The following is a 115,343-nucleotide window of genomic DNA, read 5'->3' on the forward strand; positions in this document are numbered from 1 at the left end:
CAACCATGCACCACCTGTCACTCTGCCCCCGAAGGGGACGTCCTATCTCTAGGATTGTCAGAGGATGTCAAGACCTGGTAAGGTTCTTCGCGTTGCTTCGAATTAAACCACATGCTCCACCGCTTGTGCGGGCCCCCGTCAATTCCTTTGAGTTTCAGTCTTGCGACCGTACTCCCCAGGCGGAGTGCTTAATGCGTTAGCTGCAGCACTAAGGGGCGGAAACCCCCTAACACTTAGCACTCATCGTTTACGGCGTGGACTACCAGGGTATCTAATCCTGTTCGCTCCCCACGCTTTCGCTCCTCAGCGTCAGTTACAGACCAGAGAGTCGCCTTCGCCACTGGTGTTCCTCCACATCTCTACGCATTTCACCGCTACACGTGGAATTCCACTCTCCTCTTCTGCACTCAAGTTCCCCAGTTTCCAATGACCCTCCCCGGTTGAGCCGGGGGCTTTCACATCAGACTTAAGGAACCGCCTGCGAGCCCTTTACGCCCAATAATTCCGGACAACGCTTGCCACCTACGTATTACCGCGGCTGCTGGCACGTAGTTAGCCGTGGCTTTCTGGTTAGGTACCGTCAAGGTACCGCCCTATTCGAACGGTACTTGTTCTTCCCTAACAACAGAGCTTTACGATCCGAAAACCTTCATCACTCACGCGGCGTTGCTCCGTCAGACTTTCGTCCATTGCGGAAGATTCCCTACTGCTGCCTCCCGTAGGAGTCTGGGCCGTGTCTCAGTCCCAGTGTGGCCGATCACCCTCTCAGGTCGGCTACGCATCGTTGCCTTGGTGAGCCGTTACCTCACCAACTAGCTAATGCGCCGCGGGTCCATCTGTAAGTGGTAGCCGAAGCCACCTTTTATGTTTGAACCATGCGGTTCAAACAAGCATCCGGTATTAGCCCCGGTTTCCCGGAGTTATCCCAGTCTTACAGGCAGGTTACCCACGTGTTACTCACCCGTCCGCCGCTAACATCAGGGAGCAAGCTCCCATCTGTCCGCTCGACTTGCATGTATTAGGCACGCCGCCAGCGTTCGTCCTGAGCCAGGATCAAACTCTCCGATAAAGTAGTTTGACTGACTACGCACATCGCTGTGCGATTTATTTAAAACTTGAATTAACAGGTACGTTTTGTCTTGTTTAGTTTTCAAAGAACTTTGCGCGCCTCTCTCGAATCGACTACTTAATAGTAACATTTTTAGTTAACTAGCTCAACACTTTTTTTAAAAAATGTTTTCATCTAGTAATGTCATGTCTTTTTTAAAAGACAACAGAAATGATTATACCATAATTCTTCTCACTGTAAAGAGTTTTTGATATAAAAAAGCGCAGCTGGTATAGCCGCGCTTTTTCTTTAATTTTCTTGCGTCTCTTCTTGCTCATTTTCTTCATTATCATCGTTTTTCTCAACTAATGCGACTGTGGCAACATGCTCTTGTTCCGCCATTCTGATGAGACGTACGCCTTGAGTTACGCGTCCGGTAGTTGAGATATCATTGATATCCATTCTGATCAGTACACCGCTGGCAGTAATAATCATCAGATCCTCTTCACCTTTGGTAGCTTTCACTGCTACTAAATGGCCGTTGTTCTCCGTGATTTTACATGTTTTCAGTCCTTTTCCGCCTCGGCTTTGGGTTCTGTATTCTTCAGCCGGAGTTCGTTTACCGTAACCTTTCTCAGTCACGATAAGGACATCAGATTCTTCCTCTAATATTTCCATGCCGACGACAATATCGTCGTCAGTAAGGGTGATGCCTTTTACGCCTGCCGCTGTTCTTCCCATTTCCCTAACATCTGTTTCAGAGAAACGAATCAGCAGTCCGTTTTTCGTTCCGATGATGATTTGTTTTGTGCCGTCAGTAAGCCGGACACCCATTAATTCATCATCTTCCCGCAAGCTCAGCGCAATTAAGCCGTTGTTACGGATATTAGCAAACTGAGACAGTGAAGTGCGTTTTGAAATCCCATGTTTTGTTGTGAAGAAGAGATAGAGATCTTCTTCGAATGCGGTGACTGGGATAATTGCGTTAATCCATTCACCTTTTTCTACCTCCAACAGATTGATAATCGGGATTCCCTTAGCGGTTCTACCGTATTCAGGGATTTCATACCCTTTTGCACGATACACTTTCCCTTTGTTAGAGAAGAAGAGAATCGTGTCATGTGTTGAAGTAGAGATCAAATGTTCAACGAAATCATCTTCGTTTGTTCCCATTCCCTGAACGCCTTTTCCTCCGCGCTTTTGACTGCGGTAGGTCGAAGCAGGCAGACGTTTGATATATCCGTTATGTGTCAGGGTGACAACGATGTTCTCTCTTTCGATGAGATCTTCATCTTCAATTGTTTCAAGACCGGCAGTAACGATCTCAGTGCGTCTTTCATCGTTGAAACGCTCTTTAATTTCTGTAAGCTCTTCACGGATGATCTCAAGCACTTTTTCTTCATTGGCCAAGATTTCTTTAAGCTCTGCAATTAATTTAATAAGGGATTGGTATTCTTCTTCAATCTTTTCTCTTTCCAATCCTGTTAAACGCTGGAGCCTCATATCTAGAATAGCTTGGGCTTGCTTTTCGGTCAGCGAGAATTGTTCAATTAACCCTGTTCTCGCAATTTCAGCCGTTTGAGAGCTGCGGATAAGGGATATAACTGCATCAAGATGATCAAGAGCAATCCTTAATCCTTCCAAGATATGCGCTCTTGCCTCCGCTTTACGCAATTCATAAGCTGTACGGCGTCTGATAACGACTTTTTGGTGATCGAGGTAATGCACCAGGCATTGCTTTAAATTTAATACCTTCGGTTCACCGTCAACAAGCGCCAGCATATTAATCCCGAAGGAGGTTTGCAGGGCTGTCTGTTTGTACAGGTTGTTCAGGATAACATGCGCATTGGCATCTCTTCTGATTTCAATGACAATCCGCATACCGTTACGGTCAGATTCATCACGCAAATCAGTTATTCCTTCAATTTTCTTATCCCTGACAAGATCAGCAATCTTCTCAATTAGACGCGCTTTATTCACCTGATAAGGGAGTTCTGTTACTAAAATTCTTTCTTTCCCTGAAGAAGTTTCTTCAATTTCTGCTTTTGCCCGAATCGTAATAGAACCTCTTCCGGATTCATATGCCTTGCGGATTCCGCTTCTGCCTAAAATTTGTCCGGCAGTCGGGAAATCCGGTCCAGGAATGAATTCCATCAGCTCTTGGATTGTTATGTCCTTGTTCTCGCTTACGGCAAGCACTCCGTCAATAATTTCTCCAAGCTGGTGCGGCGGAATATTTGTAGCCATTCCGACTGCAATTCCGGCTGCTCCATTTACAAGCAGGTTTGGGAATCTTGACGGCATGACAACAGGTTCTCTCTCTGACCCATCATAGTTATCTTGATAATCAATCGTGTCTTTTGTAATGTCTCGCAGAATTTCCATGGCGATCTTAGACATTCTGGCTTCGGTGTAACGCATCGCAGCGGCTGAGTCTCCGTCTACAGAACCAAAGTTTCCATGACCGTCGACAAGCATATAACGGTAGTTGAAATCCTGCGCCATTCTGACCATAGATTCATATACCGCTGAATCACCGTGAGGATGGTATTTCCCGATAACTTCTCCGACGATACGAGCCGATTTTTTATACGGCTTGTCACTCGTCATGCCTAAATCATTCATCGCGTATAAAATCCGTCTGTGAACCGGTTTTAAACCGTCACGCACATCCGGCAGTGCCCGGGATACGATAACGCTCATCGCATAATCCAAAAAGGACGTGCGCATTTCCTGACTGATATTTATTTCACGAACTTTTGGTGTGTTTTGTTCACTCATTAAAAAACCTCCCTGAAGTATCACATGAAATTATGTGGGAGTAGATTGTCCATTATGATCTTCAATACGATTTCGCTATTCTCCATTATATCAATAAACTTATACTTATACACATTAAATTACTAGAATATATAGGTTTTACAAGAATTCCTGGGTCCTGTCCAGTTCAGAAAAAAGCCTTATTTCTAATTGGAAATAAGGCTTTTTATTATTAGATGTCGAGATTTTTCACGTATCTCGCATTTGCTTCTATGAAATTTCTGCGCGGTTCTACTTTGTCTCCCATCAGCATTTCGAACGTTTCATCCGCATCCATTGCATCCTCTAGAGTCACCTGCAGAAGCGTTCTTGAGCTTGGATCCATAGTTGTCTCCCAAAGCTGGGTGGCATTCATTTCACCAAGACCTTTGTAACGCTGCAATCCAGGCTTAGGCGTTTGAGGAAGAGTTTGCAACAGTTCCTCAAGCTGCTTGTCATTGTAGGCATATTCAACACGTTTACCCTGCTGGACTTTGTAGAGCGGCGGCTGCGCGATGTACACATAGCCGTTTTCGATAATCTGACGCATATATCTGTAAAAGAACGTCAACAGCAATGTTCTGATGTGCGCGCCGTCAACGTCGGCATCTGTCATAATGACAACTTTGTGATAACGGGCTTTTTCCAAGTTGAAATCTTCCCCGATACCTGTGCCGAGTGCAGTAATCATAGAACGAACTTCATTATTAGAAAGAATTTTATCAAGCCTTGCTTTTTCAACATTCAGGATTTTACCTCTAAGCGGCAAAATGGCCTGGAAATGTCTGTCACGCCCCTGTTTTGCAGATCCTCCGGCAGAGTCACCCTCTACGATATATAACTCGGAGATGCTCGGGTCTTTCGAAGAGCAGTCCGCTAATTTACCGGGAAGGTTTGAAATCTCCAAAGCGCTTTTGCGGCGCGTTAATTCACGTGCTTTTTTCGCAGCCATTCTTGCTCTTGCTGCCATTAAACCTTTGTCAACGATTTTTCTGGCCGCATCTGGATTTTCCAGCATAAATGTTTCCAACGCCGCAGAAAATAACGTATCTGTGATAGTCCGTGCCTCTGAGTTGCCTAATTTTGTTTTCGTTTGGCCTTCGAACTGCGGATCCGGGTGTTTGATTGAGATAATCGCGGTAAGCCCTTCTCTCACATCATCTCCGCTCAAGTTTGGATCATTTTCTTTTATGAGTCCTTTTTTTCTGGCGTAATCATTGATGACACGAGTCAGCCCCGTTTTAAAACCGGCTTCATGGGTACCGCCTTCGTACGTGTTGATATTGTTTGTAAATGAGTAAATATTGCTTGTGTAGCCGTCATTGTATTGCAGAGCGACTTCAACCGTAATGCCGTCCTTTTCGCCTTCAATATAAATCGGCTCTTCATGGACAACTTCTTTGGAGCGGTTTAAATACTCTACATAGCTTTTTATTCCGCCTTCGTAATGATACTCATTTTTGCGTTCTTGTCCTTCACGTTTATCTTCAATCGTGATGTTTACGCCTTTTGTCAAAAAGGCTAGTTCACGAACACGGTTAGCAAGCAGATCATATTCATACTCAGTTGTTTCCGTGAAAATTTCAGGATCTGGAACAAAATGTGTAGTCGTTCCGGTATGATCCGTTTCGCCAATAACCTCGAGATCAGAAACCGGGATACCGCGGTTATAGACTTGACGATGGATTTTTCCGTCACGGTGAACAGTCACATCAAGCTCTGTTGATAACGCGTTAACGACCGAGGCACCTACACCGTGCAAACCTCCGGACACTTTATATCCGCTTCCATCAAATTTTCCTCCGGCGTGAAGCACAGTCATAATAACTTCAACCGCTGGACGGCCCATTTTCTCATGAATACCGACTGGAATCCCGCGGCCATTATCAATTACTGTGATGCTGTTGTCTTTTTCAATTAGGATATTGATATCTGTACAATAACCGGCCAGGGCTTCGTCAATACTATTGTCGACAATTTCCCATACCAGATGGTGAAGACCTTTACTGTTAGTTGAACCGATGTACATCCCCGGTCTTTTACGAACAGCTTCCAATCCTTCTAGTACCTGTATCTGATTTTCATCATAACTATTTTGCTGCTGTTCCATAGCCACGTTATTCACCTACACTTTTCTTAAACAATATATTCGTTATAAAAAATCACTAAGAATCTATTTCAACCATAAATTGCGCACGTTTTTTTAATGTGCTTGAAGATAAGGGAGAGTAATATATATTCTGAACCGTGACTACGATAGATTTGGGTGTGCCGTTTACGGAAGGCACCAGCTTGTGTTTCTGTTTTTTCAGAAATTCTTCAACAATTGGCGACATGTTGGCTTTAAAATCAAAAATGCCAATAATATCGCATGTTGAAACCACAAAATCATCACCTAAATGAATATACAATTGCCCACCTCATTTCTTCACTTCACTAACGCACCGTTTTGCACACGGAACATTCCTGCTTGCCGTAAGGTTTCGTGATCAATGCCATCAACGCTTGTCGTTGTGACAAACGTTTGTACACGGCCCTGGATGGTATGAAGCAAGTGCGATTGGCGATAATCATCCAGCTCACTCAGCACATCATCCAATAGTAAAATGGGATATTCTCCGATTTCTTCATGGATCAGGTCAATCTCAGCCAGCTTAAGGGATAATGCCGTCGTCCGCTGCTGTCCTTGAGAACCGTACGTCTGCACATCGCGTCCGTTCACATAGAAAAGAACATCATCCCGATGAGGTCCAGACAGCGTGACGCCACGCTCAATTTCTTTTTCTCTTAATTTAGAAAACGCTTCTTGATAGCTATCTCCTATTTTCGACAAGTCTTCAGGATCTGATACCTCAAGAGCCGTATGGTACTTCAGCGTCAGTTCCTCAAGCCCTCTTGAGATGCCCGAATGGATAGGCTGCGCCCATTTTTCGAGCTGTGCCGTGAATTGCAGACGTTTTACGACGACTTTTGCGGCAACTTCAATAAGCTGATCAGTCAGAACATCAAGCATTGTTCTGTCAGTTTGTTTTCTTGTTTGCAGCTGCTTCAGAAAGTGATTTCGCTGGGAAAGAATCTTCTGGTAAAGAGAAAGGTCATACAGGTAGACGGGAGAAACTTGGCCAATTTCCATGTCAAGAAACCTCCGTCTCACTTGAGGGCTTCCCTTTACAAGGTTTAAATCTTCCGGCGCAAACATGATGGTGTTGAGGGCACCGACATACTGGCTGAGCTTTTGCTGTTCGATATGATTGACCTTGCCCTTTTTACCCTTTTTGGAGATGACGAGCTGCATCGGAATCGCTCCGTTTTTCTTCATCACTCTTCCCTCTATTTTAGCATAGTCTTTGTCCCATCGGATAAGTTCTTTGTCATTTGAGGTCCGATGCGATTTTGCCATGGACAAGACATAGATCGCTTCCATGAGGTTTGTTTTCCCCTGGGCATTTTCTCCAATGATCACATTTACTTTATTTTCAAATTGAAGTTCAGCATGTTCATAGTTGCGGTAAGATGTCAGTTCTAAGTTCTGGATATGCAATCAGTGTCACCCGCTTTAATTGACGACTTGAAATGAACCAAATCCTTCAATCTCTACCACATCTCCAACATACAGCTTTCTGCCGCGGCGATTGTCCGGCTCATTGTTTACAAGCACTTCATGCTCGCTCAAAAACCACTTTGCCATACCGCCTGACTGAATCACATCGGCTAATTTCAGAAATTGACCGAGTGTAATCATCTCTGTATCAATAGAAATCGGATTTGCCATTATATCGACCTCTTTCAAATATCACTAATATCTAATTGTACTAAAAAAAATCGAATTAGGGAAAGGGAAAACTTGACGGAGCAGATACTGAATAGAAAAGCTGCCGAGCAGGTCGGCAGCCGTATATCGGATTAATAGGTTCTGACAGGGAGGATAAGCTGTACGATTGTTTCATCATTCGGCGTGCGAATTAAGAAAGGTCTCATAGCTCCTGTAAAGCTGACACGTATCTCTGCTCCTTCAAGCACCTTTAATGCATCCAGCATATATTTTGGACTAAAAGAGATATTTAATTCCTCACCCTCAATCTGATCTGCAAGGACTGCTTCCACAACTTTTCCGATTTCAGGTGAATTAGAAGAAATCTCAATTGATTCAGCAGGTTTTGCAGAAAGCTTCACCACGTTATTGCGTCCTTCTCTGGCTAATAGAGATGCACGATCAATCGCCTGAAGGAATTCTTTTGTGTTCACAATGATTTCTGTCTTGCTTTCTTGCGGAATAAGGCTCGTTGTATCTGGGTAATTTCCATCCAGCAGGCGCGAGAAGAACAAGACGTTTTTTGCTTTAAACAGAACCTGGGTTTCTGTAATGACGATATCTACTAGTTCTTGGTTGTCATCTAAAATTTTGCTGAGTTCAGTTAAGCTCTTACCCGGAATCACGACGTTATAGGATCTGTCTTCTGAAATATCAAGTTTGGCTTTTCTTAAAGCCAAACGGTGGCTATCCGTCGCAGTGCATAATAATTCACTTTTCTCCACTTTCCAGTTTACACCTGTCAATATAGGGCGTGTTTCTGAGGTGGACACCGCAAACACTGTTTGTCTAATTAGGTTTTTTAACAAATCCGTAGGAATCTGAATCGCATGGTGCTCTTCGATCTGCGGCAAATGCGGATATTCATCAGCATCAAGTCCATTTAGGTTAAATTCGGCTTTTCCAGAGCGGATAATCGTCAGATATTGATTTTGCACTTCGATTTCTACAGCTGCCATCGGGAGTTTTTTTACAATTTCGCTAAAGAAGCGGGCTTGTAATACAATGCTGCCTGGCTGTTCAATCGTAACGATTTCTTTATCTCCCTCTTCTTTCGGAATAAAAGACTCAATGGAAATATCAGAATCGCTTCCTGTAAAAGATACCCCTTCATCTGAGGCAACGATCTTAATACCGGTCAAAATCGGAATTGTAGTTCTGGATGAAACTGCTTTTAACACATCTTGGACACTTTCAACAAGACGATCTTTTTGAATCGTAAATTTCATTTTTATCCTCCTAACGGATAATGTATTAATATATATATTTTTTTAAAAAAAGTAGTAGAAGTAATAGTAGGGCTTGTGGATTTGTGGATAAGATGTGAAAAAGACAGGAAACACAGCCTATCCACATGTGGACAGACTGTGCATGACTGTAGAAAAGTTATTCACACTTCTCCCGATTTATCCCCGGCCCTATTATTTAAGCTGTTCCTTAATTTCTTTTACATGCTGCTGAAGCTGTTCATCATCTGCCATCAGTTTTGAGATTTTTTCATGCGCATGAATAACGGTTGTATGGTCACGGCCACCGAATTCCTCCCCAATTTTAGGGAGAGAGGAGTCAGTCATTTCTCTCGATAAGTACATAGCGATTTGACGCGGGAATGCTACCGATTTTGTCCGTTTTTTTGCTTTGAAATCCTCAAGTTTAATATTGAATTGCTGGCCTACTACTCTCTGAATTTCTTTTATTGTAATCACTTTCGGTTTTGAGGAAGGAATAATATCTTTTAATGCCTCAGCGGCCAGATCGGCATTAATGTCTTTATTAATTAAAGATGAATACGCAACGACCCTGATTAATGCCCCTTCCAGCTCCCGAATGTTGCTGTCGATTTGATTTGCGATATAAAGCATAACCTCGTTCGGTATATCCAAGCCTTCCGCTTTGGCTTTTTTTCTTAAAATCGCAATTCTCGTTTCTAAATCAGGAGGCGTGATATCTGTAATCAGACCCCATTCAAAGCGTGAACGCAATCTGTCTTCAAGTGTCGGAATTTCTTTAGGCGGTCTATCACTTGAAATGACGATTTGTTTGCTTTCTTCGTGCAGCGTGTTGAAAGTATGGAAAAATTCTTCTTGCGTTTGTTCTTTCCCGGCTAAAAATTGAATATCATCTATCAAAAGCACATCAACATTTCGGTAGCGATTGCGGAAATCAACTGCTTTATTATCCCGAATAGAGTTGATGAACTCGTTAGTAAATTTCTCAGAAGACAGATAAACCACTTTGGCAGAAGGATTATGATCTATTACATAATGGCCGATCGCATGCATTAAGTGTGTTTTCCCTAATCCAACGCCTCCGTAGATAAATAAAGGGTTGTATGCTTTTGCAGGTGCTTCCGCTACTGCTAGGGAAGCTGCGTGAGCGAATCGGTTTCCAGATCCGATGACAAAAGTATCAAATGTATACTTTGGGTTGAGCATATTTTGAGGAAAATCAGATGTATCTTCTTTTACCGCTTTTTTGACTTGCGGTTTTGGCATAAAGTCTTCGACATCTTGATTTTGAGGAATGACAAATTTAATGCTCAATTCTTCCCCGGTTAATTCATATATAGTATCTGCAATGAGATGCAAGTACCTGGACTCCAGCCAGTCTCTGGCAAATTCATTAGGAGCGGTAATTGTCAATGTATCCCCTTGCAGTGAGTGGGCTTTCGTTGATTTCATCCAAGTCTCGAAACTCGGTTTGCTCAATTTTTTTTCAATTTGAGCAAGGGCTTGGTTCCACAGGTCTAATATATTTTCCATCTTCCGGCACGTCCCTCCTTTTCTAAAAAAATAACGCCTTTTTCTGTTATAGAACACAAAAAAAGAGCAAATGGCGGTAACCATTCGTACACATTAAATGTTGAAAACATATAATATAGTAGATAAATAGCTTTTCGACAAATTTCACAAGTTGTGGACAACTTTCTACACATGCTGTGTGAAATCAATCCACATCTTATCCACAGTTTGTGGATAAAGAGTGAAAGCAAGATTCATAATCAAGAGTTAAAACACAAATATAATACCAAATTAAACGAGAGCTTGCAATGGTTGTCACAATCTTATCCACAAAGCAGACAACCTGTTGAAAAAAAATTGTCCACAGGAGTTAGCAGTGTGAAAATGTTGTCGATAACCTTTGTGGATATTAAAAAAAGGGAAAAAAGATATCCACATCACGAATTTTCAGCTCAGAATGTCATTTGAATCTGACTTTTTTTCGTTAAATTCAGGAATCTGAAAAAATAAGGTTTCGAAAGTCGAGAAGGTATGGTATCCTATTATGGTTGCAAGAAACAAAAGCACTAGTGAAGTTGACAATGAATAGGTAACGCAAATATAATAAGTAAGACTGTCTTTAACAGCTATTCCTCGAGGGAGGTGTCATAAATGAAAAGAACATTCCAACCGAATAACCGTAAACGCAGTAAAGTTCATGGCTTCAGAAGCCGTATGAGTTCAAAAAACGGTCGTCTAGTTTTAGCGCGCCGTCGCCGCAAAGGCAGAAAAGTATTATCAGCTTAGGCCACTGAATAATGTCAGTGGTCTTTTTTCACTTTAAGGGAAAAGATATATGTGATGTGTATGAGCGGGGGGATGTCCCTCTCTCTGCACATCTCATTTTCAGATAAAATTAAAAGTTTCTGCCAGCCAGTATCGGAGTGAGTCAATTTGAAGAAGCGAAATCGTTTAAAGAAAAATGAAGATTTTCAAAAAGTGTTTAAGCATGGCACGTCAGTAGCGAATCGCCAGTTTGTCTTATATACGCTTGATCAGCCTGAAAACGATGAGCTGCGCGTTGGTCTTTCCGTCAGCAAAAAAATTGGCAATGCAGTAATGCGAAACCGGATAAAACGTTTAATCCGGCAAGCTTTTCTAGAAGAGAGAGACAGGCTGAAGGAAAAGGATTATATTATTATTGCCAGAAAACCAGCAAGTCAGCTGACATTTGAGGAAACGAAAAAAAGTCTGCAGCATTTATTCAGAAAGGCCTCATTATATAAGAAAACTTCGTCAAAAAAGTAGGTGCCACTGCTTTCTTACAACTTTTAAAAGCGCTTCCTTTCTGGTTGAACAGAAAAAGACACCATTTAAAACTGAAAGATGCTAAAATACATACAAGTATGTTTTGTAATAAGAGAGTGTAAAGAATGATTATAGGAGGAAATGTTGTTGAAAAGGAGAATATGGTTGCTATTAAGTATGGTCGGCGTATTCATGCTTTTGGCTGGATGCTCGAGTGTCAAAGAGCCGATCACTGCAGATAGTCCGCATTTTTGGGACAAGTACGTAGTATTTCCATTGTCTGAGCTCATTACGTATGTTGCGAAATTGACGGGAGACAACTATGGACTTTCAATTATTATTGTTACAATTTTAATTCGTTTATTAATTTTGCCGCTGATGATCAAGCAGCTGAGAAGCTCGAAAGCGATGCAGGCTTTACAGCCGGAAATGCAAAAGCTTAAAGAAAAATACAGCTCAAAGGATCAAAAAACGCAGCAGAAACTTCAGCAGGAAACAATGGCTTTATTTCAAAAGCATGGCGTCAACCCATTGGCAGGATGTTTCCCGATTTTAATTCAAATGCCGATTTTAATCGGATTCTATCATGCGATCATGAGAACACAGGCGATTTCAGAGCACAGTTTCTTATGGTTTGACTTAGGGGAAAAAGATCCTTTCTATATTCTTCCGATTGTTGCCGGGGTTGCTACTTTCGTACAGCAAAAATTAATGATGGCGGGCAACGCGCAGCAAAATCCGCAAATGGCAATGATGCTTTGGATTATGCCGATTATGATCATTGTGTTTGCGATCAACTTCCCAGCGGCGCTTTCTCTTTATTGGGTAGTCGGTAACTTGTTTATGATTGCGCAAACTTTCCTCATTAAAGGGCCTGATATTAAAAAAGATCCTCAGCCGCAAAAAGCCGGAGGAAAGAAAAAGTGAGGAATGTGACTGCTGCAGGGCGAGATGTCGATGAAGCAGTACAGTCCGGATTACGTGAGCTGCAATTAACGAGAGATGAAGTTGACATTACCGTTATTGAGGAAGGAAACAAAGGCTTCCTCGGTATATTCGGCAAAAAGCCGGCAATCGTAAAGCTGGCTGAAAAATTTGATCCGATTCAGGAAACAAGGATTTATCTTAAAAGAATTGTCGAATCCATTGCCGGAAAGTCTGATGTGACTGTAAAAGAAAGCAAAAAGGCAGTATGTTTCCATATAACGGGTGAAAAAGCGGCATTGTTGATTGGGAAAAGAGGACAAACCTTAAATGCCCTTCAAACTTTGACCCAGCTTGTCCTTAATCGTTATTCAGATCAGTATAAAAATGTGACGGTAGATGCAGAAAACTACCGTTCGAAAAGGAAAGATACGCTGAGTCAGCTGGCTGTGAGACTGGCAGACCAGGTTTTGAAAACGAAAAAAGATGTTCATTTAGAACCGATGCCGTCCAGTGAAAGAAAAATCATTCATGATGCTCTTTCCAAATATGCAAATCAGCAGATCAATACGTATTCAATGGGTGAAGGCGATAATCGCCACCTCGTTATTTCCCAGAAAAGATAACATAAAACCGAAGTCCGGTAAAAATCGGAGCTTCGGTTTTTTTGTATAGAAAAATCTATTTTCCCTTGTAATATCAAGCTTTTTCCGTTTAAGTTTTTCCTTTTTAGGTGTATCCTGTTGATAAAAAGGAAGTTCAGGAAATAAAATTAATTGTTATTCACATGTGGATAAGTTAAAGTAATAAGGGATGAATTTCTAAGTCTGTGGATAACACATCTTCCACTTCGAACCAAACTATGTTATCTTTTAGTTTTGGCATAATAAAATATTTTTTTATATAGATGAATGAGAGTATAGAAAAGAGAGGTGAACAACATGGATACAATTGCGGCCATTTCTACACCGATGGGTGAGGGTGCGATTGCTATTGTACGGCTGAGCGGACCGGAAGCAATCCAGATTGCCGACAGGATTTATAAAGGGCCGAAAGGGAAAACGATCAGTTCGGTCGAATCACACACGATTCATTACGGCCATATCGTAGACAAACGTACCGATCGGGTCGTGGAGGAAGTAATGGTATCGGTGTTAAAAGCACCGAGAACTTTTACACGTGAAGATGTCATAGAAATAAACTGCCACGGGGGAATTGTGACAGTAAACCAAGTGCTCCAACTCGCCTTAAGAGAGGGAGCGAGACTGGCGGAGCCTGGTGAATTTACGAAACGCGCATTTTTAAATGGCCGAATCGACCTTTCACAGGCGGAAGCGGTAATGGACTTAATCAGAGCGAAAACGGATCGGGCAATGAACGTCGCTTTGAATCAAATGGAAGGGCGTCTCTCTGCTTTGGTGCGCCGTTTGCGCGATGATATTTTAGAAACGCTGGCCCATGTTGAGGTAAATATAGATTATCCGGAGTATGATGATGTAGAAGAAATGACACATCAGCTTTTAGTTGAAAAGGCAAGCTCCGTTAAAAAAGAAATTGAGGCGCTGCTTAGAACGTCTGAGCAAGGCAAAATTTTACGGGAAGGTCTTTCCACTGTCATTATCGGCCGTCCGAATGTCGGGAAGTCTTCTCTTCTGAACAGCCTGGTTCACGAGGCAAAAGCCATTGTTACCGATATTCCGGGTACGACAAGGGATGTGATTGAGGAATACGTGAATGTGAGAGGTGTTCCGCTTCGTCTTGTTGATACTGCAGGTATTCGTGAAACAGAGGATATTGTTGAACGAATAGGTGTTGAACGCTCTCGTCAGGTTTTGAAGGAAGCAGACCTGATTTTACTTGTGCTCAATTATAGTGAAGAGCTTTCTGAAGAAGACGTGAAGCTTTTTGAAGCCGTTAAGGGAATGGACGTCATCGTTATTATGAATAAGACTGACCTCGAGGCGAAAATTGACATAGAACGTGTACGTGAGCTGGCCAATGGACGTCCTGTTGTAACGACCTCCCTTCTAAAAGAAGAAGGCGTTAATGATTTGGAGGAAGCGATTCAATCGCTGTTCTTTACAGGTGCTATTGAAAGCGGAGATTTAACGTATGTCAGCAACACACGCCATATATCAATTTTACAGGAAGCAAAACGCGCCATTGAAGACGCGCTTAGCGGCATCGAACAGGATGTCCCGATCGATATGGTGCAGATTGATCTAACAAGATGCTGGGAGCTTCTGGGCGAAATCATTGGAGACGCTGTCCACGAAAGCTTAATTGATCAGCTCTTTTCACAGTTCTGTTTAGGAAAATAATAAAAGGAGGAATTAGAATCATGGGGTATGAAGCAGGCCAATACGATGTGATTGTGATTGGCGCCGGGCATGCCGGTGTTGAGGCTGCCCTCGCATCAGCACGCCAAGGCGCCAAAACGCTTGTCTTGACCATCAACTTAGATATGGTTGCGTTTATGCCATGTAATCCGTCTGTCGGCGGCCCTGCAAAAGGGATTGTCGTCCGCGAAATTGACGCGCTTGGTGGAGAAATGGGCAGAAACATCGATAAAACGCATATTCAAATGAGAATGCTGAATACTGGAAAAGGTCCTGCGGTCCGTGCATTGCGTGCCCAAGCAGACAAATTCCAATATCAGCACGAAATGAAAAATACGCTTGAAAAAGAACCAAACTTAACGCTGCTGCAAGGAATTGTGGAGCGGCTGATCGTTGAAGACGGCGAGTGCCGCGGTGTCATTACACAAACCGGTGCGCATTACCGCGCGAAAGCTGTTGTCATGACGACTGGAACATATTTGAGAGGGCGTATCATTCTCGGTGATCTTTCTTACTCAAGCGGTCCGAACAACCAGCAGCCTTCTATTAAGCTTTCTGAGCATTTGGAAGAACTGGGCTTCGACCTTGTTCGTTTTAAAACAGGTACGCCGCCTCGCGTCAAAAGCGACACGATTGATTACAGCAAAACAGAGATTCAGCCTGGTGACGAAGTGCCTCGCGCTTTCTCATATGAAACGGTTGAATATATTACAGATCAGCTTCCTTGCTGGCTGACATATACGAGCCCTGAGACACATGAAATTATCGACAGCAACCTGCACCGTTCACCGATGTATTCCGGTATGATCAAAGGTACAGGTCCGAGATACTGCCCATCAATTGAAGATAAAGTTGTTCGTTTTAATGATAAACCGCGTCATCAAATTTTCCTTGAGCCAGAAGGCAGAAATACGCAGGAAGTTTATGTTCAAGGTTTGTCTACTAGTCTTCCAGAGGACGTGCAGCAAAGAATGCTTGCAACGATTCCGGGTCTGGAAAACGTTCAAATGATGAGAGCCGGCTATGCGATTGAGTACGACGCGATTGTACCGACTCAGCTATGGCCAACGCTTGAAACGAAAAAAATTACAAATCTCTACACTGCCGGCCAAATTAATGGAACATCCGGTTATGAAGAAGCCGCGGGACAAGGCATTATGGCGGGAATCAATGCAGGGCGAAAAGCGCTTGGAAAAGAAGAAGTGATTCTAAGCCGTTCTGACGCCTACATTGGTGTTCTCATTGATGACCTTGTGACAAAAGGAACAAATGAGCCATACCGTCTTTTGACATCTCGTGCTGAATACAGATTGCTTCTTCGCCATGACAATGCAGATCTGCGTCTGACAGAAATCGGCCACCGTATCGGATTAATTTCTGATGAGCGATTTGCGGCTTTTGAAAAGAAAAAAGCGGCCATCGAAGCGGAGAAAAAACGTCTGCATTCTGTGATTATCAAGCCGTCTCCAGAAAATCAAGAATATATCCGTTCTCTTGGCGGAAGCGAATTGAAAGATGGAGTACGCGGCACAGACTTGATGAAACGTCCTGAAATGAACTATGAAACTGTGACTAAACTTGCGCCGCCAGAAGTGCCGGTTCCGCAAGAAGTGGCAGAACAAGTAGAAATTCAAGTGAAATATGAAGGGTATATTGAAAAATCCCTTCAGCAGGTGGAAAAACTGAAGAAGATGGAAAACAAAAAAATTCCTGATCGAATTGATTATGACGCAATTAAGGGGATTGCAACTGAGGCTCGTCAAAAGCTGAAAAACGTACGGCCTTTGTCTGTTGCCCAAGCTTCCCGTATTTCTGGTGTGAACCCGGCAGACATTTCAATTCTATTGGTATATTTAGAGCAGGGCCGCATTGCGAAGATAGCCGAGTAGAAAGGATGACGGCATGAATATTGAAGAATTCACTTCTGGACTGGCGGAAAAAGGGATCTCCCTTTCTCCTCGTCAGCTGGAGCAATTTGAGCTGTATTACGATATGCTGGTTGAGTGGAATGAAAAAATCAATCTGACTTCGATTACAGAGAAAAAAGAAGTGTATCTGAAGCATTTTTATGATTCCATTACAGCTGCATTTTATGTCGACTTCAATCAGGTGAACACGATTTGTGATGTCGGAGCGGGAGCGGGTTTTCCGAGTCTGCCGATTAAAATATGTTTTCCGCACCTTCATGTCACAATTGTAGATTCATTAAACAAACGAATAACATTTTTGGAAAAGCTGTCTGAAGCTTTACAATTGGAGAATACGACATTTTGCCATGATAGAGCTGAAACATTCGGGCAACGGAAGGACATACGGGAAAGCTATGATATCGTGACAGCGCGAGCGGTTGCGAGACTATCTGTTTTAAGCGAGCTTTGTCTGCCTCTGGTGAAGAAAAACGGTTTATTTGTTGCTTTAAAAGCCGCATCTGCTGAAGAAGAATTAAATGCGGGGAAGAAAGCAATCACAACGCTTGGAGGAGAACTGGAGAATACCTATTCCTTTAAGCTGCCTATTGAAGAAAGCGATCGTAATATTATGGTGATACGCAAGATTAAAAATACACCTAAGAAGTATCCAAGAAAACCGGGAACTCCTAATAAATCGCCAATTGAAGGGTAATTTAGACAGCCTGATATGACAATACCATCATATTTTCTTCAAAATTAATGACGGTACAGCAGGAAAAACCATGAGAAAATAGAATTATAAAAATGGCAGTTTTTAAAGGTGGTGTAGGTACATGAAGCATTCATTCTCTCGTTTCTTCGGGCTTGGTGAGAAGGAACAGGAACCGGAGATTGCTGAACATGAGACAAACAAAGAAGAGATTCTTGAAATACCGGTAAATGCTATCGTTCCCAACCGTTTTCAGCCACGCACCATTTTCTCAGATGAAAAAATCAAAGAGTTAGCAATGACCATTCATACACACGGCATTATTCAGCCGATTGTTGTCAGGCATACAGAAGAAGAAGGCCAATACGAACTCATTGCAGGTGAAAGACGCTGGAGAGCGGTGCAATCGCTCGAGTGGGAAAAGATTCCGGCCATTATTAAGGATTTTTCCGACACGGAAACCGCTTCTGTGGCGTTAATTGAAAATTTGCAGCGGGAGGAATTGTCTTCGATTGAGGAAGCGCATGCCTACGCAAGGCTCCTTGAGCTTCATGATTTAACACAGGAAGCACTGGCGCAGCGTTTAGGAAAAGGACAGTCAACGATTGCGAATAAACTGCGGCTATTAAAGCTGCCTCAGCCGGTTCAAGACGCAATCATGGAGAAGAAAATCACTGAGCGTCATGCCAGAGCGCTGATTCCCCTGAAACAGCCTGAGCTCCAAGTCACACTGCTCACAGAGATAATTGAGAAAAGCTTAAATGTAAAGCAGACAGAAGACCGCGTGGTTAAAATGCTGGAGCAAGGCCAGAGAAAACCAAAGCCTAGACGCAAAGCGTTCAGCAGGGATACTAGAATTGCAATGAACACAATTCGCCAGTCACTGTCAATGGTTGAAGACAGCGGTGTAAAATTGAATACGGAAGAAGAAGAATTTGAAGAATATATTCAACTGACGATTCGCATACCAAAATAAAAGCTCTCCTGCTGTCCAGGAGAGCTTTTTCGCTAAAAGGAAATTAATCACTTTTAGTTGCGATTATTATATTAGAATTCTTTTCTTTGAGCTGCTGGATAAATTCTTCCGTGTCTTTTGGAGAAATGACTGCATGTCCCCAGCCTCCCCGATAATAAATTGTAATCGCATGTCGTGAGCCAATAAGCCGAAAACCTGACCACAGCTTCTTTTTTTGAATCACTTTGTCGATTTTTTCATAAGGAATTTGATGTTTGATCAATCCGGCTTTAATGATCAAACGGTGCTCCTTCAATACATATTTCAGATCAATGAAACTCCAAATGATGAGCACATTTAAGAGAGTCAGAAGAACAAAAATGATCGAGCCGGATATCCTCATATTTCCCAGCACAAAAGGAACTATGGCATCTGCTTGTATCAGTAATATGAGAAACACAATCATAAGAGAAACGGGTGCATCTCTTTTTGTTTTGTAAACCATATGATCACCGTCCTGTTTGTACTTTCTGTATTGTAACTTCTTCTTTTTTTCTATTTAAAATCCCTTTTTTAAGTCAAAAAAACATATAAGGATTAGAATTTATAAGAGAAAGCAATAAAGCGCTGATTGAATTTTCAAATATTCCCTTCTGATAAAAGACAAAATGATGAAAAAAGTGAAACGCTTTAATCTTTTTTTGATAAAATAGAAACATGACAGTACATGTTCATGTGAAAGTAGGTGACATCGTGGGAAAAATCATAGCAATTACGAACCAAAAAGGCGGAGTCGGAAAAACAACGACGTCTGTCAACCTTGGAGCATGCTTAGCTTACATAGGGAAAAGGGTTCTGCTGGTAGATATTGATCCGCAAGGGAATGCAACGAGCGGATTGGGGATTGAAAAAGCCGATGTAGATCAGTGTGTGTACGATATTTTAGTAGATGATGCAGATGTAATAGATATTATTAAAGCAACTTCAGTAGAGAATTTGGATGTGATTCCTGCGACGATACAGCTTGCAGGAGCTGAGATCGAGCTGGTTCCGACAATTTCAAGAGAAGTAAGACTTAAGAGAGCGCTTGAAGCAGTGAAGCAGAATTATGATTATATTATTATTGATTGTCCTCCGTCATTGGGATTGCTGACAATTAACGCGTTGACTGCTTCAGATTCAGTTGTCATACCTGTACAGTGCGAATACTATGCCTTAGAGGGACTGAGTCAATTATTAAATACAGTACGTCTAGTACAAAAGCATTTGAATACTGATTTAATGATTGAAGGCGTATTGTTGACGATGCTTGATGCCCGGACAAATCTCGGCATTCAAGTGATTGAAGAGGTAAAAAAATACTTTAGAGATAAAGTATATCAGACTGTTATTCCGCGTAATGTCCGTTTGAGCGAGGCACCGAGTCACGGTAAACCCATCATTTTATACGATCCGCGATCAAGAGGAGCGGAAGTATATTTAGATTTAGCAAAGGAAGTGGCTGCGAATGGCTAAAGGCCTTGGAAAAGGGATTAATGCGTTGTTTAATCAGGTGGATTTGTCTGAAGAGACAGTTGAGGAAATCAAAGTTACCGATTTACGCCCTAATCCTTATCAGCCAAGAAAACACTTTGACAACGAAGCGCTAGCTGAGCTAAAGGAATCTGTGCTGCAGCATGGCATTCTCCAGCCGCTTATCGTCAGAAAATCTTTAAAAGGCTATGATATCGTTGCGGGTGAACGGCGCTTTCGGGCGGCAAAGCTTGCAGGATTAGAAACTGTTCCAGCGATTGTCCGTGAATTATCAGAGGCGTTAATGAGAGAAATTGCTTTACTGGAAAACCTTCAGCGTGAGGATTTATCACCGCTGGAAGAGGCTCAGGCTTATGACTCTTTGCTTAAGCACTTAGATGTTACGCAAGAGCAGCTTGCAAAACGTCTAGGAAAAAGCAGGCCGCATATTGCCAACCATTTAAGATTGCTGACACTGCCTGAGAACATTCAGCAGCTGATTGCGGAAGGCACGCTCTCTATGGGGCATGGCCGCACACTTCTTGGTTTGAAAAATAAAAACAAGCTTGAACCGCTTGTGCAAAAAGTGATTGCAGAACAGCTTAACGTTCGTCAGCTTGAGCAGCTGATTCAGCAATTAAATGAGAATGTTCCACGTGAAACAAAGAAAAAAGAACCTGTGAAGGATGCGGTTATCAAAGAACGGGAATCGTATCTCCAAAATTATTTTGGTACAACAGTAAATATTAAGAGACAAAAGAAAAAAGGTAAAATCGAAATTGAGTTTTTCTCCAACGAGGATCTTGAACGGATCTTAGAGCTTTTATCAGAACGAGAGTCGTAATGAAAGAAAACCATCTCTATTGAAGATGGTTTTTTGTTTTATAATCGTCCTGTGAGTCTTTGCAGCGGACTAAGCCGTTCCTGCCTCCACTCTGTTCGATCTGTTAAACTCAGTCCCTCAGCAAGAACATTTGCCATACTCATGACCAAGTGAAGCCTTGTATTTTGTAAAACAAAGTACTCCATGAAACCGCTCACATTTACAATTCCGTTCACATGGAGATCTCCTACCTCAGGAAGATCCTTCTGTACACCGGCCCCAGGCTTTAAAGGGCCCTCTCCGATTTGGAATGAACCTACGCTTTTCACACGCCCTAAGCATGCATCCACCGCTATAATGAATGGGTTTTTATGTAATTTGTGAATTTCCATTAATTTGTCCTTCATGTTTACAGCATGCACGGGATCAGACAGGGTGCCGTAGACGTGGAATCTGGTGAGCTGCATCTGTTTGAGTTTCATTCCTACGAGCGGGCCTAATGAGTCACCAGTTGAACGGTCTGTTCCGATACAAACCACAACAATTGGCCTGCCGGCAGCTTTACGTAAGGATGAAGAAAGAATCGTTTGTATTTGTTTTGCTGCAGCTGTATCTGTATGTGAAACATATTGCTTTACTCGTTCCTGAGAAGAAAAAAGCCCGCCTTTTCGATTCATAGGTTTCACTTCCTTGTTAGGTATCGGAATTGCTAGGGATGTGTTTTTTTGGTATGTAAGGTTGTTTACATTATATCCAGCAGTTAGGTTTTTTATGCTTTGTGTCTGTTTACGGATTTTTGAATACAGAGAGGAGATGATAGAGGTTGTTTACAAGTATTGTGTCGCAGCGCTTCAGATGACGCAAGATTTGGTCTGCTGTCTAATTTGGTTATGGTTCTGGTAATGAAGCAATCATTTGAATACGGAACGCCTAATGAAGTTTACAATGATCGAAGGATTGAAATTGACTTCTGATAACGGAATTTTTGAATTTTTGGCATTGAGCCTGTCGAATATTTATTTTAGGAAGTATCAGGATGGCTTGGTGAAGAAAGTGGAGGATGGAATTCTGTGTTTTGACTGCCTGTTTAGGCGGCTTTTTTTACGTGTATTTTGTATGATAATTTTACTCCAGACATTATTTTTTGTTTTTCTATGAAAATAGGCATTTTTGTTATTAGCGTTTTATATAGTAACAATAACGGAAACAAGCTGAACTCTGTACCTATGAGGTGATAATGTTGTGGAGAGCCGGAATGAGGTGGATGCTCCTTATATTGGGCAGTCTGATCGGCGCCGGATATGCAAGCGGTCAGGAGATATGGCAGTTTTTTGGCGCAGAAAGCGGACTGGCTATTGTGCTGTTTACAGTAATGTTCATTTTCTCGTCTTATATTGTGATGAAAATCAGTTTTAAGGTTCAATCCACTCACTTTCTGCCGGTTCTTGAACATTTAATGGGACCGTGGCTGGCGAAAATTTATGATATTCTCATTGTCTTTTATTTATTTTCTACAACCATGGTGATGATCGCAGGAGGCGGAGTGACGCTGCAGATGTACAAGCTCCCTTTTTGGTGGGGGATTGCGCTGCTGTGCATCGTGACGGTTTGTTTGTTTTTTTGGGATGTGAATGGGATTTTATCTGTGAATGCCATTTTAATTCCTATTTTAGTAGCGGGTCTGCTGTACGCGTTATTTTCATTTCAGAGCACTCATCACCATACGTGGACGATAGATTTGAGCCGGCAGTATAACTGGCCTGCCAGCATTACGTTTACTTCTTTAAATATTCTTTCGGTGGTCGCGATACTATCATCTGTCGGGAAAGAAATGAAAGGGCTGGGGGAAGCTAAAATCGCCAGTGTGGCCAGCGGTCTTATTTTTGGCGTGATCTCTTTTGTTTATAATGAAACATTAGTGGAGCTGGCGGGCTCCCTTTCTCAATTTGAAATTCCGCTGTTTGCCGTTCTGGAAGGCGCCCCTTATTTTCTTTTTTTATGTATGACTGCGGTGTTGTGCCTTGCGATATATACGACGACAGTGGCTGGTTTATTCGGATTGTCCAGTCGGCTCATGGCATTTCTTCACATGCCGAGATGGATGATTGTATTGATTCTGTTAGTGTTGATGGTGCCTTTTACTTCTTTCGGTTTTTCCGATTTAATCGCTTTTCTGTATCCCATTTATGGAATGCTGAATCTTTATCTATTAGTTTGTTTGCTGTTATATCCTATTTTAAGTAAATGGAAATAAGAGGATGTTCTTCTTTTTGGGTATGATGATTGCTCTAGTGATCAGTTTTTTTGTACAATAGATTCAGCAGTTTATGAAGAGAGGTGAAGGGTCTTGGCGGATAAAGACTTTGGCCTGAAAGATATTGTAGAAATGAAGAAACCGCACCCATGCGGAGCAAACAGATGGAAAATCATACGTATGGGAATGGATATTCGGATTAAGTGTGAGGGTTGCTCTCACAGTGTGATGATTCCGAGAAAAGAATTTGAAAGAAAAGTAAAAAAAGTACTGGTCAAGCATGAGGAGCCTACTTCATAAAAAGGCTGACACTCATGCTTTTTCATATAGAAGGTAAGGAGAAGACGGCGATGAGCAAAGTGCATCAGTCAGCATGCCCTCTGAATTGCTGGGACAGCTGCGGTTTTGTGGTGACTGTTGATGACGGAAAGGTAACAAAAGTGGACGGAGATCCAAACCATCCGATTACAGAAGGAAAAATCTGCGGCCGCGGCAGAATGCTAGAGACGAAAACAAACTCGCCTGATCGGCTTCGCTATCCGATGAAGAAACAAAATGGCGAGTTTGTGCGGATTTCCTGGAAGCAGGCTCTTGATGAAATTGCCGATAAACTTCGGGACATTAAGGAGACGTCAGAAACAACAGCAGTTTTGCACAGCCATGATTACGCCAATAACGGTTTGTTAAAAGCGCTAGATCAGCGTTTTTTTAATGCGTATGGCGGTGTGACAGAGATCGTCGGAAGCATTTGCTGGGGCTCTGGTATAGAGGCGCAAAGCTGGGATTTCGGCCGGTCGTATGGGCACGGGCCGCTTGATATTTACAACAGCAAACACGTCGTTGTGTGGGGCAGAAATGTATCAAGGACAAATATGCACCTTTATCACCATTTGCAGCAGGTAAAGAAAAAGGGCGCAACACTGACGGTTATTGATCCGATTTTTAATCCGACTGCAAAACTGGCTGACCGTTATATTTCTGTAAAGCCGGGAATGGATGGCTGGCTTGCCGCGGCTGTTTTGAAGGTTCTGATCGAGACGGGAAGAACGGATGAGGATTTTATTTCTCAGCATTCTGTCGGGTTTGATGATGTAAAAGAGCTTTTGAGTACCGTTTCTTTAGAAGAATTTACTGAGAAAACAGAGACAACGATGGAGGAGCTGGAGTTTCTTGCTGGTCTGTATGCCGATGGCCCTGTGTCTACTTTTATGGGGCTTGGTATGCAGCGGTACAAAAATGGCGGCGGGACGATTCGCTGGATTGATGCGCTTGTTGCGGCAAGCGGAAACGTTGGTATTAAAGGCGGCGGCGCAAATTTTGGCAATGTCCAGATTGGTGAAAGCTTTGCAAAAACCAAGCTGACAATGCCGGAATTAAAAACGACATCACGTTCTTTTTCAATGATGACACAGGCTGAAGAGGTTTTAACCGCTGCTGATCCTGCGATCGAGATGATTATCGTGACATGCGGGAACCCGCTGACTCAGGTGCCAAATACAAATAAAGTAAGAAAAGCATTTGAAAAGGTTCCGGTGACCGTAGCGATTGATTCCATCATGACCGATACGGCACAGCTGTGCGACTATGTTTTGCCGACTGCCACTGTTTTTGAAGAAGAGGATATTTACTATTCTAGTATGTACCATCATTATGTTCAGTATGGGAAGAAGCTGGTGGAACCGCAGGGCGAAGCGAAGCCGGACAGATGGATATGGGCAGAGCTTGCAAAACGCCTTGGGTTTGGAGAGCTTTTTGAACACAGTACTGAAGAACTTCTGGAGATGGGGCTTTCTTCATTGGAGGCAGACGGTGTAACGCTTGAGCGCCTAAAAGAAAAAGGCCATCTCCCGCTTCCGGTTAAACAGGTGCCGTGGGATGACTTTACGTTTCTGACGCCAAGCGGAAAATTTGAGTTTACCTCGTCTTTAGCTGAAGAAAAAGGATTTAGCGGTGCACTTCAATTGGAAGTCCCTGAGGAGTCTGTTTACCATAACGAAGAACTTGCCGAAAAATACCCTTACACGCTTTTGTCCATTCATCCGCAGCGCTCTAATCATTCACAGCATATTCCGTTCATCGAGAAGCTTCAGCACATACAGGTCGATATTTCTTCAGACATAGCAGCTGAGCAGAATCTTCAGGATGGAGACGAGGTTGTCATTTTCAATGATCGGGGCCTTTTGAATGGCAAAGTTAAAGTGATGAAACAGGCTCATCCGAAGACGATAAATATAGATGAAGGCATGTGGGCGGCTTTTGGCGGCTCCGTCAATACGCTGACAAATGATACAAATTCTGATAATGGAATGGGAAGTACGCTTTTTGACTGTTTAGTGGGCTTGAAAAAAGCATAATGAGAGGGTTCAGCAGGCTGAAGATGCTTTTTTGTCAGCTTGTCTTTTCCAGTGAACCTCCTTATAATTGCTCTAGGTTCAAAATACGTTAATGCAATACGGTTTTATATAGAGGAGATGAAAGAATGGCTTTAACAGCTGGAATTGTCGGTTTGCCGAACGTCGGGAAATCAACATTATTTAACGCAATTACACAGGCCGGTGCCGAATCAGCCAACTACCCGTTCTGTACAATTGATCCGAACGTGGGAATTGTAGAAGTACCGGACGATCGTCTGCAAAAGCTGACTGAGCTTGTCCAACCAAAGAAGACTGTGCCGACTGCTTTTGAATTCACTGATATTGCAGGAATCGTAAAAGGTGCGTCAAAAGGAGAAGGTCTCGGTAACAAATTCCTTTCTCATATTCGCCAAGTTGACGCAATCTGCCACGTTGTCCGTGCTTTTTCTGATGATAATATTACACACGTTTCCGGTAAAGTTGATCCGATTGATGATATCGAAACGATCAATCTTGAGCTGATTCTCGCTGATATGGAAACAGTTGAAAAGCGGATTACACGTGTCAGCAAGCTTGCAAAGCAAAAAGATAAAGAGGCTGTGTTTGAGTTTGACATTTTGTCTAAACTGAAAGAAGCGTTTGAGAATGAAAAGCCTGCTCGTTCTGTTGAGTTTACTGAAGAGCAGCAAAAGCTTGTAAAGCAGCTTCATTTGCTGACGTCAAAGCCTATTTTGTATGTTGCGAACGTAAGTGAAGATGAAGTGGCTGATCCGTCTGGCAATGAATATATAGCGAAGATTCGTGAATACGCTGCCGGCGAAAACGCAGAAGTCATCGTCGTTTGTGCGAAGATTGAATCCGAAATCGCTGAGCTTGAAGGCGATGAAAAGCAAATGTTCCTTGAAGAGCTGGGTATTGAAGAGTCAGGTCTTGATCAGCTAATTAAAGCATCTTACTCCCTGCTTGGGCTGGCAACATATTTCACAGCCGGTGAACAGGAAGTCAGAGCTTGGACATTCAAAAAAGGCATGAAGGCCCCTGAATGCGCTGGAATTATTCATAGTGACTTTGAGCGCGGTTTCATTCGCGCTGAAACGGTTGCCTATGAGGATCTTCTTGCGGGCGGCGGCATGGCAGGAGCGAAGGAAGCCGGAAAAGTCCGTCTTGAAGGTAAAGATTACGTGGTAAAAGACGGAGATGTAATTCATTTCCGATTTAATGTATAGGATGCAGTTGTAAAGGGACAAGAGCTTTGGTATAATATAAAATTGTGAGTAATAGAATTATTGCTCCTTGCCCATTACGGGCCGCTTAGTCCAAAAGGAGGTGCAAACAGATGAGAAAGTACGAAGTTATGTACATTATCCGCCCAAACATTGACGATGAGTCTAAAAAAGCAGTTATCGAGCGTTTCAGCAACGTTCTGACTTCTAACGGTGCGGAGATCACTGGAACAAAGGATTGGGGTAAACGTCGTCTTGCTTACGAAATCAACGATTTCCGCGACGGTTTCTACCAAATCGTAAACGTTCAAGCTGATGCTGCGGCAGTTCAAGAATTTGACCGTCTAGCTAAGATCAGTGACGATATCATTCGCCACATTGTTGTTAAAGAAGAAGAATAAGCAATTTTGAAATATAATGGTAAAAGGTGGTCTTTCTTATGCTTAACCGAGTTGTATTAGTCGGAAGACTGACAAAAGACCCAGAGCTTCGTTATACGCCAAACGGTGCGGCTGTTGCCACGTTTACTCTTGCTGTGAATCGTACATTTACGAACCAGTCTGGAGAACGTGAGGCCGATTTCATTAATTGTGTCACTTGGAGAAGACAAGCCGAAAACGTTGCTAACTTCCTGAAAAAAGGAAGCCTTGCAGGCGTAGATGGCCGTTTACAAACAAGAAACTATGAAAACCAGCAAGGGCAGCGTGTCTTCGTGACCGAGGTCCAAGCTGAAAGTGTTCAATTTCTTGAGCCGAAAAACGGCGGCGGTTCTGGTTCAGGTGGATACAACGAAGGAAACAGCGGCGGAGGCCAGTACTTTGGCGGAGGCCAAAATGATAATCCATTCGGGGGAAATCAAAACAACCAGAGACGCAATCAGGGGAACAGCTTTAATGATGACCCATTTGCCAACGACGGCAAGCCGATTGACATCTCGGATGATGATCTTCCATTCTAATGAGAATATCGCTAAATTGACAAAGAAAGGAGGGAAATGACAATGGCAGGAGGACGCAGAGGCGGTCGTGCGAAGCGCCGTAAAGTGTGTTATTTCACTTCTAACGGCATCACGCACATCGACTACAAAGATGTAGATCTTCTTAGAAAGTTTGTTTCTGAGCGCGGTAAAATTTTACCACGTCGTGTAACTGGAACAAACGCTAAATACCAACGTAAATTGACTGCAGCGATCAAACGCGCTCGTCAAATGGCTTTACTTCCATACGTAACTGGTGAGTAAGCTGATACGTAAAGAGCAAGGACCTTCGGGTTCTTGCTCTTTTTTATAGGGGGATAAAAAATGAAGCTCATTTCTTGGAATGTGAATGGCCTGCGGGCTGTCATGAGAAAAATGGATTTCCTCTCTTACTTGAAAGACGAGGATGCCGATATTGTATGTCTGCAGGAGACAAAGATTCAGGACGGCCAAGTGGATCTTGAGCCAGAAGGCTACCACGTATATTGGAACTATGCAGAGAAAAAAGGATATTCCGGCACGGCTGTTTTTTCAAAACAAAAGCCGCTGAACGTCATGTATGGCATTGGAATAGAAGAGCATGATCAAGAGGGCAGAGTGATTACGCTGGAATTTGAAAACATGTATGTGATGACCGTTTACACGCCTAATGCAAAAAGAGGACTGGAACGCATCGATTACCGTTTGCAGTGGGAAGAGGCTTTATTAGCGTTTATTCTCGAATTGGACAAGAAAAAACCCGTTATCCTGTGCGGTGATTTAAATGTGGCTCATCAGGAAATTGATTTGAAGAATCCAAAAGCAAACCGGAATAACGCGGGTTTTTCTGATCAAGAAAGAGGAGCATTCACTCGTTTCTTGGAAGCCGGCTTTATCGACTCATTCCGTTATTTATACCCTGATCTGGAAGGTGCATATTCCTGGTGGTCGTATCGTGCGGGGGCCCGGGACAGAAATATTGGCTGGCGTCTGGATTACTTTGTTGTTTCTGAGCGGCTTAAGGGGCAGATTGAAGATGCCAAGATATCAGCACAAGTCTTGGGCTCCGACCATTGTCCTGTTGAACTTACGATCAATATATGATGTGATAGCAGTAAGGATTGATCCTTACTGCTTTTTTATGATGAAAAAGGAGAAAGAGATGGCAAACATAAAAGAGATTGCAAGGCTGGCGAATGTATCTGTTTCGACTGTGTCACGCGTACTGAATCATCATCCGTATGTGTCTGAAGAAAAAAGGAAGCTGGTGCATCAAGTCATGGAGGAATTAGACTACACACCGAATCGAACTGCGATCGATCTCATTCGCGGCAAGACTCAAACCATCGGTGTAATCCTGCCTTACAGCGATCACCCTTGCTTTGATAAAATCGTAAACGGCATCACAAAGGCGGCATTTAGACATGAATATGCAACAACCCTCCTCCCTACCAACTATAACCCCGACATTGAAATCAAATATTTAGAGCTGTTAAGAATGAAAAAAATAGATGGCCTCATTATTACATCACGAGCCAATCACTGGGACAGTATAATAGCCTATCAAGAATATGGACCGATTATCGCTTGTGAAGATACTGGAGACATGGATATTCCTTGTGCTTACAATGACAGAAAAGCAGCCTACATAGAAAGCTTTCGATATCTAAAGAATCGCGGACATGAGAATATCGCTTTTACTTGCGTGAGAAGCGCCGACAAGAGCCCGAGTACGGCGGATAAAGCAGCGGCTTATCAGGCCGTCTATGGCAGCCTGGAGGACCGCCATATGCTGACCGGCTGCAATCATATGGACGACGGAGAGCAGGCGGGTGCGTATTTCTATACAAGCGGCCGGGCTCCAACAGCTATTTATGCAAACAGTGATGAAGTGGCAGCGGGAATTTATGTATTTGCCAAAAAGAAAGACTGGGATGTTGAGATCATTGGAGAAGGACATTCCTCTATCAGCCGTGCCCTCTGTTTCCCATCGCTTGACCTGAATCTTGAGCAGCTGGGCACCGCAGCATTTTCGTTATTTTTGCAGGAACATCCCATAGATATAAAAATTCAGCATCAATTCATGAAAAAAAGCTTGAACTGAAATGCATTTCATCCCTTATAACTTCATTGAAAGACAAAGGAGGAGGAAGACATGCATATTGAGCACACGGCCATCTGGGTCAGAGATTTAGAGCGAATGAAGGCTTTTTATGAAACGTATTTTAATGGCAAAGCCAATTCTCTTTATCATAATGAGAAGAAAGATTTTAAGTCGTATTTTATGACGTTTGATTCCGGAGCAAGGCTGGAAATCATGAAAAAAGGAGATGTGACTGATCAGCCGTCACAAACGATGACAGGCTGGGCGCATATCGCTTTTTCCACTGGAAGCAAAAAGAATGTTGATGAACTGACAGATAGGTTAAAGCAGGACGGATTCGCTGTAATAAGCGGCCCAAGGACGACAGGGGACGGCTACTATGAAAGTGTAATTGAAGATGAGGAAGGAAATCTAATAGAGATTACAATTTAACATCTTGGAGTGAATTGAATGCTGACAGAAAAAGAAAAAATGGCAGCCGGAGAATTATACAACTCGGAAGACCGTGAATTATCACTAGAGCGTAAACATGCGAGAAATCTGATTAAACAATATAACGAATCACCAGAAGACGAGTCAGCGCGAACGGAGCTTTTGAAAAATCTGCTTGGTTCGATCGGTGATCAAGTCACCATTTTGCCGACATTCCGCTGTGATTACGGCTATCACATTCATATGGGGGATCGTACATTTGTTAATTTTGACTGTGTCATTCTTGATGTGTGTGAAGTTCGTATAGGATGTGATTGTTTGATTGCTCCAGGGGTGCATATCTACACGGCTGGTCACCCTCTCGACCCGCTTGTTAGGAAGTCAGGGAAGGAATTCGGTAAGCCTGTTACAATTGGAGATAATGTTTGGATTGGCGGGCGGGCAGTGATAAACCCGGGAGTGACGATCGGCGATAACGCGGTGATTGCTTCGGGTTCCGTAGTGACAAAGGATGTGCCTGCGAATACGGTTGTAGGAGGAAACCCTGCGAGAAAGCTGAAGGAATTGAATTGAAATCAGTGCGGTTAAACGCCGCACTGACTTTTTATATCTGCTTGGCATTCGTATTGGGACCAAAGCAGATTAACAAAATGGAGCATGCGAGCCAGCAGCCGCCTATAAAGAAAAAGACACTGACATAGCCGAGCTGAACGGCGATAAAACCGACGAGCAATGATCCGAAGATGTTCGAGAAGCGGCCGAGACCATAGGCTAAACCGCTGCCTGACGAGCGATACTCTGTTGGGAAAGGCTCAGATGTATACGCATATAAGTTTGATGTGAAAACCCGCTCCGTAATATTAACGATGAAACCAAACACGATAATCATGATGGGAATGAAGGTCATGCCATATAAAAGACCTGCGATGGCAGTCAGAAACGCACTGGCGGCCAATATCCATTTTCTCTGGAATTTTTCAGAAATCATTGAACCCAGCAACGCGCCGAGCGGAGCGCCGACCGAGTGCAATACGTTATACCATAATGTATTTTCCATTGTGACCCCGTTGCTTTTTAGCAAGCTGGGGACCCAAGAGGCAAAGCCATAGAATCCAAAGGTTTCAAAAATCCATACCGCGGATAACACAATGGTTATTTTCAGGTTTCTCCCCTTTAATAATCCTGCGTAACCCGCATGTTGTACTTGTCCGCTTGCGGTCTGCGGCACCGGAGCAGGAAGCGGGCCTTTTTCTTTTTCAACGCTTGCTTCAATCCTTTTCAGGATGGCATCGGCTTTTTCATATTCACCGCGATTTTCATGCCAGCGGGGTGATTCCTCCAGCCGCCGAATAAAGAAAAAATAAATAAGACCAACAGCGCCCCATACAAAGACAAGTCTCCATCCCCAAGAGCCGAGCGGAATGACAAAGGCTGATACGATATTGGTGATCGGAACGCCGATCAATCCGATCATGGCACAGAAAGAAATATATTTTCCGCGAACACTTGAAGGGAAAAATTCTGCTAAATAGCTATTGGTGATGACCATGGCAGCTGCGACGCCAAATCCAGTGAGGAAACGAAACGCCATTAAGGATGGGATGTCCCAAGCCGCGGCGTTACATAACGATGCGATTGAAAAAACGAAGACAAATAGGTTCAAGGCTTTTTTTCGTCCGATTCGATCTGAAAGCCGTCCCCCAAGTGATGCTCCCAAAAACATGCCTAGAAACGAAGCAGCCGTTACATTGGCTATGGTTGAAAGCTGGATGCCCCAATGCTCGATCAGCGCCGGCGCTACATTGCTGAGGGTAAATAAATCCGCAAGATCAAAGAAGTAAACAATGCCGAGAGCGGTTAATACTTGGAAATGGACACGTGAAATCGGGAGGCGGTCTAAACGGTTTGCCGCGTTTGAAAAAGGATGTGTATGTTTCGGTTTGACGCCCGTATTCATAAAATACCCCCTTTATTAATAGAGGGAGAAAGACTGAACATTCTCCTCTTGGCATTATTATAAGTACCTGGAATCATTGGGAACAGTGTTCAAATCACTAGATGGAAGAACTAAATTCACACTTTTCGCCTTAATTTTGCTTAAAAGATTTCCAAAACAGTAGATTAATAGACCAAATTATGCAAATATATAGTAATATTCTCATTGAAAGGAAGAGTCATAGAAGGAATGAATTCATTTATCCGTCCTCTAGAAGGAAACAATACATTGTGGAGATATTTTTTCTCCTTTTTGGTGATGGTTGGCTTATTCTTTTTTGGAAGCATTGTTTATGTCTTTATGATGTTATTGACTGCACTTTTAAGTCCAAATATCGCGTTTGATGTGGATACAGGTATGTTAACCGATTCTTTGGCTGATTTGTTTTTAACTCATATCGTTTATGTATTTGCAATCCCAGGGGTTTGGCTGGCGGTGCGCTTTATCCTGAAACGTCCGTTTCGGTCAGTCATTACACCGCATGCAAAAATCAGCTGGCGCAGCATTTTCTTTGGCTTTATCGCTTATTTCTTGCTGATGGCTGTGGTTCAAGGGATTGATTATGCGATTCATCCGGCGAAATACACTTTTCAGGATTTTGACGCCTCTCGTTTTCTGTGGCTGCTTGTGGCATCTCTGTTATTGGTGCCGCTCCAGACTTCTGCGGAAGAACTGTTTTTTAGGGGATTTTTATTGCAGGCTTTTGGAAAAGTAATAAAGAACCCTTTTGTATTGACGCTGATTGTCGGCGGTCTATTTGGGGCTGTACACTTTGGCAATCCTGAAATGAATAATGGCGCTTTTTGGGCAGGCATTGAGTATATAACGATTGGGATTCTTTTAACGTATTATACGGTCAAAACAGGCAGCCTTGAAATTTCACTTGGTGTGCATGCCGCGAATAATATGTTTTTATGTCTATTTATGACTGAAAAAAACAGTGTATATGGAGATATTCCTTCATTATTTGCCATCACACGGGGAAATCCGATGTGGGAGACTTTCTTTACGGTTGTCATTAATCTTTTATTTGCATTTATCGTTGTACAATACCATAAGAGATCAAAAAGAAAGCAGCAAGGTGTTTAATCCCTGCTGCTTTTTAATGTTTGTAAGGCTTCTTCGATGTCTGTTGTCGGCTGCTGGCAGGCAAAATTTTCACAAATATACACGGTTGTTTGATCGTCTATGATGCGATAGTCAGCCGCGAACGGTGCAATGCCTTTGCACTGGTCGGGATGCTCTGCCACCAGGATGGAATCGTTTGGAATAAAGGCCTGTTGAAGCGCGCTTGTAATTTGTTTTCTGTCTGGATCGTCCGGGCGCCCAAAAATCACAATTTCCTTTTTAGGCGTCATATGTTTTAACACACTTTGCATAAAGAAAGAGTGGCCGCTCGGGTATGCCTCGATTTCAGGCTTGAACACGGAAAACATCGTTTCGGCTTTTTCAATCAGCGACAAATCGCCTGTGACTTGCCCGAGGCGCAGGAGCTGAACGGCTGCCACGCTGTTTCCTGAAGGCACGGCGCCATCGTACACTTCTTTTTCTCTGACAATTAACGCTTCTGCGTCGTGTCCGGTAAAGTAGAATCCCCCATGCTCCTCGTCCCAAAACAAATCGATCATATCGTCTGACAGCTTCTTCGCTTTTTCTAAATATGATAGATCAAACGAGGCTTCATAGAGGTCGAGATAAGCCCATAAGAGAAAGGCATAATCGTCGATAAATCCTTTGTTTTTCACTTCGCCGTCACGATACCGAACCATCACCCGGCCGTCGATGATTACATTGTTTTCAATAAAGGTGATAGCGTCTTCAGCCAAGCTGAGGTATTGGGGTTCCTGGAATACCTTTGCCGCTTTAGCAAGACCCGCAATCATCAGGGCGTTCCATGACGTCAGCACCTTATCATCGACATGCGGATACGTTCTATCTTCACGTGTCTTTAACAGCTTTAGTCTTGCATCTTCAAGCTTGCGGCTGAGCTCTTCTTCGGTTAATCCGCCATCTGCTTTGATTTGTTCCCGCTTGGTATGAATAAGGTTGGGAATGTTTTTGCCCTCAAAGTTGCCTTTTTCTGTGATGTCATACACGCTGCAATACAGCGTACCGAGATCCTCTCCGAGCGTCTTCAAGATCTCTTCTTTTGACCACACGTAGTATTTTCCTTCTTCGCCTTCTGTATCCGCGTCTAAAGCGGAGAAAAAACTTCCGTCTTCATGGGTCATTTCCCGTTGAATGAACGTAATGATCTGCTCACAAATGTTTTTGTACCGGCTGTTTTGCGTAACTTGATAAGCTTCAGTATAAGCTGTCAGCAGCAGCCCATTGTCATACAGCATTTTTTCAAAGTGAGGGACTAGCCACTCATCATCGGTCGAATAGCGGGCAAACCCATAGCCGATATGGTCATAGATGCCTCCATTTGCCATGCTGTCCAGTGTTTTCGTGACGTTGTACAAAGCGTTTTCCTGCCCCGTCGTGTGATAATAACGAAGAAAATACATGAGCATATGAGGCATAGGAAATTTCGGCGCCTGTCCGAAGCCGCCGTAGATTGTATCGAAACCATTGGCAAGCTGCTGGAATGTCCGGTGGATCGCTGATTCGCTCAACCCCTCGCTTGTTTTAGCTGCTGTTTTTGTCTGTAAATGGTTAGCGGCGTTTTCTGCAATATCCTCGACATGCTCACGATCGTTCTCAAACGTTTCTGAAAGATGCTCAAGCACGTCAACAAAACCCGGACGATTATATTTACTCGTCTTCGGAAAATATGTACCCGCATAAAACGGCTTCTGATCAGGCGTGATAAACACATTCAGCGGCCAGCCGCCCTGTCCGGTCATCAGCTGGCAGATTCTCATATAAACAGAATCAACATCAGGGCGCTCTTCCCGATCCACTTTAATTGCAACAAAACGTTCGTTAAGAAGGCGGGCAATTTCCTCGTCCTCAAAGCTTTCATGAGCCATAACGTGGCACCAATGGCAAGTCGAATAACCGATGCTGACCAGAACCGGCTTGTTTTCCCGTTTTGCTTTTTCGAAGGCTTCTTCTCCCCAGGGGTACCAGTCAACTGGGTTGTGGGCGTGTTGAAGTAAGTATGGTGATTTCTCAGCGATTAATCTATTGGGTTTATTGTTAGTGGGCATGGGATCACCTTCTTTCTTTTTTTATTTATTTGCCTTTAGGTTACCACAATAATTATGAATAAATACAAAGATTAGCCGATTTACTTAAAGGAGTGAGATAGAAATATAGTATAGTGTTTAATTATGTTAATGGATGGAGACGCCGTCCTGTTAAGTCTTTTTTTTTATTTTATTACAGGAGAATAGATATTTTAAGGAATAAAAGCTGCCGAGATTTTCTCGGCAGCCTGAGGCTCTCTCTATGATTGAGCCTGTTAAATAATTCTTTTACCAATCTAACCCGCCGTTTCCTGAATAAGTAGCACTTCCATGAGGCGTAAATCTTAACTGTGCACCTTTAAATGTCTTGCTTTTACCGGAGACTGTATAAAATTTGTCACCATAAATATGTCCGTTGACTTTCCGGCTTCCCGATACGTTATCACCTAGCGCATTTTTTCTAACATTATTAGCTGATACAGCATATACACTTGTGGTTGCCGGGGTTACCACTACAGAAAAAACCAACAATACAATTAAGCTAGAAAAAAGCTTTTTCATCCTTCTCACTCTCCCTTTTTTTATGCCATAATAATTGAGATTCTTCAAAACTAAATTAGCTTGTTAGAAACATATATACTATGAGAGAAAACACTTCTGACTCCTTCGTATCACTTCATTTCAGAATCGTGACAATTTGCTTTTACGTTCAAACCAAACTAAATCCTGTAAATTATTTTATAAATGATAGAATCAATAAGTGAAACGGTGAGTATTGATTTACTTAAATTCCTTTTTATTACAAATACAGTATCCAAGACCCTTTTACTGGAGAGTTATTCCTCTTATAATTAAGATGTATTACAAAATTTGGGAATGGAGATGATTCACATGAAATTGAGAAGGACAATTACTGGAGTTGCTTTATCTTTAGGATTGCTTTTACCTGTTTCTGGACAAGCTCTTGCTTCAAATGATTCAACGGATGGGGATATGCGTACGAAGGCTACTTCAATTGTAGATTGTTCTATAACTCCATTTAAAGGCGCAAGTAATAGATTATGTATGTATTCAGATAATGGCGTTTTTGCAAATAGTTTTGATCGGTTTGGTACTACATTTTTCTTTAAAGGCAAAGCTGGAAATTATGCATATTATGAAAGCGCAAGGTAGATAAGACAACGGGGGCTTTTAGCCCCTCAGGCTGAGAGAACATCTCGACAAAAGTGCAGCTTTGCAGCATGGGTTTCGCTACGGCCGATTGAGGGGAAAACAAGACGTAAGTGGCAAGTTCTTCTCCCATCTGCATGTCAGAACATAAAAAAGACTCACAAGTTAGAGGATTTGGTGGAAATTAACATACTAACATAAATACAGTAACTGATATAAATAGACTCTCATATAATTTAAAGACGACAATTTAGATATAGATTTAGCGATCAATCTCATATTTAGACTACAAGGTATATTATCAAAGGATAACCTAGACTGGTAATATAGATAATATTATAAAAAAATAATTATAATGAGTAAAGACAACGATACGTTGTCTTTTTTTGCTTAGATAATATCCCTAAAAAACCATTTTATAGAATTGGTTTGTGAAAGTAAATAAGTTGGATCTCTGAATGATGTATTGGTTATTCTAATAAACCTGCCACCAATGCCGAGTTGAATAGCCTATAATTTCACTTTAAATACAAGTATTACAAAATAAAAAATAGAGCTCTATCCTAAGTTCACTTGTTTTTTTTAACTGGGAATATATAAGTCAAAACTAAAAAAACAATAATACAAATTATAAATTGAATAACTCTGTCTATAAACCAATAGTTAGTAAAGTTAATTTCATTTGTCACCTGAATGACAGCAAAAACTGCAAATAAAATTAGTATGAATTTAAATGACTCTTTGTTCAAATTAATCAACACTTTCTTTAGAGAATTGCATATACAACACCTTGTGCAATATATCCAATAGAACTAGCAACTGCATGCCAAACATACTTATCAAGATAGTCTGTTACTGTATCATGTACTTCATCTAATGGACCCATTTTCCTCTAAGCCTGTACCTGCGTCATTTTTCATTTGAGAAAAAACAGTCCCTTTAACTTCAAAACTTTGATTATTTAGCTCTAGTTTGTCTGTAGTTAAAGCGCTGGCAAAAGGTGCTACAACTCCCAATGATATCGTTTTTTTAAGTATTCTCTTTCCTCTATTTAATATACCAGAAGTTAAGGCTCGTCATCATTTGTCTGTGAGGTATTCCATAATGAAAATCAAGGGCTATAAACCCTTGATAGATTCATTATTTCACTTTTGAACTATAAAGATGGGTCTTCAATCGTAATGCTTTAACACAATTGCTGAATTATGTCCTCCAAAACCAAAAGAATTTGATAGCCCATATTTCAATGGAAGGTGTCTCGCTTCTGATACAACATCTAAGTCGCAATCTGGATCTTGCTTCTCTACATTAATAGTTGGTGGAATAATTCCTCGTCTCAAACTTTCCACTAAAGCAATTGCTTCTACTCCGCCAGCAGCACCAAGCATGTGCCCAGTCATTGACTTGTTTGCAGTTGTTGGAATGTCACGTGAATGTTCACCAAATAATCTCTTAATAGCTAGAACTTCTGAACGATCACCTACTTGTGTACTTGTTGCATGAGCACTAATAACATCAATTTCACCTGTTGATATATTTGCACTTCTCAATGCTTTTTTCATGGCTAAGTAGGCACCCTTACCTTCTGGGTGTGATGCTACCATATGATGAGCATCTGAACTAGCTCCGTACCCCACTACTTCACATAATATCGGCGCATCTCTGAGAATAGCGTTTTCTAATGATTCTAATACTAAGATACCTGCGCCTTCACTCATAACAAAGCCATCTCTATCTGTATCGAACGGACGGCTGGCTCGACTTGGATTTTGGTTTCTTGTAGATAGTGCATGGGCGTTTCCAAAACTAGCCAAAGATATCTGTGTGATTGCAGCTTCTGCTCCACCGGCAAATATAATATCTGCTTCATCATTTCGGATAGCATTGAAAGCTTCACCAATAGAGGTATTCCCGATTGAACAGGCTGTGACTGGTGATAATGATGGTCCTTGTGCTCCTAATCTTATGCTTATTTGGGCCGCAGCTGCATTTGAAATCATCATTGGTACAAGGCTGGGGCTTACTCTCGCGGGACCTCGTTTATTTAATACATTCACATTATCAACAAGTGATTGTATGCCTCCGATACCTGAACCAACATATACCCCTAAACGTTCAAGATCAACATGATCTAACTGTAATTGTGAATGTTCTAATGCTTGTTCGGCTGCTGCTAAGGCAAACTGACTAAAACGATCTAATCGTTTTGCTTCTTTTCTCCCCAATATTTCATCTGCATCGAAATCACGAACGATTCCGGCTATCTTTGTTTTATAATCAGCAGTATCAAAAGAATCAATGAGAGATATTCCCGAGTGTCCTTTAATTAGTTGATTCCAAAAGCTGTTTACATCATTTCCTAGTGGAGAAATAACTCCCATTCCAGTAATGACAACTCTTTTCATGATCATTCCCTCCTCGTTTTTATTAACTTTAGCTATTGTGTTATCCTATTACAAGTTGTTGTTTATCCTAGTATAATTAATACTATTTTAAAGGGAGATCTTAATGAAACCTGAAACAAGACTTCAAGCTTTATCAGAATTTCTAAAGAACCAACGTTCGAAAATCACTCCCCAAATGGTTGGTTTACCTGTAGGAACCCGCAGAAGAACACCAGGACTAAGAAGAGAAGAAGTGGCTCAACTAGCCGGTGTAAGTCTTACTTGGTATACATGGTTAGAACAAGGCAGAGATATAAAAGTATCTACTTCGGTATTAGATGCTATTTCTCGAGCATTACAATTAAATAACGATGAAAGGAGATATTTGTATGCTCTAGCGTTAGAGGAAGGAGTGAAACAACCCTTTATAAATGAGAAGGAGAAGGAAATCAGTCCAGCTTTAGTAAAAATGTTGCAGGAACTTCGTTATTGCCCAACGATTATATCAGATAGAAGAAGTCAGATTGTTGGGTGGAATCAAGCAGCAGCTAATGTATTTTTGGATTTTGAACAAATCAACCCGGCAGAAAGGAATATAATACGCTTACTATTCGCAAGAAAGGAATTTAAAAGTTTAGCAGTGAATTGGGAGCATTTTGTTAGAGGTTATATTGCAATATTTAGAACGTATTATGGACAGTATGTGGCTGATGACTGGTATGAGCAATTTATACAAGAAATGGAACAGGCATATCCTGAGTTTCGTAAAATTTGGAATGAAAATGAGATAAGCTCTGCTCCTGAAGTATTAATTGAGTTTCGTCATGCTAAGGTAGGTAAAATGTTGTTTAATCTTACTTCATTACAAGTGCATGGGGATACTGATTTAAGATGCAGCGTCTATACCCCAGTTGAGGATACTGAAACTGAACTTAAGTTAAAACGTTTAATTGAAGGCTAGCTATGATAAATTACTGATGTGCATAAATGACAATGTTCTTTTGAATAGCCAAGGTTATCGTTTGGAGAGTAGAAGTTATTCAAGTAATACTTTCTTTACTTTGTTTAGACTGTAAATAAAAAAACAACAACTGGTATATAGTTCCCATTCATTTTTGTATTTGGGTGAAGTTGTTGTGTACATTTAATATAAAAAAGATCCTATGCCACCAATGGCAAGTCGAATAACCGATGCTGACCAGAACCGGCTTGTTTTCACGTTTTGCTTTTTCGAAGGCTTCTTCTCCCCACGGGAACCAGTCCACAGGGTTGTGAGCATGTTGAAGGAGATATGGTGACTTCTCAGCGATTAATCTATTGGGTTTACTGTTAGTGGGCATGGGATCACCTTCTTTCTTTTGTTTTAATTACATTTCGGCTACCACAATAATTATAAATAAATACAAAGCTTAGCCGATTTACTTAAAAGAGGGAGAAGGAAAATAATATAATGTTTAATTATGTTAATGAAGGAAGACACCGTCCTTTTCAGTTTTCTTTTCTTTTATTACAGGAGAATGGATATTTTTAGCTCTGTTAAATTTGATGTTGATAATTCCAATAGTATTAAGGGGAACCCATTATTTATGGACGCCTCTTTAGTTCAATAAGAAAAATTACTGTCGAGTGTTACCTAACAATATATACTTTGGACTGAAAGGTTTTTAGCCATTCCAATGATAAACGATTTGCACAACGCCAGAGGAAAATGTTCTTGTATTCAGCATTTTTAAATTTATCCTCTGTTTTAAATCAATAAACAACGGTTTTCCTTCTCCCAAAACAACAGGGTGAATAGATAATCTAAATTCATCAACAAGCCCCAAATTTATAAAAGTTGTAATGAGACTCGCTCCACCATATAGCCAGATGTCTTTACCAGGCTTTTTCTTTAATTTATTTACTTCTTCAAGAATATTATCATTTATAAATATTGCTTGATTATCAATCTCATGTTGTGTTCTGGAAAAAACATATTTCTTTTTACTATGAACCAATTTCCAAATTTCCTTTTCCGTATCAGGGTCTTCTTACTTGGGGATATACTGTCCCCATAAATCGTAGCTTTTTCTACCATATAAAATAGTATCAATTTGATTTAAGAAATCAGTAAAACCCATATCAGGGTCCATAATACACCAATCAACTTCTCCATTTTTCCCTTCAATAAAACCATCTAGAGTAACTGCTAAATCTAAAATTATTCTTCTCTGTTTTAAGTTATTTGTCATAACTATTCATCCTTTTACATAAGAAGTTGGTAGAAATTCTTCTTCCATTCACACACCAGATGGATTAAGTTGCGTTTGTGGCCAGAGTGAAGAACAATATCCTAAAATGAAAGTGCCCACTACTCTTTGCAGCTCGATTAGCAGGAACACTCTTTATCTTCACTTGGTTAAATGGAAGCTCTGTTCGATTAAGTTATAGATTTCGCTTTCTGGATCTGTCCGTTCTAAAACAATTGAAATCCAATGTTCCTTATCCATATGATATCCGGGTAAGATATTTTCCCCATTTCTTAAGCCATCACTTATGTCAGGGGGGCATTTTAAATTCAGAATATCTATTTCGCCATGTCCTTCCAAGCCTAATTTTTCTGGGAGAACATTCATGATAAGACCGTACCATTATTTGTTTGATGTATGTCTCAAAGAAGCATAGTTTGGGTATTTCTTCCACGGATAATCAGGCGATGAACCGTACTTTTCTTTGACGTGTTTAAAGATATCTTCTCTTGTTAACATACTTCAATCATCCCTCCAACTACTTACGGTTAATTTCTTCTCTCTAATGTCACTTTTGAAAAAATCACGGGATTTGTAGTCTACAATCCTTGGCTTGTCTATTTGGTTACTTTAATAGACATGGCACCAATGACAAGTCGGATAACTGATGCTGACCAGAACCGGCTTGTTTTCGCGTTTTGCTTTTTCAAATGCTTTCTTTCTTCACCAAGGGAACCAATCAATAATTATTTCATAAAGTGCGGACTGCAAAATTACTTGTTTGGTTATTCTAACGAAAATGGCACTCTTGAAGGTAAATGTGTTTGAGTTTGAAATGTTATTTTAACATTATGTCCAAACCTTTTCATCGTTTTCAATAACTCTGTAATCACAATCTATATCTTTATTTTTTGGAAAGAAGCTGCTTTGAACAAAAGTAAGGATAGCCAAAGATGATGAGTGGAGCTGCTAATGCAAGTAGTAACCAAGAACCTGATTGAGTGTCTTTGATGACTCCTATGAATATACAAGTACCGATGAGAAGGTACAATAAAACACCAAAAAACCAATACATACCTTGTTCCTCTTTTCCCTATAGGGTTTCTTTATTCTTTAATGGGTCATTTTGTAGAGCCCTTCTGCTTTACTTCTTTTAGGATTTTGGACCGTTTTTCAAATGTTTTTTCAGCTCTGATTCATATATTTTAACTTTTAAATTGAATATAGAAAACGTACATAAGGGCATATCCTTATGTACGTTGAGGCAATTCTACTTTTGTTCATCTTTCATACTAGATAAGTCCGCATCTTGTTGGGTTTTCCTTCTTGCCTTGCTGGGTGATAAATGAAATGTCTGACGGCTCTTATGATAAGATGACAAATATGACCGGATTGTCCCTATTTTTATTGTGAATCCTTTGTGATTATACTGTCAAAGGAAAGGAAGTGATGCAATATGTTTCGAAGAAAACCTTTTGATAAAAACTACGTTTCACGAGATAGGCGGGCATTAAATATGCTTGCTCTCAGAGTACCAGGCTTAGCTTTTATTCTCATGATCTATATAGCCTCTATCGTGCTGCAGTTTGTTTCTGGGAGCTGGTCTATTTTATTGCTTCATGTGTTTACAATATTAATCGCTATTTTTACTCTGCTGCATTGGCACTCATATCGATGGGTTAAGAATAAGGTCATTCTATATTTTGTACTGCAAGGTTTGATTACTTATGCACTTGCTAATGTCATGACGGGCTTCTTAATGCTGGTCATCATTGGCCTTTATGCATTTTTGATTGGGCAGATTATAGGAATGGCAGATAGAAGAAGAGCGTTCCTCATTGTATATCTATTACTTCTGATATCAGCCAATGCGATATATCAGATTCACAAAGGCGAGTTTTTGCATTTTCTTGTTATCGCTGTACCTATCATGGTTGTCATTATCACTTATGCTGCAACATTTTTTGCGCAAGTTGATGAAAAAATAAAAGCGCAGCTGACTCTTGAAAGGCTGGAGCTTGCTCATCAACAAGTAGAACAGCTGACGTTGCAAAACGAAAGACAGCGTATGGCTCGGGATTTACATGACACCCTTGCACAAGGATTGGTTAGTTTAAATATGCAGTTGGATGCTATTAATGTTCATATATCGAAAGGTAACACAGATAGGGCAAAAGAAATCATTCAACAATCTATGAATAGAGTGAAAAGCACATTAGCTGATGCACGTTCAGCTATTGACAATCTTCGCAGCAAATCAGAAGAAATCGGTTCTTTAAAAGAAAGAATTACCTTACAAATGGATCATTTTAAAGATGCAACAGGTCTGTCTTGTTTTTTAGACTACAGATTAACTCAATTGCCTGATGTTCGTACTGCTGAAAATTGTTATTACATCATAGGAGAATGTCTTACAAATGCAGCAAAACATGCTGAAGCAGAATCCATATGGGTATCAGTTTGGGATGAGAAAGAAAACATCCATTTAACCGTCAGAGACAATGGAAAAGGATTTGATGTTGAAAGAGGCAGGAAAAAGAGAGGTCATTATGGACTTCTTGGTATACAAGAACGCGTCAGAGCAATGAAAGGCCAATTCGATATAAAGAGTACAAAAACAATAGGCACACAAATCGAGATAATCTTGTCAAATCAGGGAGAGATTGAAGATGAATAAGGTTTTAATCGTTGATGATCATCTGGTTGTGAGAGAAGGTCTCAAGCTGTTAATTGAGACGAATGATAACTACACAATAATCGGAGAGGCGGAAAATGGAAAAAAGGCGGTCCATCTTACAGATGAATTAAAGCCAGATATCATTCTTATGGATTTATACATGCCAAAAATGAGTGGGTTAGAAGCGATTAAACAAATAAAAGAAAAACACAACATACCCATTATTATTTTGACTACTTATAATGAAGATCACTTGATGATTGAGGGAATTGAATTAGGGGCGAAAGGATATCTGTTGAAGGATACGAGCTCAGAAACCCTATTTCATACAATGGATGCAGCATTAAGAGGAGAAGTGCTGCTGCAGCCTGATATTCTTAAACGTTTTCAAGAAATTCAATTTGAAAGAATGAAGAAACCAAGCAGCGATACTCAGTTAACGGAAAAGGAAATAGTTGTTCTAAAGGCGATTGCAAAAGGTCTCAAAAGCAAAGCGATAGCCTTTGATTTAGGAATCTCAGAGAGAACTGTGAAGTCAAGACTAACGTCCATTTATAATAAATTGGGAGCGGATTCTAGAACGGAAGCAGTTACAATTGCCATGCAGAGAGGTATTTTAACTTTAGATTTATAACACAGGTTATTTAAAAGTTGCCCAAACGTACATGCCCGCATGTACGTTTTTTTCATTTCCTTATGAACTACAATTAGGGGGAATGTTATCAAGCAATGTGTTGAAAGGAGATTATGATGTCAAGAATGTTATATAAATTAGGCGGGTGGGTCGCTCGCCATCGCATTAAAGTACTATGTGCGTGGATCGTTGTGTTGATTGCAGCGATAGGGGCAGCCGGCATATTAAAACCTAGTTTTTCTGAGGATATGTCAATACCAGACACGCCTTCGGAAAAAGCAATGAAGGTGATCAATAAAGAATTTCCTCATGGTCCTGATAAAGGGAGCATACGGGTCATATTCGGTGCTAACGATGGGGAGAAACTTACTGCAAAATCAGCAAAAAAAGCAATAGAGAATACATTAAAGGAAATGAATAAAGACGATTCCATTGATTCGATTGCAAGTCCTTTTCATGCAGGAACGATCGCAAAAGATGGGACAGTGGCTTATGCTGATATCAAATACAAATCATCAGCAGATGATATAAAAGATTACTCTATAAAACATGTGAAAGATAGTTTGTCCATTGCTGATGATGAAGGATTACAAACGGAGTTAAGCGGAGATATACCAGGAGCCGAGATGGAGATTGGCGGTGTATCAGAAATAGTCGGTATTGTCTTGGCTTTTGTTGTTCTAGCTATTACATTTGGATCTTTATTAATAGCCGGCTTACCGATTTTAACTGCACTTATTGGTTTAGGTGTAAGCATTGGGCTGACTTTGATTGGAACACAAGTGTTTGATATTGCCTCCGTCAGTCTTTCATTAGCCGGAATGATTGGCCTTGCAGTTGGTATTGATTATGCTTTGTTTATTTTTTCGAAACACCGCCAGTTTTTAGGAGAAGGTATACAAAAAAATGAATCAATTGCGAGAGCTACGGGAACAGCTGGGAGTGCTGTCGTTTTTGCCGGACTTACAGTTATTGTCGCACTTTGCGGATTGACTGTCGTTAATATTCCTTTTATGTCTGCAATGGGGCTAACAGCAGGGCTCAGTGTGCTCATGGCTGTTTTAGCGTCAATTACATTAGTGCCTGCCGTCTTATCAATAGCAGGGAAACGCATGATTCCGAAAGCAAACAAGAAAAAAGAAATACAAAGCGCTGAAACAAATTTCTGGGGACGCTTTGTCACAAAGAACCCTATTCTTCTAAGTGTATTTAGTATTCTCATCTTGCTAGTCATTAGTATCCCATCTATGCATTTGGAGCTAGGTTTACCTGATGCAGGAATGAAAGCTAAGGATAATCCCGAGCGCCGGGCTTATGACTCGCTTGCCGAAGGTTTTGGAGAAGGGTTTAATGGCAAATTAACGATAGTGGCGGATGCCACAAGTGTTCCAGAAAATAAAACTGAAGCATTCGCAGATGCAGTAAAAGAAATTAAGGATTTAGACCATGTAGCAAGTGTTACTTCTGCAATGCCTAATGCAAAAGGCGATTTTGCTATTATTACGGTTGTTCCTACAACAGGTCCAAACGATAAAGCTACTAAGGATTTGGTACAAGATGTGCGCAGCTTAGCAGATCAAAACGGGGTAGATTTGCTCGTAACTGGATCCACGGCAGTGAATATAGATATTTCAGATCGCCTTAATGATGCAATACCAGTATTTGCTTTACTCATTGTTGGTTTTGCGTTTATATTGCTGACAATCGTATTCCGTTCGCTGCTAGTACCTCTTGTTGCTGTAGCAGGTTTCATATTAACAATGACAGCAACTCTTGGGATTTGTGTATTTGTGTTACAGGATGGAAACTTAATTGACTTGTTCAATATACCTGAAAAAGGGCCGATACTCGCGTTTTTGCCTATTTTAACGATTGGTATTCTTTTTGGCTTAGCGATGGATTATCAAGTATTCCTTGTAAGCAGAATGCGTGAAGAATATGTAAAAACAAAGAATCCAGTACAAGCGATTCAAGCTGGATTAAAACACAGTGGACCTGTTGTCACCGCAGCCGGACTAATCATGATATTCGTCTTTGCAGGGTTTATCTTTGCTGGTGAAGCTTCTATCAAAGCAAATGGATTAGCTCTTTCCTTTGGTGTATTATTTGACGCATTTATTGTAAGAATGACACTCATTCCAAGTATTATGAAGTTGATGGGGAATGCAGCTTGGTATTTACCAAAGTGGTTAGACAAAATCATTCCGAATGTAGATATAGAGGGTCATCAACTAAAAAAGGAGATACAGCCCGAGATAGAGAATGAACAAAAACACCGAATCAGTATGTAGCAATATAGGCTCGCTCTAATAACATGTAAGGATGTAACTCCCTTTTTTTAAAGCAATATAACTAATGGCAAAGTATTAGAGGTTAAAGGTTATAGGCAATAATTAACAAAAGAAGGATATTTAGAATGTGAGAGAAAAAAATCCTTTATTTAAGAGTGGACTGAAAGGTCTACTCTTTTTTCATTCGTCATCTGAATAAGAAATGGTTATTCAAATAGAATGCCAACAATGACAAGTCGAATAACCGATGCTGACCAGAGCCGGCTTGTTTTCACGTTTTGCTTTTTCGAAGGCTTCTTCTCATCAGGGGTACCAGTCTACAGGGTTGTGCGCGTACTGGAGTAAGTATGGAGACTAATCTGTTGGGTTTATTGTTAGTGGATATGGGATCACCTTCTTTCTAAGTTTCTTATTCATTAATGCAACACGTGTAGTGAAATGAATTTGTCTCTTTAGCCTATTTATCTGAGGTTTAAAGAACTGAATCTGAAAAAACTCGTCGGCTTTTTAAGCTTTATTGTCTTGATTTTTCTTATATAAATCTGCTACTTGCTTGGTCTTGTTTTTTAACTCCGCAGCCAATTACCCTATTCTTCCTTAAATGTAATGTAGTACGATATGAGCGTAAGGATAAATGTGTAGCTATACGAACTTGGCATTAAATACAGGTTATTTCAGAGGTCGCTTTTTGAAGTTATTTTCATTAGGAGAGATGAAGTATGTTATATCTAATTGGTGGTTCTTCAAGGAGTGGGAAGACAACTACAGCAAAGAGAATGTTAGCAGAAACAAAAATTCCTTATTTCTCGTTAGACTACTTAATGATGGGAATTGCAAATGGAGTACCAGAAATGGACATTAATCCGACTGATGGTGATTTTAAAAATGGACAACGACTCTGGAAAATAATTAATCCTTTGATGACGGCTATGGTTGAGAACAAAATAGATTACATAATAGAAGGTGTACAATTAATCCCTAGTCACGTTTCACAGTTTGAGCAATACTATTTAGGGAATGTTAAGACCTGTTTTATAGGAATAGCAGAAATAAACATAGAAAATAACATAGATAAAATGAAATTTCACTCCAGTATGACAGAAAATGACGGATTGAGAAATCTAGATCATTTTCAGATCAAATCAGAATTAGAGAGGATAAAAACAGATAGTATTCGAATAAAAGAGGAATGCCAAAAATATAATCTTCAATACTTCGAAAGCTCTTTAAATTTTAATGAAACTATAGAAACAATAATAGCTTATCTCACTTAACTATGGGATGTAGTAAAGTAAATTGACTGCATGTGGAAAGGTTAGCGTGTTATTTTTAAAAAAGAGCTCAATGAGAGCTCTTTTTTTAAAACGAAATTCACTTTTTCTTTTTTTCGGGAACCATTAAAGTAATGACTAAAAAAACAACTATACAAATTAAAAACTGAATAAGTCTATTTAGAAACCAATAGTTAGTAAAGTCAATTTCATTTGTAACCTGGATGGTAGCATAAACTGTAAATAAAATCAGTATGAATTTTAATGTTTCTCTGTTCAAATCAATCAACACTTTCTACAATATATCCAAATTTAATGGTAAGCACATGCTAAATGTACGTTATCAAGATAGTCTTTCACTGAAAATGTTATCTAGTATTCGAATAAGTGGTAGATCTTATCTAAATTGCAACAATGAGAAAAGTTGTTATTAGGCTCAGAACCATTAAAATTTGAAACTATCACCCGACAAACAACTATTAGAAAAAGACAGATCAAAACCAAACTTACACGGTATTTTCATTTAACGTAACCGTTACTACTCTTGAGATAAATAATTGAAATCCGTTTCTTTACATTCAGGGAGTTCTTTTTCAATTTTTAAGATGGACAATAACTCTTGAACATATTCACGTATAGCGAGCATATCAAATGGGAAATTGAAATCAAATTCCTCTGTAACAGCTAAAGTGTCCATTACATATGAACAATTATGTTTCATACCCAATAGATCATCATTAAAACGTAGCACATCTTGATATGATGAATCAGGTAGCTCAAAGTGAGAAATCAAATAAACATTAATTTTGTTACCTTCTTCAGAGTCTGGCAATCTTTCATCAACGTATAATAAAAAAGCACATCTCTCATCATCGTTTCATTCTACCTGAAAGAATTCAAAATCTCTTAATCTCAATAAACGTTTAAATCTCGTATGTAAAGTTCTCATTTTCAATATCTCCGTTTTTATCTTTAAGCTGTTACTAACGATTTCCATTGAAACAGAGAAGGGGTATAATACGCAATTTCCCATTAAAAAAGCTTTATTTTGAGTCATGTTTCCGAACGAAAGGTCTTTCCTATTTCTTTTCCTAAACCAAAATAGTGTCTGAAATTATAAATAAGTGGACTCCATTTTGAAGGGTCAATGTGGTTGTCGTTCAATATGATCTTTTCCTCGGCATGGAAATGTAAAGCTTGTGTTTCCACAATCGCAAATGATGGTTCGTAATCTGGTATCCGAATATGCTTCACTTCTGCTTCTATTTGGATAGGGCATTCTTTAATTCGTGTTGGTGCTACTGTCATTGATGGTAAAGGTGTTAACCCTGCCGCTTCGTATTTCTCTTTTTTGTACGTAAACCCGAGCTGTTTCTTCAAAGGCGGGATATTCTTTTTTCCGCTAAAAGACGAAATTTTTTCAACATTTTTCCATAAATCCGGGCTGGGCAAATTAATGACACATTCTTTGTGACTACTTAAATTTTCAATCGCTTTTCCTCCTAAGCCTACTCCCAGAACAATATAGTTTCCAAGCGCCCATGAGGAAGACATCGGACTGATATTGGTGGTTCCATCTTCATTCAAAGTGGAAAGAAGGAATGTGGACGTGCCATAGTACATAATGTTTGGTTTGATTTCTTTAAAATGGAGAGTGTCTTGTTTTTCACTGTTCAACGATTATGCCTCCTAATCATTATTTATTCATATTGTAAAGGTTTAACATTTCAACTATCATCGAAATATGAATGTAAGGAGGAGAATGATGAATCCTAATATTGCAAAGGTTGCTTCGTTACTATCTGACCCCACGCGTTCTTCTATTCTTTTGAGCCTTATGGATGGAAGAATACACCCTGCTGGAGAGCTTGCATATTTCGCTAAAATCAAGCCTCAAACTGCCAGCTTCCACCTGCATAAATTACTTGAAGCACAGCTCATCAGTGTAGAGAAGCATGGCAGACATCGGTATTATAAATTGGCAAACGCCGATGCTGCAAAAGTGATAGAACAATTGCTTAGTATTTCGCCTGATTCAAAAGTGAAGTCTTTCAATGATTCAAAAGAAAAAAGTGATTTACACTATGCCCGTACCTGTTATGATCATCTGGCCGGTTATATCGGCGTGCAAGTGACACATTCATTAGTCGAGCAAGGCTTCTTACGAAAAGTGGATTTACAATATGAGGTGACTTCAGAAGGCTCTTTATTTTTAAAAGATTTTGGAGTCGACGAAGAAAAACAAAGAAATAAGAGGAGAGCTTTTGCGCTTTGCTGTTTAGATTGGAGCGAGCGACAGCATCATTTAGCGGGAGCTTTGGGACATGCATTATTAGACAGGATGCTAGAACAACAATGGATTGTGCGTATGCCTAAAACTAGAGCTATTAAGGTTACACAAAGCGGAAAAGCTGCATTTGAGAAATACTTTAAGTTGAGTATCTAAGATTTGAATAGAAAATGTCACCGTTGAAGGGCTCAAACAATAAAAACATGAGCAACCCACTTATTTTTTTGAAGACATATAAAAAGCAGGGTTTGAAACCTGCTTTTCCCCATGCAAATCAATTTTACATATGTCTACTAGATATGTTCCCTCTCTACATACTCTGATATTTCGATGAGGTTCTGATCGGGATCTCGAATATAAACAGAGATAATCGGGCCAAGGGCGCCAGTTCTTTTAACAGGTCCTTCCTCAACCATCACGTTGTTTTTTCTTAGATGTTCGATTAAGGAATGAAACGGTTGATCAGTGATAAAACACAAATCCGCAGATCCCGGTAATGGATGCTGTGCCTTAGGTTCGAATTCATGACCGGCCTCATGCAAGTTGATTTTTTGATTGCCACAACGCAATGCTTTTCTCCCTGAGCCAAACGTTTCTTCCTGCATCCCCAAAACAGATGTGTAGAAGCGGAGTGTCTCCTGAATGCTTTTCACCGTTAAAACCAAATGATCAAGTCGTTTTATCATTCATCATCCCTCCCCAAAGTAAACCATTCCACTAAACGATTATTAATCCGCCTAGCTGCTTTCGTATCAGATGAGACCAACTAAAGAAAGATACTTACCGCAGAATAAATAAGCAGCAAACACATGATGACTCGAAAGGCCTTATCGTGTTTTTCAAAAAGCTTTTTAAAAACAGAGCCGAACCCTGACCATAGCAACAGGGCGAACCAGCCCAGAAAGATGGCCAATGAGAGATAAAAAATAATTGATGTCATGGAATGCTGAAACGGCAGTATAAAAGCACTCATTAATGTTAAGAAGAACAAAATGCTTTTCATATTGATGATCTGGAAGATGAAACCGGATAAAAAAGAAGAGTGCGTATCCTCGGAATCCTTCTTTGAGCCTTTGGCGAAACCGATCTGCCAGGCCAAATAGAGCAAATAGACTGCACCAGCTATTTTGAAGTAGGGCTCAACAAGAGGAATCCAATTGTACAAACCTATTGTAAATATACCGCTGAGAATTCCGAGCGCTGCAAAACCTGATAAGATGCCGCTATTGAAACGCCACGAACCTATAAAGCCAAACCTTCGCGCTTCGTTCATCATTAGGATGTTACTTGGGCCAGGCGTAATGGATGTCAAAATCACATACGAAAGAAAAGCTATGATACTCATTGAATCACCTTCATTTGCTAAGTCATATTGGGCAGTTTTTATTGTATGATAGTGATATCTATAAATAAAATTGAAATATAAAAAAGCATTATCATTTTTTTCGATAGAAGGGGAAAACGTATGGAGATCAGACATCTTGTCACGTTCCAGGCCATTGTAGAAATGGGAAGTTACACGGGAGCTGCTGCTAAGCTGGGTTATACGCAATCCACGATCACCACTCATATCCAAGCGCTTGAGCAGGAAATCGGCGGGGCTTTATTTTCGTATGAAAAAAGAAATCTAAAGCTGACTCATTTAGGCAGAGAGTTAATCCCTTTGGCAGAAGATTTACTTTCTGCCCACGACCAGATCAAGAATATGAAGAGTGTCCATGAAATCAAGGGAGTATTAAAGGTAGCCGCACCTGAGTCTTTAACCATTTCCAGACTAGGGCCGATCATAAGGGAATTTTCACTGACATATCCTCATGTGAAAATCATCTTAAGCAACGGGACATGCGGACAAAATCAGGTGGATGTATTAAGCGGACGGGTCGATATCGCGTTAATGGTCTATCCGGAAATTAATATTGAAAAATGCATTCATCACACGTTAACCGAGGAGAAGATGGTCCTTGTGGGCAGTCATGACGGACCGGACCATTTTGATGACTATAAACAAGAAAATAGCAGTCATTTCTTTATTACAAATGAAGAGGGTTGCAGTTATCGGACCATGTTTGAAACATATCTAGTGAAGCATGACATTCGCAGCTTTCAAACAATGGAGTTGTGGAGTATCGAGGCGATTAAACAAACGGTCATGAGCGGACTTGGATTTTCTGTACTGCCTTATGTGACAGTGAAAGAAGAAGTGGAGGCGGGTAAGCTGAAAATCCTTCATCATGCTGAAAGCTTTGAGCCGCTTTACTCTCATATGCTAATCAAAAAGAAAAAATGGCAGCTGCCCGCCGCAGAGGCGTTTGCGGAGCTTGTTTTACATTCATTCGTGAGGCGGAGTGCTGAAAATCAATGAGAAAAGGGAGTGAGTGTTACGCTCACTCCTTTTTTATTTAAACGGCAGCTGCGAGCTTTGGTTTTACAAATTTCATAAAAATCCCTCTGACTAATGGACCCATAATCAGCAATTGCAAGGGGTAGGCTAAAATAAAGTTTTTCAGAACGATCATAAGGTACGCACTGAATAGGCTGTTCTCGTTAAGTCCATTCGATAAAGTTGTCGTGATTAATCCGAAAACAGACATACAAAGTACCATACCAACCACCATACAAGTCGACATGGCAAGGACGACATATAATTTCTTAGACTTGTCGAACGGCAGTTTGAATGTCATTTTTCTTGCGAGCGGTCCGACTAACAGTAAATCTAACAGTAACGCTACAATGAATCCTATGATCATCTCAAAAGCTGTAACCCATGAAAAATCATGTATGGCTCCGTTGATCACTGCATTATAAATCGACATGACGCAGACCATCCCAAAGCACATCATCACGCCAAAGATAAGGCCTTCTTTTTTATTTGCTGGCATACAATCAATCCTTCTCTCCATAATCGGTGATTAGTATACCAATGAATCACACATGCTCATAAGTGACAAATTTGTGAACAATTTATTGTCCGGAAACGTCTCCTTTTGTCATCAGCACATGCGGAATGCCATCCAATATAAATTCTTCTGATGCTGTCTGATAGCCGAGCTTTTCATAAAAGCCTGCTGCCTGTGTCTGACCGTAAAGTTTACATGTATTAATCCTTTTTTCTTTCACAATACGCTCTAACTCATCGCCAATCACTTTCCCCAATCCAAATTTGCGATAGGGCTTCAGAATACAGATTCTTTCCAGTTTCCCCGCGTGATCAACGATACGCACACGCGCTGTGCCAACCGGCTGATGTTCATGGTAAACCAGAATATGCTGGCAATCTCCATGGAGTGTATCGAACTCATCGAACTCATCGGAAACTGGACAGCCTTGTTCCTCAACAAATACTGTCTTTCTGATGGCAAACGCTGTATGTAAATCATGTTCTGTCGTTATTCTCTTCACATTCATGATTGATCCTCCTCTTTATCAGAAAAATGGCTGATGACATACTGTTTAAAGGTCTCTGCCACTGGGGATAAAAATCTGCCTTCTATCCAGGCGATTCCTATGACGCGCTCGAAATAAGCCCGTAACTCACGATGAATCGGCTTGGCTGCCTCTATAGAAAGAGCTTCATGTAAATACCAAAGCATCTCATGCAGCTGCTGCATAATTGGAAAAACGTCAAACATCTCTTTCGCGGATTCCGTGTTGTTTCGCCAATCCTTTCCCTCATAAATAATTTGGGATACCTTTTGACCGGCGCCAAAGCATTCATAAGCTGACCAGCCTCGAAATCCTTTTTCTCTAAGAGCTTCATGTATGGCGCATTGATAGTTTGATTGTAAATCGCGGCAAGGCGTTCCGCTATCTTTATCAAAAGCAAAATCGGCCGATTTCGCATAAGGCGGCAACACAGCACAAGCCAAAACAATGTTGGCAATCCGCGCTTATCTCATGCTGTCTATTGTCATGTAATGTGAATTCCACAGACAATATCGTTCACCCCTTCACTCGGGAACTTTGTAAAATATAGGTTTTATTCGTGCTGTTTGCATTATATAGGAAATAGGTATACTTTTCATTTTGTTTTCGGTATTAACTGCTCAAACAATGTATAATATATCCAATCGCGATGATGGGGAGGGAACCTTTTGGAACAGCAAATAAAAGAGATCATTGCTGCTTGTGATGCGGCAATCCGGAACGAAGATTTTGATACGCTGATGAATTACTATACAGAGGATGCCATTTTAGTTGTGAAGCCTGGCAGGATCGCACGCGGTAAAGAAGAAATCAAAAAAGCGTTTATTGCGATCGCAAATTATTTCAATCATCATCTTGTCCCGACACAAGGGAAAATGGTCATTTTGGAAGCAGGCGACACTGCACTGGTCCTTTCTCAAACGCTGCTTGATTCGGATAAAAAGGATTCCGAGTATGCGATGGAAAGAAGGGCGACCTATGTGTTTAAGAAGAATATGCAAGGTGAGTGGCTTTGCGCAATTGATAATTCATATGGTACGGATTTAATGTAGTTTATAGTGCTTAGACATTCTGAAACAAGACGGGCTGCATGTGATCTGCTGTGTCCTTTTCCTGCATATCATGATTCATGAAGGTGAATAGGAAAGGGTGAATTCAATTGAATCCATACAACAGCAGAATGGCACCTTATTGGGTTTATCATGGTGGAGAATCAACGCTTTACCAGTATCCATATGGATATAGGCAGCCCGTTTTCTCGCGCGCTATTATTACTTCAGCGCGGGGTGATGTGACGGGAGATGGAGTCGCTGATGAAGTCTTCCTTACTGGCAATCAAACGTCAGGCAGTCCGCTATGGAGAAATATCACTTTGGTGATACGTGACGGCAAGACACATCAGGAACGGCAAATTCAGCTTCATAACAATATCGGGTACAATCCTTCACTATTTCTGGCTGATGTGACAGGCAATAAAACGGAAGATGTGGCTGTTGTAATTGATACCGGGGGAAGTGGAGGCTCTATATATGCGTATGTGTTTGCTTATATGAACCGGCAGTTCAGGCAGATTTTCAATTCTGATTCGTTTAATGATGAATTCAAGTACAGTGTGAGCTATCAAAATCAATATAAAGCGAGCGTGATCAGTCAACGCCAGCATGACCAATATATACTGGATCTTACTTACAAAGGCAGAGACTATTTGAATGAGATCTATACGAATCAGGGTGTTTTAAAAGCGCCGATAGAAGGCTGGGTGAATCCTTTATCCGGCTTGTATCCGGTTGATTTCAACAGAGACGGCGTATACGAATTGCTGGCGTATCAGCGGATCGCCGGAAGGTATAACGCCGACTCATTGGGATATGTTCAAACCGTATTGAAATGGAACGGGCGGAATTTCGGCGTTGACCGGCAGAATGTATCGATTGTTGGCGGTGCCGCAACTTGAGCAGAGAGAATGCGTTAGTGGCAAAGACTCACGCTACAGGTGTTCTGCAACGACGGTCAGATAATAAGATAAACCGGTTTGCTGCTCTTCTAACATTCCTCGATGAAAATCATCCTGCATAAAAAATCGCGTTTGTTTTACGTAATCTTCTTTGCTTGTGGGATGTCCGTTTTGATTCAGGAACGTAATATGATTCATGACATGCTCTTGTACGGCAGGGGCATGATACGTCACACCGCTTCTTAAAAAATCAGGCTGGCGGCTCTTTTTTTATGATCAAAGAAAAAGAGTGCTTTCACACAAGCACTCTTTACTCCAACTTAATTCTTTTCACATCCCCTAACACAAACACGTAAAAAATCAGTCCGAGCAGCAATACAAAACCTGCAACCAGAAAGCTGAGCGTAAAGGAACCTGTCACATCAAACAAATATCCCGTGAGTGAAGCGGCAATTATGCCTCCGAATAGGTTATTTGCCAGGTTTACCATGGAACTCAGCATGGAAACGGAGCCAATCGGGGCCAGTTCTGCGGAGATGGACCAGCCGACCGGAGCCGTTGCAGAAACGCCGGCGAGGCCGATTGAAATGCAGATAATCGCAACGGTTATATTATTGGTCAGAATGGAGCCCAAAAAGAAAAAGCCGAAGCTCATCCCTACAATAATTACGGTTCGATACACCTTGGTGTTGGAATAGCCTTTCTTGATAAGATAATCGACGAGCCAGCCGCCGACCACAATGCCGGAAATGGTAGAGATCAGCCACGGCACGGCGGTGAATAAACCGGATGACATGAGATCCATTCCGTATGTATGCTTAAAGAAAGTCGGAAGCCATGTAAGCAGCAGGTTGAATGTATAGCCGTACCCTGTAAATCCGATCATTAAGCCCCATACTTTACGATTAGTGAAAAGCTTCTTTAAAAGCGGACCCGTTTTGTAAGGGATTTGTTCTGTTGTGATTGTATTGTGTTTCTGAATATAGTTTAATTCGCTTTTGGAAATGCGTTTGTGCCGTTCGGGCTGCTCATAGTATTGCCAGAAAAAGATGGTAAACAGCACATTGATGCATCCGATCGTTAAAAAGGCGACCCGCCAGTCAAATGTTGTGACGAGAAAGGCGACCAGCGGCGCACCGATCACGTTTGAAAATTTGGCGGCTGAATCAAACAGCGAGTTCGCCAGACCCCGTTCGCTTGGGGGAAACCATAGAGCGGTTGCTTTGGAAGCGGCGGGGAACGCCGATGCGCTCGTCAGCCCAATGAGAAATCGGAACACATATAAGAGCAGTTTTCCTTGTAAAAAAGCGAGAATGATCGTTAAAAAGCTCCAAACCGTCATTCCGATTCTAGTGACCCAGGCCACGCCAAACCTGTCCAATAAACTTCCGACAGGCAGCTGCATCAGTGTATACGAATAGGTGTAAATCGAAAACACAATGCCGAGTTCAGTTGCTGTGAGGTGAAACGAATCTTGTATCGCCGGGGCAGCTACAGAAATGGCCACTCGATCAAAATAATTAAGAATGATAATGCCGCTCAGTAACGAAGATATGTACCACCTGGTATGCCCGGGCCGTTTCACGCGCTCTTGACTCATGATGAAAACCTCCTCTGTTATAGCATGATCTCCGGATGTAAATACCATTCAAATTTTAAATACCACACCTATCTTTTATGTAAACGAACAGCAGGAATTTGACTGGAAAAGCCTATTGCTTTAGAATGAAAGTAATAAAAATGAACACTCCAAAGGGGAGTAGCTTTCACAGTAAAGTCGTCATTACGGGACTAGGTGTCCTCGGCTTTGCTGGCAATTTGATTGTTAGCGAGACCTTTGCCAAATCTGATTTGGTGAAGGTCTTTTTGTTTCTGAACTTCACCAAATCGGTGGAGTTTTTTCATTTTTATCAAAAAAGGGAGAGGAGATTCACTATGTCTAAGCTGAAGAAATGGCTGAAACGTGAATTGGTGAAGAAGGGGCTGCCATTAGCGAAAGAGAAATTGATTCCGATCTTGAAAGAAAAAATGAAGAAGAAACGATAAGGGGGCAAACAATGAAGAAAATGGTTCTGACGGTTTTGGCCGGCGTGGGTCTTTTAGGGGCAGGCGGATGCGGAATACTGGATCAGGTGAATGACGGTCTGGATTATACAAATGAAGCGTCAGCTTATGTGGAAAAGGTGAAGACGTTTGCAGAGGAAGCGCCTGCATTGGCTGAGGAAGCTGTAAATGACACTGAGGCGAAAGAAAAACTAGAGACACAGCTTGAGTCTATTCAAAAGGCAGCGGCTGATTTTAATGAATTAACACCGCCTGATGCCGCAGCGGAGCTTCACAGCACCCTACAGGAGCATAACGACACATTGCAAAAAAGTGCGGAAGACGTCTTGCAGCAAGTGGAAGAAGGAAAGGTATCGCTTGAGGAATTGGAGCAATCCGAATTGGTCCAAAACGCTAAGCAAATTACTGATGTGATGGGGCAAATTGAAAAGCTTGGCGAATAAGAAAAAGCATCCCGTGAGCGGGATGCTTTTTTATTATTCTGCAATCGCGTCTGTTAACACAGGAACGACTTGTTTTTTACGAGAAACAACGCCTTTAAGAAGGGCTGTGTTGTTTTCTAATGTGACGTTGAATGCTTTTTCCACTTTGTTCGCTTCGTTACCGATTGCAAGTGCAAGTGAATCGTTTTCTAAGATGTCTGTGATGACAAGAAGGAACAGATCAAGGTTCTTCTCAGCCACAACTTTAGAAATCACTGCTTCTAACTCAGCTTGGCGTTTTCTCACATCTTCAATATCCACTGTGTTGACTTGTGCGATTTCGACTTTTTTGCTGCCGAGTGTGAATTCTTTTGCATCAAGAGAAATCAGCTCTTCAACTGTTTTTTTGCTTAGGTCAGCGCCTGCTTTCAGCATGTTTAAGCCGTATTCTTCAGCATCTACGCCAGCGATTTCCGCAAGTTCTTTTGCTGCCGCTACGTCTTGGTCCGTGCAAGTTGGAGATTTGAATAACAGAGAGTCAGAAATGATAGCAGACAGCATAAGGCCGGCAATTTCTTTCTCGATTGTTACGTTATTTTCTTTGTACATTTTGTTTAAGATTGTAGCTGTACAGCCGACGGGCTCAGCACGATAGTAAAGCGGCTCAGCTGTTTCGAAGTTTGCGATTCTGTGGTGGTCGATGACTTCAAGAACTTGAACGTCTTCAATATCCTTGATGCTTTGCTGGCGTTCGTTGTGGTCAACAAGGATAACGCCGTTCACTTCGTTTGCAGCTGTTTCTACAAGACGAGGGCTTTCTTGTTTGAAGTAATCAAGTGCATATTGTGTTTCGCCGTTGACTTGTCCAAGTCTGACAGGCTCAGCGTTGAAACCGAGTTTGTTTTTTAAATCAGCGTAAGCAATAGCAGAGCAGATCGTATCTGTGTCTGGATTTTGGTGTCCGAAAATAAGTATTTTTTCCATGATAACTCCTTATCCTTTTTTAAGTAGTGTAAACATTCTTTTTATAGTTTAACACGTCTTGCTGCGGGTGTAATCATGCAAACCCTTAAAAATTGATGTGAATATAAAGCATTTTTTTTGAGTGAAAGAGGAAAGGTGTGTAAAATGCTGGGTAGGTCAGTTGCAAAATGATCTGTAGTATCAAAAAAGGTACTATTGGAGGGTCGAACATGAGCCGGAAAAATAATATTTATCCGAACAAAGAAGGCTGTCCGGTTGAATTTACACTAGATGTCATTGGCGGAAAGTGGAAAGGAATCCTTTTTTATCACATGATAGATGGCAAGAAACGGTTTAATGAGTTTCGCAAAATCTGCCCGAGTATTACTCAAAGAATGCTAACTCTGCAGCTTCGAGAGCTTGAAGCGGATGGCATTGTTCATCGCGAAGTTTATCACCAGGTGCCGCCCAAGGTTGAATATTCTCTGACAGAATTCGGGCGAACGCTTGAGCCGATTGTATTGCAAATGAAAGAATGGGGCGACGCCAACCGAGAAGCACTGGAGGCGCGTCGTTCAAACAGTTTATTAAAAGAACAGCAGAAGTAGCAGCAAAGGGAAGCCTTTGCTGCTTCTTTTATTTCATCGAAATGGCTTTATTGGCGTTTCTGACGTCATTTTTTAACAGGTCAGAAAGGTTGTAAGATGGGTAGTATCCGTGCTGATACATGTATTGATAAACGTGCGCATGCAACTTAATGGCAGCGTTCAGCTGTTTGACAAGTACGGTTCTTAATTGAGGTGTTGCTGTTTCTGTAATTGCGATGGCATAGTTGCGGACAGATGTTTTGGCAAAGCCGAGCAGGTCACCGCTGAAAAATGGGTTATCCGCACGCTCTTCTTCTTCATCATCGCGAGGCATCGGCGCCTGAGGGAAGAATGGGAGAAGCTCTCTTAAATTCTGCTCAACGGCCTGAATGGAAACGCTATAAAGCTGTCTGAGCTGAGGGTCTCTAACTTCTCTAATCATTTTCTTCAGTTTAATGAGCCCGTTTGACTGAAAAGCAACCAGCTCATGCATCTCTAATGTTTCATGCCAAGCCAACGTTCTGCGTTCATCCATGTAACAAATCTCCTTTATCAATCAGATTCTGTATCAGCATATGCCCAACGTTCAATGTTGTTCATGATGTTTTGAAGTTTTTAAAAAGGGAATCCACCTTATATAGGATACGGGTTGAGAACATCCAAAAAGAGGTGAAACACGATGTGGGACATGATAAAGAACTTTTTCTTGTTTAGCAGCGGCGTTCTGCAAGCAACAACCCTTTTACTTGTGATTTTAATATTTGTATATGTCAGAAAAACGAAGAAGAAAAACAAAGAATCTTCTGGTTTTATGGATGATAAAGAATAAGAAGTGATGGGCATTCTTTTAAAGAATGTCTTTTCGTTTGCAATGTTTCACATGAAACATTGGCGTCATTTTACTTGCGATTTGGACTTATGTTAAAATATAAAAGTAATTTTAGAGATGATATGAAAACATTGGTGCAAAACATGTTGCGGCGATGAAAAAAAGAGCAGTCGTTTATGCTGCTCTTTTCTATTCGTATGTTCAGTATGATACGAGGTGACTAAGTGAAACAAACAAGAGCATTAATGGAAGGTGCTATTTTAATCAGTTTGTTTGCGATCATCACACTGCTGGTCGTTTATGTTCCATTGATTGGAACCATTCTGTTATTTGCACTGCCGCTGCCTATGATCCTTTATACGATCAGACACGGATTGAAATTAGGATTATGGATGGGCGCTGTCAGTCTTCCTGTTGTCTTTATTGTCGGGTCCTTTAACGGACTGATTGTAGCTTTTATGTCAGCTTGTGCGGGCATAGCCATGGGGCATTTTTTCAAAAAAAGAGAACCCGGCCATGCTATTATTTCGGGTGCCCTTATTTATATGCTTTGTATCGTGTTCTATTTTGTGATAAGCATTCAGTTTTTGGGTATCAATATCATTGATGAAGCAATGACACAATATCGGCAATCACTCGATATCGTTGAATCCGTTTTGAAACAATCGGGTAATGCTGAAGAACTTGAGAAACAAATGAAACTGATGGAAGAACAATTGAGTACGGTTCAATATCTTTTTCCAACAGCTATCGTGATGGTAGGAGCCATTTTTTCTTTCCTCAGTTATCTTATCGCTAAGCCGCTCTTAAGGCGATTCTCCCCCGATATTCCTAGTCTAAAGCCTTTTAGAGAGTTGAAGTTTCCGCAAAGTGTTGTAGTACTGTATTTGTTGATTGTCATGCTGTCATTTCTGCCTTTAGAAAAAGGCCAAATGCTGTACTCTATCGCTTTAAATGGGGAGTTTATACTCGGGTTTCTTATTTTTATCCAAGGTTTATCATTTATCTTTTTCTATTGCCATAAGAAAAAATATCCAAAGGCAGTGGCCGTCATTGCAGTCATTCTTGGTCTGCTGCAACCGATTTTTATGGCAGCCATTCGCATTTTAGGCGTTATAGACATGGGCTTTAACATAAGGAATAAGGTGAAGTGAAAATGAGTTTTACTCACATGGTGGGGAGTGATAGAAATGCCAAGCTTTTATGAAAAACCGTTGTTTCGGTATCCCATCTATGCATTGATTGCTTTGTCAATCATTACAATCCTCATCAGCTTTTATTTTAACTGGATCATAGGAACCGTTGAAGTGTTGCTGCTGGCAGTTATACTGTTTTTTATAAAACGCGCGGATTCTCTTATTCGAAAAGAGATTGACGCTTATATTTCTACGTTATCCTACAGGTTGAAAAAAGTCGGGGAAGAGGCATTGATGGAAATGCCGATCGGCATCATGCTTTTTAATGATCAATACTATATAGAATGGGCAAATCCGTTTCTCTCTTCTTGCTTTAATGAAAGTACATTAGTGGGGAGATCACTTTATGATACTTGTGAATCCGTTGTGCCGCTCATCAAACAAGAGGTAGAATCGGAAACGGTTACATTGAATGACCGGAAATTTAAAGTGGTCATCAAACGGGATGAGCGTCTGCTTTATTTCTTCGATGTGACGGAACAGATACAGATTGAAAAGCAATATGAAAATGAAAGAACTGTGCTGGCCTATATTTTCCTTGATAACTACGATGATGTGACGCAAGGATTAGACGACCAGACGAGAAGCACGATGAACAGCCAAGTGACCTCTTTGCTCAACGCTTGGGCGCAGGAGTATGGAATATTCCTAAAAAGGACATCGTCAGAACGTTTTATCGCTGTGCTTAATGAGAACATTTTAACCGAACTTGAAAATTCCAAGTTTTCGATTCTGGATGAGGTACGGGAAAAAACCTCATTTGACGGCGTTGCGCTGACCTTAAGCGTCGGTGTCGGAGCTTCGGTCTCATCGCTGAAGGAGCTTGGCGATTTGGCGCAATCCAGTCTGGACTTAGCACTGGGCCGCGGCGGAGACCAGGTAGCCATTAAGCTGCCAAACGGAAAAGTAAAGTTTTACGGCGGTAAAACGAACCCGATGGAGAAGCGAACAAGGGTGCGCGCCCGCGTGATTTCTCATGCTTTAAAGGAAATTGTTTCTGAAAGCAGCAATGTGATTATCATGGGACACAAATTTCCCGACATGGATTCTATCGGTGCGGCGATCGGGATATTAAAGGTGTCACAGGCAAATAACAAAGATGGATTTATTGTGATTGATCCGAATCAAATCGGTTCAAGTGTGCAGCGCTTGATTGAGGAAATTAAAAAATATGAAGAGCTGTGGTCAAGGTTCATCACGCCTGAAGAAGCAATGGAAATTGCCAATGACGACACGCTGCTTGTCATCGTGGATACACATAAGCCGTCGCTTGTTATAGAAGAACGGCTGGTAAACAAAATTGAGCATATTGTGGTCATCGACCATCACCGCAGAGGCGAAGAATTTATCAGAGACCCGCTGCTCGTCTATATGGAGCCGTACGCTTCATCAACAGCGGAATTGGTGACAGAGCTGCTTGAGTATCAGCCGAAGCGCTTAAAAATCAATATGATTGAAGCAACGGCCCTATTAGCTGGTATAATAGTGGATACAAAGAGCTTTTCACTCCGCACTGGCTCGCGGACCTTTGATGCGGCTTCATATTTAAGAGCAAAAGGCGCCGATACGGTGCTTGTGCAGAAGTTCCTCAAAGAAACCGTTGATTCCTATATTAAACGAGCGAAGCTAATCCAGCATACGGCCCTCTATAAAGAGAACATCGCGATTGCATCACTGCCTGAGAATGAGGATGAATATTTCGATCAAGTGCTGATTGCGCAGGCTGCGGATTCTCTGTTGTCGATGAGCGAGGTTGAAGCTTCATTTGCGGTAGCAAGACGTGATGAACAAACTGTTTGTATCAGTGCACGGTCTCTTGGCGATGTGAATGTTCAGATCATCATGGAGGCGCTGGAAGGCGGAGGACATTTAACAAATGCGGCGACTCAGTTATCCGGCATTTCAGTAACAGAAGCACTGGAGCGGCTGAAGGGCGCCATAGATGAGTATTTTGAGGGAGGCGTACAAAGATGAAGGTTATTTTCTTACAAGATGTAAAAGGAAAAGGAAAAAAAGGCGAAGTGAAAAACGTAGCAGATGGTTATGCGCATAACTTTCTGATTAAAAAAGGCCTCGCGGTTGAAGCGAACGCGTCAAACATCAGTGTACTAAACGGTCAAAAGCAGAAAGAGAAAAAAGAAGCCATCGCAGAGCTTGAACAGGCAAAGAGCTTAAAAGAGACATTAGAAAAACTGACTGTTGAGCTCAGCGCGAAATCAGGTGAAGGCGGCCGTTTATTCGGATCTGTCACAAGCAAGCAAATTACTGAACAGCTTCAAAAAGACCATAACATTAAAGTGGATAAGCGGAAGCTGGAACTGCCGGACGGCATTCGTGCGTTAGGTTATACAAACGTTCCTGTGAAATTGCATCCTGAGGTGCAGGCTGTGTTAAAGGTACATGTGAAAGAAGAAGCTTAATAGAAAAGAGGCTTGGATTGATCCAAGCCTCTTTTTTTATTCTACGAGATAAAGGGTTTGCTGGCTTTCTCCGCCAGGTCCACCTTTCATGCTTTGCTGGCTGCTTGTGCTGCTCGAGGAACTGCTGTACTTGTCAGAAGATATTTCTTGGCCGTTTTTCTTGATCCAAGAAACGAGTTCAGTATTGCCTGAGTTCTTTTCTGACAGCAGGAAGTATTTCACTTTGCCCTCTTTGACTAGTTTTTTCAGATCAGAGACAGTCAGGATCGGATCTGTGCCGTTGAAGCCGCCGAGTGCCATGACAGATTCATCTGTATTGATGATATATGGCGCAGCCGTTACGGTTGTCAAAGTAGCAAATAGATACTCTTCGCCGGTATTATGCTTTCTCAGATAGGACAAGAGTCCGGTATCAACCTCTTTCACCTCTTTATGATGTCTAATTGTAAAAAACAAATATGAAAAACTTATGAATAAACCATAAAGATTCAAAGAATGACTTACAGTATTTTTCATAAAAAAGAGGCGGAGACATGTTCCCCGCCCATTTTCTATGCTAAATTTCGCTTTCTCTCTGTCTGAAGGACGTATCGATCGCGTCCTGCCCCGAGTCCTGCTGTTCCCATAACGATTAAAGCAGCAATAAGTAGCACAATCGGCATTGTCCATGAATGTGTCTGGTCAAAGAGATACCCGACAAAGATCGGCCCGATGGCAGCAAGAAGGTAGCCAAATGACTGGGACATGCCCGACAGCGCTGCAGCCTGATACGCATTTTCACTGCGGAGCCCAATGAGAGTAAGTGCCAGACTAATGCTGGAGCCTTGTCCGATACCGATAATCACCATCCAGATGGCAAGCATAGCATGGCTGCCCCCCGTTAATAATCCGCATAGACCGATCAGATAGACTGCGGTCAGCGCTGCAACGATCCCGCGCTGATGTTTCACGCGGTCAGCTAAAACCGGTGTCAGAAAAGTGGAAGGCAGACTCGCAAATTGCATGAGTGATACCAGCCATCCGGCGGTTGACGTATCAATCCCGTGTGAACGGAGAATCTCAGGAAACCAGGCGATACTGCTGTAGAATAAGAAGGATTGCAGGCCCATGAAGATGGTGACGAACCATGCCATTTTGGAAGCCCAAATCGGACTTGTTTGAAGCTGCGGCGTCTGGTTGGACACATCCCGATGGCGAAGCTGGGGTATCCAAATCAGCAAGGCTAGACATGCCAAGCCTCCCCATAAGAGAAATCCCTGTTTCCATCCGCCATCCAACTGGGCCGCTAAAGGTACGCTGATACCTGATGCTAAAGCAGCGAATATATTCATTGATGTCGTATACAGGCTGATCATGAGCCCTGGCTTTTCAGGGTATTTATGTTTGATTAAGCTTGGCAAAAGTACGTTTCCGATCGCAATTCCGATTCCGATGAGTGCCGTTCCGAAAAACAAAGCGGCAGTATAGCCGGCAGAGCGAATCAAAACACCGATAAACAGTACCAGGAGACCAAGCCATAAGGTTCGCTCATTTCCGAGACGACGTCCTAGCTTAGGCGCGAGCGGAGAAAGAACGGCAAACGAAAGCAGCGGCAGTGCGGTCAAAAACCCGGCTGCCCCGTTGGACATGTGCAGCTCTGTCCTGATGGAGCTGATGACCGGCCCAACTGAAGTGATTGCAGGTCTTAAATTAAACGCGATAAAGATAATACCGGCAATCAGCCAAAACGATTGGATTTTTTTATTTTGTGGATGTGGCAAAGCAGTTACTCCTCTTTTCTAACATATACTTAATATCATTCCGATACATGTAAGCAAGTATGCGAGTGCGGGTTATGATTTGTCCTCTTTCTGCAATTCAGCCATTTTGGCAAGCAGGATATGCTGAGGCATATGCATGATCTGTTCAAGCGGCAGATTCAAAGACTCTGCAAGCTTTTGTGCAGTTTTAGCAGAAATTTGCAAAGGTCTCACAAAGATCCCTCCTCTCTTTTGTCCATTGTACAAGAATCAGATGTGAAACGTAAGAAGATATCACAAAGGAATGGTGCAATCCGAAAATGCCCCTTATAAAAGAGATAAGGAGGGTTCAGCATGAATAAACCGTTATCATTATTAAAACAAATGCTGTATGAGCATCAGATCGACACTGAGAGAGCTGTCACATTGGAAGAATATATCGCTTTGCGGCATAAGCTTCAGGAGCTAATGGGGAAATTTGCTTCATTTGAAGAGTGGGAGCTGTATCAAAAGGCGGCGGATATCATGATGCGTACCGGATTCAAATGGATGGAATAGCGTGTCTTACCCGTTAAAAAAAGCCCCGCGGCAGCGAAGGCTTTCAGTTTGTTAGAAAGAGAGTTCCTCTTCCACATTTTTATGCTGGTCATAAATCACAAGCTTTGCCGGACTGTTCTCTTTGGCTACCTGCTTCGCTTTTTCAATTGCGGCGTCTTTAGAGGTGTATAAAGCTGTAGGCGCCACATTATCCACTGTGATAAACCAGCCGTCCACATCGACGTTGGGTGTTACGGCGTATTTTTTCAGCATATTTATTCCTCCCTCAAGTTTTATCAGTTTTTTTCCCCAGGCTGACACTGTCCGAAACTATCCAATCTGCTGACTGGAAAAAATAGGAAACAAAGAATTTTTCTATTTTTTTTCTGGATAAATGGTAAAATGGAGTTTGGAGATTTTTTAATGAGAGGACGGTGCTTAGCATGACAGACCTTCTGAATGATCGGCTGCCGCCGCAAAATATAGAAGCCGAACAAGCCGTGTTAGGCGCTATTTTTTTACAGCCGTCTGCTTTAACACTGGCTTCAGAGGTATTGATTCCAGATGATTTCTATAGAATGTCCCACCAAAAAATTTATAATGCGATGCTGGTGCTCGGAGACCGCGGTGAACCGGTTGATTTAGTTACGGTGACGTCAGAGCTTGCCAACACGGACCTGCTGGAAGAAGTGGGAGGCATATCGTATCTGACTGATATCGCAAACTCGGTGCCGACAGCGGCTAACATAGAATATTACGCAAAAATCGTTGAGGAAAAATCAATTCTTCGCCGGTTAATCAGAACAGCGACAACAATCGCTCAGGACGGATATACCCGTGAGGACGAGGTTGAAGATTTACTCAGTGAAGCGGAAAAAACGATTATGGAAGTGGCGCAGCGCAAAAATACAAGCGCCTTTCAAAATATCAAGGATGTCCTTGTTCAGACGTATGACAACATCGAACAGCTTCACAATCGAAAAGGTGATATTACCGGGATTCCAACAGGTTTTTCTGAGCTTGACCGGATGACTGCCGGATTCCAGCGCAATGACTTGATTATTGTGGCTGCCCGTCCGTCAGTAGGGAAAACGGCCTTTGCCCTGAATATCGCGCAAAACGTAGCGACGAAGACCGACGAGAGTGTAGCCATTTTCAGTCTTGAGATGGGTGCCGAGCAGCTCGTTATGCGTATGCTTTGTGCCGAGGGAAATATCAATGCCCAAAACCTTCGTACAGGAAATCTGACAGAAGAGGATTGGGGCAAGCTGACGATGGCGATGGGAAGCCTGTCCAACAGCGGAATTTATATCGATGACACACCAGGTATCCGTGTCAGTGAAATCCGTGCCAAATGCCGCCGTTTGAAGCAGGAAAGCGGTCTTGGCATGATTTTGATCGATTACCTGCAATTGATCCAGGGAAGCGGACGTTCAAAGGATAACCGTCAGCAGGAAGTATCAGAAATTTCCCGTGAACTGAAATCGATCGCCAGAGAGCTTCAAGTCCCTGTTATCGCGCTTTCTCAGCTTTCGCGTGGCGTTGAGCAGCGTCAGGATAAACGTCCGATGATGTCTGATATCCGTGAATCAGGAAGTATTGAGCAGGATGCAGATATTGTTGCGTTCCTTTATCGTGATGACTACTATGACAAAGAAACTGAGAACAAAAACATTATCGAAATCATTATTGCCAAACAGCGTAACGGCCCGGTAGGAACCGTGTCTCTTGCGTTCGTAAAAGAATACAATAAATTCGTCAACCTGGAACGGCGTTTTGACGACGCAGGTGTTCCGCCCGGTGCGTAAACCCCAAGAGCTTTTTCTTGGGGTTTTTTTCATCCAAAAGACGGAAGAGAAACCAGCCGCTTAGCGGATGTAATAATGAAAGCGGTTTAATAAAATGAGGCAAAAAGGAGAGGGTAACAATGAGGAATCGTTTTTCACAATTTCATGCCGCACAAATTCGGATAGCAAGACATACGGGCCGGCTTGATCAGATCATTCGTTTTTATGAAGAAGGGCTGGGCTTAAAACGACTTGGTGAATTTCATCAGCATAATGGGTATGACGGTGTCATGTTTGGCCTCCCCCACACCGATTACCACTTGGAATTCACCCAGCATGAAGGGGAAAGTACAGCGCCCGTGCCCCATCCAGACAGCCTGCTCGTCTTTTATGTGCCGAACGAAGAAGAAATCAAAGCCATCACTGCAAAATTAAAAAGAATGGGCTATCAGGAGGCGGAACCTGAGAACCCGTACTGGAGTCATGGAGGGGTGACAATAGAGGATCCAGACGGCTGGCGAATCGTGTTCATGAACACAAAAGGGATTTCAGACAAGTGATTCTTTCCCCCACTAAAGGATGAAAGTTTCATGAGCTTTTCGAGGAAAAGCTTTAAGAAAACGCTTCTAATATCAATTAAAGCGAACGAATGAGGATTTACAAGAATTTAATGTTCGGATTTGCAATTGACTTTCTGTTTCTTCACTGATAAACTTGATTTGTTTGAATAGAATCGTTTTTGAAAGGTTAACGGAGGTGCACGGACATGTCTTCAGTAGTTGTAGTAGGTACGCAATGGGGCGATGAAGGAAAAGGCAAAATCACAGATTTCCTATCAGAAAATGCAGAAGTGATCGCCCGTTATCAAGGCGGAAATAACGCAGGGCACACCATCAAGTTTGACGGAGTCACATACAAGCTTCACTTAATTCCGTCTGGAATTTTCTATAAAGATAAGACGTGTGTGATTGGAAACGGAATGGTTGTAGATCCAAAAGCATTAGTCACAGAGCTTGCGTATCTTCATGAGCGCAACGTCAGTACAGATAACCTGAGAATCAGCAACAGAGCTCACGTGATTCTGCCGTATCATTTGAAGTTGGATGAAGTGGAAGAAGAGCGAAAAGGAGCAAACAAGATCGGCACAACGAAAAAAGGAATCGGCCCTGCTTATATGGATAAAGCAGCCCGAATCGGCATTCGTATCGCGGATTTGTTGGATCGTGACGCGTTTGCGGAGAAACTTGAACGCAATCTTGAAGAAAAAAACCGTCTGCTTGAGAAAATGTACGAGACAGAAGGATTTAAAATAGAAGATATCTTAGATGAGTATTATGAATACGGACAGCAGATTAAGAAATATGTTTGCGATACATCAGTTGTTTTAAATGATGCGCTTGATGAAGGCCGCCGCGTGTTATTTGAAGGCGCACAAGGGGTTATGCTTGATATCGACCAAGGAACATACCCGTTTGTTACGTCATCTAACCCGGTTGCCGGCGGTGTAACCATCGGTTCAGGTGTCGGCCCGACAAAAATAAAGCACGTAGTCGGCGTCTCAAAAGCCTATACGACTCGTGTCGGCGATGGTCCTTTCCCGACTGAGCTGAAAGACGAAATTGGAGATCAAATCCGTGAAGTCGGACGTGAATATGGAACAACAACAGGCCGCCCACGCCGTGTCGGCTGGTTTGACAGTGTCGTTGTCCGCCACGCCCGCCGTGTCAGCGGAATTACAGATCTTTCTCTGAACTCAATTGACGTCCTAACAGGAATTGAAACGCTGAAAATCTGTGTGGCGTACCGCTATAAAGGCGAAATCATCGAAGAATTCCCTGCAAGCCTTAAAGCACTTGCTGAATGTGAGCCGGTATATGAAGAAATGCCGGGCTGGACTGAGGATATTACAGGTGCGAAAAGCTTGAGCGAGCTTCCTGAAAACGCGCGTCACTATCTTGAGCGCGTGTCTCAGCTGACAGGCATTCCGCTTTCTATTTTCTCTGTCGGCCCAGACCGTTCACAAACAAATGTCCTTCGCAGCGTGTATCGTGCGAACTAAGCAGAATACCCGTAAGCCCCTGTTTTCAGGGGCTTTTTTTTGTTTGAAAACTGCATATAAGTTGGTCTGAGAAAAAAATATGAAAAAAAACCAAAAAAGTTATTGCCACTTCTATTTGTTCGTGATATTATAAATCTCGTTGTTACGGAAACTACTTCAATAGAGTACAAGATAAGAACTTGATCCAAGTCGTTTGCTCTATGGAAAATCCGGCATCTTAGGAGCCATTAGCTCAGTTGGTAGAGCATCTGACTTTTAATCAGAGGGTCGAAGGTTCGAGTCCTTCATGGCTCACCATTTTTGTGAAGGCCCGTTGGTCAAGCGGTTAAGACACCGCCCTTTCACGGCGGTAACACGGGTTCGAATCCCGTACGGGTCATTGATTTACTTTAGCGTTATTGCTAAATTCCTTATTTGTCTGCGAGAGCTGACACGACAGCTCTCCAGACAAATTACTGTAAGGTCCGGTAGTTCAGTTGGTTAGAATGCCTGCCTGTCACGCAGGAGGTCGCGGGTTCGAGTCCCGTCCGGACCGCCATTTTACTTTACTTAGTAGAGAAAAATAAATCATTTGGCTCGGTAGCTCAGTTGGTAGAGCAACGGACTGAAAATCCGTGTGTCGGCGGTTCGATTCCGTCCCGAGCCACTTACCAAACGCATCTGCAATCGTAGGTGCGTTTTTTCTTTTAAGAAAAGATAGACATGCGGAGTGTTATAATAGAAGAAAAAGGGAGAACCGGCCCTGCGGCCGGTTCAAAGAAGAAGACGTCAATGAAAAGACGCACGCAGGTGAGCGGAGGTTTCATTTAAATTATCTTTTTTAAGAAAAGTTGAAAAACATGACAAAAGATAGACAACTGGTGGATGAAGGTGAAAAATGTGTTTTTTTCTAAACCTTTATTTTTTTTATCTTTTGACCTTAAACCGTTATAATAGACAAGGACCCATTGTTCTATTTGGGCCATAAGTGATGTAACGAATGTGATATAGATGAAATGAAGACCATTCGGCAGGAGGAAAATTAAAAATGATGGATAAAAAGATCCTTGTAGTAGATGATGAAAAACCGATTGCAGATATATTAGAATTCAACTTAAGAAAAGAGGGCTATGAAGTGCATTGCGCCTATGACGGAAATGAAGCCGTCGAAATGGTGGAAGAGCTTCAGCCTGATTTAATTCTTTTAGATATTATGCTTCCAAATAAAGACGGCGTTGAAGTATGCCGTGAAGTCAGAAAGAAATACGATATGCCTATCATTATGCTGACGGCTAAGGATTCAGAAATTGATAAGGTCATCGGGCTTGAAATCGGCGCTGATGACTATGTTACGAAACCGTTCAGCACACGTGAGCTTTTGGCTCGTGTGAAAGCGAACCTGCGCCGCCAGCTGACAACAGCGCCAGCGGAGGAAGAATCATCTTCCAACGACATTCATATCGGCTCCCTCGTGATCTTCCCTGACGCGTATGTAGTGTCTAAAAGAGATGAAACGATCGAATTGACCCATCGTGAGTTCGAATTGCTGCATTACCTGGCAAAACACATCGGTCAAGTCATGACACGTGAGCACTTGCTGCAAACAGTCTGGGGCTACGATTACTTTGGGGATGTCAGAACGGTTGACGTAACAGTGCGCCGCCTTCGTGAAAAAATTGAGGACAACCCAAGCCATCCAAATTGGATTGTCACACGCCGCGGTGTCGGTTATTACTTGAGAAACCCAGAACAGGACTAATGCCCAATGAATAAGGTTGGTTTTTTTCGGTCGATCCAATTTAAGATTACCTTGATTTATGTGCTTTTGATTATCATCGCGATGCAAGTCATTGGTGTGTATTTTGTCAATCAGGTAGAGAAGTCGCTGATTACATCTTATGAACAATCGCTTAATCAGCGAATCGACAACCTTTCTTATTATATTGAGCAGGAATATAAGAGTGATAATGACAGCACCGTCATTAAGGATGATGTCAGCCGTATTTTGAATGACTTCACGAAGAGTGATGAGATTCGGGAAATTACTTTTGTTGATAAAAGCTATGAAGTGGTTGGCTCTTCAAGGCCATATGGAGAAGAAGTTGCAGGGAAACAAACGACGGATCTCATTTTCAAAAGAATTTTTTCTACTAAACAGTCTTATTCTAGAAAATATTATGACCCGAAAAGCAAAATAAGAGTCCTCATTTCCGCAAAGCCCGTTACCACTGAAAACCAAGAGGTTGTCGGAGCGATTTATGTGGTAGCGAGCATGGAAGATGTCTTTGGCCAAATGAAGACCATCAACACAATACTGGCCTCCGGCACTGGTTTGGCCCTCGTTTTGACAGCCCTTCTCGGTATTTTTCTAGCCAGAACCATTACCCACCCGCTTTCAGATATGAGGAAACAGGCAATGGAGCTTGCGAAAGGGAATTTCTCCAGGAAGGTTAGAAAGTATGGTCATGATGAAATTGGACAGCTCGCCACAACGTTTAATCACTTAACGAGAGAGCTTGAAGATGCACAGGCCATGACAGAGGGTGAACGCAGAAAGCTTTCCTCTGTTATTGCTTATATGACGGACGGCGTTATTGCCACAAACCGAAACGGAGCAATTATCCTCTTGAACAGCCCGGCGCTGGAACTGCTGAACGTTTCACGTGAAACAGCTTTGGAAATGCCGATTACAAGCTTGCTGGGGATTCAAGAGAATTATACATTTGAAGATTTAGTTGAACAGCAGGACTCTATGCTGCTCGAAATTGAGCGGGACGACGAACTGACAGTGCTTCGCGTCAATTTCTCCGTGATTCAAAGGGAGCATGGCAAAATCGACGGCTTAATTGCGGTCATTTACGATGTAACCGAGCAGGAGAAAATTGATCAGGAACGCAGAGAGTTTGTGGCGAATGTATCACACGAGCTGCGCACGCCGCTTACGACAATGCGCAGTTATTTAGAGGCGTTAGCTGAAGGTGCGTGGGAAAACAAAGACATTGCACCGCGTTTCTTAATGGTGACGCAGAATGAAACAGAGCGGATGATTCGGCTTGTAAACGATTTGCTTCAGCTTTCTAAATTTGACAGCAAGGATTATCAATTTAATCGTGAGTGGATTCAAATCGTCCGATTTATGTCCCTCATTATTGATCGCTTTGAAATGACGAAGGAACAGCATGTGGAATTTATCCGCAATCTGCCGGACAGAAACCTGTATGTAGAGATTGACCAGGATAAAATTACGCAGGTACTCGATAATATTATTTCCAACGCTTTAAAATATTCTCCTGAAGGCGGACATGTCACCTTCTCGATTGACGTAAATGAAGAGGAAGAACTTCTCTATATCAGTGTTAAGGATGAAGGGATTGGGATTCCGAAAAAGGATGTCGAAAAAGTCTTTGACCGCTTCTACAGGGTCGATAAAGCGAGAACGAGAAAGCTCGGCGGTACCGGTCTGGGACTTGCCATTGCGAGGGAAATGGTTCAGGCGCACGGCGGAGATATTTGGGCAGACAGTGTAGAAGGAAAAGGCACAACGATAACGTTTACTCTTCCATATAAAGAAGAACAAGAGGATGATTGGGATGAAGCGTGAAAATATAAAAACAATATTACTTACGGTACTTGTCGTCATCAGTCTTGTTTTTACATGGAGCATATGGACATTTCAGCCTAATTTTTCTGAAGGCTCGTCATCAGCGGAGTCTATGGTGCGTGAGAAACATAAAATTGAGAAAAATACCCAAAAACTGTCTGAAACGGTAAAACCGCGGGAAATGTTTATTCATGATGACGGTGCTCATTATAAGGTCGATGATGAAACACTTTATGATGAAGTCTGGTCAGATTTGCCGCATTGGGATGTAAAAGGCATTAAAGATATATCGGATCAATATGATAAGGCCGGATTCAAGAGCTGGTTTTATGGAAGAGGCGGTTCTGCTGCCAAGCTTGATCTGCAATTCAGTGACACGATACCTATTGATATTATTCAAACGCTGCTTAAATGGTCCAATCAATCGTTTGAATACAGCTCGTTTGATCATATTATGATCCCATTCGAAGAAACAAAAACGAATAAGAAGATTTATTTGGTATCTTACAGCAAGCAGCTTATTCTGGAAGTGACGGTTGAATCAGCAAACTACCGGAATATCATGAATGATTTACAAAACAAAAAATCAAACATGCCTGCGTACAGCTTGTTTTCGATCGGAACAAAGAAAGAGTTCTTGCTTCCGAACAAATCGCTTACGATGGATAAAAAGGAATTTGTCACGGAATCAATTAAGACAAACACTTTTAAACAGGCACTGTTCAGCGATCCGAGCATCGTAAGAGAAGATTCAAATTATAATAACAGAAATGTACTCACGGATGGCATCAGCCGTTTAGATGTCAGCCTGACTCAGCGGCAGGTTCAATTTCAGCAGCGTAATTTAGTGCAGAGCACCTCGTATCAAACAGGTGAGTTAATCAAAAAGAGTCAGAAATACCTAGAGGATACAGGAAGTTGGACGGATCACTATCAATTTTTTAATATCAATGACAGCCAGCAGCTGAGTTTCTATATCTTTATGGACCAGCTCCCGGTCATTAACAGCATGTCTAAACCGTTTGGCGGCACTTCGGCGATCACCGTGCAATGGGCCAATGACGATATTCTCAGCTATAAACGGCCGAATTACAGTCTTGGAACGAATCCGATTAAAACAAGTGAAACAGAGCTGATGAGCGGCAGTGAAGTGAGGGCTCTTCTGTCCAAACAAACGGCGTATGATACGGACAAAATTGATCAGATTTTCCCTGCGTATCAGTTGGTGTCAACATCAACCAACGATGATCCTCTTGTTGAGCTTGAACCGGTTTGGGCTATGAAAATAAACGGAAAAATGGTGCCGATTACGAAGGAATTATTGACGAAGGAGGGGGCAGACAATGGAGTGGAATAAGACAAAAACAATCTTCATCGTTGCCTTCCTCATTTTAGATATTTTCTTAGGCTATCAGTTTTTTGAGAAGCGATCGATCAGTAAAGAATATGAAGTCATTAAAAACGATGTAGAGCATGACATGAAGGCAGATCATATCACGTATGAAGGTCTGGATAAGGAAGCGATAGAAGGCTATCGGATCACGGCGAATCAAAAAGTCTTCACGAAGGATGATATTGAATCACTCAAGGATCAAAAACCTATGATGGATATGCCTAGTGATGATCATAAAGTAACGAACCTAAAGATGAAGTTTACGAGCCCGATTGGCCTTTCCAAGAAAAACATAGAGGGCGATGCACAGGCGCTTGTGTCTTCTAAAATTCAAGATGGTGAAAAATACAAGCTTTGGAAGGTGGATAAATCTAAAAAAGAAATCATTTACTTCCAAACGTATGAAGGCCATTACATTTATCAGAAGACTGATAACTCCTCTAATATGATCGGACAAGTGATTTTGCATTTAAACGATAAAAACGAGGTTGTGTCATACGAGCAGTCGACCCTTGAGACCTTTAAGCAGATTCAGAAAGAGAGCTTAATTACTGAGCTTGATGCGGTTGAATTATTGTACTATCAAAATCAGTTAAAAGAATACTGCACCATAAAGAGTGTGAAATTCGGCTATGTGGCGCAATATCCGCTGACAAGTACGCAGGTGCTGGCGCCGGTATGGAGAGTTACGGTGGAGTATGATAAAAAAGTGAACGGCGAGAAAAAGAAAGTACAAGAGTATTTTACTGTGAATGCTTTGGAGAGTACGATTTTAGATACAGATCAATCAAAATAATGGAGTGAACTGAAATGAGCTTGCAATTTAGCGTACTTGCGAGCGGGAGTACGGGAAATGCGTTTTACCTGGAAACAGAGGATCACGCGTTTTTAGTGGACGCCGGTTTGAGCGGGAAAGCCATGGACGGATTAATGGCGCAAATCGGACGTAAGCTGGATGATGTGGACGGCATTTTTGTGACGCATGAACATAGTGACCATATTAAAGGCCTCGGCGTCATCGCCAGAAAGTACAAGCTTCCGATCTATGCGAACGAGAAGACGTGGAAGGCGATGGAGAACCAGATCGGCAAAATTGATACCGATCAAAAGTTTGAGTTTCCGATGGAGACGGTGAAGTCATTTGGCGGACTTGATGTAGAATCCTTTGGCGTCTCTCACGATGCGGCTGAGCCCATGTTTTATGTGTTTCATTGTAATGGGCGCAAGCTCGCGTTAATGACAGACACAGGATATGTCAGCGACCGGATGAAGGGCATTATCCGTTCGGCGAATGTGTTCGTTTTTGAAAGCAATCATGATGTCGGCATGCTGCAAATGGGAAGATACCCTTGGAGTATTAAGCGGCGCATTTTAAGTGACGTCGGGCACGTTTCAAATGAAGATGCTGCTTTGGCGATGACTGATGTCATCGGCGATGAGACATCTCGTATCTACCTCGCCCATTTGAGTCAAGACAACAATATGAAAGAGCTGGCCAGAATGTCTGTCCAGCAGACCTTGGCTTCTAAAGGGTTTGTGGCAGGCGAGACATTTGATTTGTTTGATACCGACCCGAAAAAGGCTACTCCGCTTTGCGCTGTATAATTTTTTCTTATGTAACATGACTATTATAGGAGTTTCTAATCCACAATATAACCATATCAACGTTCTCTGAAAGGATGGAATATGGTGGATTACGAGCGTGAGGAACATAATACTCCTGAACAGCCGAAGAGAAGCAAAAAAGGTTATTTTCTTTCAAGTCTGATCGGGGTGATTGTCGGCGCTGTATTGATGGCGTTTCTAATGCCATACCTTTCAAATGAGGGGTTAGATACAGGTGAGGCAGATCAGCAGCTGAACAACAGGCAGGAACCAATTCGAACAGTGAATGTCAGTGTGAACAACGCTGTCACTAAGATTGTCAGCAATGTGTCGCCAGCTGTTGTCGGTGTCGTAAACATTCAAAAAACAGATATTTGGGGAGAAAGCGGTGAGGCTGGGAGCGGCTCAGGTGTCATCTACAAGAAAAATGACAACTCAGCTTATGTCGTGACCAACCATCATGTGATCGAGGGCGCTTCCCAAATTGAAATCAGTTTAAAAGACGGTTCGCGCGTGTCTGCTGAACTTGTCGGCAGCGACCAGCTGATGGATCTTGCCGTCTTGCGGGTGAAAAGCGATAAAATCAAAGCCGTCGCTGATTTTGGCAATTCAGATAAAGTGAAATCAGGCGAACCGGTAATTGCGATCGGCAATCCGTTAGGCCTTGAATTTGCAGGCTCTGTCACACAGGGCGTCATTTCGGGAACAGAGAGAGCGATTCCGGTTGATTCCAATGATGACGGTCAGCCTGACTGGAATGCAGAGGTGCTGCAAACCGATGCGGCCATTAACCCGGGGAACAGCGGCGGCGCTTTGTTAAATATGGACGGAAAAGTCATCGGCATCAATTCAATGAAAATCGCGGAGTCAGCGGTTGAAGGGATTGGACTGTCTATTCCATCTAAACTTGTGATTCCGGTGATAGAGGATTTAGAGAAATACGGCAAAGTGAAGCGTCCGTTCCTTGGCATTGAAATGAAATCGTTAAATGATATCGCAAGCTACCATTGGGATGAAACGCTGAAGCTTCCTAAACATGTGACCAACGGAGCGGTGATAATGGGTGTAGATGCCTTTTCACCTGCCGGAAAAGCGGGACTCAAGGAGCTGGATGTCATCACTGAATTTGACGGGCAAAAAGTAAATGATATTGTGGATCTTCGGAAGCGGCTTTATCAAAAACGTGTCGGTGATCGGGTGAAGGTGACGTTTTACCGAGGCGGAAAAGAAAAGTCCGTTGAAGTGAAACTGTCTTCCGCAGATCAGTTAGGAAGATAATAGAAGCAGTCTGGCACCAATGCCAGGCTGTTTTTTTATGCAAAAAAGCGGAACGGGGGTCACGCCCGTTCCATAGAAAATACATGGATGTTACACGTGAAACAGTGTGTAAGGGCTTGTCAGCTTTCCATTTTCAGCGTTTATTTTATGTATGATTACTGGTTGTTATTTTGCGTGCAGAGAAAACTTCTTCAGCCGGTATTGCAGGCTTTGTCTGCTGATGCCGAGCTCCTGGGCGGTTTTTGAAATGTTATGGCCGTGTTTTCTTAGAATGTTCTCGATTACATATTTTTCGAAGCTCTCCATTTTTTCTTTTAAATCAGCTGTTGGCTGATGCCCTTCGGTTTCTGGCTCCGATGTGTCAGCCGGCTTGATTTTCATGCGGTATTGATATGGCAGATGGTTAGCCGTAATCATTTGTTCATCTGTCATGAAATTCATCGCACCCTCGATCATATGCTCAAGCTCGCGAATATTGCCCGGCCAATCATAGGATAAGAAAAATTGCTTCACATCTTCACTGATCTGTTCGACATTCATTTGAAATAGGTGGTTGTTTTTCTGGATGAACTCCGACGCGAGAAGCAAAATGTCCTCTTTGCGCTCCCGAAGAGGCGGGATGATCAGCGTCACGACGCTCAGCCTGTAATACAAGTCCTTCCGCATTCGTTCTCCCGCAATGGCATCAATCGGGTTTTCATTCATCGTAGCGATAATGCGCACGTCAATCGGTGTATCCTTGGTCGAACCAATGCGTCTGATTTTCCGTTCTTGCAGGGCACGCAGCAATTTTGCCTGCAAGCTCAAATTCAGCGAGTTGATTTCATCTAACAGAAGTGTGCCGCCATGGGCTTGCTCAAACAGGCCAGGCTGGTCAACGGCACCTGTAAACGCACCTTTTTTCGTCCCGAACAGGATGCTTTCCACCAGGCTGTCAGGCAGAGCCGCACAGTTTTGAGAAATAAACGGGCCGCTTGATCGGTCGCTGCCGTTATGGATACTTTGTGCGAACAGCTCTTTTCCCGTGCCGGTTTCACCTGCGAGAAGCACCGATGAAGATGTTCGGGTCGCCCGCTTGGCGTTTTCAATGACATCCTGAATCGCCGGACTGGTGCCGAGAATACTGTCAAATGTGTACGTCGCGTTTCCTTTTTTATTCATATTCTCTCTGATAAGGCGTTCAAGCTTTGTCACATCCTTGGCAATTTCGACAGCGCCTTTGATTTCGCCGTCTTGGACAATCGGATATGTATGATTGATCGTCGTGATTTCTTGGCCTTTATTATTGAAATAGCTTTGCTTTACATTGTTGATCGTTTTGCCTTCCTGAAGGGCTTGCACAAGCGTGCTGTCCTGCTGCTTCGAAAACATAAATACATCCATCAGGTTTTTATTTAAGACGTCCTGCTTCTCCATATCTTCAATCTGCATCATTTTGTTGTTATAAACAATCGTGTTTCCATGCTTGTCCACCACGTGCAGGCCGACATCAATTTCATCCAGAATGCTCTGAAACACTAATGTGAGGAATTCGCTGTCTTTGACCAAAGTATAAACCTCCCTCATTTATTTTCTTAATATTGCTTCTATTTTATAAAAGAATGGAGAGGATATGCAAAAGAATTTTGCACTTATGATTCGGTTACAGTTAATCCTTTATCACAAAGGGAGGAATTACTTATATTGTATATTGACTGGAAAAACAAGATGATTTAGTATTTAGGTAAATATCTAAATGGTAATGTTTCCTAAATGGAGGGAGAATTATTTGAATAAGGCTTTTAAAGCTCTGGCCGATCCTACAAGGAGAAGGATTCTGGATTTATTAAAACAACAAGATTTAACAGCCGGGCAAATTGCTGACCAATTTGATATGACAAAACCTAGTATTTCTCATCACTTAAATATTTTAAAAAACACTGATTTAGTTCGAGATCAAAAAAAGGGACAATATATTATTTATTCTTTAAATACGACTGTACTTCAAGATCTTATTGGCTGGTTTTTTTCCCTTACAGATACAGACCATGACAAGAAGGAAGGTGAAGAATAATGAAAAAATATCTCTTTGCACTAATTATGATAGCATTAACAGTTTTAGCGTGGATTATAACATATTCACAATTACCAAATGAATTGGCAACACATTGGGGAATAAGCGGTGAAGCAGATGATTTTTCTAAGAAACCTGCCGCTATAGCCACATTGGTAGGTATAATGATAATTCAATATATTCTTATGGTGCTTATTCCTAAAATTGATCCCCGGCAAAACTATACGGCCTTTACTCGTGCATACTTAACTATTTTTAATACCATGTTTCTCGTTTTATTTATCATTAATTTGATTACAATATTGACGGGGTTAGGTGTAAAACTTCCTATTCCATATTTAGGATCATTTATTCTTGGAGCTATATTTATGGTTTTCGGTAATTTTCTTCAGCAGGTTAGACCAAATTTTTTCTTGGGAATTAGAACTCCTTGGACATTAAGCAGTGAAAATGTATGGAGACTTACCCATAGGTTGAGTTCAAGAATATTTGTCCTAGCCGGAATCATTATTGTTTTAACTGCATTTATTCCTGAGTCTTTTACCGAGCCAATTATTTTTATAGCAGCAATAGGCAGCATACTCTTCTCGGTATTCGTATCTTATTTCATATTTCAAAAAGAACTGAGCTAAGAACTATAGATTAAAAGGCGTAATCATCATACAGACTTACGCCTTTTTATATTGTAACGAATACGTATTCTTTTAACATGTCATTCTTGTATCAATTACAGGAATTCTTCTTATCGGACTTGTGTATACCTTTTTTGTTGAAGATATTCATTCGAAAATGCAAAAGAATTTTGCACTAAAAGAAAATCCCGCTCAAAATATCTGAATATTTTTGCACCCTTGCCTCGAATATTGTAGAAAATACACGAATGTGCGAGTTGGCACGAAACTTGCATTTATAAAAAGGGAAAGCAGGATATAGTGTGGAAACAGAAAACAAGGGGGAATTCAAATATGCCAGCTTTATCAAAATCCAAAGAAATTATTGATCAGACGTCTCACTATGGTGCCAACAATTATCATCCACTGCCGATTGTTATTTCTGAAGCGCTGGGTGCTTGGGTAAAGGACCCGGAAGGCAATGAATATATGGATATGCTAAGTGCTTATTCTGCGGTGAATCAGGGACACAGACATCCGAAGATCATTCAGGCATTAAAGGATCAGGCTGATAAAATTACGCTGACGTCTCGCGCGTTTCACAACGATCAGCTCGGACCGTTTTACGAAAAGACGGCTAAGCTGACGGGTAAAGAGATGATTTTGCCAATGAATACGGGGGCTGAAGCGGTTGAGTCTGCGGTAAAAGCAGCGAGGCGCTGGGCTTATGAAGTGAAAGGCGTAGCCGACAATCAAGCGGAAATTATCGCATGTGTCGGGAACTTCCATGGCCGGACGATGCTGGCGGTTTCTCTTTCTTCCGAAGAAGAGTATAAAAGAGGATTCGGCCCGATGCTTCCGGGAATCAAATTAATCCCTTACGGAGATGCGGAAGCGCTGCGTCAGGCGATTACGCCAAACACAGCGGCATTCTTATTTGAACCGATTCAAGGCGAAGCGGGCATTGTGATTCCGCCTGAAGGGTTTTTGCAGGAAGCGGCGGCGATTTGTAAGGAAGAGAATGTGCTGTTGATTGCCGATGAAATTCAGACGGGTCTCGGACGTACAGGCAAGACATTCGCTTGTGACTGGGATGGCATTGATCCTGATATGTACATTTTGGGGAAAGCGCTTGGCGGCGGTGTGTTCCCGATCTCATGCATTGCGGCGGACCGCGACGTTTTAGGCGTGTTTAACCCGGGCTCACACGGCTCCACATTTGGCGGAAATCCACTGGCGTGTGCGGTGTCCATCGCCTCACTGGAAGTGCTGGAAGATGAAAAGCTGGCGGAGCGTTCTCTTGAGCTTGGCGAGTATTTTAAACAAGAGCTGGAGAGCATTGATAACCCTATCATTAAAGAAGTCCGCGGCAGAGGGCTGTTTATCGGTGTGGAACTGACGGAAGCGGCGCGTCCGTATTGTGAGCGTTTAAAAGATGAAGGACTTTTATGCAAGGAAACGCATGATACCGTCATTCGTTTTGCCCCGCCATTAATCATTTCCAAAAAGGATTTGGATTGGGCGATTGAAAAAATTAAGCATGTGCTGCAAAAGGCATAAATCCGCATCATGGCGGGATATTCACTTCGTTTGTATAAATTTACAACATAAAAATTAGCACTCCCTATTTGCTCAGCTACAGTATTTTAGTATAATGTATCTTTATGAGAAGAAGTGAATTTTATATTAAATAGATAGAGACTCTTTGGACAGCAAACTGGGATACGCACCATGTAGATGTTCCAGCTTAGATCCAATACAAGTTGCTGAAGGGGTGCAGAATGTGAATACGAACCAAGATAACGGAAATCAGCTCCAGCGGACAATGAAATCTCGCCACTTGTTTATGATTTCATTGGGCGGAGTGATCGGAACCGGTTTCTTCCTGGGAACCGGGTTTACCATTAACCAAGCAGGGCCGCTCGGTGCGGTTCTGTCCTATTTAGTGGGCGGCTTTATCATGTTTTTGACCATGCTTTGCTTAGGGGAGCTTGCGGTCGCCTTTCCTGTGTCGGGGTCCTTCCAGACCTATGCGACAAAATTTATCAGCCCGGCCTTCGGATTTGCGTTTGGCTGGCTGTACTGGCTCGGCTGGGCGGTTACATGCGCTATTGAATTTTTATCAGCGGGACAGCTGATGCAACGCTGGTTTCCGCATGTGGAGGTCTGGATCTGGTGTCTGGTCTTTGCGGCCCTCATGTTTACCTTAAATGCGATAACCGCGAAAGCCTTTGCAGAATCTGAATTTTGGTTTTCGGGCATTAAAATATTGATTATCCTTTTATTTATTATTCTCGGCGGAGCCGCTATGTTCGGCTTCATTGACCTAAAAGGCGGAGAGCAAGCACCGTTTCTGGCGCATTTTTATGAAGATGGGTTATTCCCGAACGGCATAAAAGCAATGCTGATCACAATGATTACTGTGAACTTCGCGTTCCAGGGAACAGAGCTGATCGGGGTTGCTGCGGGAGAAAGTGAAAACCCTGAAAAAACGATTCCGCGGTCAATCAGACAGACGGTTTGGAGAACACTGGTCTTCTTTGTTCTATCAATCGTTGTCATTGCGGGCATGATTCCGTGGAAACAGGCGGGAGTCGTGGAGAGTCCGTTTGTTGTCGTATTTGAGCAAATCGGAATTCCATACGCTGCTGACATCATGAACTTTGTGATTTTAATCGCGCTGCTATCCGTTGCAAACTCAGGTTTATACGCATCGACACGTATCCTGTTCGCGATGGCGAATGAAGGACAGGCCTTCAAAGCGATTGGCAAGACAAATAAACGCGGTGTGCCGATGAACGCGTTAATCGTGACGATGGCTGTTGCCTGCCTGTCACTTCTGACAAAATTTGCGCAGGCTGAAACCGTATATATGGTGCTTCTATCTTTGGCGGGCATGAGCGCACAGGTCGGCTGGATTACGATTTCGCTTTCCCAAATCATGTTTAGACGCAAATATATCCGTGAAGGCGGCAAGACGGAAGATTTGAAATTTAAAACACCGCTATATCCGGTGCTTCCGCTGATCGGTCTAACGTTAAATACAGTCGTTCTCATCAGTCTCGCGTTTGATCCGGAGCAGCGTATCGCGCTGTATTGCGGAGTACCGTTTATGGTCATTTGCTACATCATTTATCATGTCGTCATTAAAAAACGCAAGCAGGCAAATCGTCAGCTAGAGCTTTAAAAACGTTGTCCGCAAGTCATCTTTGTTATAACCCGCATAGGACATTATCTTATATGTTGAGGTGGAATCACAGATGGATAAAACGATTTCGGTTATTGGAATGCCAATGGATTTAGGACAAGCACGACGCGGAGTGGACATGGGACCAAGTGCCATCCGGTATGCCCATCTGATTGAGAGGCTGTCAGAAATGGGTTATACGGTTGAAGATCTCGGGGACATTCCGATCAGCCGTGAAAAGATCAAAAACGATGAAGAACTGAAAAACCTAAATTCTGTACTGGCAGGAAACGAAAAGCTCGCTCAAAAGGTGAACACCGTGATTGAAGAGAAAAAATTCCCGCTTGTTCTGGGAGGCGATCACAGTATCGCGATCGGCACGCTCGCAGGTACAGCGAAGCATTACGATAAGCTCGGCGTCATCTGGTATGACGCGCACGGTGACCTGAATACGCTTGAAACATCACCTTCAGGCAATATTCACGGCATGCCGCTTGCGGTCAGCCTCGGCATCGGGCACGAGTCACTGGTTAACCTTGAAGGCTACGCGCCTAAAATCAAACCGGAACATGTCGTCATTATCGGCGCCCGGTCACTTGATGAAGGAGAGCGCCAGTATATTAAGGAAAGCGGCATGAAGGTGTACACGATGCATGAAATCGACCGTCTCGGCATGACAAAGGTGATCGAAGAAACCCTTGATTATTTATCAGACTGCGACGGCGTCCATCTCAGCCTAGATCTGGACGGACTTGATCCAAACGACGCACCGGGTGTCGGAACCCCTGTCGTCGGCGGCATCAGCTACCGCGAAAGCCACCTGGCTATGGAAATGCTGTATGACGCAGGCATCATCACCTCAGCTGAATTCGTTGAGGTCAACCCGATCCTTGATCACGAAAACAAGACTGGCCAAACAGCAGTAGAGCTCGTAGAATCCCTGCTAGGGAAGAAATTGCTGTAGACATGTGAAAACCCCCGCATCCCAGCGGGGGTTTCTTTTTATCCAATCATTTTCTCAGCGACTTTCATCTCTTGTGAGTGGGATTGATGATCTGCAATAAACCAGCCGGATAAAATCACTGCTGCAACGCCTGCGCCAATTAGAAATTTTTTCATTTACATAACCTCCGTTTGTTTAATGAGTTCCTCAATCTGTAATGCTTCATAAAAAAAGTGAGCAGCTTCTTTGTAAAGCTCATTTTCCCTATACCGTTCGCCAGCCAAAATGGAAAGTTCTCTTACACTGTCGTATTCTCTCTCCGACATCAACACATCCATATGTTCTTTGCATAAGTGAAACGTTTCCGCATGACCTCCTTCTGCGTAAATGGCATATAAAATATCAATTTTTGCCTCACATACCTTATTCGGCTCAGTATTTAATTTTTCCTTCAATTTTTGGTAATAAGCTAGGGCCTGTTCTTTCTTTTCCGTCTTAAACAGCTCTCGTATCAGCAAGTAAACAGAATGATAGTAATAGGCAGATCGGGCGTATTCTTCGTTCTGTAACGCCTCTTCTAATTTTGAGATCGCCTCGTCTGATTTGCCGCTTTGGGCATGGAGAAGTCCAAAGTTATGTAAAAGCTGGGCTTCAAAAAAATGGTCCTCTAATTCTCTCGTCATATGAATGGCTTCATCCAAATAGCTTTCCGCCTCTTCAAACTGGTTCATCTCGGTAAAATTGCCTGACATCGTAATTAACGCGGAGGCGAGTTTCTTTTTGTAATCCGTTTCTTCTCTGAACGTTTTGACCGCTTGCCGTGTATGGTTGAGAGACACAATATTTTGTCCCAGCTTATAATAGAGCTTTCCAACCTTCAGATGAAATTCGGCCTTTTCGATCGGATCGGGGATGTTGCTGAGATACTGCTCCGCTTCTTTATAGAGCCCGATGGCAATTTCGTAATGATTTTTATAGGCTTCATACATGCCTTCAAACAGAAAAAAGTAATATTTCAGCATGTCTGACGTAGCATTCATATGAGGAGACTCCTCATGCTGAAAGCCCAGCCCTCTCGCTTCATGAAGCAAAACTTTATGGCGCAATTCTAATAAGGAGAAGTAGGCAAGCACCTCCTGATCCTCTTCCATATCATCCAATAAAGGCTTTACTTCTTCAAAGATACGGGCGGACTCTTCAACTTCATGTTTCTTGATCGCAAGGTACCAATCGTTGAGCATGTTAGCGATTTCTGCAGGTGCAATCTTATTCATTTGAAACTCCCTTCTCTATTCATTTATCAATCTCATTGCTTATCATGATAGTAACACCTCCTTCTATTTTATGTAAAATCCTCTAGTCAATAAATAAAGGAGAGGCGATATGACCATTACGCTGACACCTATGCAAGCCGAGGAATTTCGATCCTATCTGACATACACGACTAAGCATTATGCAAAAGAAAAGATAAAGGCAGGATCGTGGCTCCCTGAAGAGGCCATGCTTTTGTCCAAACAGACTTTTTCTGATTTGCTGCCGAATGGGCTGCACACGCATCATCACCATTTGTGGAGTATCATCCTGAACGGAAAGGAAACGGCTGGCTGGCTCTGGATTCACGCAGAACCGGAACACCCGCAGCAGGAAGCGTTTATTTACGATTTCGGATTGTATGAATCATATCGGGGAAAAGGTTTCGCGAAGCAAGCCTTGAACGCACTGGATGAGATGGCGGGAAACATGGGCATTCGAAAGCTGTCTCTCCACGTATTCGCTCACAATGAGACGGCAAGGCGGCTGTATGAGCAAACTGGATTTCAGGAGACTGATGTGATCATGAGTAAGAAGCTTTAGGCCTGGGGAAGGCCCTTTTTTGTGAGACAACCTTCCTGTAAATGATTTCTAAAAATTCTGTAAATCACCTAGTTACCTTCCACATTTCCCTAATATAATGTTGATAAAGGAAAGCATCTTTCCTACACACATGAAAGAGGAGATGTCATGAGTATGAAGAAAAAGGTATCAATTATTTTGGTAGCGCTTACAATGTGCGTCGGCCTGTTTGTTTCTCCCGCAAAAGCTGCAAGGGTCACGAACTATGCTGAAGAAATTGCAGCGCTTCAGCCAGGCACGACCGCAGAAGAAATCACAAAATCCGCCAGCCAGATTGCCAAACAGCAGCACGTAAAGACCGATGTGATTCTCAAACAGTTTTACAAGGAAATCACCGCCGATAAAGCAGAAGGAGACCAGCTCGCCAAGGAAAGCGGCATGTCCGTGATGGGCGGCTCATCCGGTACGAAAAAACTTCCCACAAGCACGAAAGGAAACATCTACTACACCAACTCCTACACAGCCTACTACAACCATGGCCATGTCGGCATGTACTCCGCCGCTGACAAGATTGTTGAATCGGTTCCAAGCGACGGCGTCAGGCAGATCGCTTATAATGCCAGAGACGTGGAAGACAACTCCATCGTACAAACAGTCAACGTCACCTCATCTAAAAAAACATCCGCTGCCGACTGGGCGGTATCAAGAGTCGGCGACCCATACTCATTTAACTTCGTCAATAACAGAAATACCGGCCATGACGGCGCCAAAAACTGTTCGAAGCTCCTATGGTCTGCATTTTTACTGAAAGCCGGCATTGATATCGACAGCAATAAAGGATTAGGCGTTTACCCGCGCGACATCACAAGTTCTTCCTATACGACAACCGTCATGACGATCAATTAGGGAGACGGATATGAAAAAATGGATGATCACCATTGTCATGCTGATTCTCGCAGGAATCGCACTATTTGTCTTCGTTTCTCCTCTTAAAAGCCATAAAGCCGTGAGTCAGCAGGATCTCCGAAACCCTGATTTTCTGAACGACAAAGAAGTCCTGCTGTATTTCTCAACCTCAGCGGATCAAGATGCATTCGGGGGCGGGAAAAGCTTTGCCCTGTTTATCAGCCAAGACAGGTCGCTGTCTTCATTTCAGATGAAGGGCCTTGAGCTGGGTTCCGCCAAGGTTCATGACGACAGTGTGATGCTGGAGGACAAACACATGATTTTCACGATCAAAAACGGCTTGCACTCCCATAAAAGAGCCTATCAGCATACAGGCGACAGCGCGGGGTTTCTGCAAAATACGGACGGCTTTTACACCCTCTACAACTCCGGCTATGACAAAAAGGGAGGCGGATACCGCTCAGAGCTGTACCGCCAGTTGGACGGGGAGTGGAAAAAAGACGTCATTCCTTACTACATCCGAGCCTCCGGTTTTCACGGTGGCGCCATTTACGCACTTGTCCCGACAGACGACGAGAAAGGCTATCAGCTCCTTCAGATTCAGGCCGATCAAAAGAAGCTTACCAATCACGCCATCACGGAATGGCAGTATCGGGAAGGAGCCTCAATCGAGTCTCAGCTTGCTGCGGACGATCAAGCTGTGTATGTGATGGTTCGGGGGCAAAAAGCCAGCAATCTCTATCAAATGGTGAAAATCAATAAGAAAAGCGGTAACGTGGAGCTTTACGATATCGCCGAATACAAAAACGACGAGCAAACAATATACAGCTCTATGCCGTTCAGCTTCAAAAAAAGCTTTTTCTCGTATCACGGGTCCCTGTATTTCATTGAGGGCTTCGGAAAGGTATACAAGATCGATGCAAAGACAGGAAAAAGCCGGATTGCCTTCGCCCTTTCCCCAGAAAAAATGAAGGCCGATTTCAAAGAAATTACACAAAAAGGCAGCAGCCTCTATTTCTTCACATATACCTACAACCAGCCTGCATACATTGAACAATACAGCCTGAAAACCGGAAAGAAAGTGAAGGAAAAAGAGATCGGGAAGGTAAAGGAGATTGTGGCGCCAAAGAGTCATTTGAAGCTGTATGATTTTGAGATGATGAAGAATTTTTAAGGTGAAGGGGGTTCCGACTTGGGAGCCGTTATACTGCTCATCGTTTTTGTTTTTCCGATGATGTCAGGCGTAATTGGTGCAGCGGGTTATTTCATATGTAAGAAAGTTTGGATGGGTCCGCTCATCGTGCTTATTGCGAGTTTGATATTGTTGTTTACGTTAGCCTCTGGCAACAGTTCATTCATGTTTTGGGTTGTGCTTTATACTGCAATTGCGTTAGCAGCCAGTGTTGTCACATTATTTCTCAGGAAATTATTATTCAACTGACCGCTGTTTATGAAGAGACTTGTGAAGTCTCTTTTTTCTGTTACGCAATGTGATACATATCAATGATAGAACGTTGTCCAGCCTCCATCTAAACATATAAAGCTCGAATGGCCTTTTCAAGCAAACAGGTGTTAATTACTGTAAAATGAATATATAGAATGGATGCAGATAAAGGAGGAAGCATATGCGCACCAAACGGGTCATTCTTCTTGCAGTTATCATCAGTCTGATTTCGGCGGCTACGATGTTCCTGTTAAACGGAGGTAAAGCAGATTGGTTCGACATCATCGGAATCATTATCGGCTGCTTTCTTGGCATATTTGTTGTTGTAAGAATAAAGAAAAAGCAGGCGTGAAAAAGGGAAAGGGTCATGCTGAACCGAAGTCATGTTCAAGGACGCAAAGTCCAAACACATGAATGGGAGGAATGGCGTTGACAGGAAACAAAGCGGTTGTGTACAAAGGCAAAGGAAACGTGGCGGTGGAGGATATCGGCTATCCGGAGTTAATCTTGAGGGACGGGCCCGGCGTTCCGAAGGCGAATGTGAATCGGAAATGTGAGCACGGGGTGATTTTGAAGGTGATTACCACAAACATTTGCGGAAGCGACCAGCACATGGTCAGAGGCCGCACGACGGCGCCTGATGGCTTGGTGCTGGGGCATGAAATTACGGGAGAAGTCATTGAAACAGGTCGGGACGTTGAATTTATCAAAAAAGGCGACATCGTATCCGTTCCTTTCAATATTGCCTGCGGGCGCTGTGTGATGTGCAGAACGCAGAAAACGCATGTGTGCCTGAATGTCAATCCGGACCGGCCCGGATCGGCTTACGGTTACGTAGATATGGGCGGCTGGGTCGGCGGGCAGTCAGAATACGTCATGGTGCCGTACGCCGATTTTCAGCTGTTGGTCTTCCCGGATAAAGAACAGGCGTTAGAGAAAATTCTTGATTTAACCATGCTGTCCGACATTTTTCCGACCGGCTTCCACGGGGCGTACACAGCGGGTGTGCAAACGGGATCGACTGTCTATATCGCAGGAGCGGGGCCTGTCGGCTTAGCCGCCGCGCACTCCGCCCAGCTCCTTGGCGCTTCCACAGTGATTGTAGGCGATTTGAATGAAGACAGACTGGCACAGGCGAGAAGCTTTGGCTGTGAAACGGTCAACGTGCAAAAACACGACCGCCTCGGCGAACAAATTGAACAAATACTAGGGGAACCAACCGTGGATGCCGCAGTGGACTGTGTCGGCTTTGAAGCGTCCGGACACGGCAGCCAAGGAGAAGCGCCAGCAGCTGTACTGAACTCGATCATGGACGTCACCCAGGTTGGCGGAAGTCTCGGCATTCCAGGCTTATATGTGACCGAAGACCCGGGCGCAAGCGACGCAGAGGCCAAAAAAGGCTCATTAAAAATCCGATTCGGCCTAGGCTGGGCAAAAGCCCATACCTTCGTCACCGGACAAACACCGGCCATGAAGTATAACCGCAATCTCATGAAAGCGATCCTGAGCGGCAGAGCGCAAATCGCAAAAGCCGTCAACGCCACCGTCATTTCACTGGACGACGCGCCAAAAGGATACAGCGATTTTGACAAAGGAGCGGCGAAGAAATTTGTGATTGATCCGCATGGAGCATTGAAATAAAAAAAAGCCGGCTGTTCAATCGAACGCCGGCTTTATTGCTGATAATCGGTTTCTTCAAAGCGATCTCCTGATTCGTCTTGGACAATTAAATCCCCTTCGATTTTGTCCAGTCCAATCAGAATATAAGGGTTTTTCTCATTTTCCTCGGGAGCCGGCTTTCGTTTCACAGTTACAATCGTTTCTTTAGGTGAGTATTTGACGTCTGACACCTCAAGCTTCTTATCCTTCTCGCTGCTTCCGAGAGACACAATAACCATCTTTCTGCCTTCTAAAATGGTGAAGACTTGATACCCTTTTACGTCATCATGTGTTTGAAGGTAATTTGCGTATAATTCTAGCTCGGAACTGCCTTCACCGATCCGATCCTTCTCTAACACCCAATAAGACGACTGACACCCAGCAAGCAGCAACATGATCACAAAAAGCCAAACCCATCTGAAGCGCACATGCAGACCTCCCCAAACATCGGTTACAACCAAACTAACATACGAGCGAAATAGAGTCATCAACAGCTTGTTTGTCGATTTGTGGATAAAACTCAGCCCGAAGCACTACTAACATGTGAATAAATAGGTTATATTGGGAAGAGAATATTTACAAAAATGCAAGAAACCATCGGAGGATTTGACATGAAACAAACGTATTATTCCTGTGAAGAACACATCGAAACCGTGCTGGATATGTACATAGACGACCACGAGCTGCCGCCCGAAATCAGAAAAATCGAACATACTAACAGTTTATCCACAGCCTGTGAATTATGTGGAGACTCCGCAGTATATATAGTGGGGAACGAATGATCTTACACAAAATACAGAAAAGATATCCACAATTGTGGACAACATATATGAATAACTTGTTTTTAAAGTGGGGATGACCTGTGAATATCAATATTGTGACAATCGGAAAACTAAAAGAAAAATACCTCAAGCAAGGCATTGAAGAATACACCAAACGACTTTCGGCCTACGCAAAAATCGACATCATCGAACTCCCGGACGAAAAAGCGCCGGAAAACCTAAGCGACCAGGACATGAAAATCATAAAAGACAAAGAAGGCGACCGCATCCTATCCAAAATCAGCCCCGACGCCCACGTCATCGCTCTCGCCATCGAAGGAAAAATGAAAACATCCGAAGAACTAGCCGATACAATAGATAAGCTGGCTACATATGGAAAAAGCAAAGTCACCTTCGTCATCGGCGGCTCACTCGGATTGAGTGACGCAGTGATGAAGCGAGCGGACGAGAAGCTATCGTTCTCGAAAATGACGTTTCCTCATCAGTTGATGCGTCTCATACTAGTTGAGCAGATTTATCGGGCTTTTCGGATTAATCGTGGGGAGCCTTATCATAAGTAAATGAGGTTTTATCTGTATACAAAAACAGTCCCTTCCCTATTAATTGGGGGGCCTGTTTTGGTTATATTAAAGTTTGTACTTTATATTTGAATTTACAACAAAGGGAATGACATTAGTTAATACAGTTGAAAGATTATAAACCTACAGATTGTTTCAAATGCTTTTTTTCTTTCTCAATTAAAGATTTGAAATATTGAGTTGGATTATCCCCAAAATCAGGTTTTGTTCTGTTTCTTGTTTTTTCAATATAGAATTGAATTATTCTCTCAGCACTTCTTCTAGGAAAAACAACATTTATTAAATTAAATAAACCTCCTCCATTATGTGTGTTGATAAAAATTTTTTTTAACAAAGTATCAGCGGTAGCAAATAAAAAAACCTCATGCATTTTTGATTCATTCCAATAAAGTGTACTCCAATATGATAGATAGGTTAAATCCCAGGCTTGGTTCATACAACCTTTTTCAATTCTTTCTAATATATCGCTATTAGCGTGTTTGGGTGCTTTGATACCATTTTGATTGGAAAATAACATAACAAGATATGTATTTATATATTGAGAGATGAGCAAATTTTCAAAGTTCCAACTTAGGAATTCTAATAATTTTTCTAAAGGATTCATATCAGAGTCTCGATATATATTAACTAAATGCAACATGCTGGCATAATTCATTAGAAAGTGATCATTAGTTTCATGATAAGTGATTGAATTTTCATATGGAATATTGAAAAGGTTACACTTAGGAATCTGGTCTATTGTGCCATTAGCTAAATTTAACCAAATCTGAGGTGGATAAAAATCGAAAATATCATTAAAGTTATTTAGCTCTATTTTTTAGCATTATAAGAATTGTTGTATCTTGATGCATTTTCCATTATTGCTAATCCAGCACTAATTGGAACCTGTTTCATTTGAGTCCATAACATTAAAAGAGCAATCATTCTTTTTTCTTTAGTGTCTTTTAGATCACCATTTTTAGCAAGAGACAATAAACTACTAAAAAGGTTCCTATCTAGAATTAAAGAAACTTCTTTTTCTTCGTTTAATGTTAGAAATTCAGAGTAATCAATCGATCCAATTGGTGCATATACTGGGTGGAATACTAGTTGAGTATTATTAATTGAATCCCAAATCATTTGAAGATCATCATCCTCTAAAAATAAAAAACTCATATATTTACTCCTCTCAATTATTAGGGAACAGATTCTCCGTAGTTAATATGACGCCTAAACCGCAAAATTTAATTTTATATTTTTCAAGAAACTTTATTCCAGATCATTGGTCAAAACATAATGACTTTTGATTGACTTTTTTGACTATTTCAATATCAGATGGTAATATTAATATGGTTAACGCCTCATAAAAGTAGTTATGAGGGAAATTGGTGAATTTCTGTCAAGCTTTATCTCAATTGTAATCATAATACTTATCCAGTCAATTACAATCGATAACGCTTCTGAATAACTTGGCATTTGGATACCTCCAATCGTCAACCAATTTAATATACTGATTATAGTATAAGCTATTAGTGCATTCAGTAGCCTCTTTATAGGCTAGCAATGGTCTATAATTCGAAAGGAGAGTATGCTAGCAGGGTTTTGATAGAGTAATAGGCTACGATTACATACCCCTGCTAGCTCTGCCAAATATGAATGAAAAAAAGTATCGTGTAAAGGGTTATAAGCACCTTGATAATAAAAAATCAATTGAAAAAGTTAAGGGTAAAATCCAGAACCCTCGATGGGTTGCTAAACATGGGTTTTACCCGTTTATGCATTTTGAAATTAAATTTCAAAAATATAGCAGAAAAGAAAAAAAACCAAAAGAAAAAGTCCGTAAAATTTTCTATGCCTCTCATATGGATAGCTATATCTATAAGTACTATGGGGACAAGCTAAATAACCACTATAATTCTGTTGTAGATAAACTAGGTATTAATGAAGTTGCAACTGCATATCGGAACAACTTATCTGGAAAAAGTAATATTAACTTTGCTAAAGAAGTTATTGATTTTATAAAAGTGCAGCAAAGTGCATATATTTTTGTTGCTGACTTTACTAATTTCTTTGATACATTGGATCATAGGTATCTTAAAGAGAAAATCCGCTATGTTCTAAAAAAGGATACATTACCTGACGATTATTATAATGTCTTCAAGAATATAACAAGATTTAGTTACTTTATTAAAGATACAATAGAATCAGAATTAAAAAATAAGTACACTGAAAGTGAAATTAAAAATAGTTATAAGTATTTCACAGAAGAGGAATTTAGATCCTTTAAGCATAAAAATATATACAAGAATTCTAAGAGCTATGGAATACCTCAAGGTGCAGGTATCAGTTCAGTCTGTTCTAATATTTATTTGCTAGATTTCGATGAAAAATTACAAAAATATGTAAAAGGGCAAAAGGGCCTATATCGAAGATATTGTGATGATTTAATTATAGTTATTCCAATTGAAGGAGACGTCCAAGACTATAACTATAAAATTCATCAAAAAATTATGGATGATATAAAAGAACAGATTCCAAATTTAGAAATACAACCTGAAAAGACAGGGAATTATTTTTATACTGATAATCAGATTACTGATTTAGACTTTAATGAGACAAAATTAGACTACTTAGGGTTCAGTTTTAATGGTAAAGAAGTTCGAATTAGAGAAAAAAGTCTTTTTAAGTATTATACGAGAACATATCGTAAAGTAAGGATATGCAATCGTAAATCAAAAAAATTCGGTCGTAAATCGTATAGGAGAGAATTATATAAGAACTACTCTCACTTGGGAAAAAGTAAGAAAGGGCATGGGAATTTTATTAGTTACGTTGAAAGAGCACAGAAGATATTTGATGAAGATTCAAAAACTATAAATCTTATGGAAACACAAGTGAAGAAACACTGGAAAAACATTCAATCACGATTAGAACAACCAGAATAATATAGACAAGCCCAATTTTCTTTAATTAAAATTGGGCTTGTCTATTTATATGGTTATTACAATCTTAATCAGATAAACAAGTGAAGCTGGGGTGATTTATATGGGAAGGATAAAGGCATTTTTAGTAGGAGTTAGTGAGTATTCAGGTATCGGTGCACCTGACTTACCATTTTGTAAAACAGACATAATTAATGTTAATAAAGCGTTAAGAGAAGGATTACAGCTGGATGATATGGATATTTTTCAAATGGGTATGACAAATAACGGTCATGTAGCAACCGTCGATTTTTTACATGCCCTTGAGCTTTTTATTGGCAATTTACAAAAAGATGATATATTTATTTTTTATTTCTCAGGTCATGGGACTTCTAGTGAAATTCATAATATTGTTTTTAGCGATGGATTATTATGTACTCAGGACATAATTAATAAAATAGGCGAGTCATTAGCTAAAAGCAAAGTATTGCTTATAGACTGCTGCTATTCAGGTAATTTTAGAGTTGAAGGTCCAAAAAGCACTAATTTAGAAGAATCTATAGAATCTTTTCAAGGTAGCGGTTATGCGATATTAAGTGGTAGTAACGCTATTGAACCTTCTTATGGAGGGAGCAATGGAAGTATATTTACAAATATTTTATGCGATGGACTGACGAATAAATTTTTGATAAAAAAGGGAGAACTTTCACTTTATGATTTGCAGTTGTGGGTAAAGAGGTTACTTGAGATTCATACTTTAAATAATCCGGATACACCTCAGCATGCTATATATAGAGCTAATATAGGAGGTACAATTTATTTTAAAATTTCAGAGTATACTCCTTATGAAAAAGGTAATATTTACTTTGAAAACGAAGATTACATTATTAAGAGTGTGGAACCTGTCCATCATGGTTCTAAAAAAAGGTACGCGGCAAAAATACTTCTTAAGAAACCATTCTCGGATGCAGAAATAGCGGACGTCTCAACAAAAATTAAAAAAAGATTACTGTTTTGTGATGTATATAATAACAAAATACAAGAAGATAGATATAAAGGCTTTCCATCAGATATAATATGGATTTATTTCACTTTTTATGATAGTGATATTTTACGAGGGAATTATTATTGTAAAACTACTTGGGTAAGCGATAATCAAGATAAGACTTATTGGTATAGTTTGAAAGGCTCTAATAAACGTTTAATAAAAGGTGTTCATTTTGAGTTTTATCCCCAATATAAGATAATTAGTAATTTTATTTTTGATAATACCAAGTCTAACGATGAAGTACTATATAAAGTTAAAGAAATTAGGTATCAAATGATAACATATGCTGAATCTATAATTTCATTATTTAATGAGTATCAAAATGAGACTATTTTTGAAGATGAGTTATTTGCAAGTGTAACACCTTATTCGTCAGTGTTGGATAGTTTATTTTTTGAATCAAATGACTTACCTTTTTCTGATGAGACATTATCAGAATGGGTACAAGCTAACATAACCTTATTTAGCACAATACATGATTTTACTCTGTTTTATAATGAGAAATTTCGTAACACTAGAGATTCTGCCAATAGAAAGTTAGTAATGCAAAGTACGGTGTTAAGGTATTATGAAGACTTAAAGGTTTTAAAAGAACTAGAACAAAAGAGATGAAAAAACCTCATTTAGATACACTACGGAGAGCCTTATCATAAGTAATTGGAAAATCAATAAAAAGTTAATTAGACAAAATACTTAACAAAATTTAATTCAAGAAAAAAGAAGAAGGAACCAAAGTGTTCCTAAATGAGAATACTCTTGTTGTTAAATTTATTGACTATCTTGAGTCTTACTAATTTATAAAAGGGTAAAAGTTGGGGAAAATCCTGAGCTAAATTTAGCGCGGGCATTTAGATATAAATATAAGTATAATTTAAGGTTTTCTCATCAACTTCAAAATTATTTCTTTTGTTTAAAATTTGGAAGAGGTAGTGTCCAATCATTTGTTAACCATTCCCAAGCACATAATAAAAAGATCGTCATACACTTATTTTATTTTCTGATGCATGACGATTGCTTTAATTAAATGTAAAGGAAATATAATTACTCTACTCTTTGACCGGATACTTCCGACCATTCTTCACAATCTTCTCCTCAATAATCTCCTTCACATCCATATCAAGATCTGAACAGAGCATCAGCGAATAGATAAGAATATCAGCGATTTCCTCACGAATGTTTTCTTCGTTTGCTTTGAGTGCTTCTTCGCTGCTTTTCCATTGGAAGTCTTCTAACAGCTCGGCTGCTTCAATTGAAATGGAGATGGCGAGATCCTTTGGGTTGTGGTATTGTCTCCAGTTGCGTGCGTCTCTAAATTCATTAATCGTGCTAATTAAATCTTTGATTTCGCTCATTTTTTCCTTCTCCTTTTTAACTCTAGCAATCTATTTCTTAATTTTACATCCGTTGCGTAAATGTAAAGACCGTTGATGCCTCGTTTCATGAGGACGTTGATCGAGTTTAGAATAATCTCTTCCTTTATTTTTTTTATTTTCTCGGCAGACATGTCGTCTCGTGTGGTGTATGCGCCTGTATCTTTATATTTTGCAGTGTCGATGAAAAGCTCATCCTTTTCACTATCATAGCTGACAGAAGGTCCTAGAATGACGCCAACATAATTTAGGTCAAAGCCTTGAACAGTATAGATTGAACCCACCTCTTTAATAGAATCTGCATTTTCTGCCCAAGTCCATTTGTCATTTGTAGAATTCCATGGCATATTAATGCCTTCCTCATCGACCATGTAAGTAGCACCATCTTTTTTATGGATATAATCAAAGGTCGAGACAATACGTGATAGACCTACTTCATTATTCTTTTTCTCAATTGCAGCTTTAAAGTCGGCATGGTCCTCAAAGATTTTGAGCTGGAAGGTATCATTATTTTCTTGCGGCAGAGGGAGCAATTGTTTTGAGACAAAATGGTTAATCCACTTTAGTGTGTCTGGATTTGCATTCATTCTCATTTGCTCCGTGAGCTTTACTGTTTTCGCATGATATTGATTGGTGATCTCCTCAAGCAACCTTTCATTCCAATAGCTTTTAATTTTTAACACTTGTTTAGGGTCGAAGATGACAATAGTGATTCTACTGCGTTTAATGATTTCCTCTAGCTGATTTTGATAGTGGAAATTATTGTATCTATCCTTTTTGGTTAAAAGCAGATGAGCCTCATCTACTAATACAATATCAGCTGTTTCCCCTGTTTTTGACATTTGATTTATAAAGGAGGTAGGCTTCATTAAGTTTTTTTTCTTTAAATTTGGCAAGCTGTTTGCGATGCTTTTATAAGTCTTCAGCATTTCACCATGGTTCACAAGTAAGTAATTGTTCTTGTTTTTTAAATGTGAATTTTCATCTTTAGATAAATCCTGAATCGTGTTAAATAGAGAGCTCAGTAAGACACTTTTCCCTGTTCCGGCATCTCCTTCTATAGAAATGACATGGTTACCTGGTTTTTCAATATGCGCCTTGCAAAAATCAAGAATTTCATTTTTGATCTCCACCTGCTGGGGAGAGAGCTCTTTATACGGAGATAGTTTGTAAATATCTTTATTTCTGAGGTTTTCAAGGGTGTCGCTGACAACATTCTCTTTCCGAAGCTGATTCCAAATTTCCTCAAAAAGATGTTCGTTATAAAATTCTTTTTGATAATAATGATGCATTTCTCTCGATCGTGTCTGACTGACATTTTGCAATTGGTAGTGATTTTCGGCAATAAAGTAATTAATAAGATTTGTCTCAATATTGTAGGAAGCTGACTGATGAAATCTTTCATGACCAATGAAAATGGTTCGCGTTAAACTTATTCGCTTCTTGTCTCTCAAATGATTTTTCAATCGTCGTGCAGCCTGCACAGTCTGCCCAATATATGCAGTCGGCTTCTTTTTTTCGTTATAAAGAATGTATACAATCGGATTGTTATCTAATTGAGATGCCTTTAACGCAAGAATTTGTTCTGTATTAAAATCTCTTTTTTCAAACACAAGTTCACTCATATGACTAGCCCCTGTTATGTCTTTTTTACTGTCATCGTATCATAAATTTAACAGATGATCTCAGAGTTTATGAATCAATCATGAATTTTCACTAAAATGAAATGTTCTAAAATCTAATAATTTTAATGTGTGATCTAGTTAATTATTCAATATTTAAACAAATGTGTCGAAAAAAAGAAAAGAGACTGATCAATCAGTTTAGGGATTTTGTACAGATACCAGTTGGATCAATTGAGGACAATAACCGAATGATGTTGTAAAAATAGGAGGAAATTATGGGGAAGATAAATGTAAAGTCTGTATTAAGGGCATGGCACTTAGTTGAGGCTTTATCACCAAGCGGAGTCAATGGTATAGGAGATGAATTGGGGAGAAGCCATTTTTTAGATGGTCAACAACGAAAGAAAACAGAACAAGTTCTTTTTTCTGAAAGGCCTTGGGAGAGGCATCAGTTGAAGGACTCTGAAAAAAATTTTATTCAATTTCGTTACTATTTAGGTTGCTTTGAGCAACATAAACTTGTTAGCTATCTACGTGATCTATTCCAAAATAATGAAGAAATGATTAATAGAGATCAGAAAATGTTATTTAGCATGTCTTTTTTAGTTGACCATACAGGCAAGTATGTAAAGGATTCTGCATTTGTACCTGTACTTATGTATGTGATGAAATTAATAAACGAACATCTTGAAGTGGCATATGATGATTTGATGACTACATTTCGAGATCAGTTGAGATTATTTGAGGAACAGGTTGATGCCATCTTTGTAAATGGAGTAACAGAAAAAGCCCTTAAGAAAGTACTTGAAGTATATGAACGGTATTTTTTACGAATAGATAATATGGCGCTTCATTATTTTGAGAAAGAAATTTTGAAGGTTGGACAAGATGGACGGGTAAATAATTTTCATAGCTTTTTCTTAGAGGACTTAGGAGATATTATCTCACAAGGAGAAAATGAAACACTACGGCAATTAATTGAAGGGGTAGATAATAGAACGAACATTGATGAAAATAGAGTTTTAATTGAAGATGTGTTGCAGCCTAAAAATGTACCTAACGGCAGGTGGCCGTCACCTGTTGAACATAGATTATCCTTAATGCAGCAAGTAGCTGTAAATCAAATTATAAATAACAATCAAAAGATAAGCTCTGTGAATGGCCCGCCAGGAACAGGGAAAACGACACTGTTAAAAGATATTTTTGCAAATCTCATGGTTGAAAAAGCAGAAAAAATGGCTTGTTTTGAAAACCCAGAAAAAGCTCTGAAAAAAATAAAGAAATTAGTTTTAGATGGCTATCATTATACTATTTATGAAATTGATAAATCTATTAATCAGTATTCTATGGTAGTGGCTTCAAGCAATAATGGAGCAGTTGAAAATATCTCAAAAGACCTTCCTAAAAAGAAGGAAATTATACGTAAAGTTACAGATGAAAATGTATTTTCTTCTTATGAAAAAGCATATGCATTAGAAGCAGAGGAATTATCGATGTTTCCTTTTGCGGCAAAGGCTCTTCTCGGTGAAGAGACAGATGCTTGGGGACTATTCTCAGCATCTTTAGGAAAGTCGGAAAATATATCTCACTATTACAAAAAACTTTATTATAGAAATAATAACGAATCTGAACTATCATTCATTGAGCAATTAGAACGAGAAAATAAAAAAATAAGCTTAACAGATTGGAAGAATGCAGTAACAGATTTCCAACAAACATTGAAATCAGTTAAACAAAAGAAAGCAGAACTACAATCGTTATGCGAAATTTTTAAAAAATATAGGGATATAAATAATCAGTTATTGTTACTAGAGGCAGAACAAGAAAAGTTAGTATTAAAGACAGCTCATTATAAACAACAGAAACGGTTGTTAGAGAGAGAGTTTCAGACGCTTTCTAAACCAACTTTTTTTCAAAGATTATTTCATACAAAAAGAAACAAATTATTACAGATGGAAGATCAACTGCAAAAAATAACTATGAAAATAAAAAATGAAGAAAAGGAATGGGATCTTTTGCAGATGAGATCGAATCAAATAAGGATGGAGTTAAAGAAATATAGGGATTCTATCAACAATAAATGCAAAAATCAGGGGTTAGTAATACCCGATGATAATTATTGGACCAATTCTCAAAGTGCATACGAATATAGGCAATTACATACACCTTGGCTAACTGATGAATTGAATTTTGAAAGAGGGCTTCTTTTTTTAAAGGGAATGAAAGTCCACAAATTGTTTTTAATATTTAATTATAAAGCAATAAAATCAAGTTTGCGTTTGTTAAATTATCGAAGTAAGTTAGATTTAAATCAGACTGAGCACAGAATGTGGTTACAACATATGTGGGGTGTAATCCATTTAATCACACCCGTAATAAGTACAACCTTTGCCAGTGTTCGAACAATGTATAAAGGAGTTGGACGTGATTTTATTCGTTACTTATTTATAGATGAAGCGGGACAAGCTACTCCGCAACAAGCGGCAGGTGCATTATGGAGGTCTCAAAAAGTTGTCGTTGTTGGTGATCCAATCCAGATTGAACCAGTTGTCACCATTGATCGAACAATATTAGGAGATATAAAAAAATTTTATGGTATTGAAGATCGGTTTATTGAAATAGGGAGTTCTGTACAATCACTGGCGGATGTGGCGAATCCATTTGGAATGTATAACAATAAAGGACAGTGGATAGGGACACCTTTATGGGTTCATAGGAGATGCTTAAATCCAATGTTTACAATCGCTAATCAAATTGCTTATGATAATAAAATGGTTTTAGCGATAAAAAAACAAGGGAAAAGCGAATGGTTTGACTGTAAGGGAGTAGCGGTTAATAAGCAGTTTGTAAAAGAGCAGGCAGATTTAGTTGCTGAAGAGATTTATCAAAAATGGGAAAATACATTAAATGCTCCTGATTTATATGTTATTACTCCCTTTACAGCAGTGAAAGATGGTCTCAAAAAAACAATTAAAAAGCGATTGGCAGAATTAAATGTACCAAAGAAAATAGTAAATGATTGGACTCGAAGCTCAATAGGAACTACCCATACCTTTCAAGGAAAAGAAACCGACACTGTTTACTTTGTAGTGGGGACAGATCAAAATAGTGATGGAGCGGCAAATTGGTCGTGCTCAAAGCCTAATTTAATTAATGTTGCAGTTACAAGGGCAAAAAAAGAGTTTTATATTGTTGGGGATTATGATCGTTTATCAAAAAAACAAAATTATAAATCGATTGCTGAGAATGTAGACCAAGTCATAAGACCTAACACTAATAGAAGTACTTTTCATGTTTGATAGTGAGCCTCTCAAAACCTTATTTTGAGAGGCTTTTTGTTGATTTATATTCGATTGTAAAAAAGGGCCCAAAGAATATAATCCCTGAACCCACACCCCTCACTTCATATACCGATACTCCCGCAAACTCTCTAAAATCGCAACTTCCTGCAGCAATTCCTCACCCACATTCGTTTCCTTCACTTTCTTCCGCTCAAGCTCTTTATCCACTAATCGTTTGACCGTTAAGACGTCGGTGCCGGTGCTTAGGACTTCTGCCTTGGAGTTGAAGTGTTTATGGGCGACGAGCTGCATGCCGTAGGAGTTGTATAGCAGCGTGTAGCCGGCGATGCCTGTTGTGGATTGGTAGGCTTTGGAGAAGCCGCCGTCGATGACGATCATTTTTCCGTTTGCTTTGATTGGGTCTTCTCCTTCGATTTCTTTTACTGGTGTATGGCCGTTGATGATATGGCCATGATCTGGATTGAGGCCGAATTCTGCCAGGATGTTTCGGCAGGTTGCCTCGTCCTCACGTAAATAGTAATACGGGTTTTTCTTTTCTTTATGCGTTTCCTTTTCTTTGATGAAATACCGCTCAAATGTCGTCATGGCGCGTTTTCCGAAGAGGGAAGAGTACTCGCCTGTCCATAAATACCAAGCCATATCTGTCGCCAGGTCATCGGTTTCTTCTGGGTGGGCAACCGCTTCCCGTAAGAACCGCTCAAATACATCGAGCAGCTCACGGCCCGCATACGGTTTATCCTCAATCATCATCGTTTCCATATTGCCGTTTTCATCGACAGGAATACAGCCGTGAATCAACAGGTTGCCGTTATATTTTAAATAAAGGCTGCCTTTTTTCATCATAAAATTCATATGGCGGCCCAGCTTTTCGGAATGCTGGACAGAGAATAGCAGCTTGTCTATGACTTCTGCTTCTTCTTCTAATAGCTGATCTGGCTGTTTGGGGTTAATTGTCGCAAAGCAGGTGTTTTCCAGCTGATATGTTTTTCCGTTCAGCGTGATTTCATTTTTGTCATAATCAATTTTTTCCAGTAACAGCCGTTCCTCCATATTAAAGTTCGGCCGTCTCTTGATAATCGGGCTCTCAAGCTTGAATTGGATCATGGCAATGGCTTGATGGATTTTTGTGATTTGCTTAATCTCTTCTTCCGGTCTGTTTTCGTCTGCTTTTGGACGGAACGCTGGATTATCATCGTAATATTTTTCGGCCAGATTCATCAGCGGTCTTAAATTGATGCCGTACACGTCTTCAATAATGTCCAGGTTGTCATAGCGGGCACAGATGCGGATAATATTGGCCAGGCACACTTTGGAACCGGCATAGGCGCCGATCCAAAGGACATCGTGATTTCCCCACTGAATATCGACAGAATGGTAGTTGATCAGCTCCTCCATAATCCTGTCCGGCTGCGGTCCGCGGTCATAAATATCGCCGACCACATGCAGATGGTCGACCACCAGCCGCTGAACGCTGTACGCAAGGCCGGTGATCAGCTTATCAGCTTGGCCAAGTTCAATGATCTGATCAATGATTTCGGAGTAATATTGCTCCTTGTTGCCAGCTTGTTCTGTTTTGTATAACAGCTCCTCCGTAATATAAGCAAACTGGGCAGGCAGTGCTTTACGCAGTTTGGAGCGGGTATACTTCGAGGAGCAATAAGAAACAAGCCTAATCATTCGGTTAATCGTTTCTTTATACCACTCGTTTAACGCTTCTTTCGCATCAAAATCATGTTTGATTAACTTCAATTTGTCCTCCGGATAATAGACCAATGCTGCTAACTCGTCAATTTCTCTATCGTAAATGACACCGCTGAAAATGTCGCGTATCTTCTCTTTGACTCGTCCCGAACCATTACGCAGCACGTGCTGGAATGCCTGATACTCCCCGTGCAAATCACTGACAAAATGCTCGGTGCCTTTTGGCAGGTTGAGTATCGCTTTCAAATTAATGATTTCCGTTACCACTTTTTCTTCACAATCGTATTTTTGTGCGAGTAGATCTAAGTACTTGCTTTCCAAAACCGTCCATCCCCTTTTTAGAATAAACCCCTATTTATGAGCATGTGCATATCAGGTTAATTTAAAAGTATGTCATTATTTTTCATCATTGGACCCTTATACGATAGTAACGCATAACTCCTTTTAGAGACAATGAAAATGAGGGAAAGAGGGTGGCGAAATGAGTGAGGATAAAATGAAACACAAAAAAACCAGATTCAATACAAATCTGGTTTCTTATAGTCGTTCAAAAGGAAACTATTGTTGTTTTTCTTTCACCATCTTTATAAAGAGAAAGAAGATAATGAATACGATAAAGTAATTCATTGGATTCTTAAAGATGCTCATATTGAGTGAGAGCTGTAATAAAATCCATAGGGCAAATATGGCCAGTATTGAAGGAATGATGATTTTGTACATTTCGATCACCTTCTATCGTTAGTAAAAATGAGGGAGTGATCCCCTTTTAAAAGCAAGATGCAGCAGCCCCTGTCATTGCACCGCCAACAGCGCCAGTAATTGCACCAACGGCACCAGCACCTACAGTTCCAATGCCGGGTATCGTGACTGTTCCTACAGCAGCGCCAGCAAGGCCCAGAGTACCGCCGCCAGTTATCGCACCGCCGCCAGTACCTAGAATACATTTTCCAACCGATTGGGTGCTGACTGTACCGCTGGTTTGTCCAGGTTCTTGGCTTACTAATTTGACCAAAACGCCATGATCGATTTTATCGTATTGTAGCGTAACAGGATCACCATTTTTGTCAGTTGAGCTTTTAGGGAGAATTTGTTCTTCGCCCGTTACGTGATCTTTTAGTGTAGCATTTCCATCAGCGTCAATATGAACATCTGCATGATCGAACGTCATCTTCAGCACACTATCGTTGAGGTTTTCAACTTTGTATGTGGCTTGGGATTCTGCGGCACCCGCAGCATTAGGCAAAACCGGGAGGGCTAGGGCACCTACTAGGAATACCAGGGCTGCCAGTTTTACTGCGGTTAGCTTTATTATGTGCATAATTATCCTCCTCCTTTGGTTGCCATACTAACAGAGACGTTTCGCCTGTTAAACCCTTATATGATAAAATATAAAAAATTCTCTGAATTTCATTACATTGAACCACCAAGATACGTATTTTCCCTTCAAAAATCATGGATAATCGGTGGGCCTTTTTTTCTATTTAACCAAATAATATCTTTTAATCTAATAAGGTGAGGAAATACAGTTTATTAGTAACGTAAATAGGTAATATATTGACGCTAAAATCTCTTTAATGATATAATTTGGAAATAAAATATAGGAGGATAGCGTGGATGTTTAGAAAACCAAGAGTCTTCATAACGGCGGTTGTCTTAGCTATAAGCAGTTTAGCTGCCACAACTGTATATGCTCAATCCGGTTACTTTAATACATATACAACTTATACACCTTTATCAAAATCAGGGTATTTTACTGCGATGCAGGGAATGTGTGTGGATCGCAACAATAACGCTATTTATGCAGCAAAACTTAACAATGCAACTCAAAAAACTCAATTATTCTCTATTAAAATGAGCAGTACATCGAGTAATAGAACTGTTACACTCCTTAAAAATTCCGATACTAATAGTACCAGTTATGATCTGGGGCACGCCAATGATTTAGCTGTAAAAGCATCTGCGGGTGATAAAAACGTCAGCATTTATGTTGCTCCAATGTCAGACGGAACCAAGTATGTCAATAAAATAATAAAGCTCAGTGTAGATACAACAAAGAAAACATACAAAGTTGCCAAAACTTACGTTCTGAATTATAAAGGTTCTAATTTATCTGTAAGTGGCATTACATATTCAGTCGGAACAGATAAATTTATCGTTAGATCAGGAAAAAGGTTTTTTGTTGGTACATTTAATGATAAAACTGGACGATTTGACTATGAGGCTACTTTTAAACTCAATTACACGAAAGCTATAGTTAATAATGTTACAACCGATGTTTCCAAGTATATTCAGCAAGGGATTTCCTTCTATCAAGGAACCTTATATGTGCCGCTTTCAAAACCAGACGCAAATGGAAATGCCTCTAATGTTAGCATTATATTAACGTATCCTTTGGATATAAATAGTTTGATTAAAGAACAAAAAACAACTCAAGCTGCTGACTTTTCGAAAGAATTGTTTACCCGTAACAATTTATCTTTCCGGATTACCAGTGGTGCCTATACACTTTTCGAGATAGAATCTGTTGATTTCGATGACGGCACGTTATACTTTAATACGAATCGCGGAAACAGAGGAACACAAGAAGATATGATAGCGACATTTAATAATTATAATTACTATAAGTAAATGACTTAGTTTTTAATATCTATGTATTTTTTTGGTGCAAGAGGTATGCCTCTTGCACCATTTTTATAACAAAAAACTATTCGCCTGCACCACAAACTGTGACTGCTCATAATGATAAGAGATTTTCGAGAAATCAAACGGCTGCCCATTTGTCAGGTGAAAAATACTCTCTATATAAAGCTTCGGAAGTCCAGCCTCCAGCCCCAAATAATTCGCTTCCTCCTCATTAAGCTGACCCACGTGAAGAAACAAATCAGAAAAGCCAATCTTCAGTCCCAATCCTTCCCGGATGTAATGAAAGATTGAGTGAGACACAATTTCCTTGTTCAAGTACGTCACGATGGATTTGTTGTAATAGGATTCTTCGAAGCATAGGGTTTGGCCGTTGATATAGCGGACCCTTTTGACATAGTAGACGTCTTCATCAAGTCCGAGGTTGAGATTTTCTGCCGCTTCCGGTGTTGGCTTTCTCACGTCCAGCTCAATGACTTTTGAGGTGACATTGAAATCTTCGAGGTCTTTTTTAAATCCTTGATTCGACAGGAGGCTGATGTAGCCTTTTCGTTTATGCTTTCGGACGAAAATGCCGCTTCCTCTGAGCTGAAAGATCGCGCCTTTTTGTTCTAGTAGATCCAGAGACTTTGTGATTGTGCTTTTGCTGACCTCAAACTGGGCCATGAGGGTTTCTAGCACTGGCAGCTTATCTCCCTGTTTAAGCTCGTGTTCTTCTATATACTTTTCGATCTCCGCTGCGATTTGCTGGTACTTTAACATACGCATTCCTCATTCATTCGTTTAGTTTCACTTGTCAAAATTATAGCATAAACCGCTTACAGAAATGATAAAGGTATAAATACTTTGTTAGAGTATTGATAAATTATACCGGTACAATTATAATGAAAGCGTAACCAAAACAAAGGGGTGGGTGAAAATGTCGGGGAAAGTGAGAGATTATACGAGACTAGCAAAAGACATTTTGGAGGCGGTAGGCGGGGAAGAGAATGTGATAGGGGCTTCTCGCTGCGCAACCAGGCTTCGCTTGGTGCTAAAGCGGTCTAAGCCGCAAGCGAAAGATATCGTTAAATCCATGCCCGGCGTGATTACGGTCGTGGAGAACAGCGGGCAATTTCAGATTGTTATTGGACAGCATGTAGGGGACGTTTTCGAAGCGTTTTCGAAGCTGGTCAATATTGATCTGACTGGTGACCAGAGCGAAAATAAAGGAACGATCCTGAACCGTGTTATCGCGACCATGTCAGCTGTATTTGCGCCATTTGTGTACATTTTGGCTGCGGCCGGTATTTTGCAAGGTGCATTAATTCTCATTAATTTATTGTTTGATGGCTTTGAGAAAACGGGAACTTATCAGGTTTTTAGTTTCATATCATGGGCGCCGTTTACGTTTTTGCCTATTTTTATCGCGATTACGGCATCAAAGCATTTTAAAACCAACATGTATATTGCTGTGGCGTGCTGTGCCGCGTTAGTCAGCCCGACATGGGCGGAGATGGCGACTCAAATCGCAGACGGAAAGAGCATTTCCTTCTTAGGGATTGCTTTATCGCAAACGACATACACGTCTTCCGTGCTGCCGCCATTATTTCTAGTGTGGATTTTGTCTTACCTAGAACGATTCTTGAATAAGAGAATGAACGAAGTGATCAGACCGTTATTTGTTCCTTTCCTATGTATGGTCATTATGGTGCCAGTAACAATTGTCCTCATTGGCCCTGTGACAACATTGGGCGCAAATGGAATTGCAAACGGTTACAACTTCTTGGCGGAAAACGTGCCGGCTTTGGCTGGAGCCATCATCGGCGCATTCTGGCAGGTCATCGTGATCTTTGGTGTACATTGGGGCATTACGCCTATGGTATTGGCGAACTATGATCTATACGGACGGGATTCATTCCAGGCGTATCAAACGATTGCGGTGGTTGCACAGGTTGGCGCAGTGCTTGGCGTTATCTTAAAGGCGAGAAATAAGGAAACGAGAAAAGTCAGTGTGTCAGCTGGGGTAACCGGACTGTTTGGCATTACTGAGCCGGCGATCTACGGTGTGACCTTGAGATTTAAGAAGCCGTTTATCTTTGGATGTATTTCCGGTGCGGTTGGTGCCATCACGGCCAGTTTCTTTAATCCGTATTACTTTGCATATGCCGGACTTCCGGGACCTCTGACGATCGTGAATGGCATCAATGAACAATTCCCGACGTCCATCTGGGGTATTTTAATCGGTGCTGCGATTGCGGTGATTCTTCCTGTTGTGCTGATTCAGGTCTTTGGCTATGGTGAAGATACAGCTGCACAGCCGGAAAAGGAAAGTCTTCAAACGGCACAGGCAAATGAAGAAACCGTATATGCTCCGTTTAGCGGCAAGATCATTCCGCTTTCTAAGGTGCCTGATGAGGTATTCAGCTCAGGTGCCATGGGACAAGGCTTGGCGATCGAGCCATCCGATAATAAGCTCTATGCTCCGTTTGACGGAACCGTCGTCATGGTTGCGCCTACAAAGCACGCGATCGGTCTGCGTTCAACCTCTGGCGTCGAATTGCTTGTGCACATCGGGCTGGATACAGTGACGTTAGACGGAACTCCTTTTGCCTTAAAGATGAAAGAGGGAGATACAGTCAAAAAAGGCGAGGTGCTTGCCGAATTTGATAAAGCACTCATTGAACAGAAAGGGTTAACAACGATTACCCCAGTCATCATCACGAATTCACATGCGTATCAGGAAATTCTCATCGAGGATCTTGAAGTAAGTGCGTTAGATCAAAAATTATTTACAGTCGTAAGCTAGGGAGGAATATAATATGGAAAAAATGCCGAAGGATTTCTTATGGGGCGGCGCTTTAGCTGCCCACCAATTTGAAGGAGGATGGAATCAGGGCGGTAAAGGGCCAAGTGTCGTCGATGTGATGACAGCGGGTGCGCACGGCGTACCGAGAAAAATCACGGAGTCCATTGAAGAGAACGAATTTTATCCAAACCATGAAGCCATTGATTTTTATCACAGATACAAGGAAGATATCGCTTTGTTTGCGGAAATGGGATTAAAATGCTTGCGGACGTCCATCGGCTGGAGCCGGATTTTCCCGAAAGGCGATGAGGCTGAACCGAACGAAGAAGGCTTGCAGTTCTACGATAATGTATTTGATGAATTGCTGAAGCATGGAATCGAGCCGGTGATTACCCTGTCTCATTTTGAACTGCCGCTGCATCTTGCAAGAGAATACGGCGGCTTCAGAAATCGAAAAGTCGCAGACTTTTTCGTCAAATTTGCTGAGGTTTGCTTCAACCGATATCAAGATAAAGTGAAGTATTGGATGACGTTTAACGAGATCAACAACCAGATGGATGTGAACAACCCTCTGTTCCTATGGACGAACTCAGGAGTTGTGGTCGGAGAAAATGAAAATGCCAAGGAAGTCATGTACCAAACGGCGCACCATGAGTTACTTGCAAGCGCATTGGCAGTGGCAAAAGGAAAGGAAATCAACCCTGAGTTCCAAATTGGGGCCATGGTGTCACATGTGCCGATTTATCCTTACTCCTCTAATCCGGAAGATGTGATGCTTGCTGAAGAAGAAATGAGACAGCGCTATTTCTTCCCGGATGTGCAGGTTCGCGGTTATTATCCAAAGTATGCGTTAAAAGAGTTTGAAAGAGAAGGATACAATATCACGTTCGAAGATGGCGATGACGAGATTTTGAGAAATGGGACAGTCGATTATTTGGGCTTCAGTTATTATATGTCGACAACTGTGAAAAGCGATGTCGAAAATGACAATACGGGAGATGTCGTAAACGGCGGATTGCCGAATAGTGTTGAAAATCCGTACATCACATCCAGTGACTGGGGCTGGGCGATTGATCCGACTGGTTTAAGATACACATTAAATCGTCTCTATGATCGATACCAAATTCCATTATTCATCGTTGAAAACGGCTTTGGGGCGGTTGATACGCTTGAAGAGGACGGTACCATCCATGATCCGGAACGTATTCAATATTTGAAATCACATATTGAAGCACTGGAAAAAGCGGTTATTTATGACGGTGTAGATTTAATCGGCTACACGCCGTGGGGCATTATTGATATCGTTTCCTTTACAACAGGCGAAATGAAAAAACGTTACGGCATGATCTATGTTGATCGTGACAACGAAGGAAACGGATCCATGAAGCGGTATAAGAAGGATTCATTTGAGTGGTACAAAAACGTCATTCAAACGAATGGTGAGGAATTATAAAGCAGATGGCCCGAATCGAGCACTTAACCGAAGTGCCTGGTTCGGGTTTTTGATGTGCAAAAAAAGCCGCTATACTGCAGCTCGAGCAGCATAGCGGCTTTTCATATTAGTTACGGATAAGGTAATCAAACGCGCCTAAAGCGGCAGTTGCTCCTGACCCCATTGAAATAATGATTTGGTTGTAAGGGCCGTCTGTGCAGTCGCCGGCAGCGAACAAGCCTGGGACGCTTGTAGCGCCATGTTTGTCGACTACGATTTCGCCGATGCGGTTGCGTTCAACGGTTTCGTCTAACCATTCAGTGTTTGGCACGAGACCGATTTGGACGAATACACCTTGGAGTTCAACGTGTTTTTCTTCGCCTGTTTCACGGTCTACGTATGTGATGCCGTTTACGCTCTGATCGCCTGTGATTTCTTTTGTTTGTGCATTTTTGAGTACAGTGACGTTTGGCAGGCTGTAGAGACGTTTTTGCAAGACTTCGTCTGCCTTCAGTTCCGGCGCGAACTCTAGCACAGTGACGTGATTGACAATACCTGCAAGATCAATCGCTGCTTCGATACCAGAGTTTCCGCCGCCGATAACGGCTACGTCTTTGCCTTCAAACAATGGGCCATCACAGTGCGGGCAGTATGCGACACCTTTGTTTTTGAACTCTTGTTCACCAGGTACGTTGACATTGCGCCAGCGGGCACCTGTTGAAAGGATGACTGTTTTACTTTTCAGGACAGCACCGTTTTCGAGTTCAAGTTCGAACAGATCTTTTTTCTCAAGTCGTTTTGCGCGCTGAAGGTTCATGACATCAATATCATATTCCTTCACGTGCTCTTCAAGACTTGCAGCAAGCTTCGGTCCTTCAGTTGCTTTTACGCTGATGAAGTTTTCGATGCTCAGTGTGTCGAGAACCTGTCCGCCGAAGCGTTCAGCGACAATACCTGTGCGGATTCCTTTACGCGCCGTATAAATGGCTGCACTTGCGCCGGCAGGTCCGCCGCCGACAACAAGAACGTCGTAAGGATCTTTGTCAGCGAACTCAGATGCATCTGCGCCGCTGCCCATTTTCGCAAGAATCTCTTCGAGGGTCATACGGCCGCTTCCGAAGGATTCGCCGTTTAGATAAACCGTTGGCACTGCCATAATGTTTTTGCTTTCAACTTCTGATTTGTATGCCGCACCGTCAATCATGGTGTGAGTGATGTTCGGGTTCAGCACGCTCATCATGTTTAAAGCTTGTACAACATCAGGACAGTTGTGGCATGTCAGGCTGATATAAGATTCAAAGTGGTATTCACCGCTGATCTTTTTCACCTGATCAATGACTTTTTGATCTACCTTAGGCGGTCTGCCGCTCACTTGCAGCAATGCCAACACTAATGAAGTGAATTCGTGTCCAAGAGGAATACCGGCGAAAGTGACGCCAGTGTCTTCTCCGACGCGGTTCACACTGAAGCTTGGCGTTCTGTTCAATTCAGCTTTTTCAACAGTGATTTTAGATGACATGGAGGCCAGCTCATCAACGAGAGCCAGCATGTCCTTAGAAGTGTCATCATCACCTGCACTCACTTTGAGAACAATGTCGTTCTCAATTAGCTGCATGTATTGATTTAATTGTGCTTTGATATTTGGATCAAGTACCAATTGAATGCACTCCTTAGATTTTACCTACTAGATCAAGGCTAGGTGTAAGCGTTTCGCCGCCTTCTTCCCATTTAGCCGGGCAAACTTCACCTGGATTTTGACGAACGTATTGTGCTGCTTTTACTTTGCTGATCAGGTTGCTTGCGTCACGGCCGATACCGCCTGCATTGATTTCAACAGTTTGGATCACGCCATCTGGATCGATGATGAATGTTCCGCGGTCAGCAAGACCAGTTTCTTCGTCAAGCACATCGAAGTTGCGAGAGATCGTTTGAGATGGGTCACCGATCATTGCGTAAGTGATTTTGCCGATTTTTTCAGAGCTGTCATGCCAGCCTTTGTGTACGAAGTGAGTATCTGTAGAGATAGAGTACACTTCAACACCTAATTCTTTAAGTGCAGCGTATTGGTTTTGAAGATCTTCAAGCTCAGTTGGGCATACGAAAGAGAAATCTGCTGGGTAGAAGCAGAATACGCTCCATTGACCTTTTAGAGATTCGTTTGTTACATCGATGAATTCACCGTTTTTGAATGCTTTTGCTTCGAATGGTTGTACTTCTTTACCGATTAAAGACATAATGTTATTCCTCCTAAAAATGGTTTAGAAAGCAATAGTGCTTTCAATAATAATTCTAATTATATATGAATTATTAATTAATATATATTTTTTGTCAAGACAAAACCCCTTAATTATTTTCTCTTTTTCCTCTCATCTTGAAGGAAAGTGCTGGTGTGATCAGCATAAATTGCACTTTGACCCATATTAAATTTTATATGTTTGATTCTCAATTAGTTGTGATATGTGAGTTTATCCTATAAAAAAAGCTGACAGCTGGTATAAAAGCTCCAGCTGTCAGCTTTATCTATTAGTTTGCATCAGACCAATTGGTATGGAAAACGCCATCCATATCTGTCCGCTCGTACGTGTGGGCGCCGAAATAATCGCGCTGCGCCTGTAATAGGCTGGCGTTGGAACGCCCTGTACGGTAGCCGTCGTAGTAAGAGAGCGCGGTGCTTAAGCATGGGAACGCGCTGCCGGCGCTGATTCCCTCGCAAACGACTTTTCGCATTCCTGTCTGATAGGCTTTCATTTTTTCTGAAAAATAAGGTGCAATCAGCAGGTTTGAGAGCTCTGGCTGCTCTTGGAATGCCTCGCTGATGACATTTAGGAAATCCGCGCGGATGATGCAGCCGCCGCGGAAAATCAAAGCGATGTCTTTCAGCGGCAGGTTCCATCCGTAAAGCTCAGATGACATTTTATATTGAGCAAAGCCTTGTGCGTAGGCGCAAACTTTTCCCATGTATAAGGCTTGTCTGACGTATTCAATCCAGAGGTCCTTATCGTAATGTTTTTCCTCTGTTTTCGGACCGGCTAACAATGGTTCAGCCGCCATACGTTCTTCTTTTAAGGACGACAGGTAGCGGGCGAACAAGGACTCGGTGATAATAGCGGATGGAATGCCGTTATCAATGGCTTGCATGCTTGTCCATTTTCCTGTGCCTTTCTGGCCGGTTTTATCAAGAATGACATCGATCAGCGGCTGACCTGTATGTTCGTCCTTTTTCCGTAAAATCTCCGCTGTAATCTCTATTAAATAGCTTTTCAGCTCACCTTGATTCCATGTTTCAAAGATGCTGGCGATTTCTTCGAGCGGCAGACGAAGCGTTTCTCTAAGAAATGTATAGGCTTCTGCAATCAGCTGCATATCTGCATACTCAATCCCGTTGTGCACCATTTTTGTAAAGTGCCCTGCCCCTTTTGGCCCGATGTAGACACAGCAAGGGTCTTCTCCGACTTGCGCTGCGATTTTGGTCAGGATCGGAGCGGCTTTTTCATAGACGTCTCGATCTCCGCCCGGCATGATGGAAGGCCCTTGTAATGCGCCGACTTCCCCGCCGGAAATGCCGATTCCTAAGTAGCCGATTCCTTTTTCCTTCAGCTCGTCATATCTTCTTTCTGTGTCTTCGTAGTGGGAGTTGCCTCCGTCCATAATGACGTCTCCTTCTTCAAGCAAAGGCATTAACGAATGGATGACGGAATCGACTGGTTTTCCCGCTGTGACCATCAGAAAGATTTTTCTTGGTGTTTCTAGTGATTGAACAAAATCTTGAAGCTCGTAGTACGGGCTTAACGATTGTCCATCCAGCTTTTTCACAAGCTGGTCCGTTAAATCCCTGGTGTAATTATAGACGGCGACTTTTTCGCCTTTATTTGCCATGTTTAAGGCGATATTGCTTCCCATTACGCCTAAGCCTATGACACCAATTGTATTGAACATGTGTTACATCTCCTTCAATAATTTCATACAACTAAACTTAACAATAAAATAAATCCTAGTCCAGCAACGGAGATAATTGTTTCCAGTAAGGTCCATGTGGAAAATGTTTCTTTCATGCTTAATCCAAAATATTCCTTGAACATCCAGAAGCCGGCATCGTTGACGTGTGAAGCGATGACGCTTCCCGCGCCAGTTGCGAGCACCACTAATGCAAGGTTGGCATCGGACTGTCCCAGCAATGGAATGACGAGCCCCGTCGTGCTTAATGCGGCAACGGTTGCTGATCCTAAGGAGATGCGCAGGATCGCTGCAATGAGCCATGCCAGCAGAATCGGTGATAATGCCGTTTCTTTGAATAAATCTGCTACGTAGTCGCCGACACCGCCGTTGATTAACACTTGTTTAAAGGCGCCGCCTCCCCCGATGATCAACAGCATCATGCCAATTTGCGAGATGGCTGTAGAACAAGAGTCCATGACGGTTTTGATTGGAATGTTGCGTGCGATTCCCATTG

Annotated in this window: 110 protein-coding genes, 4 tRNA genes, 1 rRNA gene and 8 pseudogenes (2 of these 123 only partly in view); 71 read left to right on the plus strand and 52 right to left on the minus strand. The window is 41.5% G+C overall.

Features of this window, described 5'->3' with window-relative positions; translation table 11 throughout:
• The 8 genes from NST16_RS18090 to dnaA all read right to left on the minus strand — a co-directional run.
• Positions 1-1,069: ribosomal RNA gene (locus tag NST16_RS18090) — 16S ribosomal RNA — on the minus strand (it extends 481 nt beyond the left edge of the window).
• A 288-nt stretch (positions 1,070-1,357) separates the two neighbouring features.
• On the minus strand, positions 1,358-3,829 hold the full coding sequence (gene gyrA / locus NST16_RS18095) for a DNA topoisomerase (ATP-hydrolyzing) subunit A (RefSeq protein WP_340887827.1): 2,472 nt from the start codon (positions 3,827-3,829) through the stop codon (positions 1,358-1,360).
• Positions 3,830-4,040: 211 nt separating this feature from the next.
• Positions 4,041-5,957, minus strand: coding sequence for a DNA topoisomerase (ATP-hydrolyzing) subunit B (gene gyrB / locus NST16_RS18100; RefSeq protein WP_010332677.1), 1,917 nt, complete (start codon positions 5,955-5,957; stop codon positions 4,041-4,043).
• A 55-nt stretch (positions 5,958-6,012) separates the two neighbouring features.
• A complete protein-coding gene (remB, locus tag NST16_RS18105; protein ID WP_010332676.1) occupies positions 6,013-6,258 on the minus strand; it encodes an extracellular matrix regulator RemB in 246 nt (81 codons plus the stop codon).
• A 17-nt stretch (positions 6,259-6,275) separates the two neighbouring features.
• Entirely contained in the window at positions 6,276-7,388 is a 1,113-nt protein-coding gene (gene recF, locus NST16_RS18110) for a DNA replication/repair protein RecF (RefSeq protein ID WP_168746732.1), read from the minus strand.
• A 15-nt stretch (positions 7,389-7,403) separates the two neighbouring features.
• On the minus strand, positions 7,404-7,619 hold the full coding sequence (gene rlbA / locus NST16_RS18115; RefSeq protein WP_003219264.1) for a ribosome maturation protein RlbA: 216 nt from the start codon (positions 7,617-7,619) through the stop codon (positions 7,404-7,406).
• A gap of 131 nt (positions 7,620-7,750) precedes the next feature.
• On the minus strand, positions 7,751-8,887 hold the full coding sequence (dnaN, locus tag NST16_RS18120) for a DNA polymerase III subunit beta (RefSeq protein WP_010332674.1): 1,137 nt from the start codon (positions 8,885-8,887) through the stop codon (positions 7,751-7,753).
• Between the two features lie 192 nt (positions 8,888-9,079).
• Complete coding sequence (dnaA, locus tag NST16_RS18125) at positions 9,080-10,420, minus strand: chromosomal replication initiator protein DnaA (RefSeq protein WP_010332673.1); 1,341 nt, start codon at positions 10,418-10,420, stop codon at positions 9,080-9,082.
• 630 nt (positions 10,421-11,050) lie between these two features.
• Between dnaA and rpmH the strand changes: the two genes are divergently transcribed.
• The 8 genes from rpmH to noc all read left to right on the plus strand — a co-directional run bounded on the left by rpmH (position 11,051) and on the right by noc (position 18,544).
• On the plus strand, positions 11,051-11,185 hold the full coding sequence (gene rpmH, locus NST16_RS18130) for a 50S ribosomal protein L34 (RefSeq protein WP_003178075.1): 135 nt from the start codon (positions 11,051-11,053) through the stop codon (positions 11,183-11,185).
• Between the two features lie 147 nt (positions 11,186-11,332).
• Positions 11,333-11,686, plus strand: coding sequence for a ribonuclease P protein component (rnpA, locus tag NST16_RS18135; RefSeq protein WP_010332672.1), 354 nt, complete (start codon positions 11,333-11,335; stop codon positions 11,684-11,686).
• 141 nt (positions 11,687-11,827) lie between these two features.
• The gene (gene spoIIIJ / locus NST16_RS18140) at positions 11,828-12,613 is read left to right on the plus strand and encodes a YidC family membrane integrase SpoIIIJ (RefSeq protein WP_081638392.1); all 786 of its coding nucleotides are present in this window, start codon (positions 11,828-11,830) and stop codon (positions 12,611-12,613) included.
• Complete coding sequence (gene jag / locus NST16_RS18145) at positions 12,610-13,236, plus strand: RNA-binding cell elongation regulator Jag/EloR (protein WP_340887834.1); 627 nt, start codon at positions 12,610-12,612, stop codon at positions 13,234-13,236. Before spoIIIJ ends, jag begins: the two co-directional genes overlap by 4 nt.
• A gap of 315 nt (positions 13,237-13,551) precedes the next feature.
• Positions 13,552-14,931 carry a tRNA uridine-5-carboxymethylaminomethyl(34) synthesis GTPase MnmE gene (gene mnmE / locus NST16_RS18150; protein ID WP_026014643.1) on the plus strand — a complete coding sequence of 460 codons (1,380 nt, stop codon included), beginning with the start codon at positions 13,552-13,554 and terminating at the stop codon, positions 14,929-14,931.
• Between the two features lie 20 nt (positions 14,932-14,951).
• On the plus strand, positions 14,952-16,838 hold the full coding sequence (gene mnmG / locus NST16_RS18155) for a tRNA uridine-5-carboxymethylaminomethyl(34) synthesis enzyme MnmG (protein WP_010332668.1): 1,887 nt from the start codon (positions 14,952-14,954) through the stop codon (positions 16,836-16,838).
• Positions 16,839-16,851: 13 nt separating this feature from the next.
• Positions 16,852-17,571, plus strand: coding sequence for a 16S rRNA (guanine(527)-N(7))-methyltransferase RsmG (gene rsmG / locus NST16_RS18160; protein WP_010332667.1), 720 nt, complete (start codon positions 16,852-16,854; stop codon positions 17,569-17,571).
• A gap of 121 nt (positions 17,572-17,692) precedes the next feature.
• Complete coding sequence (noc, locus tag NST16_RS18165; protein WP_003219249.1) at positions 17,693-18,544, plus strand: nucleoid occlusion protein; 852 nt, start codon at positions 17,693-17,695, stop codon at positions 18,542-18,544.
• A gap of 43 nt (positions 18,545-18,587) precedes the next feature.
• Here noc and NST16_RS18170 read toward each other — a convergent pair whose 3' ends face one another.
• Positions 18,588-19,028: a PH domain-containing protein gene (locus NST16_RS18170; protein ID WP_340887836.1), complete on the minus strand. Its 441-nt coding sequence runs from the start codon at positions 19,026-19,028 to the stop codon at positions 18,588-18,590.
• A 248-nt stretch (positions 19,029-19,276) separates the two neighbouring features.
• Here NST16_RS18170 and soj point away from each other — a divergent pair, with 248 nt between their 5' ends.
• Together soj and spo0J are read left to right on the plus strand one after the other, a co-directional pair.
• The gene (gene soj, locus NST16_RS18175) at positions 19,277-20,038 is read left to right on the plus strand and encodes a sporulation initiation inhibitor protein Soj (protein ID WP_010332665.1); all 762 of its coding nucleotides are present in this window, start codon (positions 19,277-19,279) and stop codon (positions 20,036-20,038) included.
• A complete protein-coding gene (gene spo0J, locus NST16_RS18180; protein ID WP_010332664.1) occupies positions 20,031-20,879 on the plus strand; it encodes a stage 0 sporulation protein Spo0J in 849 nt (282 codons plus the stop codon). The genes soj and spo0J overlap by 8 nt, the downstream gene beginning before the upstream one ends.
• Before the next feature lie 38 nt (positions 20,880-20,917).
• Here the strand turns inward: spo0J and yyaC are convergent, their stop codons facing one another.
• Complete coding sequence (gene yyaC / locus NST16_RS18185) at positions 20,918-21,535, minus strand: spore protease YyaC (RefSeq protein WP_010332663.1); 618 nt, start codon at positions 21,533-21,535, stop codon at positions 20,918-20,920.
• Between the two features lie 560 nt (positions 21,536-22,095).
• Between yyaC and NST16_RS18190 the strand changes: the two genes are divergently transcribed.
• The 11 genes from NST16_RS18190 to NST16_RS18240 all read left to right on the plus strand — a co-directional run bounded on the left by NST16_RS18190 (position 22,096) and on the right by NST16_RS18240 (position 30,753).
• Entirely contained in the window at positions 22,096-23,112 is a 1,017-nt protein-coding gene (locus NST16_RS18190) for a YkvI family membrane protein (protein ID WP_032731139.1), read from the plus strand.
• A gap of 93 nt (positions 23,113-23,205) precedes the next feature.
• Positions 23,206-23,412, plus strand: coding sequence for a DUF951 domain-containing protein (locus NST16_RS18195; protein WP_010332661.1), 207 nt, complete (start codon positions 23,206-23,208; stop codon positions 23,410-23,412).
• A 50-nt stretch (positions 23,413-23,462) separates the two neighbouring features.
• The gene (locus NST16_RS18200) at positions 23,463-25,466 is read left to right on the plus strand and encodes a molybdopterin-dependent oxidoreductase (RefSeq protein WP_340887839.1); all 2,004 of its coding nucleotides are present in this window, start codon (positions 23,463-23,465) and stop codon (positions 25,464-25,466) included.
• Between the two features lie 125 nt (positions 25,467-25,591).
• A complete protein-coding gene (ychF, locus tag NST16_RS18205; RefSeq protein WP_340887840.1) occupies positions 25,592-26,692 on the plus strand; it encodes a redox-regulated ATPase YchF in 1,101 nt (366 codons plus the stop codon).
• A gap of 110 nt (positions 26,693-26,802) precedes the next feature.
• Entirely contained in the window at positions 26,803-27,090 is a 288-nt protein-coding gene (gene rpsF / locus NST16_RS18210; protein WP_010332658.1) for a 30S ribosomal protein S6, read from the plus strand.
• 38 nt (positions 27,091-27,128) lie between these two features.
• Positions 27,129-27,647 (plus strand): single-stranded DNA-binding protein SsbA, encoded by a 519-nt coding sequence (ssbA, locus tag NST16_RS18215; RefSeq protein WP_003219228.1) that lies wholly within the window; start codon positions 27,129-27,131, stop codon positions 27,645-27,647.
• A 42-nt stretch (positions 27,648-27,689) separates the two neighbouring features.
• Positions 27,690-27,929: a 30S ribosomal protein S18 gene (rpsR, locus tag NST16_RS18220; protein WP_010332656.1), complete on the plus strand. Its 240-nt coding sequence runs from the start codon at positions 27,690-27,692 to the stop codon at positions 27,927-27,929.
• A gap of 60 nt (positions 27,930-27,989) precedes the next feature.
• Complete coding sequence (xth, locus tag NST16_RS18225) at positions 27,990-28,748, plus strand: exodeoxyribonuclease III (protein WP_010332655.1); 759 nt, start codon at positions 27,990-27,992, stop codon at positions 28,746-28,748.
• Between the two features lie 58 nt (positions 28,749-28,806).
• Positions 28,807-29,748 (plus strand): LacI family DNA-binding transcriptional regulator, encoded by a 942-nt coding sequence (locus NST16_RS18230; protein WP_168749316.1) that lies wholly within the window; start codon positions 28,807-28,809, stop codon positions 29,746-29,748.
• A 51-nt stretch (positions 29,749-29,799) separates the two neighbouring features.
• Entirely contained in the window at positions 29,800-30,180 is a 381-nt protein-coding gene (locus NST16_RS18235) for a VOC family protein (protein ID WP_340887845.1), read from the plus strand.
• An 18-nt stretch (positions 30,181-30,198) separates the two neighbouring features.
• Positions 30,199-30,753: a maltose acetyltransferase domain-containing protein gene (locus NST16_RS18240; RefSeq protein ID WP_326334073.1), complete on the plus strand. Its 555-nt coding sequence runs from the start codon at positions 30,199-30,201 to the stop codon at positions 30,751-30,753.
• A gap of 31 nt (positions 30,754-30,784) precedes the next feature.
• Here the strand turns inward: NST16_RS18240 and NST16_RS18245 are convergent, their stop codons facing one another.
• On the minus strand, positions 30,785-32,137 hold the full coding sequence (locus tag NST16_RS18245; RefSeq protein ID WP_326330133.1) for an MFS transporter: 1,353 nt from the start codon (positions 32,135-32,137) through the stop codon (positions 30,785-30,787).
• Positions 32,138-32,365: 228 nt separating this feature from the next.
• Between NST16_RS18245 and NST16_RS18250 the strand changes: the two genes are divergently transcribed.
• Positions 32,366-33,265, plus strand: coding sequence for a CPBP family intramembrane glutamic endopeptidase (locus NST16_RS18250; protein WP_340887849.1), 900 nt, complete (start codon positions 32,366-32,368; stop codon positions 33,263-33,265).
• On the opposite strand, the gene NST16_RS18255 is transcribed toward NST16_RS18250, so the two are convergent.
• Entirely contained in the window at positions 33,262-35,331 is a 2,070-nt protein-coding gene (locus tag NST16_RS18255; protein ID WP_340887852.1) for a thioredoxin domain-containing protein, read from the minus strand. The two genes, NST16_RS18250 and NST16_RS18255, sit on opposite strands and share 4 nt — an antisense overlap.
• Before the next feature lie 267 nt (positions 35,332-35,598).
• Positions 35,599-35,871 (minus strand): hypothetical protein, encoded by a 273-nt coding sequence (locus NST16_RS18260; protein ID WP_340887855.1) that lies wholly within the window; start codon positions 35,869-35,871, stop codon positions 35,599-35,601.
• A gap of 330 nt (positions 35,872-36,201) precedes the next feature.
• Between NST16_RS18260 and NST16_RS18265 the strand changes: the two genes are divergently transcribed.
• Positions 36,202-36,483 carry an LCI fold-containing protein gene (locus NST16_RS18265; protein ID WP_010332648.1) on the plus strand — a complete coding sequence of 94 codons (282 nt, stop codon included), beginning with the start codon at positions 36,202-36,204 and terminating at the stop codon, positions 36,481-36,483.
• A gap of 1,169 nt (positions 36,484-37,652) precedes the next feature.
• Here the strand turns inward: NST16_RS18265 and fabF are convergent.
• Positions 37,653-38,885 carry a beta-ketoacyl-ACP synthase II gene (fabF, locus tag NST16_RS18270; protein WP_340887857.1) on the minus strand — a complete coding sequence of 411 codons (1,233 nt, stop codon included), beginning with the start codon at positions 38,883-38,885 and terminating at the stop codon, positions 37,653-37,655.
• Positions 38,886-38,988: 103 nt separating this feature from the next.
• Here fabF and NST16_RS18275 point away from each other — a divergent pair, with 103 nt between their 5' ends.
• Complete coding sequence (locus NST16_RS18275; protein WP_010332646.1) at positions 38,989-39,825, plus strand: helix-turn-helix transcriptional regulator; 837 nt, start codon at positions 38,989-38,991, stop codon at positions 39,823-39,825.
• A gap of 148 nt (positions 39,826-39,973) precedes the next feature.
• Here the strand turns inward: NST16_RS18275 and NST16_RS18280 are convergent, their stop codons facing one another.
• The 5 genes and pseudogenes from NST16_RS18280 to NST16_RS18300 form a co-directional block, all read right to left on the minus strand.
• Positions 39,974-40,204 (minus strand): DUF255 domain-containing protein, encoded by a 231-nt coding sequence (locus NST16_RS18280; protein ID WP_340887860.1) that lies wholly within the window; start codon positions 40,202-40,204, stop codon positions 39,974-39,976.
• A gap of 324 nt (positions 40,205-40,528) precedes the next feature.
• A pseudogene (locus NST16_RS18285) lies at positions 40,529-41,095 on the minus strand (dihydrofolate reductase family protein).
• Positions 41,096-41,254: 159 nt separating this feature from the next.
• Positions 41,255-41,611: pseudogene (locus NST16_RS18290) on the minus strand (MmcQ/YjbR family DNA-binding protein).
• A 117-nt stretch (positions 41,612-41,728) separates the two neighbouring features.
• A pseudogene (locus NST16_RS18295) lies at positions 41,729-41,836 on the minus strand (DUF255 domain-containing protein); the annotation flags it as partial.
• 160 nt (positions 41,837-41,996) lie between these two features.
• Complete coding sequence (locus NST16_RS18300) at positions 41,997-42,167, minus strand: hypothetical protein (protein WP_333513699.1); 171 nt, start codon at positions 42,165-42,167, stop codon at positions 41,997-41,999.
• Positions 42,168-42,548: 381 nt separating this feature from the next.
• On the opposite strand from NST16_RS18300, the gene NST16_RS18305 reads away from it, so the two are divergent.
• The 3 genes from NST16_RS18305 (at position 42,549) to NST16_RS18315 (ending at position 46,694) form a co-directional block, all read left to right on the plus strand.
• Complete coding sequence (locus NST16_RS18305) at positions 42,549-43,769, plus strand: sensor histidine kinase (protein WP_168749295.1); 1,221 nt, start codon at positions 42,549-42,551, stop codon at positions 43,767-43,769.
• Positions 43,762-44,403: a response regulator gene (locus NST16_RS18310; RefSeq protein ID WP_010332633.1), complete on the plus strand. Its 642-nt coding sequence runs from the start codon at positions 43,762-43,764 to the stop codon at positions 44,401-44,403. Before NST16_RS18305 ends, NST16_RS18310 begins: the two co-directional genes overlap by 8 nt.
• 116 nt (positions 44,404-44,519) lie before the next feature.
• Complete coding sequence (locus tag NST16_RS18315) at positions 44,520-46,694, plus strand: MMPL family transporter (RefSeq protein ID WP_340888421.1); 2,175 nt, start codon at positions 44,520-44,522, stop codon at positions 46,692-46,694.
• Positions 46,695-46,913: 219 nt separating this feature from the next.
• Here NST16_RS18315 and NST16_RS18320 read toward each other — a convergent pair.
• Positions 46,914-47,079: pseudogene (locus NST16_RS18320) on the minus strand (DUF255 domain-containing protein); the annotation flags it as partial.
• A 334-nt stretch (positions 47,080-47,413) separates the two neighbouring features.
• Between NST16_RS18320 and NST16_RS18325 the strand changes: the two are divergent.
• Positions 47,414-47,968: a hypothetical protein gene (locus tag NST16_RS18325; RefSeq protein ID WP_010332631.1), complete on the plus strand. Its 555-nt coding sequence runs from the start codon at positions 47,414-47,416 to the stop codon at positions 47,966-47,968.
• Positions 47,969-48,503: 535 nt separating this feature from the next.
• Here NST16_RS18325 and NST16_RS18330 read toward each other — a convergent pair.
• Both NST16_RS18330 and NST16_RS18335 read right to left on the minus strand, forming a co-directional pair.
• Positions 48,504-48,797, minus strand: a complete 294-nt coding sequence (locus NST16_RS18330; RefSeq protein ID WP_340887867.1) for a hypothetical protein — start codon at positions 48,795-48,797, stop codon at positions 48,504-48,506.
• A gap of 221 nt (positions 48,798-49,018) precedes the next feature.
• Positions 49,019-49,642, minus strand: coding sequence for a flavin reductase family protein (locus NST16_RS18335; protein ID WP_168749290.1), 624 nt, complete (start codon positions 49,640-49,642; stop codon positions 49,019-49,021).
• 88 nt (positions 49,643-49,730) lie between these two features.
• Between NST16_RS18335 and NST16_RS18340 the strand changes: the two genes are divergently transcribed.
• Positions 49,731-50,411, plus strand: a complete 681-nt coding sequence (locus NST16_RS18340; protein ID WP_326227614.1) for an ArsR/SmtB family transcription factor — start codon at positions 49,731-49,733, stop codon at positions 50,409-50,411.
• 137 nt (positions 50,412-50,548) lie between these two features.
• On the opposite strand, the gene NST16_RS18345 is transcribed toward NST16_RS18340, so the two are convergent.
• Together NST16_RS18345 and NST16_RS18350 are read right to left on the minus strand one after the other, a co-directional pair.
• Positions 50,549-50,941, minus strand: coding sequence for a VOC family protein (locus NST16_RS18345; protein ID WP_340887870.1), 393 nt, complete (start codon positions 50,939-50,941; stop codon positions 50,549-50,551).
• 80 nt (positions 50,942-51,021) lie between these two features.
• Complete coding sequence (locus NST16_RS18350; RefSeq protein ID WP_168749286.1) at positions 51,022-51,600, minus strand: LysE family translocator; 579 nt, start codon at positions 51,598-51,600, stop codon at positions 51,022-51,024.
• Positions 51,601-51,720: 120 nt separating this feature from the next.
• Between NST16_RS18350 and NST16_RS18355 the strand changes: the two genes are divergently transcribed.
• Entirely contained in the window at positions 51,721-52,617 is an 897-nt protein-coding gene (locus tag NST16_RS18355; RefSeq protein WP_340887871.1) for a LysR family transcriptional regulator, read from the plus strand.
• Positions 52,618-52,654: 37 nt separating this feature from the next.
• Here the strand turns inward: NST16_RS18355 and NST16_RS18360 are convergent, their stop codons facing one another.
• The 4 genes and pseudogenes from NST16_RS18360 to NST16_RS18375 all read right to left on the minus strand — a co-directional run.
• On the minus strand, positions 52,655-53,134 hold the full coding sequence (locus NST16_RS18360; RefSeq protein ID WP_340887873.1) for a DUF2798 domain-containing protein: 480 nt from the start codon (positions 53,132-53,134) through the stop codon (positions 52,655-52,657).
• Between the two features lie 82 nt (positions 53,135-53,216).
• The gene (locus NST16_RS18365; RefSeq protein ID WP_340887876.1) at positions 53,217-53,660 is read right to left on the minus strand and encodes a GNAT family N-acetyltransferase; all 444 of its coding nucleotides are present in this window, start codon (positions 53,658-53,660) and stop codon (positions 53,217-53,219) included.
• Positions 53,657-53,770, minus strand: a pseudogene (locus tag NST16_RS18370) (LysR family transcriptional regulator); the annotation flags it as partial. The pseudogene NST16_RS18370 and the gene NST16_RS18365, both read right to left, overlap by 4 nt.
• Positions 53,762-54,188, minus strand: a pseudogene (locus tag NST16_RS18375) (pentapeptide repeat-containing protein); the annotation flags it as partial. The pseudogenes NST16_RS18375 and NST16_RS18370, both read right to left, overlap by 9 nt.
• Positions 54,189-54,346: 158 nt before the next feature.
• Between NST16_RS18375 and NST16_RS18380 the strand changes: the two are divergent.
• Positions 54,347-54,730, plus strand: coding sequence for a YybH family protein (locus tag NST16_RS18380; RefSeq protein ID WP_340887879.1), 384 nt, complete (start codon positions 54,347-54,349; stop codon positions 54,728-54,730).
• 107 nt (positions 54,731-54,837) lie between these two features.
• A complete protein-coding gene (locus tag NST16_RS18385; RefSeq protein WP_339191828.1) occupies positions 54,838-55,632 on the plus strand; it encodes a hypothetical protein in 795 nt (264 codons plus the stop codon).
• 33 nt (positions 55,633-55,665) lie between these two features.
• On the opposite strand, the pseudogene NST16_RS18390 reads toward NST16_RS18385, so the two are convergent.
• Together NST16_RS18390 and NST16_RS18395 are read right to left on the minus strand one after the other, a co-directional pair.
• Positions 55,666-55,893, minus strand: a pseudogene (locus NST16_RS18390) (MerR family transcriptional regulator); the annotation flags it as partial.
• Positions 55,894-55,942: 49 nt separating this feature from the next.
• The gene (locus NST16_RS18395; protein ID WP_168749532.1) at positions 55,943-57,253 is read right to left on the minus strand and encodes an MFS transporter; all 1,311 of its coding nucleotides are present in this window, start codon (positions 57,251-57,253) and stop codon (positions 55,943-55,945) included.
• A 436-nt stretch (positions 57,254-57,689) separates the two neighbouring features.
• Between NST16_RS18395 and NST16_RS18400 the strand changes: the two genes are divergently transcribed.
• The gene (locus tag NST16_RS18400; RefSeq protein ID WP_010332615.1) at positions 57,690-58,139 is read left to right on the plus strand and encodes a DUF6376 family protein; all 450 of its coding nucleotides are present in this window, start codon (positions 57,690-57,692) and stop codon (positions 58,137-58,139) included.
• Positions 58,140-58,172: 33 nt separating this feature from the next.
• Here the strand turns inward: NST16_RS18400 and NST16_RS18405 are convergent, their stop codons facing one another.
• Positions 58,173-59,102 (minus strand): manganese-dependent inorganic pyrophosphatase, encoded by a 930-nt coding sequence (locus tag NST16_RS18405; protein WP_340887882.1) that lies wholly within the window; start codon positions 59,100-59,102, stop codon positions 58,173-58,175.
• Positions 59,103-59,311: 209 nt separating this feature from the next.
• Between NST16_RS18405 and NST16_RS18410 the strand changes: the two genes are divergently transcribed.
• Positions 59,312-59,689 carry a winged helix-turn-helix transcriptional regulator gene (locus NST16_RS18410; protein ID WP_010332613.1) on the plus strand — a complete coding sequence of 126 codons (378 nt, stop codon included), beginning with the start codon at positions 59,312-59,314 and terminating at the stop codon, positions 59,687-59,689.
• A 28-nt stretch (positions 59,690-59,717) separates the two neighbouring features.
• Here NST16_RS18410 and NST16_RS18415 read toward each other — a convergent pair whose 3' ends face one another.
• Positions 59,718-60,203, minus strand: coding sequence for a spore coat protein (locus NST16_RS18415; RefSeq protein WP_340887884.1), 486 nt, complete (start codon positions 60,201-60,203; stop codon positions 59,718-59,720).
• A 144-nt stretch (positions 60,204-60,347) separates the two neighbouring features.
• Between NST16_RS18415 and NST16_RS18420 the strand changes: the two genes are divergently transcribed.
• The 4 genes from NST16_RS18420 (at position 60,348) to rplI (ending at position 64,113) form a co-directional block, all read left to right on the plus strand.
• Positions 60,348-60,497, plus strand: a complete 150-nt coding sequence (locus NST16_RS18420; protein WP_010332611.1) for a hypothetical protein — start codon at positions 60,348-60,350, stop codon at positions 60,495-60,497.
• Positions 60,498-60,721: 224 nt separating this feature from the next.
• Complete coding sequence (locus NST16_RS18425; RefSeq protein WP_010332610.1) at positions 60,722-61,651, plus strand: YybS family protein; 930 nt, start codon at positions 60,722-60,724, stop codon at positions 61,649-61,651.
• 36 nt (positions 61,652-61,687) lie between these two features.
• A complete protein-coding gene (gene gdpP / locus NST16_RS18430) occupies positions 61,688-63,667 on the plus strand; it encodes a cyclic-di-AMP phosphodiesterase GdpP (RefSeq protein ID WP_010332609.1) in 1,980 nt (659 codons plus the stop codon).
• Entirely contained in the window at positions 63,664-64,113 is a 450-nt protein-coding gene (rplI, locus tag NST16_RS18435; protein WP_010332608.1) for a 50S ribosomal protein L9, read from the plus strand. Before gdpP ends, rplI begins: the two co-directional genes overlap by 4 nt.
• Before the next feature lie 36 nt (positions 64,114-64,149).
• On the opposite strand, the pseudogene NST16_RS18440 reads toward rplI, so the two are convergent.
• The 3 genes and pseudogenes from NST16_RS18440 to NST16_RS18450 all read right to left on the minus strand — a co-directional run.
• Positions 64,150-64,533: pseudogene (locus NST16_RS18440) on the minus strand (mannosyltransferase); the annotation flags it as partial.
• 131 nt (positions 64,534-64,664) lie between these two features.
• Entirely contained in the window at positions 64,665-65,873 is a 1,209-nt protein-coding gene (locus NST16_RS18445; RefSeq protein ID WP_340887889.1) for a CynX/NimT family MFS transporter, read from the minus strand.
• Between the two features lie 72 nt (positions 65,874-65,945).
• Positions 65,946-66,086, minus strand: coding sequence for a YycC family protein (locus NST16_RS18450; protein ID WP_326331772.1), 141 nt, complete (start codon positions 66,084-66,086; stop codon positions 65,946-65,948).
• 120 nt (positions 66,087-66,206) lie between these two features.
• Between NST16_RS18450 and NST16_RS18455 the strand changes: the two genes are divergently transcribed.
• Complete coding sequence (locus NST16_RS18455; RefSeq protein WP_010332605.1) at positions 66,207-66,410, plus strand: hypothetical protein; 204 nt, start codon at positions 66,207-66,209, stop codon at positions 66,408-66,410.
• Between the two features lie 51 nt (positions 66,411-66,461).
• On the opposite strand, the gene NST16_RS18460 is transcribed toward NST16_RS18455, so the two are convergent.
• Positions 66,462-66,662 carry a DUF2188 domain-containing protein gene (locus NST16_RS18460; protein ID WP_010332604.1) on the minus strand — a complete coding sequence of 67 codons (201 nt, stop codon included), beginning with the start codon at positions 66,660-66,662 and terminating at the stop codon, positions 66,462-66,464.
• A 170-nt stretch (positions 66,663-66,832) separates the two neighbouring features.
• On the opposite strand from NST16_RS18460, the gene dnaB reads away from it, so the two are divergent.
• The 13 genes from dnaB to NST16_RS18525 all read left to right on the plus strand — a co-directional run bounded on the left by dnaB (position 66,833) and on the right by NST16_RS18525 (position 78,091).
• Complete coding sequence (dnaB, locus tag NST16_RS18465) at positions 66,833-68,197, plus strand: replicative DNA helicase (RefSeq protein ID WP_010332602.1); 1,365 nt, start codon at positions 66,833-66,835, stop codon at positions 68,195-68,197.
• A 119-nt stretch (positions 68,198-68,316) separates the two neighbouring features.
• The gene (locus NST16_RS18470) at positions 68,317-68,736 is read left to right on the plus strand and encodes a VOC family protein (RefSeq protein WP_326196426.1); all 420 of its coding nucleotides are present in this window, start codon (positions 68,317-68,319) and stop codon (positions 68,734-68,736) included.
• Between the two features lie 206 nt (positions 68,737-68,942).
• Complete coding sequence (gene purA / locus NST16_RS18475; RefSeq protein WP_010332600.1) at positions 68,943-70,235, plus strand: adenylosuccinate synthase; 1,293 nt, start codon at positions 68,943-68,945, stop codon at positions 70,233-70,235.
• Between the two features lie 221 nt (positions 70,236-70,456).
• Positions 70,457-70,532, plus strand: a tRNA-Lys gene (locus tag NST16_RS18480).
• A gap of 10 nt (positions 70,533-70,542) precedes the next feature.
• Positions 70,543-70,614, plus strand: a tRNA-Glu gene (locus tag NST16_RS18485).
• Between the two features lie 82 nt (positions 70,615-70,696).
• A tRNA-Asp gene (locus NST16_RS18490) sits at positions 70,697-70,773 on the plus strand.
• 35 nt (positions 70,774-70,808) lie between these two features.
• Positions 70,809-70,881: transfer RNA gene (locus NST16_RS18495), tRNA-Phe, on the plus strand.
• 384 nt (positions 70,882-71,265) lie between these two features.
• Entirely contained in the window at positions 71,266-71,973 is a 708-nt protein-coding gene (walR, locus tag NST16_RS18500; RefSeq protein ID WP_010332599.1) for a cell wall metabolism DNA-binding response regulator WalR, read from the plus strand.
• Positions 71,974-71,979: 6 nt separating this feature from the next.
• Positions 71,980-73,815 (plus strand): cell wall metabolism sensor histidine kinase WalK, encoded by a 1,836-nt coding sequence (walK, locus tag NST16_RS18505; protein WP_010332598.1) that lies wholly within the window; start codon positions 71,980-71,982, stop codon positions 73,813-73,815.
• Entirely contained in the window at positions 73,805-75,172 is a 1,368-nt protein-coding gene (yycH, locus tag NST16_RS18510; RefSeq protein WP_268449227.1) for a two-component system activity regulator YycH, read from the plus strand. Before walK ends, yycH begins: the two co-directional genes overlap by 11 nt.
• Positions 75,159-76,004, plus strand: coding sequence for a two-component system regulatory protein YycI (locus tag NST16_RS18515; protein ID WP_010332596.1), 846 nt, complete (start codon positions 75,159-75,161; stop codon positions 76,002-76,004). Before yycH ends, NST16_RS18515 begins: the two co-directional genes overlap by 14 nt.
• A gap of 14 nt (positions 76,005-76,018) precedes the next feature.
• A complete protein-coding gene (locus NST16_RS18520; RefSeq protein ID WP_010332595.1) occupies positions 76,019-76,813 on the plus strand; it encodes an MBL fold metallo-hydrolase in 795 nt (264 codons plus the stop codon).
• Between the two features lie 81 nt (positions 76,814-76,894).
• Complete coding sequence (locus NST16_RS18525; protein ID WP_026014636.1) at positions 76,895-78,091, plus strand: S1C family serine protease; 1,197 nt, start codon at positions 76,895-76,897, stop codon at positions 78,089-78,091.
• Between the two features lie 165 nt (positions 78,092-78,256).
• Here NST16_RS18525 and rocR read toward each other — a convergent pair whose 3' ends face one another.
• Positions 78,257-79,639: an arginine utilization regulatory protein RocR gene (rocR, locus tag NST16_RS18530; protein ID WP_340887895.1), complete on the minus strand. Its 1,383-nt coding sequence runs from the start codon at positions 79,637-79,639 to the stop codon at positions 78,257-78,259.
• A 220-nt stretch (positions 79,640-79,859) separates the two neighbouring features.
• Here rocR and NST16_RS18535 point away from each other — a divergent pair, with 220 nt between their 5' ends.
• The 5 genes from NST16_RS18535 (at position 79,860) to rocF (ending at position 84,906) form a co-directional block, all read left to right on the plus strand.
• Positions 79,860-80,144: an autorepressor SdpR family transcription factor gene (locus NST16_RS18535; RefSeq protein WP_326196428.1), complete on the plus strand. Its 285-nt coding sequence runs from the start codon at positions 79,860-79,862 to the stop codon at positions 80,142-80,144.
• Positions 80,144-80,776 carry an SdpI family protein gene (locus NST16_RS18540; protein ID WP_340887897.1) on the plus strand — a complete coding sequence of 211 codons (633 nt, stop codon included), beginning with the start codon at positions 80,144-80,146 and terminating at the stop codon, positions 80,774-80,776. The genes NST16_RS18535 and NST16_RS18540 overlap by 1 nt, the downstream gene beginning before the upstream one ends.
• Before the next feature lie 333 nt (positions 80,777-81,109).
• The gene (rocD, locus tag NST16_RS18545) at positions 81,110-82,315 is read left to right on the plus strand and encodes an ornithine aminotransferase (protein ID WP_268504173.1); all 1,206 of its coding nucleotides are present in this window, start codon (positions 81,110-81,112) and stop codon (positions 82,313-82,315) included.
• 223 nt (positions 82,316-82,538) lie between these two features.
• On the plus strand, positions 82,539-83,942 hold the full coding sequence (locus tag NST16_RS18550) for an amino acid permease (RefSeq protein ID WP_326331777.1): 1,404 nt from the start codon (positions 82,539-82,541) through the stop codon (positions 83,940-83,942).
• A gap of 73 nt (positions 83,943-84,015) precedes the next feature.
• Entirely contained in the window at positions 84,016-84,906 is an 891-nt protein-coding gene (gene rocF, locus NST16_RS18555; RefSeq protein ID WP_010332588.1) for an arginase, read from the plus strand.
• Between the two features lie 38 nt (positions 84,907-84,944).
• Here rocF and NST16_RS18560 read toward each other — a convergent pair whose 3' ends face one another.
• Positions 84,945-85,061: a Phr family secreted Rap phosphatase inhibitor gene (locus NST16_RS18560; RefSeq protein WP_010332587.1), complete on the minus strand. Its 117-nt coding sequence runs from the start codon at positions 85,059-85,061 to the stop codon at positions 84,945-84,947.
• Positions 85,062-86,159, minus strand: a complete 1,098-nt coding sequence (locus NST16_RS18565; protein WP_339191818.1) for a Rap family tetratricopeptide repeat protein — start codon at positions 86,157-86,159, stop codon at positions 85,062-85,064.
• A 109-nt stretch (positions 86,160-86,268) separates the two neighbouring features.
• On the opposite strand from NST16_RS18565, the gene NST16_RS18570 reads away from it, so the two are divergent.
• From NST16_RS18570 to fdhA, 6 genes are all read left to right on the plus strand, one after another.
• Positions 86,269-86,739, plus strand: a complete 471-nt coding sequence (locus tag NST16_RS18570) for a GNAT family N-acetyltransferase (RefSeq protein ID WP_268445065.1) — start codon at positions 86,269-86,271, stop codon at positions 86,737-86,739.
• Positions 86,740-86,886: 147 nt separating this feature from the next.
• The gene (locus NST16_RS18575; RefSeq protein WP_193659979.1) at positions 86,887-87,624 is read left to right on the plus strand and encodes a YiiX/YebB-like N1pC/P60 family cysteine hydrolase; all 738 of its coding nucleotides are present in this window, start codon (positions 86,887-86,889) and stop codon (positions 87,622-87,624) included.
• 10 nt (positions 87,625-87,634) lie between these two features.
• Positions 87,635-88,798, plus strand: coding sequence for a hypothetical protein (locus NST16_RS18580; RefSeq protein ID WP_340887913.1), 1,164 nt, complete (start codon positions 87,635-87,637; stop codon positions 88,796-88,798).
• An 18-nt stretch (positions 88,799-88,816) separates the two neighbouring features.
• Complete coding sequence (locus tag NST16_RS18585) at positions 88,817-89,065, plus strand: DUF2651 family protein (RefSeq protein WP_216394737.1); 249 nt, start codon at positions 88,817-88,819, stop codon at positions 89,063-89,065.
• A 184-nt stretch (positions 89,066-89,249) separates the two neighbouring features.
• Positions 89,250-89,420, plus strand: coding sequence for a hypothetical protein (locus NST16_RS18590; RefSeq protein ID WP_340887915.1), 171 nt, complete (start codon positions 89,250-89,252; stop codon positions 89,418-89,420).
• A 62-nt stretch (positions 89,421-89,482) separates the two neighbouring features.
• Complete coding sequence (fdhA, locus tag NST16_RS18595) at positions 89,483-90,709, plus strand: formaldehyde dehydrogenase, glutathione-independent (protein ID WP_326334089.1); 1,227 nt, start codon at positions 89,483-89,485, stop codon at positions 90,707-90,709.
• A 32-nt stretch (positions 90,710-90,741) separates the two neighbouring features.
• Here fdhA and NST16_RS18600 read toward each other — a convergent pair whose 3' ends face one another.
• Positions 90,742-91,155, minus strand: a complete 414-nt coding sequence (locus NST16_RS18600; protein ID WP_326334090.1) for a hypothetical protein — start codon at positions 91,153-91,155, stop codon at positions 90,742-90,744.
• Positions 91,156-91,338: 183 nt separating this feature from the next.
• On the opposite strand from NST16_RS18600, the gene NST16_RS18605 reads away from it, so the two are divergent.
• Both NST16_RS18605 and rlmH read left to right on the plus strand, forming a co-directional pair.
• The gene (locus tag NST16_RS18605; RefSeq protein ID WP_304592346.1) at positions 91,339-91,509 is read left to right on the plus strand and encodes a CxxH/CxxC protein; all 171 of its coding nucleotides are present in this window, start codon (positions 91,339-91,341) and stop codon (positions 91,507-91,509) included.
• A gap of 80 nt (positions 91,510-91,589) precedes the next feature.
• A complete protein-coding gene (gene rlmH, locus NST16_RS18610) occupies positions 91,590-92,069 on the plus strand; it encodes a 23S rRNA (pseudouridine(1915)-N(3))-methyltransferase RlmH (RefSeq protein WP_003226975.1) in 480 nt (159 codons plus the stop codon).
• A 133-nt stretch (positions 92,070-92,202) separates the two neighbouring features.
• Here rlmH and NST16_RS18615 read toward each other — a convergent pair whose 3' ends face one another.
• Both NST16_RS18615 and NST16_RS18620 read right to left on the minus strand, forming a co-directional pair.
• Positions 92,203-92,691, minus strand: a complete 489-nt coding sequence (locus NST16_RS18615; protein WP_252360589.1) for a hypothetical protein — start codon at positions 92,689-92,691, stop codon at positions 92,203-92,205.
• Between the two features lie 206 nt (positions 92,692-92,897).
• Positions 92,898-93,242, minus strand: a complete 345-nt coding sequence (locus NST16_RS18620; protein WP_326226216.1) for a hypothetical protein — start codon at positions 93,240-93,242, stop codon at positions 92,898-92,900.
• Positions 93,243-93,718: 476 nt separating this feature from the next.
• Between NST16_RS18620 and NST16_RS18625 the strand changes: the two genes are divergently transcribed.
• Both NST16_RS18625 and NST16_RS18630 read left to right on the plus strand, forming a co-directional pair.
• On the plus strand, positions 93,719-95,011 hold the full coding sequence (locus tag NST16_RS18625; RefSeq protein WP_032731842.1) for a reverse transcriptase/maturase family protein: 1,293 nt from the start codon (positions 93,719-93,721) through the stop codon (positions 95,009-95,011).
• Between the two features lie 100 nt (positions 95,012-95,111).
• A complete protein-coding gene (locus NST16_RS18630) occupies positions 95,112-96,647 on the plus strand; it encodes a caspase family protein (RefSeq protein WP_326226214.1) in 1,536 nt (511 codons plus the stop codon).
• 434 nt (positions 96,648-97,081) lie between these two features.
• On the opposite strand, the gene NST16_RS18635 is transcribed toward NST16_RS18630, so the two are convergent.
• Both NST16_RS18635 and NST16_RS18640 read right to left on the minus strand, forming a co-directional pair.
• On the minus strand, positions 97,082-97,387 hold the full coding sequence (locus tag NST16_RS18635; RefSeq protein ID WP_326218706.1) for a nucleotide pyrophosphohydrolase: 306 nt from the start codon (positions 97,385-97,387) through the stop codon (positions 97,082-97,084).
• Positions 97,384-99,030, minus strand: coding sequence for a DUF2075 domain-containing protein (locus NST16_RS18640; RefSeq protein WP_340887924.1), 1,647 nt, complete (start codon positions 99,028-99,030; stop codon positions 97,384-97,386). The genes NST16_RS18635 and NST16_RS18640 overlap by 4 nt, the downstream gene beginning before the upstream one ends.
• A 275-nt stretch (positions 99,031-99,305) precedes the next feature.
• Between NST16_RS18640 and NST16_RS18645 the strand changes: the two genes are divergently transcribed.
• On the plus strand, positions 99,306-102,329 hold the full coding sequence (locus NST16_RS18645) for a DEAD/DEAH box helicase (RefSeq protein ID WP_340887925.1): 3,024 nt from the start codon (positions 99,306-99,308) through the stop codon (positions 102,327-102,329).
• A gap of 99 nt (positions 102,330-102,428) precedes the next feature.
• Here NST16_RS18645 and fbp read toward each other — a convergent pair whose 3' ends face one another.
• From fbp to NST16_RS18660, 3 genes are all read right to left on the minus strand, one after another.
• Positions 102,429-104,354 carry a fructose-1,6-bisphosphatase gene (gene fbp, locus NST16_RS18650; RefSeq protein ID WP_340887927.1) on the minus strand — a complete coding sequence of 642 codons (1,926 nt, stop codon included), beginning with the start codon at positions 104,352-104,354 and terminating at the stop codon, positions 102,429-102,431.
• A gap of 237 nt (positions 104,355-104,591) precedes the next feature.
• Complete coding sequence (locus NST16_RS18655) at positions 104,592-104,753, minus strand: hypothetical protein (protein WP_101859670.1); 162 nt, start codon at positions 104,751-104,753, stop codon at positions 104,592-104,594.
• A 46-nt stretch (positions 104,754-104,799) separates the two neighbouring features.
• Positions 104,800-105,351, minus strand: a complete 552-nt coding sequence (locus NST16_RS18660; RefSeq protein ID WP_411802409.1) for a Pathogenicity island protein — start codon at positions 105,349-105,351, stop codon at positions 104,800-104,802.
• A gap of 296 nt (positions 105,352-105,647) precedes the next feature.
• Between NST16_RS18660 and NST16_RS18665 the strand changes: the two genes are divergently transcribed.
• The gene (locus NST16_RS18665; protein WP_326226211.1) at positions 105,648-106,661 is read left to right on the plus strand and encodes a hypothetical protein; all 1,014 of its coding nucleotides are present in this window, start codon (positions 105,648-105,650) and stop codon (positions 106,659-106,661) included.
• Between the two features lie 63 nt (positions 106,662-106,724).
• Here NST16_RS18665 and NST16_RS18670 read toward each other — a convergent pair whose 3' ends face one another.
• On the minus strand, positions 106,725-107,435 hold the full coding sequence (locus NST16_RS18670; RefSeq protein ID WP_340887933.1) for a GntR family transcriptional regulator: 711 nt from the start codon (positions 107,433-107,435) through the stop codon (positions 106,725-106,727).
• Between the two features lie 157 nt (positions 107,436-107,592).
• Between NST16_RS18670 and NST16_RS18675 the strand changes: the two genes are divergently transcribed.
• Both NST16_RS18675 and bglA read left to right on the plus strand, forming a co-directional pair.
• On the plus strand, positions 107,593-109,461 hold the full coding sequence (locus NST16_RS18675) for a beta-glucoside-specific PTS transporter subunit IIABC (RefSeq protein WP_340887935.1): 1,869 nt from the start codon (positions 107,593-107,595) through the stop codon (positions 109,459-109,461).
• Positions 109,462-109,474: 13 nt separating this feature from the next.
• Entirely contained in the window at positions 109,475-110,914 is a 1,440-nt protein-coding gene (gene bglA / locus NST16_RS18680) for a 6-phospho-beta-glucosidase BglA (RefSeq protein WP_340887937.1), read from the plus strand.
• A gap of 106 nt (positions 110,915-111,020) precedes the next feature.
• Here bglA and ahpF read toward each other — a convergent pair whose 3' ends face one another.
• The 4 genes from ahpF to gntP all read right to left on the minus strand — a co-directional run.
• Positions 111,021-112,550, minus strand: a complete 1,530-nt coding sequence (gene ahpF / locus NST16_RS18685; RefSeq protein WP_340887939.1) for an alkyl hydroperoxide reductase subunit F — start codon at positions 112,548-112,550, stop codon at positions 111,021-111,023.
• A gap of 13 nt (positions 112,551-112,563) precedes the next feature.
• The gene (gene ahpC / locus NST16_RS18690; RefSeq protein ID WP_010332567.1) at positions 112,564-113,127 is read right to left on the minus strand and encodes an alkyl hydroperoxide reductase subunit C; all 564 of its coding nucleotides are present in this window, start codon (positions 113,125-113,127) and stop codon (positions 112,564-112,566) included.
• A gap of 289 nt (positions 113,128-113,416) precedes the next feature.
• Positions 113,417-114,829: a decarboxylating NADP(+)-dependent phosphogluconate dehydrogenase gene (gnd, locus tag NST16_RS18695; protein ID WP_340887941.1), complete on the minus strand. Its 1,413-nt coding sequence runs from the start codon at positions 114,827-114,829 to the stop codon at positions 113,417-113,419.
• Positions 114,830-114,852: 23 nt separating this feature from the next.
• Positions 114,853-115,343 carry the 3' end of a gluconate permease GntP gene (gene gntP / locus NST16_RS18700; protein WP_168749245.1) on the minus strand. It continues 856 nt past the right edge of the window, so only the last 491 of its 1,347 coding nucleotides appear in the window; the start codon falls outside the window, past its right edge; it ends in the stop codon at positions 114,853-114,855.

Source organism: Bacillus sp. FSL K6-1005 (assembly GCF_038000225.1).
GTDB lineage: Bacteria > Bacillota > Bacilli > Bacillales > Bacillaceae > Bacillus > Bacillus mojavensis.

What these genes read in the sequence shown, in the direction of transcription:
- gyrA (WP_340887827.1), bottom strand. Translation starts at nt 3,829, where the DNA reads ATGAGTGAACAAAACACACCAAAAGTTCGTGAAATAAATATCAGTCAG.
- gyrB (WP_010332677.1), bottom strand. Translation starts at nt 5,957, where the DNA reads ATGGAACAGCAGCAAAATAGTTATGATGAAAATCAGATACAGGTACTA.
- rlbA (WP_003219264.1), bottom strand. Translation starts at nt 7,619, where the DNA reads ATGGCAAATCCGATTTCTATTGATACAGAGATGATTACACTCGGTCAA.
- dnaN (WP_010332674.1), bottom strand. Translation starts at nt 8,887, where the DNA reads ATGAAATTTACGATTCAAAAAGATCGTCTTGTTGAAAGTGTCCAAGAT.
- dnaA (WP_010332673.1), bottom strand. Translation starts at nt 10,420, where the DNA reads ATGGAAAATATATTAGACCTGTGGAACCAAGCCCTTGCTCAAATTGAA.
- rpmH (WP_003178075.1), top strand. Translation starts at nt 11,051, where the DNA reads ATGAAAAGAACATTCCAACCGAATAACCGTAAACGCAGTAAAGTTCAT.
- spoIIIJ (WP_081638392.1), top strand. Translation starts at nt 11,828, where the DNA reads ATGTTGTTGAAAAGGAGAATATGGTTGCTATTAAGTATGGTCGGCGTA.
- mnmE (WP_026014643.1), top strand. Translation starts at nt 13,552, where the DNA reads ATGGATACAATTGCGGCCATTTCTACACCGATGGGTGAGGGTGCGATT.
- mnmG (WP_010332668.1), top strand. Translation starts at nt 14,952, where the DNA reads ATGGGGTATGAAGCAGGCCAATACGATGTGATTGTGATTGGCGCCGGG.
- rsmG (WP_010332667.1), top strand. Translation starts at nt 16,852, where the DNA reads ATGAATATTGAAGAATTCACTTCTGGACTGGCGGAAAAAGGGATCTCC.
- noc (WP_003219249.1), top strand. Translation starts at nt 17,693, where the DNA reads ATGAAGCATTCATTCTCTCGTTTCTTCGGGCTTGGTGAGAAGGAACAG.
- NST16_RS18170 (WP_340887836.1), bottom strand. Translation starts at nt 19,028, where the DNA reads ATGGTTTACAAAACAAAAAGAGATGCACCCGTTTCTCTTATGATTGTG.
- spo0J (WP_010332664.1), top strand. Translation starts at nt 20,031, where the DNA reads ATGGCTAAAGGCCTTGGAAAAGGGATTAATGCGTTGTTTAATCAGGTG.
- yyaC (WP_010332663.1), bottom strand. Translation starts at nt 21,535, where the DNA reads ATGAATCGAAAAGGCGGGCTTTTTTCTTCTCAGGAACGAGTAAAGCAA.
- NST16_RS18190 (WP_032731139.1), top strand. Translation starts at nt 22,096, where the DNA reads ATGTTGTGGAGAGCCGGAATGAGGTGGATGCTCCTTATATTGGGCAGT.
- NST16_RS18200 (WP_340887839.1), top strand. Translation starts at nt 23,463, where the DNA reads ATGAGCAAAGTGCATCAGTCAGCATGCCCTCTGAATTGCTGGGACAGC.
- ychF (WP_340887840.1), top strand. Translation starts at nt 25,592, where the DNA reads ATGGCTTTAACAGCTGGAATTGTCGGTTTGCCGAACGTCGGGAAATCA.
- rpsF (WP_010332658.1), top strand. Translation starts at nt 26,803, where the DNA reads ATGAGAAAGTACGAAGTTATGTACATTATCCGCCCAAACATTGACGAT.
- ssbA (WP_003219228.1), top strand. Translation starts at nt 27,129, where the DNA reads ATGCTTAACCGAGTTGTATTAGTCGGAAGACTGACAAAAGACCCAGAG.
- rpsR (WP_010332656.1), top strand. Translation starts at nt 27,690, where the DNA reads ATGGCAGGAGGACGCAGAGGCGGTCGTGCGAAGCGCCGTAAAGTGTGT.
- xth (WP_010332655.1), top strand. Translation starts at nt 27,990, where the DNA reads ATGAAGCTCATTTCTTGGAATGTGAATGGCCTGCGGGCTGTCATGAGA.
- NST16_RS18230 (WP_168749316.1), top strand. Translation starts at nt 28,807, where the DNA reads ATGGCAAACATAAAAGAGATTGCAAGGCTGGCGAATGTATCTGTTTCG.
- NST16_RS18235 (WP_340887845.1), top strand. Translation starts at nt 29,800, where the DNA reads ATGCATATTGAGCACACGGCCATCTGGGTCAGAGATTTAGAGCGAATG.
- NST16_RS18240 (WP_326334073.1), top strand. Translation starts at nt 30,199, where the DNA reads ATGCTGACAGAAAAAGAAAAAATGGCAGCCGGAGAATTATACAACTCG.
- NST16_RS18245 (WP_326330133.1), bottom strand. Translation starts at nt 32,137, where the DNA reads ATGAATACGGGCGTCAAACCGAAACATACACATCCTTTTTCAAACGCG.
- NST16_RS18250 (WP_340887849.1), top strand. Translation starts at nt 32,366, where the DNA reads ATGAATTCATTTATCCGTCCTCTAGAAGGAAACAATACATTGTGGAGA.
- NST16_RS18255 (WP_340887852.1), bottom strand. Translation starts at nt 35,331, where the DNA reads ATGCCCACTAACAATAAACCCAATAGATTAATCGCTGAGAAATCACCA.
- NST16_RS18260 (WP_340887855.1), bottom strand. Translation starts at nt 35,871, where the DNA reads ATGAAAAAGCTTTTTTCTAGCTTAATTGTATTGTTGGTTTTTTCTGTA.
- NST16_RS18265 (WP_010332648.1), top strand. Translation starts at nt 36,202, where the DNA reads ATGAAATTGAGAAGGACAATTACTGGAGTTGCTTTATCTTTAGGATTG.
- fabF (WP_340887857.1), bottom strand. Translation starts at nt 38,885, where the DNA reads ATGAAAAGAGTTGTCATTACTGGAATGGGAGTTATTTCTCCACTAGGA.
- NST16_RS18275 (WP_010332646.1), top strand. Translation starts at nt 38,989, where the DNA reads ATGAAACCTGAAACAAGACTTCAAGCTTTATCAGAATTTCTAAAGAAC.
- NST16_RS18280 (WP_340887860.1), bottom strand. Translation starts at nt 40,204, where the DNA reads ATGCCCACTAACAGTAAACCCAATAGATTAATCGCTGAGAAGTCACCA.
- NST16_RS18300 (WP_333513699.1), bottom strand. Translation starts at nt 42,167, where the DNA reads ATGTATTGGTTTTTTGGTGTTTTATTGTACCTTCTCATCGGTACTTGT.
- NST16_RS18305 (WP_168749295.1), top strand. Translation starts at nt 42,549, where the DNA reads ATGTTTCGAAGAAAACCTTTTGATAAAAACTACGTTTCACGAGATAGG.
- NST16_RS18310 (WP_010332633.1), top strand. Translation starts at nt 43,762, where the DNA reads ATGAATAAGGTTTTAATCGTTGATGATCATCTGGTTGTGAGAGAAGGT.
- NST16_RS18315 (WP_340888421.1), top strand. Translation starts at nt 44,520, where the DNA reads ATGTCAAGAATGTTATATAAATTAGGCGGGTGGGTCGCTCGCCATCGC.
- NST16_RS18325 (WP_010332631.1), top strand. Translation starts at nt 47,414, where the DNA reads ATGTTATATCTAATTGGTGGTTCTTCAAGGAGTGGGAAGACAACTACA.
- NST16_RS18340 (WP_326227614.1), top strand. Translation starts at nt 49,731, where the DNA reads ATGAATCCTAATATTGCAAAGGTTGCTTCGTTACTATCTGACCCCACG.
- NST16_RS18345 (WP_340887870.1), bottom strand. Translation starts at nt 50,941, where the DNA reads ATGATAAAACGACTTGATCATTTGGTTTTAACGGTGAAAAGCATTCAG.
- NST16_RS18350 (WP_168749286.1), bottom strand. Translation starts at nt 51,600, where the DNA reads ATGAGTATCATAGCTTTTCTTTCGTATGTGATTTTGACATCCATTACG.
- NST16_RS18355 (WP_340887871.1), top strand. Translation starts at nt 51,721, where the DNA reads ATGGAGATCAGACATCTTGTCACGTTCCAGGCCATTGTAGAAATGGGA.
- NST16_RS18360 (WP_340887873.1), bottom strand. Translation starts at nt 53,134, where the DNA reads ATGCCAGCAAATAAAAAAGAAGGCCTTATCTTTGGCGTGATGATGTGC.
- NST16_RS18365 (WP_340887876.1), bottom strand. Translation starts at nt 53,660, where the DNA reads ATGAATGTGAAGAGAATAACGACAGAACATGATTTACATACAGCGTTT.
- NST16_RS18400 (WP_010332615.1), top strand. Translation starts at nt 57,690, where the DNA reads ATGAAGAAAATGGTTCTGACGGTTTTGGCCGGCGTGGGTCTTTTAGGG.
- NST16_RS18405 (WP_340887882.1), bottom strand. Translation starts at nt 59,102, where the DNA reads ATGGAAAAAATACTTATTTTCGGACACCAAAATCCAGACACAGATACG.
- NST16_RS18410 (WP_010332613.1), top strand. Translation starts at nt 59,312, where the DNA reads ATGAGCCGGAAAAATAATATTTATCCGAACAAAGAAGGCTGTCCGGTT.
- NST16_RS18415 (WP_340887884.1), bottom strand. Translation starts at nt 60,203, where the DNA reads ATGGATGAACGCAGAACGTTGGCTTGGCATGAAACATTAGAGATGCAT.
- NST16_RS18420 (WP_010332611.1), top strand. Translation starts at nt 60,348, where the DNA reads ATGTGGGACATGATAAAGAACTTTTTCTTGTTTAGCAGCGGCGTTCTG.
- gdpP (WP_010332609.1), top strand. Translation starts at nt 61,688, where the DNA reads ATGCCAAGCTTTTATGAAAAACCGTTGTTTCGGTATCCCATCTATGCA.
- rplI (WP_010332608.1), top strand. Translation starts at nt 63,664, where the DNA reads ATGAAGGTTATTTTCTTACAAGATGTAAAAGGAAAAGGAAAAAAAGGC.
- NST16_RS18455 (WP_010332605.1), top strand. Translation starts at nt 66,207, where the DNA reads ATGAATAAACCGTTATCATTATTAAAACAAATGCTGTATGAGCATCAG.
- NST16_RS18460 (WP_010332604.1), bottom strand. Translation starts at nt 66,662, where the DNA reads ATGCTGAAAAAATACGCCGTAACACCCAACGTCGATGTGGACGGCTGG.
- dnaB (WP_010332602.1), top strand. Translation starts at nt 66,833, where the DNA reads ATGACAGACCTTCTGAATGATCGGCTGCCGCCGCAAAATATAGAAGCC.
- NST16_RS18470 (WP_326196426.1), top strand. Translation starts at nt 68,317, where the DNA reads ATGAGGAATCGTTTTTCACAATTTCATGCCGCACAAATTCGGATAGCA.
- purA (WP_010332600.1), top strand. Translation starts at nt 68,943, where the DNA reads ATGTCTTCAGTAGTTGTAGTAGGTACGCAATGGGGCGATGAAGGAAAA.
- walR (WP_010332599.1), top strand. Translation starts at nt 71,266, where the DNA reads ATGGATAAAAAGATCCTTGTAGTAGATGATGAAAAACCGATTGCAGAT.
- walK (WP_010332598.1), top strand. Translation starts at nt 71,980, where the DNA reads ATGAATAAGGTTGGTTTTTTTCGGTCGATCCAATTTAAGATTACCTTG.
- yycH (WP_268449227.1), top strand. Translation starts at nt 73,805, where the DNA reads ATGAAGCGTGAAAATATAAAAACAATATTACTTACGGTACTTGTCGTC.
- NST16_RS18515 (WP_010332596.1), top strand. Translation starts at nt 75,159, where the DNA reads ATGGAGTGGAATAAGACAAAAACAATCTTCATCGTTGCCTTCCTCATT.
- NST16_RS18520 (WP_010332595.1), top strand. Translation starts at nt 76,019, where the DNA reads ATGAGCTTGCAATTTAGCGTACTTGCGAGCGGGAGTACGGGAAATGCG.
- NST16_RS18525 (WP_026014636.1), top strand. Translation starts at nt 76,895, where the DNA reads ATGGTGGATTACGAGCGTGAGGAACATAATACTCCTGAACAGCCGAAG.
- NST16_RS18540 (WP_340887897.1), top strand. Translation starts at nt 80,144, where the DNA reads ATGAAAAAATATCTCTTTGCACTAATTATGATAGCATTAACAGTTTTA.
- rocD (WP_268504173.1), top strand. Translation starts at nt 81,110, where the DNA reads ATGCCAGCTTTATCAAAATCCAAAGAAATTATTGATCAGACGTCTCAC.
- rocF (WP_010332588.1), top strand. Translation starts at nt 84,016, where the DNA reads ATGGATAAAACGATTTCGGTTATTGGAATGCCAATGGATTTAGGACAA.
- NST16_RS18560 (WP_010332587.1), bottom strand. Translation starts at nt 85,061, where the DNA reads ATGAAAAAATTTCTAATTGGCGCAGGCGTTGCAGCAGTGATTTTATCC.
- NST16_RS18565 (WP_339191818.1), bottom strand. Translation starts at nt 86,159, where the DNA reads ATGAATAAGATTGCACCTGCAGAAATCGCTAACATGCTCAACGATTGG.
- NST16_RS18570 (WP_268445065.1), top strand. Translation starts at nt 86,269, where the DNA reads ATGACCATTACGCTGACACCTATGCAAGCCGAGGAATTTCGATCCTAT.
- NST16_RS18575 (WP_193659979.1), top strand. Translation starts at nt 86,887, where the DNA reads ATGAGTATGAAGAAAAAGGTATCAATTATTTTGGTAGCGCTTACAATG.
- NST16_RS18580 (WP_340887913.1), top strand. Translation starts at nt 87,635, where the DNA reads ATGAAAAAATGGATGATCACCATTGTCATGCTGATTCTCGCAGGAATC.
- NST16_RS18590 (WP_340887915.1), top strand. Translation starts at nt 89,250, where the DNA reads ATGCGCACCAAACGGGTCATTCTTCTTGCAGTTATCATCAGTCTGATT.
- fdhA (WP_326334089.1), top strand. Translation starts at nt 89,483, where the DNA reads ATGGGAGGAATGGCGTTGACAGGAAACAAAGCGGTTGTGTACAAAGGC.
- NST16_RS18605 (WP_304592346.1), top strand. Translation starts at nt 91,339, where the DNA reads ATGAAACAAACGTATTATTCCTGTGAAGAACACATCGAAACCGTGCTG.
- NST16_RS18615 (WP_252360589.1), bottom strand. Translation starts at nt 92,691, where the DNA reads ATGAATCCTTTAGAAAAATTATTAGAATTCCTAAGTTGGAACTTTGAA.
- NST16_RS18620 (WP_326226216.1), bottom strand. Translation starts at nt 93,242, where the DNA reads ATGAGTTTTTTATTTTTAGAGGATGATGATCTTCAAATGATTTGGGAT.
- NST16_RS18625 (WP_032731842.1), top strand. Translation starts at nt 93,719, where the DNA reads ATGAATGAAAAAAAGTATCGTGTAAAGGGTTATAAGCACCTTGATAAT.
- NST16_RS18630 (WP_326226214.1), top strand. Translation starts at nt 95,112, where the DNA reads ATGGGAAGGATAAAGGCATTTTTAGTAGGAGTTAGTGAGTATTCAGGT.
- NST16_RS18635 (WP_326218706.1), bottom strand. Translation starts at nt 97,387, where the DNA reads ATGAGCGAAATCAAAGATTTAATTAGCACGATTAATGAATTTAGAGAC.
- NST16_RS18640 (WP_340887924.1), bottom strand. Translation starts at nt 99,030, where the DNA reads ATGAGTGAACTTGTGTTTGAAAAAAGAGATTTTAATACAGAACAAATT.
- NST16_RS18645 (WP_340887925.1), top strand. Translation starts at nt 99,306, where the DNA reads ATGGGGAAGATAAATGTAAAGTCTGTATTAAGGGCATGGCACTTAGTT.
- NST16_RS18655 (WP_101859670.1), bottom strand. Translation starts at nt 104,753, where the DNA reads ATGTACAAAATCATCATTCCTTCAATACTGGCCATATTTGCCCTATGG.
- NST16_RS18660 (WP_411802409.1), bottom strand. Translation starts at nt 105,351, where the DNA reads ATGCACATAATAAAGCTAACCGCAGTAAAACTGGCAGCCCTGGTATTC.
- NST16_RS18665 (WP_326226211.1), top strand. Translation starts at nt 105,648, where the DNA reads ATGTTTAGAAAACCAAGAGTCTTCATAACGGCGGTTGTCTTAGCTATA.
- NST16_RS18670 (WP_340887933.1), bottom strand. Translation starts at nt 107,435, where the DNA reads ATGTTAAAGTACCAGCAAATCGCAGCGGAGATCGAAAAGTATATAGAA.
- NST16_RS18675 (WP_340887935.1), top strand. Translation starts at nt 107,593, where the DNA reads ATGTCGGGGAAAGTGAGAGATTATACGAGACTAGCAAAAGACATTTTG.
- bglA (WP_340887937.1), top strand. Translation starts at nt 109,475, where the DNA reads ATGGAAAAAATGCCGAAGGATTTCTTATGGGGCGGCGCTTTAGCTGCC.
- ahpC (WP_010332567.1), bottom strand. Translation starts at nt 113,127, where the DNA reads ATGTCTTTAATCGGTAAAGAAGTACAACCATTCGAAGCAAAAGCATTC.
- gnd (WP_340887941.1), bottom strand. Translation starts at nt 114,829, where the DNA reads ATGTTCAATACAATTGGTGTCATAGGCTTAGGCGTAATGGGAAGCAAT.